Below are 114843 nucleotides of genomic sequence, written 5' to 3'. Positions count from 1 at the left end.
GGCAGCCACCTGCCGGTCGCGGTGCCGGACACGATCAGCTACCCGGGCTGCGACTACTACGAGATCGGGCTGCGGGAGTACACCCAACGGCTGCACCGCGACCTGCCGACCACCCGGCTGCGCGGCTACCGGCAGCTCAACCTCGGCACCGACGCGGACGGCCACAACACCGTCGCGCCGCCGGGGCGGCCGTACCACCTGGGGCCGGTCATCATGGCGCGGCGGGGACGGCCGGTCCGGGTCAAGTTCATCAACCAGCTCCCCACCGGGCGGGCCGGCGAACTCTTCCTGCCGGTCGACCCGACGCTGGACGGCGCCGGCACCGGGCCGCTGGACGGGCCGGCGCCCTATCCGCAGAACCGGGCGGTCCCCCACCTGGCCGGGGCGCACACCGGCTGGATCAGCGCCGGCAACCCGTGGCAGTGGGTCACCCCGGCGGGCGAGATCACCCCGTACCCGACCGGGCCGGGGCTGACCCACGTGCCGGACATGCCGCACCCGGGGGCCGGCGCCACCACGCTGTACTACCCGAACGAGCAGAGCGGCCGGCTGATGTGGCTGCACGACAACACCCTCGGGCTGTCCCGGTTGACCGTCCACTCCGGTCAGGTGGCGCTCTACCTGCTCACCGACCCGGCCGAGGAGCGGCTGGTCGCCGACGGCGTGCTCCCGGCCGACCAGCTGCCGCTGGTGATCCAGGACCGGACCTTCGTGCCCGACGACGCCCAGCTCGCCGCGCAGGACCCGACCTGGGACCGGGACCGGTGGGGCGCCCGCGGCAACCTCTGGCACCCGCACGTCTACCAGCCTCGGCAGAACCCGTACCAGGGCTCCGGGCGCAACCCGACCGGCCGGTGGGACTACGGCCCGTGGCTGCCCGGCCGGCTCGGCGACGTCTCGACCGTGGAGAACCCGCACCACGACCCGGTCGTCGCGCCGGAGGAGCCACCCCGCGCGCCCGGCGTGCCGCACCCGTCGGCGGTCCCCGACGCGTACGGCGACACCGTGCTGGTCAACGGGACCGCGTACCCGTACCTGACGGTGCAGCCGAGGGCGTACCGGTTCCGGATCCTCAACGCCTGCGCCGACCGCAGCCTCAACCTGGCGCTCTACCGGGCCCGCTCGGACGGGCCGATGTGGCAGGCCGACGGCGGGCTGGCCGACGCCGGCGCCGGTGAGGTGCGGATGGTGGCGGCGGTGCGGATGCCGGGGCGGCCGGACGGGTGGCCGACCGACGGACGCGAGAGCGGCGTGCCCGACCCCCGGACGGCCGGCCCCCGCATGATCCTCATCGGCAACGAGTGCGGGCTGCTCCCGGCGCCCGTGGTGGTGCCGAACCGGCCGATCGGCTACCGGTACGACCGCGGCGACCCGACGGTGCTCAACGTGGACGGGCACGCGCTGCTGCTCGCCCCCGGCGAGCGGGCCGACGTGGTCGTGGACTTCTCCACCGTGCCGCCGGGCGGCACCCTGATCCTCTACAACGACTGCCCGGCCCCGCTGCCCCGCTTCGACCCCCGGTACGACCACCACACCGACGCCCCGGACCGCACCGCCGAGGGTGGGCTCGTCGGCACCCGCCCCGGGTACGGCCCGAACACCCGCACGGTGCTCCAGATCCGGGTGGCCGGCGCCCCCGCCGCCCCGTACGACCTGGCCCGGCTGACCGACCGGCTCCCCGCGGCGTACGCGGCCAGCCAGCGGCCGCCGATCGTGCCGCAGCCCGAGTACGACCGGGCCTTCGGCACCCGCACCCCGGTGCGCACGGTGGTGCCGGCGCACGCCACCTCGGTCAGCTTCACCCCGACCGGCGCCCCCGCCCCGGTCACCCTGCCGGTGGAGGTGAAGAGCGTCGGGCAGGTCTTCGAGCCCGGCCACGGGCGGCTCGCCGGGCGGCTCGGCGTCGCCCAGCCGTCCGGGGGCGCGCTCGGCCCGACGGCCGTACCGCTGGACCCGACCGAACCGGCCACCGAGGTCCTCTTCGCGGCCGACCCGACCCTGCCGGTGGGCGGCGCGGCGGACGGCACGCAGCTGTGGCGGCTCTGCGGGACGGGCCGGCAGACCCACCCGGTGCACCTCAGCGGCGCCGACCTGCAGGTGGTCAACCGGGTCGGGTGGGACGGCACGGTCCGGCCGCCGGACCCGGGCGAGCTGGGCTGGAAGGAGACCGTGCGGGTGAACCCGGCCGAGGACGTGATCGTGGCGCTGCGCCCGGCGGTGCCGCCGCTGCCGTTCAAGGTCGGCGACAGCGTACGGCTGCTCGACCCGACCCGACCCGCGGGTGCCCGGATCGGCGGCCCGCCGGACGGGCGGCCGGTGCTCAACCAGCTGGTCAACCTGGGCTGGGAGTACCGCTGGCAGAGCGCCGCGGCGGGGCTGCGGGACCTGGGCATGAGCCGGCCACTGGTGCTGCGGGTCTCCCCCAGGGCGCCGACCGGGCTGACCGCCACGCCGGTGCCGGGCTCGGCGACCGCGCTGCCGGCGATCGCGCTGGCCTGGACGGGCAACGGCAGCCGGCCGCCGGCCACCAGCCACCTGCTCCAGCGGGCCACCCACGCCGGTTTCACCGAGGGGCTCACCGCGATCACCGTGGCCGCCACCGCGTCCCGGTACACCGACGCCACGGTGACCCCGGGGGTGACCTACCACTACCGGATCCGGGCGGAGAACGCGGTGAGCTGCTCGGCCTGGTCGAACAGCGTGCCGGCCGCGGTCCGCCTCACCGCGCCCACCGGGCTGACCGCGGCGATCCCGCCGGCCGCCCCGCTGCGGATCGCGCTGCGCTGGGCCAACCGTTCCTTCGCCACCGGCGTCGACGTGCAGCGGGCCACCAACCCGACGTTCACCAGCGGCCCGGGCACCACCGCGATCGGGGTGGCGGAGAACCACCTGGATCCGGTGATCGCCCCGGACACCACGTACTACTACCGGGTGCGGACCACGTACCTCGGCGCCGCGTCGCCCTGGTCGACGGTCGCCACCGTGACCACCCCGCCCGCCCCGGCGGTGCCGACCGGGGTGGCCGCGGTCGTCAGCGCGCCCGCGCCGGACACCGCGACCGTGGTGCTGAGCTGGGCGGCCGGCAGCCCCGGCGGCCCGGGCTCGGGCGTCATCGTGCAGCGGGCGGTGGACGCGGCGTTCAGCCGCGACGTGGCCACCTTCACCGTGACCGGTCGCGTCTTCACCAACACCGGGCTGGCGCGCGGGGTCACCTACCACTACCGGATCCGCTCGTACAACGTGGTCGGCAGCTCACCGTTCAGCGGCCCGGTGCCGGTCAGCACCCCGCCGTGACGCGAGGTGCGGTCAGCGCGCGGGGAAACGCACCGGGCCCTTGCCGGCGCGCAGCTCCGCGAGGGCGGCGGCCACCCCGTGCAGGAGGTCGGTCGCCTCCGTCAGGCGGGAGGCCGCGACGTGCTCGCCGCTGGGGCGGACGTCCTCGGCGATGTACCCGGCGGCGGCGGCCACCAGCCCCTCGTAGGCGGTCACACCGGTCTCCAGCTGACCGACCAGGGCGCGGTGCGACTCGGCGAGCCGGGGCCGGGCCTCGACCGGCGCCAGCCGGAGGGCCCGTTCCACGCTGGCCACCCGGTTGGCCAGGTCGCGCAGGGAGCGGTCGGCGGCGGCGGCCTCCAGCACCGCCGGCTCGGCCAGCCCGGTCAACCGGGGCGTCATCCCGGCCAGGGTGAGCGCCGCCCGGTCCAGCCGGGCCCAGGACTCGGCGGCGGTGGTGCCGCGCAGGGCCAGCCGGGACCGCAGCCGCCGCACCTCGGCCAGCACGCCAGGGCCGACGGGGAGCCGCTCGACCGCGGCGACCAGCCGGGCCCGGGAGCGGGCGGCGGCCTCGGCCGGGTCGACCGCGGGCGGGGCCGGCCGGGCCGCGAGGGCCCGCAGGTCGACCCAGCGCCAGGCGGCCAGGACCACCGCGCTGCCCGCGGCGCCGGCCCAGGCCGCGTCGGGCAGCCCGAGCCCGGCGTACGGGGTCAGCACGGCAGCCGTGCCGCCGAGCCCACCGGCCATTACGCTCCACCGGCGGGCGGATCGCCGCAGCCGGCGCAGCCGTCGGAAGTGTCGCGTCCGCTCGTCCGCCACCCGTACCTCCTCGTGCCGTCGCCTCAGCTGGCGGCGGTGGTGTCTCCGGTGCCCCGCTCGCGGGTCATGCTGGACCGGATCTCGTCCAGCCGGGCCGCGGCGGCCGGGTCGCCGGCCGGCTTGGCCGGCTGGCCCTGCGGCGTCGCGGTCCGGTCCGGCGCGCCGGCGAGCTGCTCACCGGCCATGCTCGCCCGGATCTGCTCCAGCCGGGACGACCCGGCGCTGTCGAGGCTCGACTTCTGTACCTCCAGCATCCGCCCCTCGACGGAGTTGCCGGCCAGCTCGGCCCGGCCCATCGCGTTGGCGTAGCGCCGCTCGATGCGGTCCCGCACCTCGTCCAGGGAGGGGGTGTTGCCGGGGGCGGTCGTCGAGGACATCGACTCCAGCGAGCGGGCCACGCTCTCCTGCATCTTGGCCTGCTCCAGCTGGCTGAGCAGCTTGGTGCGCTCGGCGAGCTTCTGCTGGAGGATCATCGAGTTGTTCTCGACGGCGCGGCGGGCCTGGGCGGCCGCGCCGAGCGCCTGGTCGTGCAGGGTCTTGAGGTCCTCGGTGGCCTGCTCGGCGGAGACCAGCTGGGTGGCGAGCACCTGGGCGGTCTGTTCGTACCGGCCGGCCTCGGTCTCGTCGCCCCGGGCGCGGGCCTGGTCGGCGAGGACCAGCGCCTGCCGGGCCATGCCCTGGAGCTTCTCGACCTCGGACATCTGCCGGGAGAGCTTCATCTCCAGCTGACGCTGGTTGCCGATCACCGCGGCGGCCTGCTGCACCAGCGCCTGGTGCTGTCGCTGCGCCTCCTCGACGGCCTGCTGGATCTGCACCTTGGGATCGGCGTGCTCGTCGATCTTCGCACCGAAGAGCGCCATCAGGTAGTGCCAGCCCTTGACGAACGGGTTCGCCATCTCCGCGGTATCCCCTCAGTAGCGTCGCTGCGCCTCGCCCCGGGCGGACCGGGCCGATCGGCCGGCGCGCCGTGCCCCCATCGTCGCAGTCGGGCGCCATCCGGGCGTCCGTACCGCGGGAGTCGTCACACGGCCCGCGATCAACCCTACGCGGCGCGGAGCGCACCGGCCACGCGGCGAGGTGAGCCGCTCAGGCGGCGCAGACCACGTCCCGCTCGCTGGGGCGGACCCGGGTGCTGCGCAGGGTGGCCTTGAGCGGGGAGTCCTGGCGGACCTGGACGGCGACCTTGCCGTCCGAGCTCACCTGGCGCACGCCCCGGTTGGCCGGCTTGCGTACCGCGGTGGGCACCGGCTCGTCCTGCACCGGGACCAGCACGCCCGGCATCTGCTCGGCGAGGGCGACGGTGTCGCTGACCTCGCGCAGCAGCTCGGAGAGGCGGGCGCCGAGCGCGTCGCAGATGGCGGCCAGCAGCTCGCTGGAGGGCTCCTTCTGGCCGCGCTCGATCTCGGACAGGTAGCCGAGGCTGACGTTGGCGGCGGTGGAGACCTCGCGCAGGGTGCGGTGCTGACCCTGTCGGCGCGCCCGCAGTGCGTCACCGATGACTCGGCGTAGCAGGACCATGGCACCTCCCCCTGACGGGAAAACCTCCGCTCCGCCGCGCGGACCGGCGTCGGGCGCGGGCTTCCGCGCCGCCGCCGGCGTCGAGCGCCGGAGCCTTCCCGCAACCGTACCCGTTGACCGGCCCGACGACATCCCACCCCGGCCGTCGGATCGCGTCACCGGGTTCACCGCCGCCCGGCGGGGGCGGCGTCGGCGTCGTCCACCGGACCGGACTCCGGCGCGGTGGCCTCGATCCGCTCGGCGAGCAGCCGGAGCGCCTCGATGACCGCGGCGGCGCGGATGTGGTCCCGCCCACCGTCGAGGTCCAGCCGACGCACCGTCGTGCCCGCCGGCCCGGCCGCCGCGACGTAGACCAGGCCGACCGGCTTGCCGTCCTGCGGCTCCGGCCCGGCCACGCCGGTGGTGGCGAGCCCCCAGTCGGCCCCGCACCGTCGCCGCCCGCCCTCGGCGAGCGCCGCCGCCACGTCGGGGTCGACCGGTCCGCGCTCGGCCAGCAGCTCCGCCGGCACTCCGGCCAGCTCCGACTTCAGCTCGGTGGCGTAGGTGACCAGGCCACCTCGGTAGACCCCGCTCACCCCGGCGATGTCGACGATCGCGGCGGAGAGCAACCCGCCGGTGAGGGATTCGACCGTGGCCAGCGTGCCGCGCCGCTCGTGCAGTTGGTGCACCACCCGGGCCGCCGAGCTGCCCGGTGACCGTTCTCCGTTCGCGTCCGTACTCATGTCGGAGTTACCTTCCCCGCCGCGCCGCCGCTACTCGTCCTCCGCCCCGCCGGTCCGGATTCAGCGGGCGGGACGGCGCAGTCGCAGGGCCTGGGCGACGTAGTCGAAGCCGGTGACCACGGTGACCAGCACCGCGGCCCCCATGATCCAGGGGCCCACCACGGCGAGGGCGGCCGGCATCGGCCAGAGGTACCAGGTGATGGCGAGGATCTGGAGCGCGGTCTTGATCTTGCCGCCGCGGCTGGCCGCGATCACACCGTGCCGGATCACCCAGAAGCGCAGCAGGGTGATGCCCAGCTCCCGGGCGAGGATGACCGCGGTCACCCACCAGGGCAGCCGGTCGTACCAGGAGAGCAGCAGCAGGGCGGCGCCGGTGAGCGCCTTGTCGGCGATCGGGTCGGCCACCTTGCCGACCGAGGTGACCAGCCCGAACCGGCGGGCGATCCAGCCGTCCACCAGGTCGGTCGCCGAGGCGACCACGAAGATCAGACAGGCCGCCAACTGCCAGCCGGCGTGGGTCATCGCCGAGACGACCACCGACACCGCGAAGACCGGCACCAGCACCAGCCGCAGGGCGGTCAGCGCGTTGGCCGCGTTGAGCACCGGCACCCGGGGCACCACCGGCGCCGACTCCGTCGCGCCGGTCACGGCCGCACCGGGATCCGGCCGCGTACCTGGCAGCACACCACGTGCCTCCCCCGCTCCCTCCGGGCCCGCCGTCACCTTTCCGCGCCGGGCGCCGCCGAGATCATCTCATCCGGTACGGCGACCAGGTCGACACCCTCGGTCGCGGTGACCGTGGCGCGCACCAGATCGCCGGGGCGCAGCGCGGCCAGGTCGACCCCGCCGCCGTCGGGCGCGACCAGGGTGGTCGAGCCGTCCACCTCCGGGGCCTGGTGGGCGGCCCGCCCCTCGACCACACCGCCGTCGACCGAGTCGACCAGCACCTCGACCGTGCTGCCGAGCCGCTCCTCGGCCCGCTGCGAGCAGAGCTCGTCGGCGAGGGCGCTGAGCTTGTCGTACCGGCGCTTGATGGTGGCGGCGGAGACCTTGCCGGGCAGGCCGGCGGCCTCGGTGCCGTCCTCGTCGCTGTAGTCGAACATGCCGATCGCGTCGAGCCGCGCCTCGGTCAGGAAGCGGACCAGCTCGTCGATGTCGGCCCGGGTCTCGCCGGGGAAGCCGACGATGAAGTTGCTCCGCGCGCCGGCCTGCGGGGCCAGGGCGCGGGCGCCGGCCAGCAGCTCCAGGAACCGGTCGGTGGAGCCGAAGCGGCGCATCCGGCGCAGCACCGGCTCGCTGGAGTGCTGGAACGACAGGTCGAAGTAGGGCGCCACCCCCGGCGTGGTGGCGATCGCCTCGACCAGCCCGGGCCGGGTCTCGGCGGGCTGGAGGTAGCTCGCCCGGACCCGGACGATGCCGTCGATCGCGGCGAGCTGCGGCAGCAGCTTCTCCAGTGCCCGCGGGTCACCCAGGTCCTTGCCGTACGAGGTGGAGTTCTCGCTGACCAGCACCAGTTCGCGGACACCGGTCTTGGCCAGCCACTCCGCCTCGGCGAGCAGTTCGTCGGGGGTGCGGGAGACGAAGGCCCCGCGGAAGGCCGGGATGGCGCAGAACGCGCAGCGCCGGTCGCAGCCGCTGGCCAGCTTGAGCGAGGCGACCGGGCCGGTGTCGAGCCGGCGGCGCAGCACCTGGCGCAGGTGGGCCGGGGTGTGCTCGTCGGTCTCCACCGCCGCCCGGGTGGGGGTGCCGTGGCCGGGCAGCGACACCGCCGCGGCGCGCCGCTTGACCGGGGTGAGCGGCAGCAGTTCGCGGCGGTCGCGCGGGGTGTGCGCGGTCACCGTCTCGCCGGCCACGACCGCGTCCAGCCGGGCGGCGATGTCCGGGTAGTCGTCGAAGCTGAGCACCGCCTGCGCCTCGGGGAGGCTGTCGGCCAGCTCGCGGCCGTACCGCTCGGCCATGCAGCCGGCGGCGACCACCTTGGCGCCGGTGTCGGCGGCGGCGAGCAGGGTCTGGATCGAGTCCTGCTTGGCCTTCTCGACGAAGCCGCAGGTGTTGACGACCACCACGTCGGCGCCCTCGCCGTCGGTGGTGACCTGCCAGCCGTCGGCGTGCAGGCGGGCGGCCAGCTCCTCCGAGTCGACCTCGTTACGGGCGCAGCCCAGGGTCAGCAGGGCGACACGGCGGCCGGCGGTTTCGGGAGAGGTGGCAGACACCATCCGAGGGTACCGGGCGGCGCGGCGAGGGCCGGCAACGGCGGGCCGCCGGCATCGGCCGGCTCACACCCCCGGCCGGTCAGACCGCCGCCGCACCCACCCGCACCAGCCGGTCGAGGAGGAAGACCTCGGTGCCGGCCAGGCCGGTGGAGCAGAAGAGCGAGACCTGATCCGCGCCGGTCCGGCCGGGGACCGCCCCGGCCAGCACCGCGCCCAGCTCGCGCAGCCGTTCCGCGTACGGCGCGACGGCGGCGAGCATCGGCGGACAGTACGCGGCCGCCTGGACCGGCGAGTCGGTGACCAGCAGGTCGGCGACGTCGAGCAGGTCGACGCCGAACTCGTGCCGGTCGGCCTGCTTGAAGCCGACCGCGTTGACGTGGGTGCCCGGGGCGAGGTCGGCGGCGTCGAGCACCGGGGTGGTGCTGGTGGTGGCGAGCACCACCACGTCCCGGTCCCGGACCGCCTCCCGGGCGCTGCCGACCGCGCGGGCCGGCAGGCCCAGCTCGGCGCGGACCCGGGCGGCGAACGTCTCCCGCCGGTCCGCCGAGCGGCTGTGCACGGTCACCTCGCGCAGCGGGCGTACCGCCGCGGTGGCCCAGAGCTGGCTCCAGGCCTGCCGGCCGGAGCCGATCACGCCCAGGGTGGTCGCGTCGGGGCGGGCGAGGGCGTCCACCGCCACCCCACCCAGCCCGCCGGTCCGTCGGGAGCCCAGCTCCTCGCCGACGGCGACGGCCCGGACCGCGCCGGTGAGCCCGTCGTGCAGCACGACCAGCTGCTCGCTCTCCGGCAGCCCGAAGGTGTCGTACGAGCGGAAGCCGTACCACTCGCCGGTGAGGTGACCGGCGGTGAGGACCATCCGCCCGCCGCCCAGCGACGCGGCGGCCCGGGGCGGGGCGACGAGCCGCCCGGCGTGGGCGGCCAGCAGCGCGTCCCGCATCGCCGCGACGGTCGCGGGGGCGTCCAGGGCGGCGGCGACCTCCCGGTCGGTGAAGAGCAGCGTCATGCCGCCATGCTGCAATCTGAAGTCAACTTCAGCTCAACCCGATGGTGCGCCAGATCACCCCCGGCGCGGAGGGGGCGGTGTTAGCGTCGGCGACGGCGGCTTCGGCCGTCCCGGACGAGTGGTGGGCGTACCCGGTCAGGCCAAGACGCCCCGCGACAGGCAGACCGACTCGTCCCGGCCGCGAGGGCCCGGGGCCCGCTGTATCGAGGTGATGACGACCCGTGGCCTGGATCGTGCTGGTGGTCTCCGGACTGCTGGAGACCGCGTGGGCGGTCTCGCTGGACCGCAGCGCCGGCTTCAGCCGACCCCTCCCCTCCGTCGTCTTCGTGGTGACGCTGGTGCTGAGCATGGCCGGCCTGGCGTACGCGCTGCGGGAGATCCCGGTCGGCACCGGCTACGCCGTCTGGGTCGGCATCGGCGCGGTCGGCACCGCCGTGGTCGGGATGGTGGCCCTGAACGAGTCGGCCAGCCTCCCCCGGATCGCCTGCCTGCTGCTGGTGGTCGCCGGCGTGGTGGGGCTCAAGCTCTTCCACTGACTCCCGGGCGGGTACCCGGCGGCGGGTGCATCGACCCGGATGGGTAGCCCGAGGCCGGAGTGGGTAGACACCGGCCGAACACCCACATTGGCTCTCATCACGGAGGACGTCATGGCCGACATGCACGCGACCGCCCGCCCGCGCAGCAACGCCGCCCGGATCTGCACGATCCTGGCCTTCGTCTTCGCCGTCATCGCCATCTTCGTGGCGCCGATCATCTTCGGTCTCGCCGGCCTCGCGCTCGGCATCGTCGGCGCGGTGCTCGGCGACAAGCCGCTCGGCTGGTACGCCGCCGCCGCGAGCGTGGTGGGCGCCGTCATCGGCATCGCCCTCGTCGCCGCCATCCTCAACAACTGACCCCACGACCTACGCAGCGAGGCCCGCCGGGATCCGGCGGGCCTCGTCGCGTCCGGGGGGTGGAGCGGTCGCCCGCCCGTCAGTCCTCGCCGCCGCGCAGGCCGGCCAGGACCTCCTCCAACTCGTCCGGCTTGACCAGCACGTCCCGGGCCTTGGAACCCTCGGACGGGCCGACCACGCCCCGGGTCTCCATCAGGTCCATCAGCCGGCCCGCCTTGGCGAAGCCGACCCGCAGCTTGCGTTGCAGCATCGAGGTCGAGCCGAACTGGGAGGTCACCACCAGCTCGACCGCCTGCACCAGCAGGTCCAGGTCGTCGCCGATGTCCTCGTCGATCTTCTTCTTGCTGTCCTGCGCCGGCGCGAGCACGTCCGGGCGGAACTCCGGCTCCCGCTGGTCCTTGCAGAACTTCACCACGTCGGCGATCTCGCGCTCGGTCACCCAGGCGCCCTGGATCCGGACCGGCTTCGAGGCGCCCATCGGCAGGAAGAGCCCGTCGCCGCGGCCGAGCAGCTTCTCCGCGCCCGGCTGGTCCAGGATGACCCGCGAGTCGGCCAGCGAGGAGGTGGCGAACGCCAGCCGGGACGGCACGTTCGCCTTGATCAGGCCGGTGACCACGTCGACCGAGGGGCGCTGGGTGGCCAGCACCAGGTGGATGCCGGCCGCGCGGGCCAGCTGGGTGATCCGGACGACCGAGTCCTCCACGTCGCGCGGCGCGACCATCATCAGGTCGGCCAGCTCGTCGACGATCACCAGCAGGTACGGGTACGGCCGCATCTCCCGCTCGCTGCCCGGCGGAGCCTTGATCTCGCCGTTGCGCACCTTGCGGTTGAAGTCGTCGATGTGCCGGACCCCGTTGGCGGCGAGGTCGTCGTAGCGCATGTCCATCTCGCGGACGACCCACTCCAGCGAGTCGGCGGCCTTCTTGGCGTTGGTCACGATCGGGGTGACCAGGTGCGGGATGCCCTCGTAGCCGGTCATCTCGACCCGCTTCGGGTCGATCAGCAGCAGCCGCACCTCGTCCGGGGTGGCCCGGGTGAGGATCGACACCAGCAGCGAGTTCAGGCAGGACGACTTGCCCGCGCCGGTCGCGCCGGCGATCAGGATGTGCGGCATCTTGGCCAGGTTGGCCACCACGAAGCCGCCCTCGATGTCCTTGCCCAAGGCCACCACCATCGGATGGTGGTCGCTGGCGGCGGCCCGCGAGCGCAGCACGTCACCGAGGGCGACGTTCTCCGGGTCGGTGTTCGGGATCTCCACGCCGACCGCGCTCTTGCCCGGAATCGGGCTGAGGATCCGCACGTCCGGCGACTTCACCGCGTACGCGATGTTGCGGGAGAGCTGGGTGATCCGCTCGACCTTGACCCCGTGCCCCAGCTCGACCTCGTAGCGGGTCACCGTCGGTCCCCGGGTGAAGCCGGTGACCGCGGCGTCCACGTCGAACTGCTCGAAGACGCCGGTCAGCGCCGCGATCACCTCGTCGTTGGCCTTGCTCCGGGTCTTCGGCGCGGCGCCGCCGCTGAGCATGTTCGCCGGCGGCAGCGTGTAGTCCCCGTCCATCGCGGTGAGCGCGAGCTGCTCGGCCCGGGTCGGGGGCGGCGAGTGCTCCGGCGGCTCGACCGGCTTGCGGGTGGCGGGCACCTTCGCCGGCGGCTTCCGGGGCAGCACCAGCGTGTCCTGGAGGTTGACGCCGTCCAGCCCGTCCAGCTCGTCCAACTCGTCCGGGTCGACCGGCGGCGGCGCGGTCCGCCGGGCCGGGCGGCGGCGGGCGGGTCTGCCGGCCCCCTCCTCGACGTCGGTCTCCCCGGCCTCCGGGGGCGCGACCAGCGTGCCGGCGAGCAGGCCGAGCCGCTCGGGGATCTTGTTGATCGGGGTGGCGGTGACCACGAGCAGGCCGAAGACGAGCAGCAGGACCAGCAGCGGCACCGCCACCCAGGCCGTCACCGCCCGCTCCAGCAGGTCGCCGATCCCCGCGCCGACCAGGCCACCGGCGTAGTCGCGCTGCACCTGGTCCACCGGGTCCTGTCCGATGTGCAGCATCGCCGCGGTGGCGACCAGCATGGACCCCCAGCCCACCAGGCCGCGGCCGCGGTGCGCCGCGTCGACGGGGGTGCGCATCAGCCGCCAGGCGCCGATCATCAGCAGCACCGGCACCACGATCGCGATCGCGCCGAGGAAGAGCCGCACGGTGTCGGCGAGGCGGGCGCCGAGCGGTCCGGCGCCGGAGAACCAGATCCCGACCCCGCTGAGGATCGCGAGGCCGAACAGGAGCAGCCCGGCGCCGTCGCGGCGGTGCTCGGGATCGAGGTCGCGGGCGGACGCCGCCTGCCGGCCGGCGGCGCGGACCGCCCAGCCGACCCCGTGCGCCAGCCCCATCCACACCGCACCGACCGCGCGGCCGACGAGGACCGCCGGGCCCGGCCGGGCCGCCGGTCGGCGCCGGGCCGTGGCCCGGGTGGCCTTCTTCGCCGGCTGGCGGGCACGGCTGTTCGTGTTACCGCGCGGCGACGCGCCGCGTCGCCGGCTCGCCTGAGAGGTACGGCCCGCCATAGAGTCACCGTAACGGCGTGGCCCGGAACATCGCCGCTTTTCCGGGTCGTGTCCGCGCGTCGCAGCGTGGACGACGCCCGCAGACGTGTTATTCGCCTCAGAAGGGATGCCCGATGGCGTCGCCTGCTTTCGAGGACGGTCCGGACGACCCCCTGGCCGGGCACCCGCACACGCTGCGGCCGCTGACCGGCGATCTGATCGCCGCGGTGCTGCGCAACCGGGGGTACGCGTACTCGGTGGACGCCGACGGCGACCTGGTCGGTCGCTGGGAGGACAGCCTGATCTGGTTCCTCCGCCCGGGTGCCGCCGGCGAACTGCTCCAGGTACGCACCCTGGCCGCGCCGACCTTCGGCATCGAGCACGTCCCGGCGCTCTACGGCTTCTGCAACTCCTGGAACCACGACCGGCTCTGGCCCAAGGCGTTCGTGCACGTCGACGACGACGGACGGGCCCGGGTCTGCGGCGAGGTGATCACCGATCTGGAACGTGGGGTCACCCCGCACCAGCTCGACCAGCTCATCGACTGCGGCGTCTCGACCGGCTGCCAGCTCGCCGCCGCCGTCGGTCGACTGCCGGGCGGGACGGCCCCGTGACCGGCGGCGGCGACTTCCTCCCCCACCCGGGCCGCCCCGCCACCGGCCAGGGTGGACGACCGGGCCCGCCGGGCGACCGCGGCGGACCGGACGGCCCGTCCGGCATCCGCGGCGGACCAGGCGGCCGGACGGGCGACCGGGACGCCGGCCGGGGCGGGCAGCACGAGCCGCCCAGCGACCGGGGCGGGCAGCACCAGCCGCCGGCCGCTCCGGTCGGGCGCCGCGATCCGGACCTGGTCGCCGCGCTCGCCGACGCCCGCGACCTGCCGGACGGCGAGCCGCGCTTCGCCGAGCTGGAGCGCATCGCCGCCCGTGCCGACGCCGTGGGCGACGCCCGGTCGGCACTGGACGCCCGGTTCGCGCTGGTCGAGGCGTACCTGTCGCACGGGGAGCGGTGGCGGGTGGCCGAGCCGGTGCGGCGCTGCCTCGCCACCGCCGACCGGCACCCGGGCCTGCTCGACGCGCGGCCGGGCGACGCCGAGCGGCTGCGCCGGCACCAGCGCTACGCGGTCGAGGCGGCCGTCGGCACGCCCCGCGTCGGGCTCGACCAGGCCCGCGCGCTCCTCGACGACCTCGCCGACCGGGCCGGCGGGGAGGCCGGGGTGGTCGCCCAGCTGCGCTGCCGGCTCGCCGACCACCTCGGCGACGAACCCGCCGCCCGGCGCTGGTACGACCACTGGTCCGCCACCGACCCCGACCCGGTCGCCGGCTGCCCCGGCTGCCTGCCCGCCCGGCGGGCCGAGCTGCTGGCCGGCTGGGGCGACGACGCGGCGGCGCTGGCCGCGCTGCGCCCGGTGCTGGAGGGGGTGCTGGACTGCACCGACCAGCCGGAGCGGGCCATGGCGGCGGGGCTGCTGCCGTGGCTGCGCACCGGGCGGGCCGAGCGGGCCGGGTCGGCGCACCTGCGGGCGTACCGGCGGCACCGGCGGGAGCGGGCGGCCTTCCCGTACCTCGCGGCGCACCTGCGCTTCTGCGCGCTGGCCGGGCATCCGGAACGGGGGCTGGCGATCCTCGCCGAGCAGCTGCCCCGGCTGGACCACCCGTACGACGACCTCTCCGCGATGGAGTTCGCCGCCGCCGGGGCGCTGGTCTGCCTGCTGGCCGCCGAGGCGGGGCTGGGCGGGCGACGGGTGCCCCGCCCCGCGCACGGCGCCCGGCCGGCGGCCGAACCGGACGTGGAGACCCTCGGCACCGACCTGCTCGCGCTGGCCACCCGGCTCGCCGGCAGCTTCGACGCGCGCAACGGCACCGGGCACCAGTCCGGCCGGATCGCGTCCTGGCTGGCCGAGCGCCCGCTCGCCACGGCGGTGCCGCTGCCCGACGACGACGCCGGGGAGACCGACGACCCGGGTCCGGCCGCACCGGCGCCGGACGAGCCGGCGCCACTGACCCTGGCGATGATCACGGCCACCCTGGACCGGCGGGGCGACGTGTACGCGGTGGACGACGACGGCGTGGTGGTCGGCCGCTGGGACGACGCGGTGATCCAGTTCCGGCGGCTCGGGCGGCGCGGGGAGATCCTGCACGCCCGGGTGGTGGCCGTCCGGCGGCTGCCGGTGGAGCGGCTGGCCGAGGCGTACGAGTTCTGCAACGCCTGGAACCACGACCGGCTGCTGCCCAAGTCGTACGTGCACGACCTGGGCGAGGGGGAGCTGGTGCTGGCCGGCGACATCAGCACCGACCTGGAGCACGGGGTGGCCCCGACCCAGCTCGGTGTCCTGGTCGACGCGACCGTCGCCACCGGCGTCGCGTACGCCGAAGCGGTCGCCGCGCTGCCCTGACCGCTCCGCGCCGACGCGGAGCGACCCCCGACCACCGGGCGGTGGTGGTCGGGGGTCGCGGCCCGCGGCGGGTCGCCGGATCAGGTGGCGGAGAACGCCAGGGTGTACGCGCCGGACCCGCTCAGCGCGGTGACCCGGTAGCGGTAGGCGCCGGCGGGGCCGTCGACGGCGAGCCGCGCGACCCCCTCCCGCGTGCCGGCCCGCGCCACCGTCTGGAAGCCGGCGCCGGACCAGCGCTGGAGCTCCAGCACCAGCTGGGCGCCGTCGGGGGCGTCCAGGCAGGCGCTCTGGGCACCGGCCTGGGCCAGGTACCAGCGGCCGTCCGGCTGGGCCTGGGAGCGGCCGGCGGCGATCTCGCCGGTACGGCTGACCTCACCGGCGCACACCGACGCCTCCCCGCCGGCGGGGGGCGGGGCGGTCGGGGCGGCGGTGGCCGGCGGCGCGGTGACGTCCCCACCGGCCGGCGGCTCGGCCGGAGCGGACTGGCCGTCCGCGGTGACCAGGGTCAGGTTGTTGCGCTGGAGGATCTCGGTGACCGGCTGGAAGAAGGTCACCCCGCCCCGGGTGCAGTCGCCGGAGCCGCCGGAGGTGACGCCCTGCGCCTGGTCGCCGGAGAGCCACGCCCCGCCGGAGTCGCCCGGCTCCGCGCAGACGTTCGTCCGGGTCAGCCCGGTGACCGTCCCCTCCGGATAGTTCACCGTGGCGTTCTTGGCCTGGATCACCCCGCACCGGGTGCCGGTGGTGGAGCCCGAGCGACAGATGGACGCGCCGACCGGCGCCTCGGCGGAGCCGTTCACCGGCACCACGCCGCCGTTGAAGTCGTTCACCACGCCGGTCGGCGTCCATTCGGCGTTCACCTCAACGAAGGCCCAGTCGTCGCCGGGGAACGACGAGGCCCGGAAGGTGCCCTGCGCGACGCGGTTCGCGCCGGTGGTGCGGTCCCCCACCCGGCCGCAGTGCCCGGCGGTGACGAAGCCGCCCACCACCGAGAAGCCGACCGAGCAGCGGCCCGCGTTGTTGATCAGGTACGCGTCACCGCCGCGCACGTCGAAGAGGGGGCGCGGGGCCTCGGTGGACTCCTTGACCCGGACCGATCCCGCGGGCACGCCGCTGGCGGCGGCGAAGCGGCGGGCGGCTTCCTGTGCGCCGGGGCGGGCGAGCAGCACCACCGTGTTGGCGGCGACGTCGACGTACCAGCCGGCGATGTCGGGGGTGGCCTGCCGGCCGGCGGAGTCGAGCCGGCCCTTCACCGCGTCCAGCTCCCCGACGCCTCGGTCGACCTGCTTCGGCACCGCGCCGGCCGCCTTCACCCGGGCGGCCCGGGCCGGGTCGGCGACCGCCACCGTCAGGGTGGCCCCGTCCGCGCTCAACCAGCTGCCGCCGTAGGCGGCGCCCAGCTCGGCGCGGAGCCGGTCGACCGTGCCGACGGCCCGCCGCTCGGCCGCCAACCGCCGCACCGCCTGCTCGCGGCTGAGCGAGAGGTCGCGGCTCATCGCCGCCACCACCTCACCGGCGGCGCCGCCGGTCGCCGTCGCGCCGGCCGGTCCACCGGCGCGTGGGCTGGCGTTCTCACCGGCGAACGACGGCAGGGTCACCGCCGCCGTCACGCCCGCCACCGCCACCACCACGCCGATGGCTGTCATCCGTCTGCGGTCCATCCGCCACGCTCCTCCCGGCCGGCGCGGGGTACGCCTGCCGGGACGGAATACGGAGACGACCGCCGATCGGTTGAAGGAACCGCCGACGATCGACGCAGCGTGGTCGGCCGGTCACCGGCTCGGGGCGTACCCGGAAACGACGACGCCGGCCCACCGCGGACGGTGGACCGGCGTGCGGTGCCGCTCGGGTCAGACCTCGACGACCGTCGGAACGATCATCGGACGGCGGCGGTACGCGTCGTTGACCCAGCGCCCCACGGTGCGCCGGACGATCTGCTGGAGCTGGTGCGGGTCGGTGATGCCGTCCGCGGCGGCCCGGTTGAGCGCCTCGGTGACCAGCGGGATGACCGGGTTGAACGCCTCCGGGTCCTCGGAGAAGCCCTTCGCCGACAGGGTCGGGCCGGCGACCACCTTGCCGGTGACCGAGTCGACCACCACGGTGGTGGCGATGAAACCGCCGTCGCCGAGGATCCGCCGCTCGGTGAGCAACGACTCGCTGACGTCGCCGACGGCGAGCCCGTCCACGTAGACGTACCGGCTCTTCACGTGCCCGACCAGGCTGGCCCGGCCCTCGACCAGGTCGACCACGTCGCCGTCCTCGCAGAGCACCACCCGGTCGGGGGCGACCCCGGACTCGATGCCGAGCCGGGCGTGCGCGCGCAGGTGCCGCCACTCGCCGTGCACCGGCATCAGGTTGCTGGGGCGGACCACGTTGAGCAGGTAGAGCAGCTCACCGGCGGGGGCGTGACCGGAGACGTGCACCTTGGCGACGTCCTTGTGCACGACCACCGCGCCGGCCCGGGCCAGCCGGTTGATCACCCGGTAGACCGAGGTCTCGTTGCCGGGGACCAGCGAGCTGGCCAGCACCACCGTGTCGCCGGGGGCGATGGTGATGTGCCGGTGGTCGCCGCTGGCCATCCGGCCCAGCGCGCTCATCGGCTCACCCTGCGAACCGGTGGACATCAGCACGATCTGGTCGGGCGGCAGCGTGGTCGCCTCCTCGATGCCGACCACCAGACCCGCCGGGATGTTGAGCAGGCCCAGGTCGCGGGCGATGCCCATGTTGCGGACCATCGACCGGCCGATCAGGGCGACCTTGCGGCCGTGCTCGGCGGCGGAGTCGAAGACCTGCTGCACCCGGTGCACGTGGGAGGCGAACGAGGCGACGATGATCCGCCCCCGGGCCTTCGCGAAGGTCGCGTCGAGCACCGGCCCGATCTCCCGCTCCGGCGTGACGAAGCCGGGGATCTCCGCGTTGGTGGAGTCCGACAGCAGCAGGTCCACGCCCTCGGCGCCGAGCCGGGCGAAGCCGGCCAGGTCGGTGATCCGGCCGTCCAGCGGGACCTGGTCCATCTTGAAGTCGCCGGTGTGCAGCACCAGGCCGGCCGGGGTGCGGATGGCCACCGCGAGCGCGTCCGGGATCGAGTGGTTGACCGCGAAGAACTCACACTCGAACGGGCCGAGCCGCTCCCGGCCCCCCTCCCGCACGGTCAGCGTGTACGGCTGGATCCGCCGCTCGGCCAGCTTCGCCTCGACCAGCGCCAGGGTGAACTGGGAACCGACGAGCGGGATGTCCGGTTTGTGAGCCAACAGGTACGGCACCGCGCCGATGTGGTCCTCGTGGCCGTGGGTGAGCACGATCGCCTGGACGTCGGCGAGCCGGTCCAGGATCGGCCCGAAGTCGGGGAGGATGAGGTCCACGCCCGGCTGCTCGACGTCGGGGAAGAGCACCCCGCAGTCGACGATCAGCAACTTCCCGTCGAACTCGAAGACGGTCATGTTCCGACCGATGGCGCCGAGCCCGCCGAGCGGGATGATCCGCAGGCCACCCTCCGGCAGCGGCGGGGGCGGTGCACCCTCGATGTGCGCCTCGGTCACGCGTCCACCTCATTCTGCGACGCCGTAACCCGGCGTCCGTCGTGTCGTTCGATCATTCGGGCAGCTCCAGGCCCGCCGCCGCGCAGTCCGCGCGCAGCTGGGCGATCTCGTCGGGGGTCGCGTCCACCAGGGGCGGGCGCACCGGACCGGCCGGCAGCCCCTTCGCCGCCAGGCCCGCCTTCACCAGGATCACGCCCTGGCTGCGGAAGATCCCGGTGAACAGCGGCAGCAGCCGCCGGTGCAGGGTCAGCGCGGTCGTGGTGTCGCCCCGGTCGTACGCCTCGATCATCTGCTTGGTCAGCGCGCCGGTGAAGTGGGTCGAGGTGCCCACCAGGCCCACCCCGCCGACGGCCAGCGTGGGCAGGGTGAGCGAGTCGTCGCCGCTGTAGAAGGCCAGGTCGCTGCGGCTGGTCACCCAGCTGGTGGCGGTGAGGTCGCCCTTGGCGTCCTTGACCGCGACGATCCGGCCGTGCTCGGCGAGGCGCACCAGCGTGTCGGTGGCGATCTCCACCCCCGCCCGGTGCGGGATGTCGTAGAGCATGACCGGCAGGCCGGTGGCGTCGGCGACCACGGTGAAGTGTCGCAGCAGGCCGCTCTGCGGCGGCTTGCTGTAGTACGGGGTCACCACCAGCAGGCCGTGCGCGCCGGCCTTCTCCGCCGAGGCGGCCAGCTCGATGGTGTGCCGGGTGTCGTTGGTGCCCACCCCGGCGACGATCCGGGCCCGGTCGCCGACCGCCTCGACCACCGCGCGGATCAGCCGTTCCTTCTCCGCGTCGGTGGTGGTGGGCGACTCGCCGGTGGTGCCGTTGAGCACGAGCGCGTCGTTGCCCTGCTCGTCAACGAGGTGGCCCGCGAGCCGTACGGCGCCGTCGAGATCGAGGGAGCCGTCCGCGGTGAACGGGGTCACCATGGCCGTGAGCAGTCGCCCGAACGGGCGGGATACGCCCCGGTCAGGGGCGGCAGGGTGGTCGTGCGTCATGCTCACAACCTAGCGGACGACCACCGGACGACCGGCGGGGAAGGGCTCAGGACAGCTGGGCGTGGGGGCTGGTCGCCACCTCGGTGCCGTCCGGCAGCGCGGTGATGACGAAGTCGGCGAAGACGTTCGGCGCGACCCGCTGGAGCTGCCGCAGGCACTCCACCGCCAGCTCGCGGATCTCCACGTCGGCGTGCTCGGTGGCCCGCATCCCGATGAAGTGCCGCCAGGCCCGGTAGTTGCCGGTGACCACGATCCGGGTCTCGGTGGCGTTGGGCAGCACCGCGCGGGCCGCCTGCCGGGCCTGCTTGCGGCGCAGCGTCGGGTTGGGCTCGTCGGCGAAGCGCTGCTCCAGCCCCTCCAGCAGCTCCGTGTACGCCCGGACGCTGGCCTCGGCCGCCTCGACGAACTTCTTGTGCAGCTCCGGGTCCTCGGCGATCACCGCCGGCTCGACCATGGCGGCGTCCCGCTCCGGGACGTAGCGCTGGGAGAGCTGGGAGTACGAGAAGTGCCGGTGGCGGATCAGCTCGTGGGTGAACGAGCGGGAGACCCCGGTGAAGTAGAAGCTCACCGAGCCGTGCTCCAGCACGCTCAGGTGGCCCACCTCGAGGATGTGCGCCAGGTAGCCGGCGTTGGTGGCGGTGGCCGGGTTGGGCTTCTTCCAGCTCTGGTAGCAGGCCCGGCCCGCGAACTCGGCGAGGGCCTGCCCGCCGTCCGCGTCGGTCGACCACGGCACGTCGTCCGGGGCCTGGAACTGGGTCCACGCGATCAGCTTGACCTGGGGCTGCACCATCTCCGGCATTCCTGGCACTGTAGTGGCCCGGCACCGCTGCGCGAAACTCGACCTTCCGTCCCCGACACGGCCTTGAGCTGCGAATCTTGGACAGTTTCCGTTCCGGCTGAACGGCACGTGTCCAATATCTCGCCGGCACGTCGCGGTGCGCAGCCTGCGGGGGTCAGACGTAGAGGGCGGTGAACGGGGCCCAGGGCAGGTTGCGGACGACCGAGAAGGCCAGCCAGGCGCCGAGGAAGCCGATGATCATCGGCGAGCTGATCCGCAGCTCCGGCAGGCGCCAGCCGAACGCCTGCTTCCCCGCCCAGGCGACGAAGAGGTACGCCAGGAAGGGCAGCGCGAAGACGAAGAGGAAGTGGTGCCGGGCGGCGGCGGGCAGGTCGGCGTGGAGCACGTACCAGAGCGCGCGGGTGCCGCCGCAGCCCGGGCAGTCCAGCCCGGTGGTGAGCTTGAGCAGGCAACTCGGGGCGGCGTCCGGTGCGCTGGTGGTGGGGTCGTTGACCAGGGCGTACGCCATGCCGAGGCCGACGCAGCCGAGCGCGGCCAGCGGCACCGCCCAGCGCGGTGAGCGCTCGTGGACCCGGAGCACGAACCGGGTCAGCCGGTCCGGCTCGACCGGCTGGTAGGCCATCGCCGCCCCGGCCGGCCAGCCGCCCGGTGCGGGGTGCGCCGGATCCGCCGTGGGAACGACGTGCGCCGTCGCGGAGCCGGGGCTCGGGGCAACCGGCGCGGCCCCGGCGGGCCCGACCGGTGCCGCCTCGCCGTCGGCGCCCTGCTGACCCGGCCGGGCGGTGGACCCGTCAACGCTCGTCACGCGCTCACGGTACACCGGCCACGCCCCTCAGGGCGGCGGCCAGCGGACCGGCGAGATCCCCGGCGGCGGGTGGGGCCACCGCGTCCAGGCCGAGCCAGCCGGCCAGCCGGTGCAGCTCCGCGGCGAGCGCCACGGCGGTCTCCCCCGGGTCGACGCCGGGCTCCACCCAGGCCGCCGGCACCAGCAGCACGCCCGCCTTCCGGTCGGCCTTGAGGTCGACCCGGGCGGTGAAGCGCTCGCCCTGCAGGAACGGCAGCACGTAGTACCCGTGCACCCGTTGCGGCGCCGGCACGTAGATCTCGATCCGGTAGCTGAAGTCGAAGAGCCGCTCGGTGCGGGCCCGCTCCCAGACCAGCGGGTCGAAGGGGCTGACCAGGGTGTTGCCCCGGACCCAGCGGGGCAACCGGGCGGCGTGGTGCAGCCAGGCCGGCTGCCGCCAGCCCTGCACCGCCACCGGGAGCAGCTCGCCGGCCTCGGCCAGCTCGGCGATCGCCTGTCGGGCCCCGGCCAGCGGCAGTCGGAAGTAGTCGCGCAGCTCCGGCTCGGCGGCCACCCCCAGCGACCGGGCGGCCACCGCGACCAGGGTGCGGTACGCCTCGGCGTCGGTCGGCGTGGGGGCGTCCAGCACGGCCGCCGGCAGCACCCGCTCCGGCAGGTCGTAGCGGCGGGCGAAGGACGTGGTCCGTTCGGCGGCGGTGACCTCACCGGCCCAGAAGAGGAACTCCAGCGCCTGCTTCACCGCCGACCAGTTCCACCCCCAGTTGCCGGTCTCCCGGGGGGCGTCGTGCTCGATCTCGGCGGCGGTCAGCGGACCCCGGGTGGCCACCTCGTCACGGACCCAGGCCACCAGCTCGGGCTGCTCCCGCACGATGCGGCGCATGCCGCCCCAGGCGTGCTCCCGGGCCCGGGCCATCCGCCAGCGCAGCGCCGCGTGCAGCCCCACCGGCACCAGCGACGCCTCGTGGCCCCAGTATTCGAAGAGTTCCCGGGGCCGGCGGTAGGCGGCGGCGTCCAGCAGGGTCGTCGGGTAGGGCCCGAGCCGGCTGTAGAGCGGCAGGTAGTGCGCCCGTCGCAGCACGTTGACCGAGTCCATCTGGATCAACCCGACCCGGTCCAGCACCCGGCGCAGGTGCCGCCGGGTGGGCACGCTGGTGGGCGCGGGATCGGCGAAGCCCTGGGCGGCGAGCGCCACCCGCCGGGCCTGGGCGAGCGAGAGCGAGTCCGGTGCGGCCATCGTCGGGCACCCTAGCCCAGCGGTACGACACCGGGCCCGCCCGCCGACCCGGCGCATGATCCATCGGTACCTTCCCGGAGCGGCCGCTGGACCGGCCGCCGGTCGGGGCATAGAACGGACACATGCTCACCATCCGCCGCGAAGAGCCCGAGGACGCCGAGGCGATCGCCCGGGTGCACATCCACGGCTGGCAGGCCGGCTACGCCGGGATCATGCCGGACGAGGTGCTGCGCCGACTCAACCCGGCGGCCTGGGCGCAGCGCCGGCGCGAGGTCGGCACGGCCGACCCGGAGCACCCGTTCACCACCCTGCTCGCCGAGGTCGACGGGGCGACGGTCGGCTTCACCACCTTCGGGCCGTACCGGAACAACCAGGACCGGGACGACCTGGACCCGACGCACGGCGAGGTGGTGGCGATGTACGTCGAGCCGGCGCACTGGGGCGACGGCACCGCGCCGGCGCTGCTCGCCGCCGCCCGCGCGGGCCTGGCCGAGCGGGGCTGGCGGGAGTACCGGCTCTGGGTGCTGGCGGAGAACGCGCGGGCCCGCCGCTTCTACGAGCGGGCCGGGCTGTCAACCGACGGTGAGCGGTGCACCTACCCGGTGCCGCTCTCCGGCGGGCGTCCCCCGGTCCGGCTCGACGAGCTGCGGTACGCCGGCCGGCTCGACCGCTGACCCGGCGGGCTCCACCGGCCCGGACGGCCCGGCCGGCGCGGCGCGGGCCCACGGGCGGATCGGCAGCAGCACCAGCAGCGCCAGGCTGATCCAGACGTAGGTGTTGCTGCCGAGGAAGCCGTCCACCCCGGTGAAGTCCTTCTCCCACGCCCAGACGATCCGGCTGATCAGCAGGGCGTACGCCAGCGCGGCGAAGGCCGCCAGGGCGCGGCGCCGCCGGCTCCCGGGGGGCGCGGCGACGGCGTTGTCGACCAGCAGGATCAGCGCGGGGATCAGCCACACCAGGTGGTGCACCCAGGTCACCGGGCTGACCAGGCACATCACCGCGCCGGTCAGCGCCAGCCCGGTCGCCTCGTCGCCCACGGCCACCGCCGCCCGGGACCGCCGGACCCAGAGCGCCACGGTGGCCAGGACCAGCACCAGCCAGGCCAGCGTGCTCGGGTCCTCCGGGTCGAGCCGGGCCACCACGCCGCGCAGCGACTGGTTGGAGACGAACGCCAGCTCGCCGACCCGGCCGGTGTTCCACAGCGCGGTGGTCCAGAACTCCCGGGAGGCGTCGGGGAAGAGCGCGGCGGCGAGCAGCGTCGCGCCGACCGCGGCGGCCATCGAGGTGAACGCGGCCCGCCAGCGCCGGGTCACCAGCAGGTAGACGACGAAGATGGCCGGGGTCAGTTTGATCGCGGCGGCCAGCCCGATGCCGACCCCGGCCCACCGGCTGCCGGCCGGCAGCAGCCGGAGCAGGTCCACCGCGACCAGGAAGAGCAGCAGCATGTTGACCTGGCCGAAGTTGACCGTCTCGCGCATCGGCTCGAAGGCGGCGGCCAGGCAGAGCGCCACCGCCAGGGTGAACCAGCGGGTCCAGCCGGCCCGGCGGGCCACCGGGTCGAGCAGCCAGCGGATCAGCACGGCGCTGACCACCACGCTGGCGGCCACGCTGACGGTGATCGCCGCCGGCCACGGCAGGTAGGCCATGGGGAGCATGACCAGGGCGGCGAAGGGCGGGTAGGTGAAGCCGTACTGGGTGCCGGGCTTGAGGTAGTCGTAGATCTCGCCGTGATCGTGCACCCAGAAGGTCAGCGCGCCGTAGTAGACCTTGAGGTCGAAGAAGCCGTGCCGGACGGCCGCCACGGAGAGGAAGGCCGTCACCGCGACGGCGAGCGCGACCACCCCCACGACCTGCCACGCCGTCCGCCTGGCACCCTGCGCCACCGTCGCCTCCCTCGCTGTGCCCTAGGCTTCCGTCCCATGGCCATGGGGTACGTCCGCCCGGCGCGTCCCGAGGACGCCGGCGAGATCGCACGCATCCAGCTCGCGACCTGGCGGGTCGCCTATCGCCGGATCCTGCCCCGGCACGTGCTCGACAACCTGGACGAGGCGTGGCTCGCCCGGCGGTGGAGCGCGGCGGTGCAGGAGCCGCCCTCCGACGCCCACCGCGTGCTGGTCGCCGTCGAACAGGCCGAGCAATCCTATCTGGTGGGGTTCGCCGCCTCCGGTCCGGCGGACGCCGAGGCGCTCGCTCCGGGCGAGCCGGCCGAGGCCCTCGGCACGGGCGTGGTGGCGGTGACCGACCTGCTGGTGGAGCCGCGGTGGGGCCGGCGCGGGCACGGCAGCCGGCTGCTCGCCGCCGCCGTGGACCTGTGGCGCTCCGACGGCTTCGCCCGGGCGGTGGCCTGGGCCTTCGACGGCGACGAGGCGACCCGGAAGTTCCTCACCAGCACCGGCTGGGAGCCGGACGGCGCGGCCCGGGCCCTGGACGTCGACGACATGCTGGTCCCGCAGGTACGCCTGCACGTCGCGGTGCCCACCGAGCCGGTCGCCGCGGACTGAGCTTCCCGGCCGGCCCCCGACCCGGCCGACGAGGCGTAGGTCAGCGCGACATCCGCCCGACTGTCCCAGGGTCGGCCTAGGGTGACCCCCATGACGGCAGCGACGGCGCGCGAGGAGGGCTCGCAGGCAGCCCCGCCGGACCCGGGAGCAGCGGCGGAGCTGGACGGGTTCCGGGTCGAGCTGACCGGCTACGCCTACCGCATGCTCGGCTCGGTGCACGACGCCGAGGACGCCGTCCAGGAGACCCTGCTGCGGGCCTGGCGCGGCCTCGACCGCTTCGACGGCCGGTCCAGCCTGCGCACCTGGCTCTACCGGATCGCCAGCAACGTCTGCCTCGACCAGCTCCGGGCGCGGGGTCGCCGGGCGCTACCGGCGGACCTGGGGCTCCCGTTCCCACCGGTCGCCGCCGCGCTCGGCGCACCGGAGCCGGCCGGGCGGTGGGTGGAGCCCGCCCCGGACGCGGCGGTGCTGGCCACCGTCGGCGACCCGGCGGAGCTGGCGGTGGCCCGCGAGTCGGTCCGGCTGGCGTTCGTCGCCGCGCTCCAGCACCTGCCGCCCCGGCAGCGCGCGGTGCTGATCCTGCGGGACGTGCTGCGCTGGCGGGCCGACGAGGTCGCCGGCCTGCTCGACGCGAGCGTGCCGGCGGTCAACAGCGCGCTGCAACGGGCCCGGGCCACGATGGCCGCCGGGGCCGCCGCCGCGCCGGGGCCGCCCCTGGACCGGGAGCACCGGGACCTGCTCGACCGCTACGTCGAGGTCTTCGAGCGGTACGACATCGACGCCCTGGTGGGCCTGCTGCGCGACGACGCGGTGCACAGCATGCCGCCGTACCGGATGTGGCTGTGCGGGGCGGGCGACATCGGCCGGTGGCTGGTCGGGCCGGGCGCCGGCTGCCGGGGTTCCCGGCTGGTCCGGGTGGCGGCCAACGGCGGCCCCGCCCTGGCGCAGTACCGGCCCGACCCGGCCGGCGGGCACCGGCCCTTCTCGATCCAGCTGCTGGAGTTCTCCGGCGGGCGGATCAGCGGGCTCACCCACTTCCTCGACCCGCGGCTCTTCCCCCGCTTCGGCCTGCCCACCCGCCTAGACCCCTGACCGGGTCACGGCGGGCCGGCGGGGCCGGTGACGGTTCCCGGTCGGCCGGGAACCGCCACCGGTCGGGTCAGCCCTTGTCGGCGCCCTCGTTGGCGCCCCGGACGAAGTAGCGCTGGAAGACCACGAACAGCACGGCGACCGGGATGGTGGCCAGCAGCGCCGCCCCGAGCTTCAGCGGATACTGCGTGCCCTTGCCGAGCGAGCCGCTGACCAGGTCGGCCAGGCCGCGCGGCAGGGTGAACAGGTCGGGGTCCTGCACCGCGACCAGGCTGTGCGGGAACTCGTTCCAGGAGCCCTGGAACGACAGGATGGTCAGGGTGATCAGCGCCGGCCGGGCCATCGGCAGCACCACCGACCAGTAGGTGCGGAAGATGCCGGCGCCGTCGATGCGGGCCGCCTCCTCCACGCTGACCGGGATCGACTCGAAGAACTGTTTCATGATGAAGACGCCGGCCGCGTCGGCGAGCAGCGGCACGACCAGCCCGGCGTAGCTGTTGTAGATGCCGAGCTGGTTGAGCACCAGGAACTTCGGGATCAGCAGCACCACGCCGGGCACCGCCATCACCGCGATGACCGCGGCGAAGAGTCCCGAGCGTCCCTTGAACCGCAGCCGGGCCAGCGCGTAGCCGGCGAGCGAGTCGAAGAAGACCCGGCCGAGGGTGACCAGCACGGTCACCAGCAGCGAGTTGCCCAGCCAGAGCGGGAAGTTGGTTCCGGCGAAGATCCGCTCGAAGCCGGCGAGGGTCACCGGGTCCGGGAACGGCGAGAGCGGGTTGGCCGCCGCGTCCGGCTCGGTCTTCAACGAGTTGCCGAGCTGGATGACGAACGGGTAGAGGAAGATCAGCCCGAAGAGGATCAGGGTGGCGTACCCGAGGATCCGGGTGGTCAGCGTGCGGGGGCCGCGGCCACCGCGCCGGGCGCGCGCCGCCGCCACCGGCGGGCGGTCGGTGAGTGCGGTCATGACGACGACCCTCCCGGTACGCGCCGACGCCACCGGCCGCGCCGCGGCACGTCGGTGTCCCGCTCGGCGAGCATCCGGCGCTGGAGCACGGTGAAGACGATGATGATCAGGAACAGCACGAACGAGATCGCCGCGCCGGAGCCGTAGTCGAAGTCCCGGAACGCGGTCCGGTACGACAGGTAGGCCGGGGTGAGGGTGGTCTTGGCGGGTTCACCCTGGCTCATCACGTACACCTGGTCGAAGACCTGCCAGGAGCCGATCAGGCCGAGGGTGAGCACCAGGAACATGGTCGGCTTGATCATCGGCAGGGTGACGTACCGGAACCGCTGCCAACGGCTCGCGCCGTCCAGCATGCCCGCCTCGTCCAGGGCCACCGGGACGTTCTGCAGGGCGGCCAGGAACATCAGCATGAAGGTGCCGGAGGTGGTCCAGACCACCAGCGTGATGATCGAGATCATCGCGACGCTCGGCCCGGAGATCCACTCCCACCAGCTCAGCCCGAACGGCCCGCCGTCGGCGAGGGCGGCCGGCGCGGTGTCCAACCCGACCGCGCCGAGCAGCAGGTGCAGCACCCCCCGGGAGTCGGCGAACCACTGCGGCCCGGAGATGCCGAAGACGCCGAGCAGCGCGTTGACCGCGCCGGAGTTGGCGAACAGGAACAGGAAGACGACGCTGATCGCCACCGAGCTGGTCACCGACGGGAAGTAGAAGGCGCTGCGGAAGAAGCCCTTCCCCCTGAGCATCCGGTTGTTGACCACCAGCGCGAGGCCGAGGGCGAGCGCGGTCTGCACCGGTACGACGATCGCCACGTAGTAGAGGTTGTTGCGGATGCTGGTCATGAAGTCGCGGCGGGCCAGCCCGTCCTCGGTGAAGAGCCGGGTGTAGTTGTCCGCGCCGACGAACGGCACCCGGCCGGTGAACGGGCTGCCCTGGCCGTTCCAGTCGGTGAGGCTCACCCAGAGCGCCATCAGGATCGGCAGCAGCAGGAAGAGCCCGAGGATCACGAGCACCGGCGCGACGAAGAGCCAGCCGGCGACGTTCTCGTTGCTTCGGACGCCCCGTCCGGGGCGGCGCGGCGGTCCACCGGCAGCGGTGGCCGGCGCCGCGAGCGCGTCGGTTGCCATGTCCACTCCTCCCTTCGGTCGGAGGTGGAGACAGGGGCCCCTGGTCGACGCCGGAGCGCGGAAGGGGCCCCTGCCGTCACCTCAGCCGCCGAGCGCCGCCTTGGCGTTCTTGTCGAAGTTCTCCAGGACGGTCTTCGGGTTGCCGTTGGCCAGCCCCTGCAGGCCGGTGTCCAGGTCACCGACGACGCTGTCCATCTTGGGGGCGTTCACCGGGCCCTGGGCGTACTCGGCGCCGTCGATGAACGGCTTGTCCGCCGGGAACGCGGCGACGTACTGCTCGCGGACGGACTGGCGGGACGGCATGACGCCGAACGCCTTGGCGAAGGTGAGCTGCTGCTCGCCGGCGGTCATCGCCTCGACGAACTTGATCGCCTGCTCCTTGTACCTGCTCTTCGCGGCGATGCCCCAGCACTGGGTGAAGGAGAGGGTGCCCTGGCCCTTCGGCCCGGCGGGCAGCGGGACGACCTTGTACTTCACGTTCGGGAAGTCGTTCTGCAGGGCGCCCTTGATCCAGTTGCCCTCGATCGTCATCACCGCCTTGCCCTTGCCGAACGCCTCACCGGACCAGCCGGCGTCGAGCTGCTTCGGGTAGCGGGCCAGCCCCTCGGTGAGCAGCGACTTCACGTACGTGAGCGCGGCGAGGTTCTCCGGGGTGTCCGCGGTCGGCTGCTTGCCGTCCTTGCTCAGCAGCCAGCCACCGTTCTGCACCATGAACGCGCCGATCCGGTCCCGGGTGTCGCCCAGGGCCAGCGGCACCTGCCCGCTCGCCTTGATCTTCTTGGCGGCGGCGGTGAGCTGGTCCCAGGTGGTGGGTATGTCCGCGTCGGTCAGGCCGGCCTTCGTCCACAGCTCGGTGTTGATCTGGAGGGCGAGGGTGGAGAAGTCCTTGGGCGCGCAGTAGAGCTTGCCGTCGTAGGTGAAGGTGGTGCGCAGGCTCTCGTAGAAGTCGCCGGAGTTGCTGATCTTGTCGCCGTACGGCTCGAGGGCGCCGACGCTGGCGTAGTCGGCGAACCGGGCGGCGTCGACGTAGAAGACGTCGGGCGGGGTGCCGCCGGCGAGGGACTGCCCGAGCTGCTGGGTGAGGTCCTGGGCCGGGGTGACGGTCGCCTGGTTGCCCGAGCCGGTCGCCCACCTGGCGGCGGCGTCCTGCACGGCCTTCGTCTCGGCGTCGCCGGAGGAGCCGATCAGGATCTGCAGGTTGGCCGGCCCGCTGGACTGCGCGGCGCCGGAGTTCTCGTCGTCGTCGAAACCACTGCCGCAGGCGGCGGTGCCGAGCAGCGCCAGCGCGGCGACGCCGGCCAGCGCGGAACGGCGCAGGGATCGTGTCATCTTTCTCTCCTGGGTGGGGGATGCGGGGGATCAGGCGGTCTGGCGCCGCACCAGTGCGGGCTGGAGCAGCACGGGGGCGGGGGCTCCCCGGGTGCCGTCGAGCACGGCGGTGAGCAGGTCGACGCAGCGCGCGGCGGCCTCGCCGAGGGGTTGGCTGATGCTGGTCAGGCCGACCGCGGCGGCGACCGGGGTGTCGTCGAAGCCGATCACCGGCACGGCCGGCTCGACCTCGCGGACGGCCTGGAGGGCGCCCAGGGCCAGGGAGTCGCTGGCGCAGACCAGGGCGGTCGGGGCCGGGGCGGCGGCGAGCAGGTCGCGGGCGTGCCGTTCGCCCTCGGCGATGCCGTCCGTCGCTTCGCGGTGCAGCCCGGTCGGGTCGACGCCGGCCGCGCGCAGGGTCTCCCGCCAGCCGGAGCACCGGTCGTCGCCGACGCCGGAGCCGGCGGGCCAGCCGATGAAGGCGATCCGGCGGTGACCGGCGGCGAGCAGGTGCCGGGTGGCCTCGGCCGTCCCGGCGGCGCCGTCCACGTCGACCCAGCAGTGCGCGTCGAGGTCGTCCCAGGGCCGGCCGAAGGTCACGAAGGGCACGCCCCGACCGGCGAGCCAGGCGGTACGCGGGTCGCCGTGGTCGGTGCCGGTGAGCACGAAGCCGTCCAGGTCGTAGGAGCCGAGCAGGTCGTCGTAGGTGGCGATCTCCCGGGCGGTGTCGGCGGCGGTGTAGAGCATGGTGCGGTAGCCGGCCGCCTCGGCGGTCTCGGTGAGACCGTGCAGGAAGCGGTCGAGCACCGAGCCGTTGATCCCGTCCCGGGTCGGCTCGATCCGTACGGCGATCAGCTTGGAGCGGCCGGTGCGCATCTGGCGGGCGGCCTGGTTGGCCCGGTAGCCGAGGGCGGCGATGGCTTCCTGGACGCGCCGGCGGGTCTCCTCACGCACGATGTGCGGGGCGTTGAGCACGTTGGACACGGTCTGCCGGCTCACCTGGGCGTGCTGGGCCACCGTCGCGATGGTCACCTTTTCGGGCACTTGATCCCTCTCGCCGTCTTGAACGATCCAATTCCGATGCGGCAGTATTAGATCGTTCAAGTTGCTGGAATGTTTCGCACTTTGCACCGCCCCGGGCGACTTGTCAAGACGTCGTCCGCACCCCACAGGATCTGGAGTCGAAGCCGTGACCGAACGCCACCTGCAACCCCTGCTGCACGACCTGGTCGGGGTGGTCCACGCCCCCACCAGCGCGTTGGGTGACCGGGCCGGGCAGATCCGCCCGGCCGGCGTCCAGGGCGTCTTCCACGCCGACGCCCGGGTGCTCTCCCGGGCCGAGCTGCGGGTCGACGAGCGGGAGCCGGAGGCGCTGACGTACGGCCCGGACGGTCCGCACGGCGCCCGCTTCGTCGGCCTCGCCCGCTGGCTGGGCGACCCCGGCCCCGACCCGACCGTCCGGGTCGAGCGGGTCCGCCGGGCCGGCCCGCACGGGCTCGACGAGGAGGTACGGGTCGTCTCCACCGCCACGACACCGGTGCGGGCCACGGTCAGCGTCGACCTCGGCTGCGACCTGGCCCCGATCGAGGTGGTGAAGTCCGGCGCGACGGCGACGCCCATCGAGGCGAAGGCGGACCAGCCCGGCGAGCTGAGCTGGTCGGCCGACGGCATCACGGTGACCGTCACCGGCGAGGACGCCCGGGCGCACCCCGGCCGCACGCCCCGGCTCTCCTGGCCGGTCGACCTCGCCCCCGGCGGCGCCGTGACGCTGCGCTGGGGGTTGCGGGTCGACGACCCGCGCGCCGTGGTGGCTGCGCCGCGAGCCGAGCCGAGCTGGTCCCGGCCCGAGGTCCGCGCCGACGACCGGCGACTGGTCCGGCTGCTCGACCGCTCCCTGGACGACCTGCGGGGGCTACGGCTGACCGAGCCCGCCGCCCCCGGGGACGTCTTCCTCGGCGCCGGGGTGCCCTGGTTCCTCACCCTCTTCGGCCGGGACAGCCTCTGGGCGGCCCGGATGATGCTGCCGCTCGGCACCGAGCTGGCCGCCGGGACGCTGCGGGTCCTCGCCCGCCGGCAGGGCACCCGGATCGACCCGACCACCGGCGAGGCGCCGGGCAAGATCCTGCACGAGCTGCGCCGGCACGAGTTCGCCCTGGGCGACCAGGGGCTGCGACTGCCGCCGGCCTACTACGGCACGGTCGACGCCACCATGCTCTGGGTGGCGCTGCTGCACGACGCCTGGCGCTGGGGTCTGACCGCCGATGAGGTGGAACCCCTGCTGCCGCACCTCGAGGCGGCGCTGGGCTGGCTCGGCGAGCACGCCGACGCCGACGGCGACGGGCTGGTCGAGTACGTCGACACCACCGGCCACGGCCTGGCCAACCAGGGCTGGAAGGACTCCGGGGACGCCGTCCGGTTCCGCGACGGCCGGCTCGCCGCGCCGCCGATCGCGCTGGCCGAGGTGCAGGGGTACGCGCACCAGGCGGCCGTCAACGGCGCCGACCTGCTCGACGCGTTCGACCGCCCGGGCGCCGACCGCTGGCGCGGGTACGCCGAACGGCTCGCCGCCCGGTTCCGCGCCACCTTCTGGGTCGACGGCGGCCCGGCGGGCCCCCGTCCCGCGCTCGCCCTGGACCGGGAGAAGCGTCCGGTCGACGCGCTGACCAGCAACATCGGCCACCTGCTCGGCACCGGCCTGCTCTCCGGCGAGGAGGAGGCGCAGGTCGCCCGGCTGCTCACCGGGGACGCGCTGGCCGGCGGCTTCGGGCTGCGCACCATGTCCACCGACGACGCCGGGTTCAGCCCGCTGTCCTACCACTGCGGGTCGATCTGGACCCACGACACCGCGATCGTGCTCGCCGGGCTGGCCCGGGCCGGTTTCCGGGAGGCGGCGCTCGGTCTGGCGGAGGGGCTGCTCGGGGCGGCCGAGGCGTTCGACCACCGGCTGCCCGAACTCTACGGCGGCGACGACCGCACGCTGCTCGGCCGGCCGGTGCCGTACCCGGCGGCGTGCCGGCCGCAGGCCTGGTCGGCGGCGGCCGCGGTGCTGCTGCTCCAGGCCGGCGCGGGTCTGCACCCCGACGTGCCGAACGGCCGGGTGGCGCTGCGTCCGCTCGCCGGCCCGGAACTGGGCGCCCTGACGGTCCACGGCTTCCGCATCGCCGGCGCCCCCGTCGACGTCCAGGTCGACCAGGCCGGCCGGGCCACCGTCACCGGCCTCCCCGCCACCCTGCGCCTGGACCTCCCCGTTCCCACCCCACGCAGCGCCCCCACCCTCGTCCCCCGCTGATCCTCGCGCCGGTCACGAGGCGGGCGGCACCGGCCGCGCCGCCGGCCTCAAGACCCGGTGCGCAGCTCGGCGACCAGCTCGTCGTCCTCGCGAGCCCCGGTCGGAACGAAGCCGATCGAGGTGTAGAGGCGGGCGGCGGAGACGTTGGCCGGGTGGTACGACAGGCGGACCGGGCAGCCGCCGTCCTGCCCGCCGAGCCACTCGGCGAGGGTACGGACGGCCGCACGCCCGACGCCCCGGTCCTGCTCGGCCGCGTCGATCACCATCCCGCCGATCCAGCGGGAGCCGTCGTCGTCCACGCCCCACATGACGTGGCCGACCACCGCCTCGTCGGCGTACACCGCCAGCGAGGTCCAGACGTCCGACCGCATGCTCAGCAGCAGGTAGCGGGCGGCCAGCGCGGCCACCCACACGCGCTGGTCGTCGCGCGGGGCGACGTCGGCGACGGCCCGCCAGTTCCCGTCGTCGACCGGGCGCAACGTGACGTGGCGGCCGGCCCGGTCCCGCAGTGCGGCATCGATCACGGCGGCGAGCCTAGGGGCGCCCGCCCCGCCCGGCGACCGCATTTCCCGCGGTCCCCGGCGGGGCCGGCCGGTGCGGGCTCAGTCGAGCAGGGCGTCCAGGCCGATGGTCAGGCCGGGCCGGGTACGGACCGCGCGGACGGCCAGCAGCACCCCGGGCATGAAGGAGGCCCGGTCGTACGAGTCGTGTCGGATGGTCAGCGTCTCGCCGGTGGTGCCGAAGAGCACCTCCTGGTGCGCGACCAGGCCCATGGCGCGGACGGCGTGCACGCGTACCCCGTCGATGTCGGCGCCGCGGGCGCCGGGCACCTCGTCGGCGGTGGCGTCCGGCGTGGGCGCCATCCCGGCGTCGGCGCGGGCCTGGGCGATCGCCCGCGCGGTGTACGTGGCCGTGCCGCTGGGGGCGTCGAGCTTGCGCGGGTGATGCTGCTCGATGATCTCGACGGACTCGAAGTGCCGGGCCGCCCGGGCGGCGAACTGCATCATCAGCACCGCGCCGATGCCGAAGTTGGGGGCGATCACCACGCCGACGCCGGGTTTGCGCTCCAGCCAGCCGCGCACCCGCTCGATGCGCTGCTCGGTGAAGCCGGTGGTGCCGACCACCGCGCTGATGCCCTGGTCGATGCACCAGTGCAGGTTGTCCATGACGACGTCCGGGGTGGTGAAGTCGACGACCACCTCGGCGCCGGCGTCGGAGGCGTTGAACAGCCAGTCGCCCTGGTCGATCATGGCCACCAGGTCCATGTCGGAGGCGGCGTCCACCGCCTTGCACACCTCGACGCCCATCCGGCCACGGGCACCCAGCACGCCGACCCGGATCGGCTCGTCCGGGCCCTTCTCCTGCTCGTCAGTCACGGGGCACAACCTATCCCAATCAGGACGCGGTCACCCGCCGGGACCACCCACGTCCCACGGGGCGCCCGTGCTCCGCCCCGACCGCCTCCCCCGGCCGCCGGTGATCCACTCCAAACGCTCCCCCGGCAAGATCCAATCGTCCTGCCTCCCCCGGCACCGCGGAGATACAACCACCCGCCCCCAGGGCACTGCCGTGATCCACTCCGATGCGGCGTGTCGCGCCTTACGACCCAGCGAACACCGCGACACGCCGCAAACCGGGCCCGCACCCGTCCAGCCCCACCCGTCCGACAAGACTTGTCCCGGAGCCGTCCCACCGGGACCGACGGGCGAGCCCGAGATGCGGCATGTCGCGCCTTCCGGCCGCACGGACACCGCGACACGCCGCAAAGCGCCGCCGGCCACGGCGCGGCCGGCGGTCGAATCAGGCGGTCAGGCGGTCAGGCGGTGAAGTCGGTCTCGCCGAAGGGGCCGACCACGGCCAGGGACATCGGGCGGCTGAGCAGGTCGGCGGCGAGGGTGTTGACGTCCGCCACGGTGACCGCGTCGACCCGGGCCAGCAGCTCGTCGACCGGCATCAGGTCACCGTAGAGCAGCTCACCCTTGGCCAGCCGGCTCATCCGGGAGCCGGTGTCCTCCAAGCCGAGCACGAACGAGCCCTTGCTCATGCCCTTGCCCCGGGCCACCTCGGCCTCGGTCAGGCCGTCGGCGGCCACCCGGGCCAGCTCGGCGCGGGTCAGTTGCAGCACCTCGTCGACCTTGCCGGGCGCGCAGCCGGCGTAGACGGCGAAGAGGCCGCTGTCGGCGTACTGGCTGGCGTAGGAGTAGACCGAGTAGGCCAGGCCGCGCTGCTCGCGGATCTCCTGGAACAGTCGGCTGGACATGCCGCCGCCGAGGACGTTGTTGAGTACGCCGAGGGCGAAGCGCCGCTCGTCGGTGCGGTCGATGCCGGGGCAGCCGAGGATGACGTGCGCCTGCTCGGTCTCCTTCGGCTCGACCAGGGTGCCGGCCGGCCGGGTGCGTACCGGCGGAGTGGCCGGCCGGTGCGCGGCCGGCGCGGCCGGGTCGGTGTCCAGCGGGGTGCCGCGCAGCGCCTGCCGGACCAGCTTGACCACGGCGGCGTGGTCGAGGTTGCCGGCGGCGGCGATGACGATCTGCGGCGCGGTGTAGCGACCCCGGTAGAAGGTCTGGATCTGTCGCCGGGTCATCGGGGTGACCGTCTCCTCGGTGCCGGAGATCAGCCGGCCGAGCGGGTGGTCACCGTAGACGGCCCGGGCGAACAGGTCGTGCACCTCGTCGCCGGGCTCGTCGTCGTGCATGGCGATCTCTTCGAGGATGACGCCCCGCTCGGTCTCCACGTCCGCCGGCTCCAGCACCGAGTTCGCGACCGCGTCGCACATGACGTCGATGGCCAGCGGCAGGTCCTCGTCGAGCACCCGGGCGTAGTAGCAGGTGTATTCCTTCGTGGTGAAGGCGTTGGTCTCGCCGCCCACCGCCTCGATCTCGGAGGAGATCTCCAGCGCGCTGCGCTTCTGGGTGCCCTTGAAGAGCAGGTGCTCCAGGAAGTGCGCGGCGCCGGCCTCCGGCCCGGTCTCGTCACGGGAGCCAACGGCCACCCAGATGCCGAACGAGACGCTGCGCATTGCCGGGATCGCCTCGGTGAGCACGCGCAGCCCGCTGGGGAGCACGGTACGACGTACCGTGCCGCCCAGCGGGTCGTCGCTCAGCGTGCGGGTGACCGCCCGGGTCGTCCCGCCGGCCCGGCCGGGTGTCGCCCCGGCGGCGTGCCGGACGGCGCCGGACGGCACCACCCCCCGTCGACGCGCAGGGAAAGGCGAACGCTGGGCCCGACTCACGAAAACCTGCTCTCACTTCGACGAGGGGTGGGTGGTGCGGTGTCACGAGCGACGGCTCCAGCGGGGCGCGTCCTGCGCCGCGACCTGGAGCCGTCGACCGGCCGGGTGGCGAACGACGTCGCCACCCGACCGGGTACTACTCAGCTGTGCCGGGTACGACGGCGCGGACGCTCGCCGCCCTCGCCACCCTCGCCGCCGCGCTCCGGGCCACGACCGCCCCGGTCGCCGCCCCGCTCGCGGTCACCGCGGTCACGCGGACCCCGGTCGCCGCCACGGTCGCGGCCGGCCGGACGGTCACCCTCGGCGGGGGCCTCGCCGGCAGCCTCACCGGCGGCCGGCGCCGCCGGCGCCTCGGCGCCCTCCGGGCGGACCTTGTCCAGGTAGATCTTGCCGCGGGCGTCGATGTCCGCGATCTCCACCTCGACCCGGTCGCCGACGTTGAGGAAGTCCTCGACCCGCTCGACCCGCTTGCCGTCGCCCACCTTGGAGATGTGCAGCAGGCCGTCCCGGCCCGGCAGCAGCGAGATGAACGCGCCGAACGCGGCGGTCTTGACCACCGTGCCGAGGAACCGCTCGCCCTGCTTGGGCAGGGTGGGGTTGGCGATCCCGTTGATCCGGTCCACGGCCGCCTGGGCCGACGGGCCGTTGGTGGCGCCGACGTAGATCGTGCCGTCGTCCTCGATGGAGATCTCGGCGCCGGTCTCGTCCTGGATGGCGTTGATGGTCTGGCCCTTCGGGCCGATCACCATGCCGATCTTGTCGACCGGGATCTTGACGGTGGTGACCCGCGGCGCGTACTCCGACATCTCGGCCGGGCCCTCGATCGCCGCCCGCATCACCTCGAGGATGGTCTGCCGGGCCTCGTACGCCTGCTGCAACGCCGCCGCCAGCACGTCCGACGGGATGCCGTTGAGCTTGGTGTCGAGCTGCAGCGCGGTGACGAACTCCGGCGTACCGGCGACCTTGAAGTCCATGTCGCCGAACGCGTCCTCGGCGCCGAGGATGTCGGTCAGCGTCACGTACCGGGTCTTGCCGTCGACCTCGTCGGAGATGAGGCCCATGGCGATGCCGGCGACCGGCGCCTTCAGCGGCACACCGGCGCTGAGCAGGCCCAGCGTCGAGGCGCAGACCGAACCCATCGAGGTGGAGCCGTTGGAGCCGAGCGCCTCGGAGACCTGCCGGATGGCGTAGGGGAACTCCTCACGCGAGGGCAGCACCGGGATCAGCGCCCGCTCGGCCAGCGCGCCGTGGCCGATCTCCCGCCGCTTCGGCGAGCCGACCCGGCCGGTCTCACCGGTCGAGTAGGGCGGGAAGTTGTAGTTGTGCATGTAGCGCTTGCGGTTCTCCGGAGAGAGGGTGTCCACCATCTGCTCCATGCGCAGCATGTTCAGCGTGGTGACGCCCAGGATCTGGGTCTCGCCCCGCTCGAACAGCGCCGAGCCGTGCACCCGCGGCAGCACGCCGACCTCGGCGGTCAGCGGACGGATGTCGCGCGGGCCGCGGCCGTCGATGCGGATCTGCTCGCGCAGCACCCGGTTGCGGACCTCGGACTTGGTCAGCGACCGGAAGGCGGCGCTGAGCTCCTTCTCCCGGCCCTCGAAGCGCGGGCCGAGCTCCTCGGCGACCTTGGCCTTGATCCGGTCCAGGGCCTCCTCGCGGTCGGCCTTGCCGGCGATCTGGAGGGCCTCGGCGACCTCGGCGCGGGTCAGGTCGGCGACCGCCTGGTAGACGTCGTCCTGGTAGTCGAGGAAGACCGGGAACTCGGCGACCGGCTTGGCGGCCACCTCGGCCAGCTCGCTCTGCGCGCGGCACAGCTCGCGGATCGCCGGCTTGGCGGCCTCCAGGCCGCTGGCGACGATCTCCTCGGTCGGGGCGGCGGCGCCGCCGGCGATCAGGGTGACGGCGTGCGGCGTCGCCTCGGCCTCGACCATCATGATCGCCACGTCGCCGTCGGGCAGCGCGCGGCCGGCCACGACCATGTCGAAGGTGGCCCGGGCCAGCTCCTCCAGGGTCGGGAAGGCGACCCACTGGCCCTCGACGTGCGCGACCCGGGTCGCCCCGATCGGGCCGGAGAACGGCAGGCCGGAGAGCTTGGTCGACATCGAGGCGGCGTTGATCGCCACGACGTCGTACGGGTGCTGCGGGTCGAGCGCGAGGATGGTCTCGACGACCTGGACCTCGTTGCGCAGGCCCTTGACGAACGACGGGCGCAGCGGCCGGTCGATCAGCCGGCAGGTGAGGATCGCGTCCTCGCTGGGGCGGCCCTCGCGGCGGAAGAACGAGCCGGGGATCCGGCCCGCGGCGTACATCCGCTCCTCGACGTCGACGGTCAGCGGGAAGAAGTCGAACTGCTCCTTCGGCTGCTTGCCGGCGGTGGTGGCGGAGAGGACGACCGTCTCGCCGAGCTGGGCGACGACGGAGCCGGCGGCCTGCCGGGCCAGCCGGCCGGTGGAGAAGGTGATCTCACGGGTGCCGAAGGACCCGTTGTCGATCACGGCGGTGCGGGATTCGGTGCCGAGGTTGGTCTCGGTCATGTGCTGTCGTGCTCCTTCGCGTCGGGGGCCCACGACTCGGGAGCTGCTCAGACGGCCGGTCTTCGATCGAAGCGCCCGGGTGCCGGCGTGATGCCGGGTTGCCCGGGGGCCACTACCGGAGACCGGTACGCTGACCGGCTCCCTTACGGGTGGTCGCGCGGCCCAGTTCCTTCATTGGTACCGGAACGGGGGAGCGGCCGCAGGCCACTCCCCCGTCGCGTCACCTCCGCAGGCCGAGCCGCTCGATGAGCGACCGGTAGCGGTTGATGTCCTTCTTCTGGACGTAGTTGAGCAGCCGGCGGCGACGGCCGACCAGCAGCAGCAGCCCACGGCGGCTGTGGTGGTCGTGCTTGTGCACCTTCAGGTGCTCGGTGAGCTCCGCGATCCGCTTGGTCAGGACCGCGACCTGCACCTCCGGCGAACCGGTGTCGCCCTCGGCGGTCGCGTACTCCGAACGGATCTTGGCCTTGGCTTCCTGGTCGAGCGCCATGTTCTCCCTGTTTCGATGGGTTGATCAGTGGGTGTCCGTCGACTCGGTCAGTGGACCGGAAACGGACCGGTACCTCGCACCCGCGGCGTCGTGCAGGCACGCGAGGCCCCACGTCGGTCAGCCGACGTCCCAGTCAGCCTACCAGCCCGCGCCGGGACCGCCCGGTCAAGGGCGACGGGGCGGCCGGGCGGGAGCGCTCAGCCGACCGCGCGCCGGGTCCGCTCGACGTCCTCGGCCATCTGCGCGACGAGCGGCTCGATCGTCTCGTAACGGCGCTGTTCGCGCAGGTGGGCGACGAAGTCCAGGGCGAGCCGCTCGCCGTACAGGTCGCCGGAGAAGTCCAGCGCGTACGCCTCCACCCGGCGCTCCCGGCCGGAGAAGGTCGGGTTCGTGCCGACCGACACCGCGGCCACCAGCGACTCCCCGTGCCCCCGGCGCAGCAGCCGGGCGGCGTACACCCCGTCGGCGGGCACCGCCGCGTACCGGTGGCAGAGCAGGTTGGCGGTGGGGTAACCCAGCTCACGTCCGCGCTGGTCGCCGCGGACCACCACCCCCTCCAACCGGTGCGGCCGGCCCAGCGCGGCGGCCGCCGCGGCCACGTCGCCCGCGTCGACACAGGCCCGGATGTACGTGGAGGAGAAGACGGTGCTCCCGTCGGCGACCAGCGGCGCGCCCTCCACCCCGAAGCCGAAGGTCCGGCCGAGCCGCTCCAGCAGGCCGACGTCCCCGGCGGCCCGGTGTCCGAAGCGGAAGTTTCCTCCCACCACGACCAGCGCGGCGTGCAGGTGCTCGACCAGGATGTCGTGCACGAACGCCTCGGCGGTCAGCCGGGAGAATTCCTGGGTGAACGGCACCACGCAGAGCACGTCCACGCCGAGCGCCTCGATCAGCTCCGCCTTGCGGGCCGGCTCGGTGAGCACGGCGGGGTGCGAGCCGGGCCGCACCACCTCGGCGGGGTGCGGGTCGAAGGTGACCACGACCGACTTCACGCCCAGCTCCCGGGCCCGGGCCACGGCGTGTCCGATGGTCGCCTGGTGTCCCTTGTGCACCCCGTCGAAGACGCCGATGGTGACGACCGACCGCCCCCAGCCACCGGGCGCCGCCTCGTACCCCCGCCACCGCTGCATGCCGCTCCTCCCTGCTCCCCGCGCCGCGCGCGGGCTGCTGCGCCCGGATGCCGGGCCGATCTGCGCCGGTCAGGCCCGGCGAACCCCCGCCCGGCCGTCAGGCCGGGGCGAGCACGATCTCCGCGCGGGCCCGGCCGTCCCGCTCGCTGACGATAGCGATCAGGCCACCGTCGGGACCGAAGACGGCGTACGGCCCGGCGATGCCGGCCGGGTCCAGCGGGCCGCCGTGGGAGAGCACCTTCGCCTCGTCCGCGTTGGCCTCCCGACGCGGGAAGAACCGGTCGGCGGCCGCGTCGAGCGGCAGGTTGACCACCTCGGGGGCGCGCTGCTCCAGCTGGTCGAGGGTGGCCGCCTCGGCGAGGGTGAACCCGCCGACCGCGTTACGCCGCAGCGCGGTGAGGTGCCCGCCCACCCCGAGCGCCAGGCCGGCGTCCCGGGCGATGGCCCGGATGTACGTGCCGGAGGAGCAGGTCACGTCGATGTCGACGTCCACCACGTCGGGGGTGTCCCGGCGGATCGCCAGCACCTCCAGGCGGGAGATGGTGACCCGGCGGGCGGGCAGCTCCACGCTCTCACCCTCGCGCACCCGCTTGTACGCCCGCTGCCCGTCGATCTTGATGGCGCTGACCGCGCTCGGTACCTGGTCGACCTCGCCGGCGAGCGCGGCGAAGGCCGCCCGGATCGCGTCGTCGGCGAGCAGACCGGCCGGGGTGGTGGCGATCACGTCGCCCTCGGCGTCGTCGGTGACGGTGGCCTGCCCGAGCCGGACGGTGCCGGTGTAGCTCTTGCCCGCGCCGATCACGTACGTCAGCAGCCGGGTCGCCCGGCCCACCCCGATCACCAGCACGCCGGTGGCCATCGGGTCGAGGGTGCCGCCGTGCCCGACCCGGCGGGTCCGGGCCAGCCGGCGGATCCGCGCCACCACGTCGTGCGACGTCATGCCGCCGGGCTTGTCCACCACGATCAGACCGTCAGTGCTCACGACACCCAAGCCTGCCAGACGCCCCGTCGACGGCTGCGCCCACCGGGTGCGGCCGCGGGATCACCCCGGCCCGGATCGGACGCCGCGACGACCACGGGGCCACGCGGGGCAGCGCCCAGCTGGCCCTGGCGCTGGAAGAAGCCTCCCCTAGCTCCGGACGGCGCCGACCACCGCCCAGCCACCGGAACGCAGCCGCAGCAGCAGGGCGGCCAGCCGGATCACCACGAACAGGGTGAGCCCGGCCCAGATCCCGCCCAGGCCCAGGTCGAGGCCGTAGGCGAGCCAGATCGCCGGCAGGAACCCGCCGAGCGCGGCGACGATGGTGAGGTTGCGCAGGTAGCGGGTATCGCCAGCACCGATCAGCACCCCGTCCAGGGCGAACACCACGCCGGCCAGGGGCTGCATCGCCACGAACCACGGCCAGGCGACCATCGCCTGGTCGCGTACCTGGGGATCGGAGCTGAACCAGCCGGGCACCACGCCGGCGCCGGCGGCGATGAGGACCGCGAACGCGACGCCGCAGACCGCCCCGAGCAGGGCGAACCGCCGGGCCAGCGCCCGCGCCCCGGCGGCGTCGCCGGCGCCGAGCGCGGCGCCGATCAGCGACTGGGCGGCGATCGCCAGGGCGTCGAGCAGCAGCGCGGTGAAGAACCACAGTTGCAGGGCGATCTGGTGGGCGCCCACCGCGGCGGCGCCGAACCGGGCGGCCACCGCCGTGGCGGAGAGAAAGCTGGCCTGGAAGGCCAGCCCCCGGACCAGCAGGTCACGGCTGAGCACCAGCTGCTGCCGGATCAGCTCCGGCCGGGGTCGCAGGGAGACCCGCTCGCGGACCAGGGCGGCGGCGAAGAGCCCGCCGGAGAGGGTCTGGGCGGCCGCGTTGGCCACCGCCGAACCGGCCAGGCCCAGCCCGGCCGGGTAGACCAGCAGCGGGCAGAGCAGCGCGGAGAGCAGGTTGGGGGCGAGCACGAAGAGCAGCGGCCGGCGAGTGTCCTGGATGCCGCGCAGCCAGCCGTTGCCGGCGGCGGCGACCAGCAGCCCGGGGGCGCCGAGCGCCGCGATCCGCAGCCACTGCGCGGCCGCGCCGGCCACGTCGGCCACGTCGCCCCCACCACCGGCGAGGGTACGCGCCAGCGCGCCGCCGCCGAGCTGCATGCCGACCGCGACGAGCAGCCCGACGGCGAGGGCGAGCCAGGACGCCTGAACGCCCTCGGCCACTGCGGCGGCCCGGTCGCCGGAGCCGTACCGGCGGGCGGCCCGCCCGGTGATCCCGTAGGCCAGCACGGTGCCGAGCCAGGCGGTGAGGGTCATCACGGTGCCGCCGACGGCCAGCGCGGCCAGCGGCACCCGGCCGAGGTGCCCGACCACCGCGGTGTCGACCAGCACGTAGAGCGGCTCGGCGGCGAGCACCACCAGGGCGGGCAGGGCGAGGGCGGCGATCCGGCGCGCGGTGGCGGCGTCGGTGACGCTGGTCTGGCTCATCGTCGCCGATCCTGGCACGACCAACGTAAGGATCGCAATAGCGCCGACCACTTACGCCGGGACCGCGTGACCGGGGCCGCGGGCCCCCTGCACCACGTCGCCTGGCAGCAGGCCCTCGGCGAATGGGGCCGCGACCTGCCCGAGGAGCTCTTCTACGCCTGGGGCGGCCGGCCCGCTGCGGACATCACCGCCACCCTCAACGAGCGGCACGGCCTGATCATGCCGGTGGCGACCGCGCCCGAGGTACTGGCGCACATCGAGGACGGCCACGGCGGCTGCATGGCCTCGGTCCGGATGCCGGCGCCCTGGCAGCGACGGCCGGCCGACCACCGGTAGCGGTAGCCGGAGCGCATCGTCGTCCACCGGCGGGCTCAACCCGGCGGCAGTGAGTCCCGCCAGGGGCGGACCTGGCGGCGGCCGAGCAGCCGGACCACCGGCAACCACGGCGCGTAGGCGACGACGGCGGCAGCGGCGGCGGCGAACACCCCGCGGACCGACAAGGTCTCGACGGGCCGGCGACGCTGATGGCTGCCAAGAGGCGTCCCAGCGGCGGCGGTGCCGGTTGTCTGGCGTCCTTTAGAGCTGATGACGTAAAAGACTCGCCCCGGACCGGACCGGACCGGACCGGACCGGACCGGACCGTGAGTCGTCTACGTCATCAGCTCTGAAGGAGCGAGTCGAGTCTCGCGCTGCGCAGAGGCAGCCGCAGCGCCTCACCCGTACGCGGCGCCAGACGGGACGCAGCGCCCAAACGGACGCAGCGACAAAAGTCAGGAGCGGGTAGAGGCGCACGTAGCCCAGGAACTCGCGGTCCAGCCGCTCAGGGCAGCCGTGCGGCAGGTTCGGGCGGCCGGCGGCGCGGCGGTCCCAGCGGTGACGGACCACACGGGCGAGGGCAGAGCGGCCCCGGCAGGTCGACCAGGACGAGCAGGTCGGCTCGGGGCAGCCGGAGGTCCAGGGTGCCGCCGTAGTTGCCGTCCATCACCCAGCTGGGCGGGCGGCCAGCGCGGACACCTCGGCGCGGAATTCCGCGCCGTCGGGGGCGACCCAGCCGGGTCGCCAGTAGTGCCGGTCGAGGTGGATCAGCGGAAGGCGAGCCGGCGGGCGAGCCTCCCGGTGGGCGGTGACGTCGTCGACGTGGGACGTCGGCGGCGTCACCGCCGGTCGGCCAGCGTCACTGGCGGGTGTCCATCGAGGTCTGCAGCGCGCGGCGCATCTGCTCGCGCGCCTCGTCGGTGGTCTCGGGCTTGGGCTTGGTCGCCATCGGAAGTCCCTTCCAGGGTGCGGACCACCGAGACACGGTGGCCCTACGGGCGGTCCTGCTGGGCACCGGGCGGCGGTCCGGGATCTCCGGAGCGGTCGCCTGGCAGCGTGAGCCCGGGTCGGTCTGACCCTGGAGGGAGGCGGCACCGGGTGTGGCGCCACCGCCCACGACCTGCGTCGCGGGGCGGCGCGGCCGTTAACCCAAGTTAACGTTCAGTTCCATATGTTGCCCGCTGTTCCCGAAATCTGGACACCGGCGTCCGCCCAGCTCACCGGGCCAGGAAGTGCCAGCCCACCCACCACCAGAAGCTGAACAACCCGATCCGCCCGATGGGCACCGGGCCGATCTCGTACCGCATCAGGTACCCGCAGACGTCGCCCAGCGACGGCACCCGGGAGCCCTCCCGGCGGGAGGCCCACTCGACCGCGGCGAAGAGCAGCAGGGCGACCGAGAAGCCCGTGATGGCGAGGACCCGCATCATCGCCGGACCAGCCCCCAGAAGGCCGCCAGCCAGGCGAACCAGGCCCCGGAGCGGACCAGCTCGTCCTTGAGCAACGGATCGGTCAACCGGGAGAAGGTGGGAAACGCGTCCCGCGCGGCGAGCGTGAACGTGGCGGCCTCGAAGACACTGAAGATCGCGGCGGGCAGCACCCACCAGAGCGCACCCCGCCCCAACCGGCGAGGCGCCGGTCGCCGGGGCACCCGGTTGCCGAAGCCCAGCCAGATCAGCACCCCGCCGGCGACCAGCGTCCAGACACTGGCCTGCGTCGAGAAGGAGGGCAGTTGGCCACCCACCAGCGAGACGCAGGCGAGCACCGGCAGCGTGACCACCGGACGATCCCAGGCGCGGGGCGCCTCTACGGCCAACTCGTGGGGGTGATCCATCCTCCGATTCTGCCCGCGGTCACGCGGCGTGGGAAGACCGACACTCCTCGACGTCTCAGTGGGCGGTCAGGGCCTCGTCGAGCCGGGCGCGGATCCGCCCCACGACCTCCTCGGCGCCGCCCCGGCCGGTGAACCCGGCCGCGAACCGGTGGCCGCCACCGTCGAGCGCCACCGCCACCCGGCTCACGTCGACCGCGCCCTTGCTCCGCATGGACACCGCCCACTCGTCGGCCGCCACCTGCTTCAGCACGCACGCCACGTCGGCCTCCGCGGTGCACCGGACCGAGTCGATCAACGCCTCCAGCACGTACGGTCGCTGGTCGTGCCGGGCCAGGTCGTCCAGGGTCGCGTACGTCCAGACCAGGCCGTGGCCCGCCGCGGCCGCCGGCTCCAGGCGGGCCCGGAGCAGCACCTCGCCGAAGAGCTGGACCGCTCCGAACGGCCGGGTGTCGAAGACCCGACGCGAGATGTCGCCCGGGTTGATCCCGGTGGCGAGCAGCCGCGCGGCCAACCGGTGCACCGCCGGGGTGGTGGCCTCGAACCGGAACGAGCCGGTGTCCGTGGTCAGCGCGACGTAGAGCCCCACGGCGATCTCGGCGTCCAGCGGCACGTCCAACCGGGCGAGCAGCTCCCCGGCCACGACGGAGGTCGCCGCGGCCCGGGGGTCCACGAGGTGGATGCCACCGAAGCGGGTGTTCGAGGCGTGGTGGTCGAGGACCAGGGCGGCGCCGGCGGTGTCCAGCCGGTCCACCAGCTCGCCGAGGCGGGACTCGCTCGCCGCGTCGAAGCAGATCACCAGGTCCGGATCGGGGTACGCCTCGACGGCCGGCACCAGCAGGTCGGCCCCCGGCAGCCAGCGGAGCGACTCGGGCAGCTCCGGCGGCCCCGGGAAGGTCGCCTGGAGCCGTCGTACGCCCAGCCGGCGCAGGCCCAGCCCGAAGCCGAGCATGCTGCCGAGCGCGTCCCCGTCGGGGTTGACATGGCAGATCAGCAGCACCCGGGCCTCGGCCGACAGCCCACGGACCGCCGCCACCGCGGCGGCCCAGTCGGCCTCGGTCGGGCCCCCGTCACCGGACGCGGGCCCGGTGAGCAGTCCTCCGGCCGATCCGCCCGGGGCGTCGGTCACCGCCGGTCCGCTGCGGGCGGGGTCTCGTCGTCGACGTCGTCGGCGTCGTCCGAGACGTCCTCGTCGGACTCGACCCGGTACGGCTGGGGCTCACCCGCGTACTGCGCCCGGGCGGCCAGCCGCTGCACCTCGGCGTCGGCGTGGCGGGCCTGGGCGAGCAGGTCGTCGATCTGCTTGACCTGGTCCTGCACGTCGTCCAGGACGAAGGTCAGCGACGGCGAGTGGCGCAGCCCGAGGGCCTTGCCGACGGTGCTGCGCAGCATCCCCTTGGCGCTCTCCAGCGCGGCGGCGGTGCTGGCCTGGGCGGCCGCGTCGCCGAGCACGGTGTAGAAGACCGTGGCGTCACGCAGATCCGCGGTGATCCGGGCGTCGGTGATCGTGATCATGCCGAGCCGGGGGTCCTTGATCTGGCTCCGCACCACCGACGCGACCAGTTCGCGGATGCGCTCCGCGTGCCGGCGTACCTTGGCCGGATCCGTCATCTCCCCCACCTCCAGGGCATCCTGCTCCCGACCGGACACGACGGCAGGCAACGCCGTCGGGACCGACCGCTCAACATCTCGAACACTACCCGCGCGGCCCCGGCCGTCGCGCGCCGCCGGTGGCGACGGACACCCCTCAGTCGTCCTCGCCGTGCAGCCGGCGGCGGACCGAGAGCAGCTCGGTCTCGGGGCGAGCGGCGACCAGGCGCTCGCACGCGTCGAGCACCTCGTGGACGTGCGCCGCCTCGGCGGCCACCACGGCCACCCCGATCTCGGCCCGACCGTGCAGGTCGAGCGCACCCACCTCGGCGGCCGCCACCTCGAAGCGGCGCAGCGCCGCCACGATCGGCCGTACATATGATCTTTTGGCCTTGAGCGACCGGGAGTCGCCCGGCAGCAGCAGGTCGAAGAGCGCGGTTCCGGTGAACATCACCCCGGACGTTACGACCACCCACCGACATGATCAAGGGGTTTACGCCGGATCGGCGTAAACCCCTTGATCACTGTGTCAGCACCGGATCAGGCGCGCGGCTTCTCCCGCATCTCGAAGGTCTCGATGATGTCGCCGACCTGGACGTTGTTGTAACCACCCAGGGTCAGACCACACTCGAAGCCCTCGCGGACCTCCGTCGCGTCATCCTTGAACCGCTTGAGCGAGCTGATCGTGAGGTTGTCCGCCACGACCGACCCGTCCCGCAGCAGCCGCGCCTTGGCGTTGCGGCGGATGACACCCGACCGGACGATGCAGCCGGAGATGTTGCCGACCTTGGACGAGCGGAAGACGTCGCGGATCTCCGCGCTGCCCAGCTCGACCTCCTCGTACTCCGGCTTGAGCAGACCCTTGAGCGCGGCGTCGATCTCCTCGATGGCCTGGTAGATGACCGTGTAGTACCGGATCTCCACGCCCTCGCGGTCGGCGATCTCGCGGACCTTGTTGGCGGCCCGCACGTTGAAGCCGATGATCGTGACCGCCTCGGACGAGGCGCTCGCGAGCATGACGTCGCTCTCGGTGATCGCACCCACGCCCCGGTGGATGATCCGAAGCTGGACCTCCTCCGGGATGTCGAGGTTGAACAGCGCGTCCTCGAGGGCCTCCACGGAACCGGAGACATCGCCCTTGAGCACCAGGTTGAGCGAGGTCTTCTCGCCCTCCTTGAGCTGCTCCATGAGCGTCTCGAGGGTGGCCCGGCCGCGCGAGTTGGCGAAGGACGCCGCCCGCCGCCGTGCCTGCCGCTGCTCGGCGATCTGCCGCACCGTACGGTCGTCCGCCGCGGCGAGGAAGGTGTCGCCCGCGCCGGGCGGCGCGGTGAGACCGAGCACCATGACCGGACGGGCAGGGCCCGCCTCGACGACCTGGTTGCCGTTCTCGTCGAGCATCGCCCGGACCCGGCCGTGCGCCCCACCGGCGACGATCGAGTCGCCCGCCCGCAGGGTGCCCTTCTGCACCAGCACCGTCGCCACCGCACCGCGACCCTTGTCCAGGTGCGCCTCGATGGCCACACCCTGCGCCGGCCCGTCGATCGGAGCGGTCAGCTCCAGCGACGCGTCGGCGGTCAGCAGGACCGCCTCGAGCAGCTCGTCGATGCCGATGCCCGGCTTCGCCGCCACGTTGACGAACATGGTGTCGCCGCCGTACTCCTCGGCTACCAGCCCGTACTCGGTCAGCTGCTGGCGGACCTTGTCCGGGTTGGCCTCCGGCTTGTCGACCTTGTTGACCGCCACCACGATCGGCACGTCGGCCGCCTTGGCGTGGTTCAACGCCTCGATCGTCTGCGGCATCACGCCGTCGTCGGCCGCGACCACCAGCACCACGATGTCGGTGACCTGGGCACCACGGGCACGCATGGCGGTGAACGCCTCGTGACCCGGGGTGTCGATGAAGGTCACCGCACGGTCCTCGCCCTCGTGCGGCACGTGGACCTGGTAGGCACCGATGTGCTGGGTGATGCCACCGGCCTCGCCGGCCACCACGTTCGCCTTACGGATCGCGTCGAGCAGCTTGGTCTTACCGTGGTCGACGTGACCCATGACGGTCACCACCGGCGCACGGCTGACCAGCCGCTCCTCCGCGACCTCGGCGTCGAGGTCGATGTTGAACTGCGCGAGCAGCTCGCGGTCCTCGTCCTCCGGGCTGACGATCTGCACGTCGAACCCGAGGTGCTCACCCAGCAGCTGCAGGGTCTCGTCCGAGCAGGACTGGGTCGCGGTGACCATCTCGCCCAGGTTGAACATCTCCTGGACCAGCGAACCCGGGTTGGCGTTGATCCTGTCGGCGAAGTCCGACAGCGAGGCGCCACGGGAGAGCCGGACGACCTGACCCTGACCCCGGGGAGCACCCGAGCTCATGGTCGGAGCCGACAGGTTGTCGAACTCCTGTCTGCGCTGCTTCTTGGACTTGCGACCACGGGTCGGCCGGCCACCCGGACGCCCGAAGGCACCCGCGGCGCCGCCGCCACGGCCACGACCGCCGCCACCGGGGCGACCGCCGCCACCGGCCGGAGCACCCGGACGGAAACCGCCACCCGGAGCACCGCCACCGCCGCCGCCACCGGGACCGCCACGGTAGCCACCGCCACCGCCGCCGCCACCGGGACCGCCGCGGAAGCCACCGCCACCGCCGCCGCCACCGGGACCGCCGCGGAAGCCACCGCCACCGCCGGCCGGACGACCCGCGCCGCCGCCGGGACCGCGACCGGCCCCACCGGGGCCGGGGCGACCGGTGGCCGGACGCTGGCTCGGCATGGACGCCGGGCTGGGCCGGGGCGGCATGGAGGCCGGGCTCGGCCGCGGCGGCATGCCCGCCGGGCTGGGCCGGGGGCCACCGGCACCGGCGGCCGGGGGCCGCTGCTGCTGTCCGCCCTGGATGCCGAACGGGTTGTTACCGGCGCCGCGCGCCGGCGGACGACCGCCCGGACGGGCACCGGGGCCCGGGGCGGGCGCGCCGGGACGGCCGGCGGCCGGGGAACCCGGACGCGGCGGCACGGCACCCGGGCCGGGACGCGGACCCGGACGGGCCCCACCCTCGGCCGGGGGCTCCCGGCGGACGTTGTCACGCTGCTGCTGACGGGCGGCCTGCGCGGCCTTGACCGCGGCCTCCTGCTCAGCCTTCAGCGCGGCGGCACGCGCCTCGGCGGCCGCCACCTCGATGTCGTGGGCGCTCGCCGGCTTGGCGACCGGAGTCGCCGGCTGCGGCGGGCCGGGGACCGGGCCCTTGGGCTTCGGTCCGGGCGCCGGCGCGGCCGGCCGCCGGGGCGGCATCGGCTTCGCCGAGACCCGGGGGGCACCCGGGGTCGGGGTCGGGGACGGTGTCGCGGTCGGGGTCGGGGTCGGGGCGGCCGCCGCCGGAGCGGACGGCGCCGACGAACCACCGGCGGACGCGACGAATGCGCCACGCAGCCGTCGGGCGACGGGCGCCTCGACGGTGCTGGACGCGGACTTCACGAACTCGCCCATTTCCTTCAGCTTGGCGAGAACGGTCTTGCTTTCGACCCCGAGCTCTTTTGCCAGCTCGTGTACGCGGGCCTTACCTGCCACTGCACTCCTCACTCCGAGGTCGTGCGGGCAGTACCCGCAGCGACCTCACTCGTGCACTTGAAGCCTGGTCATTTCAGGGACTTCATCGTGTGCTCATGTCGGTCGTCCTACCTTGCTAGCGACCTTCGCCCGGTCGGGTTGACCGGACGTCGTGGTTGGCGCATCGACGTACTCCGCGACGGCGCCGTGGTCGGGGACCCCGGCTGTGCGCAGCGCACGCCCGAAGGCGCGACGCCGTACCGCCAGCGCGAAGCAGGCCGGATCCGGATGCATGTGCGCTCCCCGACCCGGCAGCCTGCGGGCCGGATCGGGCCGGAGGCTGTAGCCAGCCTCGTCACCGACCGCGACGATCCGCAGTAATTCGCTGGCCGGCGCGCGTCGCCGGCAACCCACACAGGTGCGCTCCGGCTGTACGCGTCGTACCACTGGAGGAAGTCTACCCCTAGCTGCCCGAGATCGCGCCGCCCGGCTCCGGGACGTGATCAGCTCCGCCCCGGCCAGCCGTGCCGTTCTGCTCCGCGTCCGACCGGATGTCGATCCGCCAACCGGTCAGTCGGGCGGCAAGCCGGGCATTCTGCCCCTCGCGCCCGATCGCCAGCGAGAGCTGGAAGTCCGGAACGGTCACCCGGGCCGCGCGGTTGGCCAGGTCGACGACCTCGACCCGCAGCGCCTTGGCCGGGGAGAGGGCGTTCCCGACGAAGGTCGCGGGGTCGTCCGACCAGTCGATGATGTCGATCTTCTCACCGTGCAGCTCGCTCATCACCGCGCGCACCCGCTGACCCATCGGGCCGATGCAGGCGCCCTTGGCGTTGACGCCCTGGGTGGTGGAGCGGACGGCGATCTTGGTGCGGTGGCCCGCCTCGCGGGCGATCGCGCCGATCTCGACCGTGCCGTCGGCGATCTCCGGCACCTCCAGCGCGAAGAGCTTCTTCACCAGCGCCGGGTGGGAACGGGACAGGGTGATCTGCGGACCGCGCATCCCCTTGGCCACGTGCACCACGACGCAGCGGATCCGCTCGCCGTGCGCGTACCGCTCGCCGGGCACCTGCTCGGACTGCGGCAGCACGCCCTCCAGCTTGCCCAGGTCGACGCTGACGATGCCCTTCTCGACCCGCGCCTCGTGCGCCTGCACCACACCGGTGACCAGGTCGCCCTCGCGGCCCACGTACTCGCCGAAGTGCACCTCGTCGGTGGCCTCCCGCAGCCGCTGGAGGATCACCTGCTTGGCGGTCATCGCGGCGATCCGGCCGAAGTCGTGCGGGGTGTCGTCCCACTCCCGCACCACGGTGCCGTCGGAATCCAGCTCCTGGGCGTAGACCAGGGCCGCGCCGGACTTGCGGTCGATCTCCACCCGGGCGTGCGACTCGGCGCCCTCGGTGTGCCGGTAGGCGGTCAGCAACGCGGTCTCGATCGCCGCGAGGATCGTGTCGAACGGGATCTCCCGCTCGCGCTCGAGTGCGCGCAGCGCCGCGAGGTCGATGTTCACCTCTCCTCGTCCTCCACATCATCTTCGTCGTCGAAGTCGTCGGTGTCCTCGCCGGTCTCGCCGGCCTCGTCGGTGCTGTCGAACTCGTCCGCCTCGTCGATCTCGTCGAGGCGGGTGAACTCGACCTGCACCCGGCCGGGGCCGAGCTCGGCGTAGCGGTGTTCCACGCGGCCGGAGTCGGTCTCCAGCACCACGCGTTCGTCGTCGGCCTCGACCACCCGGCCGGTGACCTGGCGGTCCCCGGTGGGCTGGTCGGCGCGCTGCTCAGCGGGGGCCGCGGCGGCCCGGGCGGTCACCTTGACCAGCCGGCCGACGTTGCGCCGCCAGTGCCGGGGCAGGGTCAGCGGGCGGTCCACGCCCGGAGAGCTGACCTCCAGCTGGTACTCCCCCGCCACGAGGTCGCCGCCGGACTCCTCGGCGGCGTCCAGCGCCGCCGAGACCGCGCGGGAGACCTCCGCCACGGCGTCCAGGTTGATCCCGCCGTCGGCGTCCACGATCACGCGGACGACGTGCCGGCGCCCGGCGCGGGAGACGGAGAGGTCCTCGAGGTCGTAGCCGGCCTGCCCGACCACCGGCTCGATCACCTCGCGCAGCCGGGCCCGCCGGGCCGCGAGGTCACCGCCGCCCCGGGGTGCGCCCGCGCGGTCCCCGCCCCGCGGACCGTCGGTACGACGGGATCGCCCCGTCGGCCCCGTCGGCCTGGTGGCACGACCACGCTGCGTCATCTGCGCACCCTTCTCCTGATCGGCGGCGGCCGGATCGGCCCGCCATGCCGGCACGCCACCGGGGCGGACGCGCCGGTGGCTGCGCAGAGCGTAACGCGCCGCCCCGGCGGCGGGCCGGGCGGCGCACCGACGCCGGTCGCCCACGTACCGGGGTGGATGGTGTTGACTTGTCCGGTGGCGACGGGCAGAACGACGGGGCATCGCGGTGGATCGGGGCATTCCCGGCGAAACGTGCTGCGGGCGGGGGCGCTCGTGGCGGTGGGCGGTGCCGCTGTCCCGCTGACCGGCTGTGATCTTTTCGACCGGGACGGGCCCGAGCCGCCCGACCCGCTGGAGCCCCTCGTGCGTGAGTCCCGCGACCTGGCCGCGCGGTACCGCGCCGCGATCGCCGCCGACCCGGGCCTGACCGACCGGCTCGCCCCGATCGCCGAGGCGCACACCGCGCACGCCGACGAGTTGCAGCGGGTGATCGGACGGCCCGCGCCCTCCGGCTCGGCCTCCCCGGGTGCCCCCACCGCCCCCGCCGGCCGCAACGCGCTGCTCGCGGCGTTGCGCCAGGCGGAGCGGGGCGGGCGGGACAGCGCGGCGAAGGCCTGCGCCGAGGCCCCCGGCGAGCGGGCGGCGCTGCTCGGCTCGATCGCCGCGGCCCGGGCCACCCACCTGGAGGTGCTGCGATGATCCGGCGGACGGCCCCCACCGACCCCGGCCGGGCCCTGGCCGACGCGCTCACCGCCGAGTACGCGGCGATTTACGCCTACGGCCCGATCGGGGTACGGCTGACCGACTCCGCCCGCCGGGACGCCCGCGCGGCCGAGGCGGCCCACCGCACCCGGCGGGACGCGCTGGTGCTGCAGCTCACCGCCGCCGGCGGTCCGGTGCCGCCGGACCGGGTCGGGTACGCGCTGCCCTTCCCGGTCACCGACCGGGCCAGCGCCCTGCGGCTGGCGGTCGAGGTCGAGGAGCGGACGGCGGCGTTCTGGCGGGCGGCGCTGCCGGTGACCGGCGGCGCCGACCGCAACCGGGCCCTGGCCGCGCTCACCGACTGCGCGCTGCGGGCCACCCACTGGCGGCGGGCCGCCGGCGTGACTCCGCTCACCGTGCCCTTCCCGGGACGGCCGGTCTGAACGCGGTGCGCAGCCCTCCGGTTGCGAACCGCATACGGGGTATGCATACTCCGTTGCCATGTCCATCCGCCACGGCCTGCTCGCTCTGCTCGAGCGTGGCCAGATGTACGGCTACCAGCTACGGGCCGCCTTCGAGGAGTCGACCGGCTCGACCTGGCCGCTGAACATCGGGCAGGTCTACACCACCCTCAACCGGCTGGAACGCGACGGTCTGGTCCGTCCGCTGCCGGAGGGCGAGGGTGGGCAGCGGCCGTACGAGATCACCGACGCCGGGCGGGCGGACCTGGCGCTGTGGTTCGTCACCCCGATCAGCCGGGCCGACCGGCCCCGTGACGAGCTGTCCATCAAACTGGCGCTCGCGCTGACCACCCCCGGCGTCGACGTGCGGGCGGTGGTGCAGACCCAGCGCAGCGCCACGATGCGGACGTTGCAGGAGCTGACCCGGCTGAAGTACACCAGCGACCGACCGGAGGACCTGCCCTGGCGGCTGGTGCTGGACGCGATGGTGTTCCAGGCCGAGGCGGAGATCCGCTGGCTGGACCACTGCGAGACGAGCCTGGTCCGGTACCGGCCGGCCCCGGGCGGGGCCACCCCGAGCCGGGTGGAGCAGCGCGACGACGAGCAGGTCCACCGGTGAGCCGGAACCGCCGCCCGGGTCCGGGCGGCACGGCCGGGCCCGCCGTCGCCGCCCAGCGGGAGGACGTGCGATGACCCCGGCGGGAGACGTGGTGCTCGACCTGCGCGACGTCCACCGCACCCATGGCAGCGGCGAGGCCGCCGTGCACGCCCTGCGCGGGGTCAGCCTCACCGTCCACGCCGGTGAGCTGGTCGCCGTGATGGGCCCCTCCGGCTCCGGCAAGTCGACCCTGCTCACCCTCGCCGGCGGGCTCGACAGCCCCACCGCCGGCGAGGTCCGGGTCGAGGGGCAGCATCTCGGGGCGCTCGACCGCCGCCGGCTGGCCCAGGTACGCCGGCGCCGGATCGGCTACGTCTTCCAGGACCTCAACCTGCTGGCCAGCCTCACCGCGGCGGAGAACGTCGCGCTCCCCCTGGAACTGGACGGCGCCGGCGTACGGCCGGCCCGCCGGGCGGCGCTGGCGGCCCTCGACGAGGTGGGCCTGACCGGGCTGGGCGGGCGTTTCCCCGACCAGATGTCCGGCGGCCAGCAGCAGCGGGTGGCGATCGCCCGGGCGCTGGTCGGGGAGCGTCGACTGGTGCTGGCCGACGAGCCGACCGGGGCGCTGGACTCGCAGACCGGGGAGGCGGTGCTGCACCTGCTGCGCCGCCGGGTCGACGCCGGCGCCGCGGGCGTGCTGGTCACCCACGAGGCCCGGCACGCCGGCTGGGCGGACCGGGTGGTCTTCCTGCGCGACGGGGTCATGGTCGACTCCACCGCACCGCTGATCGGCGTCGAGCAACTGCTTTCCGGCAGCGACCGGTGAGCCGCGACCGGCTCACCGGTGCGCTCGGCTCCTGGCGGGCGGCGCTGCGCATCGCCCGGCGGGAGGCGCTGCGGGCCCGCGGCCGGACCGCGCTGGTGCTCGCGATGATCACGCTGCCGGTGCTCGCCCTGACCTTCGTCGCGGTCAGCGCCGACATGGCGGAGCTGACCCGCGCCGAGCGGATCGAACGCCGGCTCGGGACCGCCGACGCCGAGCTGCGCTGGGTGGCGGAGGACGCGGTGACCCAGGAGGCCTGGGGTGAGACCTACTGGGCCCGGCAGGGTGAGGCGGTGACCCGCACCCGCCCGGTGGCCGCCGCCGAGGTGGCCACGCTGCTCCCGGCGGGCAGCCGGGCCACCGAGGTGCGCTGGTGGGTGCCCTTCGACGTCCGGGTGGACGACCGGAACGAGACGTTCCCCGCCCGCGTACTGGACCTGACCGACCCGCTCGCCCGCTCGCTGGTCCGGCTGCGCGCCGGTCGGGTGCCGGCCGCGCCCGACGAGATCGCGCTCAGCGACCCGGCGCGGGACCGGCTCGACGTCCGCGTCGGCGGCATGGTCCGCACCGCCGACGGCAGCCGCGCCTACCGGGTGGTCGGGCTGGTGGAGTTCGCGGACGACCTGCGGGAGCTGGTCGTGCTGCATCCGGACGCGCCGGTGGCGCCCAGCGAGGCGAGCGGCGGGAGCTGGCTGGTCGACCTGCCCGGACCGGTGGACGCGGCACTGGTGGACCGGCTCAACCGGCACGGCGTCACGATCAGTTCCCGGGAACCGGCCCCGGGCACGGAGGCGCCCGGCGACGACGGCCGGTTCGCCCTGCCGGACGCCGAGACGGCCGGCAACGCGACGCTGGTCGGCGGGCTCGCCCTGCTGGAGGTGGTGCTCCTGGTCGGGCCCGCCTTCGCGGTCGGCGTACGACGGCGCCGCCGCGATCTCGCCCTGGTCGCGGTGGCCGGCGGTGACGCCGTCCACCTGCGCCGGATCGTGCTCGCCGACGGGTTGGTGCTCGGCGGCGCGGGCGCGGCGCTCGGGCTGCTGCTGGGCATCGCCGCCGCGTTCGCCGGCCGGCCGCTGGTCGAGCAGTACGTGATCCAGGCCCGCTCCGGCGGGTACCGGGTCTTTCCGGCGGCGCTGGTCGCGATCGGGGCGGTCGCCGTGCTGGCGGGGCTGCTCGCCGCGCTCGCCCCGGCCTGGACGGCGGCCCGGCAGGACGTGGTGGACGGGCTGGCCGGCCGGCGGACCGTGCCGCCGCACCGCCGCCGCTGGCTGGTCATCGGAGTGGCGCTCACCGGCCTGGGCGCGGCGACCGCCGCGGTCGGGGCACAGCGCGGCGGGCAACTGGTGATCCTCACCGGCCTGGTCCTCGGCGAGCTGGGACTGGTCTTCACCATCCCGACCCTGATCGGGCTGTTCGCCCGGGCCGGACGGATGCTGCCGCTGAGCCCCCGGATCGCGCTGCGCGACGCCAGCCGCAACCGCTCCTCCGCCGCACCGGCCATCTCCGCGGTGATGGCCGCGGTGGCCGGCAGTGTGGCCCTCGGCGCCTACGTGGCCAGCGACGACGCCCGCGCCCGGGCGGACTGGCTGCCCGGGATGCCCCCGGGGCATGTGCTGCTGACGCCGTCCGGACCGACCGACCCGCAGCCGCTGCCCGCCACGTCCGCGATCGCCGACGTGGTCCGGGCCGAGTTGGCCGGCGCCGGGGTCGCCCGGCTCGACGTACCGGTCTGCGCGGCGCCGCGCCAGCCCGACGACTACTGCGTCGTCGACGCGGTCGTACCGCCCGACCGGACGTGCCCCTACGACGCGGAGGCGTCCAACTCGCCCGAGCTGCGACGCCGGGCCCTGGCAGATTCGCGCTGCCGGGCACCGGTCCGCGCGCCCGACGGGATCCACCTGCCGGCGGTGGTCGACGACGGGTCGGCCCTGCCCGGACTCACCGGCGCGCCGCCGCAAGAGGTGGCGGCGGCCGCCGCCGTGCTGCGCGCCGGCGGCGCGGTGGTGACCGACCCGCGCCTGGTGGTCGACGGCCGGGTGACGGTCTCGACCAGCCGGCTCGCGGACAGCGCGGAGGTGCGGGCCACGGCCACCCGGACCATTCCCGGGTACGCGCTGCGCGGCGGGCTGCCGGTCGACCGGCTGGTGCTCTCCCCCGCCGCCGCCGGGCAGCTCGACCTGGCCGCCGAGCCGACGGGGTACGTCGTCGACACCGTCGCCCCGCCGAGCGCCGCCCAGCGGGACCGGCTGGCCGCCGCGCTGCGCCCGGTCGCCCCGCTGGTGCCCGAGGTGCAGCAGGAGGAGCCCGCGTCGGACCAGCGTCCGGTGCTGCTCCTGCTCGCCGTCGGCTCCGGTGTCATCACGGTCGGCGCCGCCGGGGTGGCCACCGGGCTCGCCGCCGCGGAGGGCCGCCGGGACCTGTCCACCCTCGCCGCGGTCGGTGCCAGTCCCCGGGTACGCCGGACGCTCTCGCTCTGCCAGGCCGGGGTGATCGCCGGGCTCGGCTCGGTGCTGGGCATCCTGGCCGGCCTCGGCTCCGCGCTGATCATCCTGGTCTCCTTCAACCGGCAGTACGCCCGCTCCTGGCCGGTCGAGTCCCCGTACCCGCTGGTGATGCCCTGGCCGACCCTCGGCGTGCTGGTGCTGGTGCCGCTGGTGGCGATGCTCGGCGCGGCGCTGTTCACCCGGTCCCGGCTGGCCGTGGAGCGCCGCCTGGACTGACTGAGGGTCGTCGAACGGGCACCCGGCGCGAAATTCGGGGGTGCCGCCCGACGCGCCGAGCCGGCAGACTGTCGGCGTGTCCGCTATGGGAACCCTCGCTCGCCGGCTCGGTCACCACGCCTGGTTCGGCGCGACCATGCGCCTACTCGTCCCCGCCGACCGGGCGGTCGGCCGGCTCACCCGGGGCCGGATGATCGCCTTCGGGCTGGTCCCCTCCCTGGTGATCACCACCACCGGCCGCCGCTCCGGCAAGCCGCGCAGCAACCCCCTGCTCTACGTGCGGGACGGCGACGGCTACGTGGTGATCGGCTCCAACTGGGGGCAGCGGCACCAGCCGGGCTGGGCGCTGAACCTGCTGGCTGATCCGGAGGCCGAGGTGGACGTCAAGGGGCGCCGGGTCCCGGTACGCGCCGCGGTGGCCACCGGCGCCGAACGGGAGCGGCTGTGGCGGCTGCTGGTCACCGAGTGGCCGGCCTACCGGACGTACGTGGACCGGGCCGGCGGCCGGGAGATCCGCATCTTCCGCCTGGTCCCGACGGGCGGCGACCGGTCCTGACCCGGCCCCGCGCCGCCCCACCCGACCCGGGCGCGGCGGGCCGGCGCGGCCGGGTGTGGTGGCTAGGGTGGAGTTGGCGCCGGCCGGCGACGACCGCGCCGGCGGGCGGCCCGACGCAACGGTCGCGGGAGGTGGTCGCGGTGGAGCGGAGCAGCGCGCGGGTCGGCGCCGACCCGCACCTGGACGATCCACGGTGGCGGGTCGCCGACCGGGTGGCCGACGCGGCCCGCCGCCGCTTCCCGGCGGAGATCCTGGCGGTGGCGGTGCACGGCCCGCTGGCCCACGGCGACGACGACGGGGGCGGCGACGGGGAGGTCGGGCTGCTGCTGGTCACCTACCGGCCCGGAACGGGGCCGGCCCCGTCGACCCGCCGGGTGGACGGGGTGCTGGTCGACCTGACCGTGGCCGGGGCGGAGGACTACCTGCGGCAGGCCCGGGGGCTGACCCCGCTCTGGCCGCTGACCGCCGACCGGTTCGTCACCACCACCGCCCTGTACGACCCGACGGACTGGCTGCGCGCGCTCCGCGACGAGCATCTCGGCCGGCTGGCCCGGGCCCGCCCGGCGGAGTTCAGCACCGCCGCGCGGCAGGCCTGGTACCGGGGCTGCGCGGCGCACGCCCGGGCCGCCCGGCTCGCCGAGTGGTACGAGACCGACCAGGCGCTGCTGATGCTCGCCGAGGCCCGGCTGGCGGCGGCCACGGTCACCGGCCTGCTCACCCGCACCTACTTCCGCGACCCGGGGGACGCGGTGCGGCGTACCGGGCTGGCCGGGGCGGACATGACCGAGGTGGGGATGGTGCTGTCCGGCCAGGCCGACGAGCTCGCCGCCCGCGGCCGGCCGGTCGACGGCACGGTGGACGACCTGCTCACCCCGTGAGCCGGCGCCGTCCCGGGCCGCCGGAGGCGTCGACGGTGGGCGTCGCCTACCCGCCGGCCTGGACGCCGATGAGGGCGCCGACCAGGTAGGTCGCGGCGGCGGCGGCGGCGCCCAGCAGCAGTTGACGCAGGCCGCCGGACCACCAGGGGCGGTTGGTGAAGCGGGCGACGACCGCACCGGCCACGAAGAGCCCCACCCCGCCGACGCCGAGGGCCAGCCAGAGGTTGTCGAAGCCGAGCAGGTAGGTCAGCAGCGGCACCAGGGCGCCGACGGAGAAGCACAGCAGCGAGGAGATCGCCGCCGCCCACGGGCTGGGCTGCTCGTCGGGGTCGACGCCCAGCTCCTCCCGGACGTGCACCCGCAGCGCCTCCTCGGGGTTGTGCCGGATCGCGTCGGCCACCTGGCGGGCCAGGTCCCGGGGCAGGCCCCGGGCCACCCACGCCTCGGCCAGCTCCCGGGCCTCGGCCTCCGGGTGCCGCTCCAGCTCCCGCCGCTCCTTGGCCACCTCGGCGGCGATCTGCTCGTTGGCCGATCGGACGCTGGTGTACTCGCCCAACCCCATCGAGATGGCGCCGGCGACCAGCCCGGCCGTGCCGGTGAGCACGATGCTGCGCGGGGAGACGCCGCCGCCCCCGACGCCCGCGATCAGGGCGATGTTGGTGACCAGGCCGTCCATCGCACCGAACACCGCCGGCCGCAGCCAACCGCCGGAGACGTCCGCGTGGTGCGCCTCCCGCAGCGCGGCCGGGGTCTCGGTCACGGCAGGGTCAGGATCTCGTAGCCGTCGTCGGTGACGACGATGGTGTGCTCGAACTGCGCCGTCCACCGGCGGTCCTTGGTGACCACGGTCCAGCCGTCGTCCCACATGTCGTACTGGTAGGTGCCGAGGGTGATCATCGGCTCGATGGTGAAGGTCATGCCCGGTTCCATCACGTCGGTCGGGCGCGGGCTGTCGTAGTGCGGCACGTAGAGCCCGCTGTGGAACGCCTCGCCGATGCCGTGCCCGGTGAAGTCGCGCACCACGCCGTAGCCGAACCGCTTGGCGTACGACTCGATGACCCGGCCGATCACGTTGATCTGCCGGCCCGGCTTGACCGCCTTGATGCCCCGCATCATCGCCTCGTGGGTGCGCTCGACCAGCAGCCGGGCCTCCTCGCTCACCTCACCCACGCAGAAGGTGGCGTCGGTGTCGCCGTGCACCCCGTCGAGGTACGCCGTGACGTCCACGTTGATGATGTCGCCGTCCTGGAGCACGGTGGAGTCGGGGATGCCGTGGCAGATCACCTCGTTGAGGCTGGTGCAGCAGGACTTCGGGAAGCCCTTGTAGCCCAGCGTCGACGGGTAGGCCCCGTGGTCGACGAGGAACTCGTGCACCACCCGGTCGATCTCGTCGGTGGTCACGCCCGGCTTGCAGTGCTCACCGGCGAGCTGGGTCGCCTGGGCGGCGAGCCGGCCGGCGACCCGCATCTTCTCGATGGTCTCCGGGGTCTGCACGTGCGAGCCCCGCCACTGCTGCGGACGCTTCTTGCCCACGTACTCCGGACGGGCGATGTGGCCAGGAACCGCTCGCCACGGGGAGAGCGTGCCTGGGGTCAGCGGCGCACGGACGGTCATGACGACAGCCTATCGCCGAGCCTCGTGGTGACCCCCGCCACGGCCGGCCCCCGGCGGTTGTTGCCGTGGCAACCGGGCTGTGCCATTGTGGCTGCGTGGATCAAGGGGGCGCACCTCCCGTCTTCTCCGCGAGCGCGGAGCTCGACGGAGATCACCTCCGCGTACGCGTCACCGGCGAGGTCGACATGGCGACCGCCGACACGATGCTCCAGACCGCCCTCCGCGAGCCCGCCGAGCGGGTCACGCTCGACCTGCGCGGGGTCACCTTCTTCGACTCGGCGGCCATCCACGCGGTGGTCCAGCTGGCCCAGCGCTTCCCCACCGGCGGCCTGACCGTGTACCCGTCCCGGCAGGTCGCCCGGGTGCTGGAGATCTCCGGCCTGGCCGAGCAGTCCTGGCTCCACCGGACCTGACCGCACCGCGCGGGCCGCCGCCGTCTGCGGCGCCTTGCGGTATCCCGGCCGCCCGACACCGCGACATCCCGCACAGCGAGTCGATCCCCCACGGCGGGCGGGTCAGTCCCGCAGCCGCCGGCGCAGCGTCACCTCGGTGCCCGCCGCTGTACGGCTGACCGTCAGCTTGCCGAGCGCCTCGATCAGCGCCAGTCCCCGACCACGGAACCCCGCGCCGGTCGACTCCCGCCACTGGCCGCTGTCGCGCACCGTCGCCACCACGGTGCGGTCCTCGATGGTCACCTCGACGGTGATCGTCGGATCGGTCGGCGTCACCGGGTGCTCGATGGCGTTCGCGGCGGCCTCGGAGATGGCCACGGTGAGGTCGAACAGGTCGGTCTCGCCGACACCGTGCGCGACGAGGAAGTCCTCCAGCCGCTTGCGCAGCACGCTCAGCCGGGTCGGGTCGGCGGGCAGCCGCAGCGCGAACCGGTCCATCTCGGCCGCCTCCAGGGCGAGCACCGCGACGTCGTCGTGCCGGACCCGCCCGGCCACCCGCTCCACCACCGCGTCGACCAGGTCGGCGACGTGCTCGCCGCCGGTGCCCGCGTCGGCCCGCAGCTGGGCGAGGGCCGCGTCGATGCCGGCGTGCCGGTCCTCGATCAGCCCGTCGGTGTAGAGCAGCAGCCGGCCGCCGGGGGCGAGCTGGCCCTCGACGGCACGGTAGCTGGTGTCGGTGATGGCGCCGATGGGCGGGCCGAGGGCCCGCTCGTGCAGGAACGCCACGTCGTCTCCTCGGATCAGCAGGGGGGACGGATGTCCGGCGCTGGCGTAGCGCAGCCGGCCGGTGCGGGGGGTGAACCAGAGGCAGACCACGGTGGCGAACATCTGGCGGTCGGTGGAGCCGACCAGGCGGTTCAGCCGGGTCAGCGCCTGCCCGGGGTCGTAGCCCTCCAGCAGGTAGGCGCGCAGCGCGTTGCGCAGCTGGCCCATCGCCGCCGCCGCGCGCACGCCCTTGCCGACGACGTCGCCGATGACCAGCACGACCTCGTCGTCGGCCACCCCGATCACGTCGTACCAGTCGCCGCCGACCTCCACGTCGGCGCTGCCGGGCAGGTAGCGGCTGGCCACCACGGCGCCGGGGAGCTGGGGCAGGGAGCGCGGCAGCAAGCTGTGCTGCAGGGTGGTGGCGATGCGGTGTTCGGCCTCGTAGAGCTGGGCGTTCTCCAGCCGTACGCCGACCAGGCGGGCGAGCTCGGTCAACGTGGCCTGCTCGGTGCCGTCGCCGTCGCGGCGCCACACCCGCAGTTCGCCCAGGGGGGTGCCGGCGGTGCCGGTCAGAGGCAGCACGTGGGAGGGCTCGGTCGCGACCGGCCCGCCGCCGTCGGCCTCGTAGCGGGCGCCGGTGGCGGTGACCACCACCCGGGCCGCCTCGGTGAGGCTGAGCGCGTGCCGGGCGGCGGCCTGCACCACGTCCGCGGTGGAGCGGGCGGTGTTGATCGCCACCGCCGCGTCGGCCAGGGCGCGCAGCCGACGGATGATCTGCCCGCGCAGCTGGCCCAGTTCGACGTTGGCCCGGACCCGGGCGATCAGCTCCTGACCGGAGAAGGGCTTCGTCAGGTAGTCGTCGGCGCCGACCGACAGCCCGGCGACGGCCTCGGCGGAGCCGGCCCGGGCGGAGAGCAGCACGATCGGCACGTGCCGGGTACGCGGGTTGGCCCGCAGCGCGGTGACCAGCCCGAAGCCGTCCAGCCGGGGCATCATCACGTCGGTCAGCACCAGGTCGAACGGGTGCTCCGTCGCCTGTTCCAGGGCGGCCACGCCGTCCGGCACGGCGACCACCTCGTAGCCGGGACCGAGCAGCCGGGTGACGTGTTCGCGCAGGTCGGCGTTGTCGTCGGCGAGCAGGATCCGGCCCCCGCCCGAGTTGCCGCCGTTCGTCTCCGGCAGCGCGGCGGCATCGCCGTCGCCGGTCCAGAGCGCGGTCTCCGAGACGTAGAGCGACGCCTGCGTCGGCTCGGTCAGCGGCGACGGGCTGCTCGCCACCCGGTCGGCGGGCAGGTGCGCGGAGCCGAACGGAACGGTCACGGTGAAGGTGGTGCCCGCGCCCACCCGGCTGCACACCTCCACGTCCCCGCCGTGCATCTCGACCAGTTCGCGGACCAGCGCCAGCCCGATGCCGGTCCCCTCGTGGCTGCGCGAGCGCACCCCGGGCACCCGGTGGAACCGTTCGAAGACGTGCGGCAGCTCCTCGGCGACGATGCCGACGCCGGTGTCGACCACCTCCAGCCGGGCCATGCCCTCGGCCGCGCGGACCCGCACCCGGATCTCGCCGTCGAAGGTGAACTTCAGCGCGTTGGAGACCAGGTTGAGGACGATCTTCTCCCACATGTCCCGGTCGACGAAGACCGGCGCGGGCAGGGGCGGGCAGTCGACCACCAGGCGCAGCCCGGCCCGGTCGGTGGCGGAGCGGAACGTGCTGGTCAGCCGGGACGTGTAGGCGGCGAGGTCGGTGGGCTGGTAGTGGGCGGCCAGCCGGCCGGACTCCAGCCGGGAGAAGTCCAGCACGGTGTTGACCAGCTTCAGCAGGCGCAGCGCGTTGCGGTGCATGACGGTCATCCGGTCGGTGTACGCCGGGGGCAGCGCCGAGTCGGCGAGCAGGTCCTCCAGCGGCCCGAGGACCAACGTCAGCGGGGTGCGGAACTCGTGGCTGACGTTGGCGAAGAAGTTGGTCTTCGCGCGATCCAGCGCGGCCAGTTCGGCAGCGCGCGCCCGCTCCTGCTCGTACGCCCGCTGCTGGCCGACGGCCCGGGAGATCTGCGCGGCGGCCAGGTCGAGGAAGGTCCGGTACTCGTCGCCGAGCGCGAGCCGGCGGGAGACCCCGACCACCAGCACACCGGACGGTTCGTTGGTGGCGACCAGCGGCAGCACCAGGGCCCGGTCGGCGGCGTGCGCGGGCACCGCACCGAGCAGTTCGGTCACGTCGACCTCGTCGGGGGCGCCGCCCGCGGCGACCCGGGCGAGCACGGGCGGCGGGTCGGCGGCGAGGCCCGCCGGGTCGGTGCCGCCGCAGCCGGCCAGGACGAGCCGGCCGTCGGAGTCGTGCAGGTGGACGAGGACGAACGGGACGTCGACCCGGTGTCCGTCGAGCACCTCGGCCGCGATGCGCCCCACCTCGGGCGCGCTGCGCGCCTCACCGAGCCGGGAGCCGAGTTCGGCCAGCGCCCGCAGCCGCCGTTCGCCGAGCACCCGGGCGGTGGTCTCGTTGACGAAGCAGAAGATGCCGTTGACGCTGCCGTCGGCGTCCCGGATCGGGTCGTAGGAGACGTCGAAGTAGACCTGCTCGACGAAGCCGTGCCGGTCGATCAGGAACGGGTGGTTCTCGCCGTGGTACGGCTCACCGGTGCGGAGCACCCCCTCCAGCACCGGGCCGAGCACGTCCCAGGTCTCCGCCCAGTGCTCGGCGGCCGGCTGGCCGATGACCGCCGGGTGCTTGGTGCCGATGGTGGGCAGGTAGGCGTCGTTGTAGAAGGTGCGGTGGTCGCTGCCCCAGAACATCGCGATCTGCGCCCGGGAGGAGAGCATCATGCCGACCGCGTGGCAGAGCGCCGCCGGCCAGGTCTCCGGGGGGCCGATCGGCGTGCCGGACCAGTCGAAGTCCCGCAGCCGCCGGCCCATCTCACCACCGGCGGCGAACGCCTCGGCCAGCACCGGGGGCAGAGAGCCGTCGCCGGAACGCCCGGACGGAACCCGCCCGTCCTCGCCCAGCTGGGCCGAGCTCATGCACCCTCCCGCTCCGGCCGTGCCCCGTGACGCCTCGGCGTTCACCGGCCGCGCCCCGCCTTCTACCCAGACGGATCAGCAACGTAACGCATCGGTCCGCGCCAACGCTGGTTACCCGGATCTCATCCTGCCGTCATCGGCCGGACACCGCTCGCCGGCGGAGCCGCGCGAGCCGGGGCGGAGACGGTCAGCAGGCCGGCAGGCCGTCGATGCTGGTGGCGTTCTTCCTGCCCCGATAGGCCGCCAGGTCCTCCTCGGTGCGGTGGGCACCCCACTCGATAAGCAGGTCACGCTCGCCGCGGTAGTCCATGAGCGGCACCGCGTACCCGCAGGCGTCGCTGACCCGGTCGAGCGTGACGTTGATCACACTCCGGACGGCGTGCGGGTCGGGCGCGTCCGGAAAGCCGGCCAGTAGCGACGCGAAGCCCGGATCGGTGAGCGGGGTGACGACGCCGCGTCCGTGCAGCCGTACGACCTTGGGCGGACCGGTGAACGCGCAGAACATGACGGTGATCCGCCCGTTCTCCCGCAGGTGCGCGATCGTCTCCGCGCCGCTGCCGTGGTAGTCCAGCCAGGCCACGGTCAACGGGTCGACGACGACGAAGGTGCCGCGCATCCCCTTCGGAGAGACGTTGACGTGCCCGTCGGGGCCGGACGGGGCGGAGGCCACGAAGAAGATCGGCTGCGCCTCGATGAAGTCCCGCAGCCGCCCGCTGATTTCCGGATACACCTTCCCCATGCCGGCCATCGTCGCACCGACGGCCGAGCAGTGGGACGCCCGTTCCCGTCAGCTGGAACGAGCGGCGCGGACCAGGGCGGTCACCGGGCGGGGGTCGGCCTCGTTCTCCGGGTGCCACTGCACCCCGAGCAGGAAGCGCCGCCGCGGATCCTCGATCGCCTCGACGACCCCGTCGTCGGCCCACCCGGTGACGACCAGGCGCCCCGGGTCGGCGACCCCCTGGTGGTGGTAGGAGTTGACCCGGTCCACCCCGGCCATCACCGTCCCCGCCAGACTGCCGGGCGCGAACCGGACCGGGTGCGCGCCGTACCGGCCCGGGGCCGGGCGGTGCCGGTCGTGGCCGACCAGGTCCGGCAGGTGCTGGTGCAGCGCCCCGCCGTGCGCCACCGCCAGCAGCTGCATCCCCCGGCAGATGCCGAGCACCGGCAGGTCGGCGGCGAGCGCCCCGGCGAGCAGCGCCAGCTCCCCGGCGTCCCGGTCCGGGCGGGGCTCGGTACGCGGGTCGGGCCGCCGGCCGTACCGCTCCGGGCCGACGTCGGCCCCACCGGCCAGCACCAGCCCGTCGAGCACCCGGACCACGTCGGCGTCCACGTCGTCCGGAGGCAGCACCACGGCCCGGCCGCCGGCCGCGGTCACCGCCCGGACGTACGCCTGCGGCACCAGGGCCGCCGGCACGTCCCGCCACACCGCCCAGCCGACCGGCTCGACGTACGCGGTGATCCCGATCAGCGGACGGCTCACCGGACGCTCACCGGGCCAGCACCGTTCGCGACTGCGGGGCTCGCAGAACCAGCTCACTCCTCGCGCTCACCGGGCCCGCACCGTTCGCGACTGCGGGGCTCGCAGAACCGGCTCACTCCTCGCGCTCACAGTGGGGTCACGTACGCGCCGGTGATCCCGCCGTCCACCACGAACTGCGCGGCGGTCATGAAGGAGGAGTCGTCGCTGGCCAGGAAGGCCACCGCGGCGGCGATCTCCTCCGGTGCGCCGAACCGGCCCATCGGCACGTGCACCAGCCGGCGGGCGGCCCGCTCCGGGTCGGCGGCGAAGAGTTCGAGCAGCAGCGGCGTGGCGACCGGGCCGGGGCAGAGCGCGTTGACCCGGATCCCCTCCCGGGCGAACTGCACGCCCAGCTCCCGGGTCATCGCCAGCACCCCGCCCTTGCTCGCCGTGTACGCGATCTGCGAGGTGGCCGCCCCCATCAGCGCCACGAAGGAGGCGGTGTTGATGATCGAGCCCCGGCCCTGCCGCCGCATGTGCGGGATGACGTGCTTGCAGCAGAGGTAGACGCTGGTGGTGTTGACCCGCAGCACCCGTTCCCAGGCGTCCAGCCCGGTCTCCAGGATCGAGTCGTCGTCCGGCGGTGAGATGCCGGCGTTGTTGAACGCCACGTCGACCCGGCCGTGCCGCGCCACCACCCCGTCGAAGAGGTCCCGGACCGCCGCCTCGTCGGCCACGTCGGCGGCGACGAACTCCCCGGCCACCTCGTCCGCGGCCCGCTTCCCCGCCTCGGCGTCGATGTCGACGCAGACCACCCGGGCCCCCTCGGCGGCGAACCGCCGCACCGTGGCCAGCCCGATCCCGCTGCCCGCCCCGGTCACCACGGCGACCCGGTCCTGAAGTCGTCCCTGCACGGCGCTCACTCCTCTGTCGCGATGAACACGTTCTTGACGTCGGTGAAGGCGTGCAGCGCGTCCGGCCCCAGTTCGCGGCCGAGGCCGGAGCGCTTCATCCCGCCGAACGGGGTCCAGTAGCGCACCGAGGAGTGCGAGTTGACGCTGAGGTTGCCCGACTCCACCGCCCGGGCCATCCGCAGCGCCCGGCCGACGTCCCGGGTCCAGATCGAGCCGGAGAGGCCGTACTCGGTGTCGTTGGCGAGCCGGACCGCGTCGGCCTCGTCGTCGAAGGGCAGCACCGAGACGACCGGGCCGAAGATCTCCTCCCGCCAGTGCCGGTCGGCCGGGGAGTCGGCGAGCAGCACCGTCGGCGCGTGCCAGAAGCCCGGGCCGTCCGGGCGGGAGCCGGTGAAGGCGACCCGGGCGCCGTCGAGGTAGCCGACCACGCGGTCGCGGTGGGCGGCGGAGATCAGCGGGCCCATCTCGGCGGTGTCGCGGGCCGGGTCCTCCACCCGCACCGCGCGTACCGCCGGTTCGAGCAGTTCCAGGAAGCGGTCGTACACCGGTCGCTGGACCAGGATCCGGGACCGGGCGCAGCAGTCCTGCCCCGCGTTGTCGAAGACCGCGCCCGGGGCGGTGGCGGCGGCGCGCTCCAGGTCGGCGTCGGCGAAGACGATGTTGGCGCTCTTGCCGCCCAGCTCCAGGGTGAGCCGCTTCACCTGCGCCGCGCAGCCGGCCATGATCCGGGTGCCCACCTCGGTGGAGCCGGTGAAGCAGATCTTGCGCACTGCCGGGTGGCTGACGAACCGTTCGCCCACCACCGCGCCCTCGCCCGGTACGACGGTGAACACGTCCTCGGGCAGGCCCGCCTCGCGGGCCAGCTCGGCCAGGCGCAGCGCGGTGAGCGGGGTCAACTCGGCGGGCTTGAGCACCACCGTGTTGCCGGCCGCGAGCGCCGGGGCGAACCCCCAGGCGGCGATGGGCATCGGGAAGTTCCACGGCACGATCACCCCGACCACGCCCAGCGGCTCGTGGAACGTGACGTCGATCCCGCCGGGCACCGGAATCTGCCGGCCGGTCAGCCGCTCCGGCGCGCCCGCGTAGTAGTCCAGCACGTCGCGGACGTTGCCGGCCTCCCAGCGTGCGTTGCCGATGGTGTGCCCGGCGTTGCGCACCTCCAGCGCCGCCAGCTCGTCGAGGTGCGCGTCGACGACGGCGGCGAACCGCCGCAGCAGCCGCGCCCGATCCCCCGGCGCCACCGCCCGCCACGACTCGAACGCCGCCGCCGCCCGCCCGATCGCCGCGTCCACCTCCTCCACCGAGGCCCCGGCAACCTCCCGGAAGCCCTCCCCGGTAGCCGGATCCACCACCACGGTCACCCGCTCCACCCCCCTTCGCCGATCATCGAGTTGTGGTGCTCAGGTGAGCCGTGCACCGCCGGTGGGGCGGGGTCAGAGGCGCTCGAAGCCACGGGTGAGTTCCCAGTCGGTGACGGCGGCGTCGAAGGACGCCAGCTCGACGCGGGCGTGGTTGGCGTAGTGGGCGGCGACCTCGTCGCCGAAGGCGTCGCGGGCCAGCTCGGAGGACTCCCAGAGGGTGAGGGCGTCGCGGAGGGTGCCGGGGACCCGTTCGGCGGTCGGGTCGTCGTACGCGTTGCCGGTGCACTCCGGGCCCAGCTCCAGCTCCCGCTCGATGCCGTGCACCGCCCCCGCGACCAGGGCGGCGATCGCCAGGTACGGGTTGACGTCCGCGCCGGGCACCCGATTCTCCACCCGCATGCCCTGCCCGTGCCCGACCAGCCGCAGCGCGCAGGTCCGGTTGTCGGCGCCCCAGCGCAACGCGGTCGGGGCGAACGATCCGGGCTGGTAGCGCTTGTAGGAGTTGACGTTCGGGGCGAAGAAGAGGCTCAGCTCACGCATCGAGGCGAGCAGCCCGGCGAGCACCCGCTGTCCGGTCACCGACAGGTGCGCCGGCCCGTCGCCGAGCATCGCGGACCGGCCGTCGGCGTCGCGGAGCGAGAAGTGGATGTGGCAGGAGTTGCCCTCGCGGGCGTTCGGCTTGGCCATGAAGGTGATCGACATGCCCTCCTGAGCGGCGATCTCCTTCGCCCCGTTCTTGTAGATCACGTGGTGGTCGGCGCAGGCCACGGCCTCGTCGTAGCGGAACGCGATCTCATGCTGGCCGAGGTTGCACTCCCCCTTGGCGCTCTCCGGGGTCAGCCCCGCGCCGGCCATCTCGGTGCGGATGCGGCGCAGCAGAGGCTCCACCCGGGCGGTGCCGAGCAGCGAGTAGTCCACGTTGTACTGGTTGGCCGGGGTCAGGTCGCGGTAGCCGCGCCGCCAGGCGTCCTCGTACGAGTCGCGGAAGAGCACGAACTCCAGCTCGGTGCCCGCGTACGCGGTCAGGCCGTGCGCGGCGAGGCGGTCCAGCTGGCGGCGCAGGATCTGCCGGGGCGAGGCGACCACCGGACCGGAGCCGTCCAGCCAGGCCAGGTCGGCCAGGAGCATGGCGGTGCCCGGCTGCCAGGGCACCCGGCGCAGGGTGCGCAGGTCGGGCACCATGGCGAAGTCGCCGTACCCGCGCTCCCAGCTGGACATGGCGTACCCGTCGACGGTGTTCATGTCGACGTCGACGGCGAGCAGGTAGTTGCACCCCTCGCTGCCGTGGGCGACCACCTGGTCCAGGAAGAAGGGGGCGTGGAACCGTTTGCCCTGCAAGCGGCCCTGCATGTCGACCAGGGCCAGCACCACGGTGTCTATCTCGCCGCCGACGACGGCGACCCGCAACTCTTCCAGCGTGAACGGCGTTCTGCTCATCAGCGGGCCTCCATCACCAAGGTCTACTGGCAATCCGGATCACCGTCAATGCCCCGGCGTCGTCGGCGGCAATCCCGATCGAGGAGTTCACATGCGTCGTCGCGTCGTTCTGTCCGTCGTCACCCTCCTCGCCGTCGGCCTGAGCCCCGCCACCGCCGGGGCCGCCGAACAGCCGGCAGGCGGGCCGGCCGCACCGCCGGGAAGCTCGCCGGCCACGCGGCCGGCGAGCGGTCTGGTTCCGCAGCCGCCCTCCGAGGGCTTCGATTTCACCCGGCCACAGGTGGTCGCGACCGGGCTCCAGGTCCCCTGGGGGCTGGACTTCCTGCCCGACGGCAGCGCCCTCGTCGCCCAGCGCGACCTGGGCACCGTCGTGCGGGTGCGCCCCGGCGCGGCACCTGAGCAGGTGGCGCGGATCCCCGGGGTGGTCGCCGGCGGCGAGGGGGGCCTGCTCGGCCTGGCCGTCTCCCCCACGTTCCGGCGGGACCGGCTGGTCTACGTCTGCTTCACCACCGCGTCCGACCTGCGGATCGTGCGGTTCCGGCTCGACCGGCCGCAGTCGGTGCAGGTGATCCTGAGCGGTGTCGCCCGCGCGTCGACGCACGCCGGCGGCCGGATCGCGTTCGGGCCCGACGGGATGCTCTACGCCGGCATCGGTGACGCGGGCGTGCCCGCCACCGCCCAGGACCTGGCCAGCCGCAACGGCAAGATCCTGCGAATGCGACCGGACGGAGGCGTGCCGGCGGGCAACCCGTTCGCGGGGTCGCTGGTCTACAGCTACGGCCACCGCAACGTGCAGGGTCTCACCTGGGACGCGCGGGGCCGGTTGTTCGCCACCGAGTTCGGCCAGAGCCGGTGGGACGAGGTGAACCGGATCGTCCGGGGCGGCAACTACGGCTGGCCGGTCGTGGAGGGCCGCAGCGGCGACCCCCGGTTCCGCGACCCGGTCGTCGTGTGGACCCCCGCCGAGGCGTCCCCGAGCGGCGCCGCCTACGCCGCCGGCAACCTCTTCGTCGCCGCCCTGCGGGGAGCCCGGCTCTGGGTCGTACCCGTCGCCCCCTCCGGTCGGGTCGGCACCCCCTTCGCCGAACTGCGCGGCGCCCACGGCCGGCTCCGTACCGTCGAGGTGGCGCCGGACGGCGCGCTCTGGGTGACCACCAGCAACCGCGACGGGCGCGGCACGCCGGCGGCGGACGACGACCGGATCCTCCGCTTCACCGCCGGCGGGCGCCACCCGTAGCCGGCGCGGGGCCACGGGTGGCGCGCGCCGGCTCAGGCCGGTTCGTCGGCCCGGGTGCCCTCCGGGGCCGGCCGCGGGGCCGGCAGGTCGACGGTACGGCGGGGGCCGGTGAACCACTTCCGGGCCGAGGCGTACCACCAGACGGCCACGAGCAGCAGCACGCCACCCACGGCGAGCGGGGCGTAGTTCACCGCCGACCAGCTGAAGTCGGCGTTGCCGGGCACCCCGGCGGGGACGATCGGCAGCACGAAGTAGACCGAGATGACGGCGATCTCGATCACCGCGATCCAGCCGAGCAGCTTGTACTTCGGGCCGAGCGTCCACGGACCGGGCTGGAACCGGTCGCCCATCCGCAACCGCAGCGCGATCGGGATGACGAAGGAGAGGTAGAGCCCGATCACCGCCACCGAGACCACCGCGTAGAAGGCGACCGGGATGCCGGACGGGCTCTGGTAGAGGGCGGGCAGGGTGAGCACCAGGCCGGCCGCCGTGGCCCCGATGATCGCGTTGACCGGGGTGCCGTTGCGGTCCACCCTCGACCAGAGCCGCCAGCCGGGCACCGCGCGGTCCCGGCTGAACGCGTACGCCATCCGGCTCATCGAGGTCACGCAGCTCATCCCGCAGAAGAACTGCCCGATGGTGGAGATGATGATGACGGTCTTGAAGAAGAACGGCGTCAGCGCCGACTCGAAGATCGCCCCGGAGAAGCCGCCGGCGGCGTTGACCGCCTCGACGTCGGTGGCGGCGAAGAGGAAGGCCAGCAGCAGGATCCAGCCGCCGACCGCCGAATAGAAGATCGACTGCCAGAGGCCGCGCGCGGCGGCCGACGAGGCGCCCCGGGTCTCCTCGGAGACGTGCGCGCAGGCGTCGAAGCCGGTGATCGTGTACTGGGTGAGCAGGAAGCCCAGCGGCAGCACGTAGAACCAGAAGGTCAGCCCGCCGGTGTCGCCGTCGCCGAAGCCGGAGTTGTTGAACCGCTCGGTGAAGACGAACCGGAAGCTCTGGTGGTCGTCCGGGACGAGGAGCAGGATGGCCACCACGGCGGCCGCGCCGGCCACGTGCCACCAGACCGAGACGTTCTGGAGTACGTCGATGATCCGGTGCCCGAAGATGTTGATCAGGCCGTGCAGCACCAGGATCACCACGAAGAGCACGAACGCCTGGCGCAGCGTGCCCGCCCAGCCGTCGAAGAGCGCCGACAGGGTCAGGTTGAGGAAGGTGGCGCAGCCGTAGTCCACCGACGCGGTCACCGCGACCAGCCCGATCAGGTTGAGCCAGCCGGTGAACCAGCCGTGCACCGGCCGGCCCATCTTCGCCGCCCACCAGTAGATGCCGCCCGCCGTCGGGTACGCCGAAACCAGCTCGGCCAGGCAGAAGCCGATGATCAGGATGAACAGCGAGATCAGCGGCCAGCCCCAGGAGACGGCGACCGGACCGCCGTTGTTCCACGCCTGGCCGAAGGTGGTGAAGCAGCCGGCCAGGATCGAGATGATCGAGAACGAGATGGCGAAGTTGGAGAAGCCGCTCCACTTGCGGCGCAGCTCCTGCTGGTAGCCGAGTTCGGCGAGCCGTCGGGCGTCGTCGTCCATCGGTTGCTCGGCGGTCGGCGAGGGCGTCGTGGCCACTGCACACCTCCCTGAGGTGGTCCCCGGTACGAGTTCGCCCGAGTCTCGTCCGGCTGATCACGACGGTCAATCGGTCACGGGTGCCGAACTCGCTAATTGCGTTGCCCTCCAGCCCCGTCCGACCGCATCCTTGGGCCTGTGAACAGGCCCGATCGTGACGGGCCCACCCCCGGGCGCTCGGCAGGAGCCCGGTCCGCGGCGGCACGGGGCACCCACCTCTCTCTCACGTACGGCGTGCTCCGCCGTGCCCGACGGGTGCCCCGCGCCGCCGTCCCTCCGCCCGGCGGTGCGGCCTGCTCAGCGCACCCGCACGGCGAGACCTGACCCGGTCAGCGGACCAGGTCGGCGATGAGGTTGACGGAACCCGCGACGATCACCACACCGAACACGTAGGACAGGACGGCGTGGGCGAGCACGGTGCCTCGGATCCGCGGATCGCGGATGGTCGTGTCCGACACCTGGTAGGTCATGCCGATCGTGAAGGCGACGTAGGCCATGTCACGGTAGGTGGGCCGCTGCGCAGACTCGCCTTCGAAGCCGATCCCTCCGGTCGTCGATCCGAATTGCAGGTCGGCGTAGCGCAGGGTGAAGACCGTGTTCACAACGGTCCACGACAGCAGGACGGTCAGCACTGCGGCGCCGACGAGCAGCACCCGCGTCGAGCCGCTCTGCCGGCCGGCGAGGCTGAGAGCAAGGGCGACGCCGAGCAGGCTGGTGACGCCCGCCCCTACCAGCAGCACCGCGGCGGTCACCCGCGTCTCGTCCTCACGCATGGCGAGCGTCTCGGTGTGGGAGCTGTCCGCTCGGAGAATGACCGGCCAGACGGTGATGAGGAACGCGAGCGCCGCGGCGTCCCAGCCCCCCACCACGGCCAACTGCCACGTCATGAACTGCAGGAGCGCCAGAGCGACGATGAACCCGATGCCGGCGACGATGACGGCTCGCCGCAGGGCTGGGGCGTGCCAGCCCAGGCATCGGTGATACCACGTCCGCTGGGGCATGCCGGTCATCGTCCGAGTGTCTCCCACCGCATCGCGTCGCGTGCCCATAGCCGCAGACGCGGCTGCAACAGACGTTCCGGGGCCGGCGACAGAGCTGACTCCCCCTCTCGCCGTCGCTCCGGGCCACGACCGCACCGACGGGACCGGCTATCCGAAGCGGTCAGCCAGCTTCGTCAGCTTGGTGACGTACGCCGGCCAGTCATAGTCGTCGGGGATGTCGCTGTTCTCCCGCCGCAGGCCGATCGCCGTGTCGTGCTGCTCGCGCATGATGTCGGCGTGACCGGCGTGACGAGCGAGGTCGCAGGCCACGTGGACGATGATCCTTTGCAGCGTCACGTCCTGTCGCCCCGGCCGCCACCACGGCACCTGCCCCGGCGCGTCGAGGGGAAGCTGTTCGATCGTCTGGTCCACGAACACCCCGACACGGCGATACAGGTCGATCAGCCCATCCTTCGTCTCGCCCTCCGACGCGTACCAGTCTGCCTGCGGGTCCGTCTCGAACGCCTGCATGGGAACCAGGTCCTCAGGCGTCGGGAACTCGCGCCCGAAGGTGGGCCCGAAGTAGCCGGCTTCGACATTGAGGCAATGCTTGAGGACTCCCAGCAGGTTGTTGCCGGTCGCGGTGCGGGGCAGCCTCGCCTCGCGTTCGCTCAGCCCGTCGAGCTTCCAGATCAGGTCTTCGCGCGTCGCCCGGAGGTAGTGGTGCAGCGCAGCCTTCGCATCGCCCAAGTCAGCCATGCCCGCCAGTCTCCCCCATGCGCCGAGCCCACCGGGAACGGTGATCCGCATGGCGTCGGCCTGACCGGTGCCCACTTCCCGGACCGGCCGCCGGCTCAGGCGAACAGCAGGCCGGCGACCCAGAGGGCGGCGACGACCAGCCCGGCCAGGAACTCCACCATCATCGACAGCCCGGCCGCCTTGAGCGCCTGCACGGTCGCCGGCCAGGCGAGCTGGTTGCTGCCGAGCCGCAGCCGCTCGGCGCCGAACACCCCGCCGACGAAGCCGAGCACCAGCCCCACCACCGGGATCACGAAGAACCCCACCAGCCCGAGCAGGCCGCCGGCCAGCAGCGACGAGGTGGGCACCCCGGTCCGCTTCAGGTTCCGCCCCGGCCAGGCGTACTTGACCACTGTGCCGCCGGCGGCGACCACGGTGGCCGCGGCGAGCACCGCCCAGCGGCCGGGCCCGGCACCGCCGAAGAGTGCCCAGACCAGCACCCCGCCCCAGCACAGCGGCAGGGCCGGCAGCCCGGGCACCACCACGCCGGCCAGCCCGGCGAGGATGGCCAGCGCGGCCACCACCGACACCGCCGCCTGCGCGTCCGTCAGGCTCACCTGGCCACCTCGCCCCGCAGCCGAGCGGTGATCCGCTCCGCCGGCTCCGGCGGGCCGAACCAGCGGCCCTGCCCGGTGTCGCAGCGCAACGCCCGCAGCCGCTCGGCCTGCGTCCCGGTCTCCACCGCCTCGGCGGTCACCCACAGCTCCAGCGCGTGCGCCAGCCGGACCAGCGCGTCCACGATCCGCTCGTCCCGGTGGTCGGCGGGGGCGTCCGGGTCCTCGGCCTTGATGCCCTCCACGAACGGCCCGGCCAGCTTCAGGCAGTGGATCGGCAACCGACGCAGGTACGCCAGGTTCGAGTAGCCGGTGCCGAAGTCGTCGATGGCGAGCCGGACCCCGAGCGCGGCGAGGCGACGCAGCGACCGCAGCGGCTCCCCCGCGGTGCCCATCACCGCGCTCTCGGTCAGCTCCAGCTGCAGCAGCTCGGCGGGCAGGCCGGTCCGGTCCAGGGCGGCGGCCACGGTGTCCACGATGGCCGGGTCGTCGGCCTGCCGGGCGGCCAGGTTGACGCTCACCACCAGCTTGGCGGCGGGGAAGTCACGATGCCACGCCCGGGCGTCGCGGCACGCCTGACCGAGCACCCACTCGCCAAGCTGGACGATCAGGCCGGTCTCCTCGGCGAGCCCGATGAACCGGTCCGGGCCGACCAGGCCCAGCTCCGGATGCCGCCAGCGGACCAGCGCCTCGACGGCCCGCATCGAGCCGTCCAGCAGCGACACGATCGGCTGGTAGTGGAGCACGAACTCACCCCGGTCCAGGGCGGCCGGCAGGCCGGCGGCGAGCGCGGACCGGGCGATGTCGGCGGCGCTGCGCTCCGGGTCGTACACCGCCCAGCGGCCCCGGCCCTCCGCCTTGGCCCAGTAGAGGGTGGTGTCGGCGGCCTTCATCAGGTCGGAGACGCTGGTCTCCGCGGCCGGGCACTCGACCACGCCGACGCTCGCGGAGACGGCGAGCTGCTGGTCGCCCATGAGCACCGGGGCGGAGACGGCGGCGAGGGCCAGCTCGGCCACGCCCACGGCGTCGTCGATCCCCTCGCCACCGTCGACCAGGATGACGAACTCGTCGCCGCCCATCCGGGCGACCAGGTGGCCCAGCCCGGCCACGCAGTCGGCGAGCCGCCGGGCGATGGTGACCAGCAGGCGGTCGCCCAGGTCGTGCCCGAGGCTGTCGTTGACCGCCTTGAACCCGTCCAGGTCGAGGAAGCAGATGCCGATCCGCTGCTCCGGCCCGGCCGTCCCGAAGAGCTGCCCCAGGGTCTCGAAGAACAACGTCCGGTTGGGCAGGCCGGTCAGCGGGTCGTGCAGCGCCTGGAAGCGCAGCCGCTGCTGGAGTTCGTACCGCTCGGTGATGTCCTCGATCATCGCGACGGTGAACCGGGGCCGGCCGTCGTCGTGCCGGACCAGCGAGACGGCCAGGTCGGTCCAGACGACGCTGCCGTCCTTGCGGTGGTAGCGCTTCTCCACCCGGACCGTGTCGTGCTTGCCCTCGATCAGCTCCTGGTAGAGCTCCCACATGCCGGCGGCGTCGTCGGCGTGGAAGAGCGACGCCACGTTGATCTGCCGCAGCTCCTCGATGGTGTAGCCGAGCATCTCGGCGAAGGACTGGTTGACGTCGATGATCCGCCCGTCGGTGCCGGCGATGCCGATCCCGATGGCCGCGCCGGTGAAGACCGCCCGGAACCGTGCCTCGCTGTCGCGCAGTGCCCGCTCCACCGCGTCCCGGGCCTGCCAGGCCGACCGGGCGATCCGCTCCTGCTGGCTGAACGTGCGGTCGCGCAGCGCCCGGGCGAAGCCGGCCGCGAGGGCGCCCTGCAACGCCGCCACCCGGTCGGCGGCCTCCGGCTCGCCCACCCGGCCCGGTAGCACCCGCGCCAGGAACCGGTCACCGAGCGCGAGGACCGACCAGTCCAGCACCCGGGGCTCGGTCAGGTGCGCCTCCACCAGCGCCCGCCCCACGTCCTCCGCCGCGACCGCGGAGAACTCCGGGGCCAGCAGGGCCTGGCCGAGCCGTACGGTGTGCACGAGCAGCAGCCGCTCGGTCTCGTCCGCGCTGAGCGGCACGAAGGCGAGCCGGCGCACCGCCCGCGCCCACTCGGCGGCGTACCGCTGGGCGCCCGGGCGACTGAGGTCGTCCCCGTCGGGATCCGGGACGGCGGACATGTCGACTCAGCCGGCGGCGCGGTCGTATCGGGCCACCCCACCGAAGGCCCCGAACCGCTCGGGGCGGTCGTCCACGTCGGACGGCGAGTCGGGGCGCCAGAGCGGCATGTGCACCACGCCGGGCTCCAGGACCGTCCAGTCGCCGAAGAAGCCGGTGATCTCGGCGCGGGAGCGCAGCGTGATCTCGGTGGCGGTCCGCTTCGACAGCCGCTGCGCGTCGAGCATCTCCTGCGGCTGGTCCTCGAAGGTGGAGTGTGAGATCACCAGGAAGCTGCCGGGCACGGCGGCGGCCCGCAGGGCGGCCAGGATGTCCGCCGGACGGTCGACGTCCGGGATGAAGTGCACCACCCCGGCGAGCAGGATGCCCATCGGCCGGTCGAAGTCGATCAGGCCGCTGGACCGGGCCTCGTCGAGGATCAGCTTCGGCTCCCGCAGGTCCGCGCGGATGGCGGTGGCCCGGTCGTTGCCGGCCAGCAACTCCCGGCTGTGCGCCACGGCCACCGGGTCGATGTCGACGTAGACGATCCGCGCCTGCGGGTTGGCGGCCTGGGCCACCTCGTGCACGTTGCCGACGGTGGGAATGCCCGAGCCGATGTCGAGGAACTGGTCGATGCCGGCGTCCAGCAGCACCCGGACCGCCCGGCGGAGGAACTCCCGGCCGGAGCGCATGGTGGCCGCCAGGTTCGGCGTCATGCTGGCGATCTGCTCGGCGAGCTGCCGGTCGATCTCGAAGTTGTGCGCGCCGCCCAGGAAGTAGTCGTAGACCCGGGCGGCGCTCGGCCGGCTCAGGTCGATCTCGGCGGGAGTTCCGTCCGGCATCTGCATCGCTTCGCCCCAGTTCGTCGCCGCGGCGCGGGTGGGCACCGGTGCCCGGGGCGCGCGCGGGCACGCGGACGCGACACCGGCCGACCCGCGGATCGTGTGGTGCTGAACACTCTATGCGCGCGCGCCCTGACGCGGGAGATCGACTTTTCGGGCGGTCCGCCGGGCCCCGCAGCCCGCCCGCGCACGAATCAGCCGGCGGACTCCAGCATCAGCGCGATGCCCTGCCCCACCCCGATACACATCGTGGCCAGCGCCCGCCGGCCGCCGCGCCGACGCAGCTCCAGCGCGGCGGTCAACGCCAGCCGGGCGCCGCTGGCACCGAGCGGGTGACCCAGCGCGATCGCGCCGCCGTTCGGGTTGACGTGCTCGGCGTCCTCCGGCAGGCCCAGTTCGCGCAGCACGGCGACGCCCTGCGCGGCGAACGCCTCGTTCAGCTCCACCACGTCGACGTCGCCGAGGCCGAGGCCGAGCCGGTCGAGGAGCCTGCGGGTGGCCGGCACCGGGCCGATCCCCATGATCCGGGGCGGTACGCCCGCCGCGGCGGCGCCGCTGACCCGCGCGAGGGGGGTGAGCCCGTAGCGGGCGACCGCGTCCGCGGAGGCCACCAGCAGGGCCACCGCGCCGTCGTTGACGCCGGAGGAGTTGCCGGCGGTCACCGTCCCGCCCGCGCGGAACGGGGTGGGCAGCGCGGCGAGCTTCTCCAGCGAGGTCTCCCGGGGGTGCTCGTCGACCTCGACCAGCTTCGTCTCGCGCCGCCCCGCCGGCACCGTGACCGGCACGATCTCCTCGGCGAACCGACCGTCGGCCTGGGCCTTGGCGGCCCGCTGCTGGGAGCGCAGCGCGAACGCGTCCTGCGCCGCCCGGTCGACGCCGAACTCGGCGGCGACGTTCTCCGCCGTCTCCGGCATCGAGTCGATGCCCCACCCCTGCTCCATCAGCGGGTTGACCAGCCGCCAGCCGAGCGTGGTGTCGTAGACCTCGGCGGCGCGGGAGAACGGCGTGGCCGCCTTCGGCAGCACGAACGGCGCCCGGCTCATGCTCTCCACCCCGCCGGCCACCACCAGGTCGGCCTCGCCGGCCACGATGGCCCGCGCGGCGGTGGCGAGGGCGTCCAGGCCGGAGCCGCAGAGCCGGTTGACGGTGCTGCCGGGCACCTGCTCGGGCAGGCCGGCGAGCAGCGCCGCCATCCGGGCCACGTTGCGGTTGTCCTCGCCGGCCTGGTTGGCGCAGCCGAGCACCACGTCGTCGGTGCGGGCCCAGTCCACCGACGGGTGGCGGGCGACCAGTTCCCGGATCACGTGGGCGGCCAGGTCGTCGGGGCGTACCCCGGCGAGGGCGCCGGCGTACCGGCCGATCGGAGTGCGGACTCCGGCCACGAGGTATGCCACGGTCATCGGCGCTGTCCTTCGGGGGTGGGAAGGGGCTCGGGGGCGGCGTCCGCCGGGTCGCGCCGGACGTCCCGGGCGCCAGGATATCCGCGTCCGGACCGGATAGGTTGACGGCATGGCCCGGCCCCAGTTCAGCGCAGAGACCGCCGGCAGCGGCGAGTTCGTCCGCCAGCCCAACCGGTTCACCGGTCGGGTCACCCCGCACTCGACCGCGGCGGAGGGCGGGGGCCCGGACGAGCAGGACCGCTGGCCGCTGGAGGCCGGCCGGTACCGGCTGATCTGGTGCCGGGCGTGCCCGTGGGCGCACCGGGCCCAAATCGTCCGCGGCCTGCTCGGCCTCGACGAGGTCATCAGCCTCGGCACGGTCGACCCGATCCGGGACGAGCGGGGCTGGCGGTTCGCCCTCGACCCGGACGGCTTCGACCCGGTGCTCGGCATCGGCTACCTCTCCGAGGCGTACCTGGCCACCGATCCCGACTACACCGGGCGGGTCACCGTGCCGGCGCTGGTCGACACCCGCACCGGGCGGGTGGTCACCAACGACTACCCGCAGCTCACCCTGGACTTCTCCACCGAGTGGCGCCGGTTCCACTCCCCGGACGCGCCGGACCTCTACCCGGTCGAGCTGCGCCCGGAGCTGGACGCGCTGATGGCCGAGATCCACCGGGACGTCAACAACGGCGTGTACCGGTGCGGCTTCGCCACCTCCCAGCAGGCGTACGACGAGGCGTACGTCGCGCTCTTCGCGCGGCTGGACGCGCTGTCGGAGCGGCTGGCCGGGCGGCGCTATCTGATGGGCGACGCGATCACCGAGGCGGACGTGCGGCTCTTCACCACGCTCATCCGCTTCGACCTGGCGTACCACGGGCACTTCAAGTGCAACCGGCAGAAGCTGACCGAGATGCCGGTGCTCTGGGCGTACGCCCGGGACCTGTTCCAGACCCCGGGGTTCGGCGAGACGGTGGACTTCGACCACATCAAGCGGCACTACTACGGCACCCACCAGGAGATCAACCCGACCGGCGTCGTGCCGCTGGGCCCGGACACCTCCGGCTGGACGACGCCGCACGGGCGTGGCTGACCCGGACCGGTCCGCCGCGGCGACCACCACCCCCGCCCGGGCGGCCGCCGCGGCGGCCGCCGCCGGCTGCGGGCTGGCCGGCGCCGTGTCGGTGGCCGTCGCGGTGGCCGCCGGTCCCGGCCCGGGCCTGACCGGGTACATCAGCGAGGCCGCCATCACCCAGAGCGGCTACGCCCCGACGTACCGGATCGGGATCTTCTCCCTGGCCGCGGCGCTGCTGCTGCTGGCCACGGCGCTCCCGCCGGAGCTGCGCCGCGCGGCGGCGCTGCTCGGCACGGGTGCGGTCTGCACCGCGCTCTCCGGCGCGGTGACGTGCAGCGCCGGCTGCCCGCTGCCGCCGTTCGAGACGCCGACCGCCGCCGATCTGGTGCACGGCGGGGCGAGCATCGGGGCGGTGGCGGCGACGGTCTCCGCGATGCTGGCGATCGCCGTCTCCGCGCGCGCGGCGCCCGGGCTGCGCCGGCTCGCCCGGCTCGGCGCCGGGGTGGCGCTGCCGCTGGGCCTGGCCATCGCCGTGGCGATCGTGACGGTCGGGCGGGGTGGCCTGGTGGGTGGCCTGGAACGGCTGTTGCTGGCGGTCGCCGCCGGTTGGGGTCTCGCCACGGCCATGGCGCTCGGGGCCGGACGAGCCGATCGCCGAGGGCGGAGCCGGAGCCGATAACGAATCCCTAACGAGTGGCGGCGCGACGCCACCGCATACCAGGAGCAGAGTTCCCGAAAGGGACAACCCTCCGTGACGGCCGGCGTTCCCTGCGACACATCGGGCTGCTTCACTGTGGCCGACCATCGGGCACGATCCGGTGCCCGGGCCACACACGGGGGGATTCCATCGTGCTGCCCAGACAACGATCCCGACTTCATCGACGCCTGCTGGCATCGACGGCCGCCACCAGCATGCTTCTCGGTGCCGCCGCGCTCACCGCCGAGACCGGGCCGGTCGCCGCCGCGCCCGCCTCGAACGCACCCCGCTCGGAGCCGAGCGCCAGCTCGCTCGGCATCGACCAGGCGATGGCCCGGGCGCGACGCACCGGCAAGCCGGTGGAGGCCGGCGCCGCCGGCACCTCGACCACCCTCGTCACCGCCCGTCCGGACGGCACCGTCGAGCTGACCCAGTCCGCCGTGCCGACCCGTGCCCGGGTCGACGGCCAGTGGAAGAACCTCGACCCGACCCTGGTCCGGCACGCCGACGGCAGCATCACCGGCGCGGTCACCACCAACCCGGTCCGACTCTCCCCGGGCGGCAGTGGCCCGCTGGCCCAGTTGACCTCCGGCGATCGATCTCTCGACGTGGGCACCCCGGTTCCGCTGCCCGCGCCGACCCTCGCCGGCCCCACCGCCACCTATGCCGACGTCCTGCCCGGGGTCGACCTGACCGTCCGGATCACCGGCGAAGGCTCGTTCTCGCACGTCTTCGTCGTCCGGGACGCGGTGGCGGCGAAGCACCCGGCGCTGGCCACCCTCTCGTTGAGCACCCGCGCCAAGGGCTTCACCCTGGCCACGGACGCGGCCGGCAACATCGCCGGCCGGGACCGGACCGGCGCGGCGGTGCTCACCGCGCCCGCCCCGGTCATGTGGGACTCCTCCGCCGACGCGGCCGTGTCAGCCGCGCCGGGCGGCGCCAGGTCCACCGCGACGGCGCCGGGCCGAGCCGCCCGCACCGCCCCCGTCGCGGTGGGGATCGGCAACGACCGACTGCGCCTCACCCCGGACCGCGGGTTGCTCACCGACGCCCGCACGGTCTACCCGGTCTACATCGACCCCACCTTCACCTGGACGCCGATCGGGCCGAAGATGTCCGGCTGGGCGACGATCTCCTACCAACACCAGTCGACCAACTACTGGAAGGACACCCCCGACCTGATCGGGCGGATGCAGGTCGGCAACTCCGGCAGCCAACGCTCCAACACCCTGATCAACTTCCCGGTCCCCCACAGCACGCTGGCCGGGGCGGAGATCGCCGACGCGTTCTTCAAGATCACCAACACCCGGTCGTGGAGCTGCACCGACAAGACCGTCAACGTCTACGCCCCCGGCACGACGCTCAGCTCCGGCAACGCCACCTGGAACTACTGGGAGTCACAGAGCAAGGGCCCGCTGGCCGCCTCCAAGAGCTTCGCCCACGGCTACAGCGGCTGCGACGCCGCCGGCGTCTCCTTCGACATCAGCAGCCAGATCAGGACCGACGTCACCAACAAGAAGCCCACCCGCACCCTCTGGATGGTCGCCGCCAACGAGGCCAGCGACACCCAGAGCTGGAAGGAATTCCTCGAGACCAGCCCCACGCTGACCATCCGCTACAACCACAAGCCCAACCAGCCCACCGGCCTGACCACCTCGCCGAAGACGGTCTGCGCCGGCGGCTCCACGGTCGGTGACGCCTCGGTCTCGCTCTACGCCCCGGTCTCCGACCGCAACGGTGGCACCCTCGGCGTCTCCTTCAAGCTCTGGAAGAGCTCCGACCCCACGCAGACCGCGATCGCCACCTCGAACCCGAGCCTGCTGACCTATTCCTCCGGTACCACGGCGGTACTCGTCGTACCGGTCGCCGGCCTGCGCACCGCCGCCGGGGTCACCGGCACGCCGGGCAGCGGGCAGCCGACCGCCTTCTCCTGGAAGGTCCAGGCGACCGACTTCCGTACCGCCGGCGAGTGGTCGGCCACCTGTACCTTCACCTTCGACCCCACCCGCCCGGGCAAGCCCGCGGTGGCCGAGCCGACCGGTCAGATCACGATCGGCCAGCCGATGACCCTCAGCGTCGGCCCGCCCGAGAGCGGCACCCCGCCCCGCGGGTACTTCTACCAGCTGAACGCCAGCGCACCGGTCGAGGTGACCGCGCAGACCGACGGCAGCGCCTCGATCACCCTGGCGCCGACCCGGTTCACCAACACCGTCACCGTCACCAGCCTCTCCACCGGCGGAAACATCGGCGACAGCGCCAGCGTGACCTTCAACGCCCAGCCGGCTGCGACCGCCGTGGACGGGGACCTCACCGGCGACGACGTCCCCGACCTGCTCGCGGTGGGAGCCACGAACGGCATCCCGTCCGGCGTCTGGCTGGCCAGCGGCATCGGCAACGGCGGCATCCAGCCGGTTGCCAGCAACATCGGCGCCAACGGCAACGGCGTGACCGGCGCCAACGCCCCCACCGACTTCGACGGCGGGCAGGCGCTCACCGGCCGCTTCGGCGGCACCGGGCTCCAGGACCTGCTGGTCTACTACCCCGGTGGCACCAACCCCGGTGGCGCGGGCATCCTGCGCGCGAACGGGGACGGCTCGGTGCTGCGGCCCGAGACCAACGAGAACCAGCAGAGCATCGACCCCGCCCAGCTCGTGGACCCGGACGGCAACTCGCCGCGGCAACTGGCCAACGCCGGCGACAGCCGCGGCCTCGCCTCGCCCTACCCCGATCTCATCGGCACCAGCGGGGACGCCACCCGCGGCTACCACCTGACCTACTACCCCAACCTCGGCTTCGTCGGCGGCTACTTCGAACCGGTCCACCTGACGACCGCCACGCCGACCGGCGGCACCGACTGGGACCGCTGGACGATCACCACCGCCCAGCTCGCCGACGGCACCGCCATGTTCCTCTGGAACCGCGACACCAACGCCCTGCACCTGTGGACCGGGCTCACCGCCACACCGGAGTCCGGACAGCTCACCTACACGGCGCACGCGCTGACCAACCCGGCATGGAACCCGGGGTCCGGTGCCGTCCTGCGCGCCGGTGACCTCAACGGCGACGGTACGGCCGACCTGTGGACCACGACGGCCGGGGCGAAGAGCACCGCCTGGCTGGTCACCGACCTCGCTCCCGGCACGGGCACCATCACCGCCCAGGCCGACCAGACGGTGATCACCGCCAGTCACGCCTGGCAGCTGAACACCCTCACCACCGCGCCGGTGACCGCACCGGACGCCGTGGGCACCCTGCACGCCACCGCCAGCGGCAAGGTCGAGCTGAACACCGGTGACCTCTTCGACCCGGACGTCGCGCTCGACGGCACGGGCACCCTCGTCACCACCGGCGCGGCGGTCGACACCCGGTCCGAGTTCACCGTGTCGGCCTGGGTGAAGCCCGACGCGACCGGTGGGACCGTGCTCTCCCAGGACGGTACCGCCACGGCCGGGTTCCGGGTCTGGGCGGAGGCCAGCGACAGCTCATGGCGGTTCGCGATGTCCCGCAGCGACGTGGCCGCTCCGGTGTGGGACACCGCGACCGCCGGCGCGAACAGCGCCCGGCTCGGCGTCTGGACCCAGCTCACCGCCACCTTCAAGCCGGGTGCCGGCAACCTGAGCACGATGTTCCTCTACGTCAACGGCCGCCAGGCGGGGTCCGCGTCGCACACCACGACCTGGAACGCCGCCGGCGGCCTGCGGATGGGCAGCCTGAGGACCGGCACGAGCAGCTACGGCGGCCACCTCCGGGGGCAGCTCTCGCTGGTGCAGACCTGGAACCAGGTGGTGGTGCACCCCACCCCGGCCGCTCATGACCTGACCGGCGACGGACGAGCGGACGTCGTGAGGGCGGACTCCTCGGGCGGGCTCTGGTTGCACCCCAACACCGGCAGCGGCGGCATGTCCACCTTCGGCGCGGCGGTGAAGATCGGCACCGGGTGGAGCACTTACCGCTGGGACGTCCAGGACTGGAACCAGGACGGCCTGGCCGACCTGATGGCTGTCGACTCGTCCGGTCTGCTCTGGACCTATCCCAACGTCAACGGGGCACCGACCTACACGCAACGGAGGCAGATCGGCGTCGGCTGGAGCAGCTACACGCACGCCACCGGGCACGCCGACGGGGACACCCGACCCGACCACTTCGGCGTCAACAACGTGACCGGCCAGCTCTTCCACTACCCGGACGGGTGCTGCAAGGTGGAGGTCGGTCGCGCCGGCTGGAGCAACTACCGGATCTTCCCCGCCGACTTCGACGGTGACGGGCTCGACGACGTCATCGCGATCGACACCGCGGGTGACATGTGGTACTACCCGAACACCGGCCAGTCGGGGTCGGCGATGCTCGGGGTCCGCAAGCAGATCGGTGCCAGCTGGACCAGCTACCGGGTGACGGTGACGGACCTGAACGGGGACCGGCGCCCCGACGTCGTGGCCGCGGACCCGAGCGGCAACCTCTGGCTGTACGCCAACAACGGCAACCTCGGCTGGAGCAACCGGGTGCAGGTCGCCAGCGGCTGGACCCCGACCGCGGCCAAGGCCATCGGCTAGGCGGTGTCGGCGGCCGCCCGACCCGGGTCACCCGGGACGGGCGGCCGTCGCGCTTCTGTAAGGAGCCTCACGCCGGCCGCTCCTTCTTGCCGGTGCTCGCCGGGAGTAGCCTCGGCTGGCGATGACCAATGTCTGGCACCTCACCGTCCGCCTGTATGTCGATCTCCGACTGCAGGCCAGCGGCGTCTGTCCGGCGCAGCCTCGTTCCTGACGCTGCCCGGTTCCGACCCCTTCCAGACCTTGGACACCTCTTCATGGCTTCCGCCCTGCGCAAGTTCCCCTTCTCCGTGCAGATCCTGCTCGGCCTCGTCCTCGGCGTGGCGCTCGGTTTCCTCGCCCGCGCCAACGACCTGAGCTGGCTGGCCAGCACCCTCGACACCGTCGGCGGCCTCTTCGTCCAGCTGCTCAAGCTGGCCGTGCCCCCGCTGGTCTTCACCGCCATCGTGGTCAGCGTGGTCAGCCTGCGCGGCGTGGCCAACGCCGCCCGGCTGGCGCTCAAGACGCTGCTCTGGTTCGGCGCGACCGCGCTGGTCGCGGTGGCCGTCGGCATCGGCCTCGGCCTGCTCACCGACCCGGGCCGGGGCGTGGCGCTGGACACCGCCGGCGCCGCCGCACCGAAGAAGACCGGCTCGTGGACCGACTTCCTCACCGGCATCGTGCCGACCAACCCGGTCGGCGCGTTCGTCGAGGGCAACGTGCTCCAGATCGTCTTCCTCGCCCTGGTCGTCGGCGCCGCGGCGCTGCTGGTCGGCGAGGCCGCCGAGCCGTTCGTCGCGCTCAACCGCTCGCTGCTGGAGATCGTGCAGAAGGCGCTCTGGTGGGTGATCCGGCTCGCCCCGATCGGCACGCTGGGCCTGATCGGCAACGCCGTCGCCTCGTACGGCTGGGACCTGCTGGCGCCGCTGGCAAAGTTCACCACCGCCGTCTACGTGGGCTGCGCGATCGTGCTCTTCGTGATCTACCCGCTGGTGCTGGTGGTCGCCGGCCGGCTCAACCCGCTGCGCTTCTTCGCCGGCGCCTGGCCGGCGATCGAGCTGGCGTTCGTCTCCCGCTCCTCGGTGGGCACCATGCCGGTGACCCAGCGCTCGGTCGAGCGGCTCGGCGTCCCGCGTGAGTACGCCTCCTTCGCGGTGCCCTTCGGCGCCACCACGAAGATGGACGGCTGCGCGTCGATCTACCCCGCCCTGGCGGCGATCTTCGTCGCGCAGATCTTCGGGGTGGACCTGGGCGTCACCGACTACCTGCTGATCGCCTTCGTCTCGGTGGTCGGCTCGGCCGCCACCGCCGGCCTCACCGGCGCGACCGTGATGCTCACCCTGACCCTGAGCACGCTGGGCCTGCCGCTGGCCGGCGCCGGCCTGCTGCTGGCGATCGACCCGATCCTGGACATGATCCGCACCGCCACCAACGTGGCCGGGCAGGCTCTGGTGCCGACCGTCGTCGCCGCCCGCGAGGGCACCCTGGACCGGGCCGCGTACGACTCGGCCGGCCGGCGTGAGCTGATCGACGCCGACGAGACCGAGCGGCCGGCCCGCTCCGACGAGCTGGCTCCCGTTCCCGCCTGACACCTGCCGTACGTCGGGGAGGCCCCTCGGGGTCTCCCCGACGGCGCTGCTGGAGGATCACCGCATGAGTGCCCTGTTCACCCCGCTGAGCCTGCGCGCGGTCACCCTGCCCAACCGGGTCGCCCTCGCCCCGATGTGCCAGTACAGCGCCGGCCCGGACGGCCTGCCCACCGACTGGCACCGGGTGCACCTCGGTTCCCGGGCCGTCGGCGGTGCCGGCCTGATCCTCACCGAGGCCACCGCGGTGGTGCCGGAGGGGCGGATCAGCCCGCAGGACACCGGGCTCTGGTCGGACGCGCACGTCGACGCCTGGCGCCCGGTCACCGGATTCGTCGCCGCGCAGGGCGCGGTGCCGGCCGTGCAGCTCGCGCACGCCGGGTTCAAGGCGTCCACCTACCGGCCGTGGGACGGCCGGGGCGGCGTGCCGGACGCCGAGGGCGGCTGGACGCCGGTCGGCCCGGGCGACGAGCCGTTCCTCACCGACCATCGGCGGCCGACCGCGCTCGACGAGAGCGGGATCGCCTTGGTGGTGGAGGCGTTCGCCGTCGCCGCGGCCCGGGCCCTGGACGCCGGCTTCGCCGCCGTGGAGATCCACGCCGCGCACGGCTACCTGCTGCACGAGTTCCTCTCCCCGCTGACCAACCACCGCACCGACGGCTACGGCGGCTGACCGCGCCGCCCGGATGCGGCTCACCCTGGAGGTGGCCCGGGCGGTCCGCGCGGCGGTCGGCGAACGGACGCCGGTGCTGGCCCGGATCTCCGCCACCGACTGGGTCGAGGGCGGCTGGACGGTCGAGGACAGCGTGGTGCTCGCCGGCGAGCTGGCCGCCGCCGGGGTGGACCTGGTCGACGCCTCCTCCGGCGGCGCCTCGGCTCGGGCGGCCATTCCGGTCGGGCCCGGCTACCAGGTGCCCCTCGCGGCCCGGATCCGCCGCGACGCGGGGGTGCTCACCGGCGCGGTGGGCCTGATCGTGGAGCCGGAGCAGGCCGAGGAGATCGTCGCCGGCGGCGAGGCCGACCTGGTGCTGCTCGGCCGTGAGCTGCTGCGCGACCCGTACTGGCCGCGTCGCGCCGCCGCCAAGCTGGGTGCCGCGCCGGGCTGGCCGGACCAGTACGCCCGCGCCTTCTGACCCGGACCCGCCTCCGAGGTCAGCCGGCCAGGTGGCTCCAGTCGTCCTCGAGGTCGCGCCAGGGGCCCTGGGCGGCCACCGTGCCGTCGATGAGCACCACCACGTGGTCGGCCCGGACCAGCGCGGCCCGCTTCGACGTCGATCCGACCACGGTCACCCCGTGCTCCCGCAGCGCCGCCCAGAGCGCCAGCTCGGTGGTGACGTCCAGCGCGGACGACACGTCGTCGGCGACCAGCAGCTCGGTCCGCGGCGCCAACGCCCGGGCCAGCGCCAGTCGCTGGAGCTGACCGCCGGAGAGCCGGGTCCCCTTGTGCCCGATGAGCAGCCCGAGCCCGCCGCCGGCCGCCGCGAGGTCGTGCTCCAGCTGGGCGGTGGCCACCGCGCCGGCCGCGTCCACGTCGTGGCCGAGGGCGATGTTGTCGGCGACCGTGCCGGAGAGCACCCGGGGTAGCTGGCCGACGTACCCGACCTGCTGCGGGCGCAGGAACAGCTCCGGCTCGGTCACCGGTTCGCCGTTCCACCGCAGCGTGCCGGTGTGGTGCACGATCCCGGCCAGCGCGCGCAGCAGCGACGACTTGCCGGCGCCCACCGGCCCGACCACCAGCACCAGCTGCCCGCGTTCGACGGTCAGGTCGACGTCCCGTACGGCGAGCGTGCCGTCGGTGTGCAGCGCCCCGAAACCGGCCAGCTCCAGCCGGCGCAGCGGGCGCCGGGCCGGCGGCACCGGCGCGGGCGCGGTGCCGGCGACGATGTCCACCCCCGGCACCGCCGCCGAGTACGCCCCGACCCCGGACATCGCGACCGTCCGGCGGGTCCAGACCCGGGCCGACGGGTAGTGGGAGACCAACGACGCGGTGGTCCAGGCGAACCAGCGGGCGGCGCCCAGCGTGGAGACCGCGACCAGGGTGGCGCCCGCGGAGAGCCCACCGGACAGGTAGAGCGCCCACGCCCCGATCGGCAGCAGCCCGCTGAGCACCGACGGGGTGGAACGGGCCCACACCTGCATGGAGATCTCCCGGCGCTGCCGGTCGCTGCGGACGGTGTCCAGCCCGGCCAGGTGGTCCAGCACCGGGCGGGTGGCGCCGGCGAGCTTCACCGTCCGGGCCGCCGAGAGCGTGGAGACCAGCGCGGTGGCGAAGGCGGCCCGGGCCTTGACCGTGCCCCGGGCGGAGCGCTCCAGGCGGGGGCCGAAGAGCGTCGCGGCCAGCCCGGAGGCCACCATCGTGCCGACGAAGAAGAGCCCCGGCACGGCGCTGCCGGTCACCACCGTCATGGTGACCAGGAGCACCACGGCGATGAACTGGTCGACCAGGTTGTCGGCGAGCTCCACGACCCGTTCGGTGTCGCCACCCTGGGCCACCACCTCGGCCGGGGTGTGCGCGCTGACCCGGCGCGGGCCGGTCTGGCCGTGCACCAGGCGCAGGCTGATCCGCAGCATCTGGCGCACCCACCACTGGGGGAACCACAGGTTGGTGAAGTAGGGCAGCGGCAGCACGACCAGCAGCGCGACGACGATGCCGAGCGCCGGCAGCCAGGGACTGCCACCGTCGACCACGTCCGCCCAGAGCCAGGGCAGCACCGCGCCGTCCAGGCCGAGCAGCACCATGACGACGAACATGCCGACCGAGACCAGGCCGTACCGCGGGTCGTTCAGGGCCAGGCGCAGGATCTCCCGCATGGTCCGCGCGGACGGCGGCGTGGGCGGGGGCGGCGGGTCGCTCTTGGGTACGGCCACCGGCCGGGCGGACGGCGCGGGCTCGGGCAGCGGCTCGACGACGTCCCACTCCCCGCCCGCGGCGGGAAGCAGGTCCACCCCGCCGCGTGCCGCGCCGGCCGGGGCGTACGCGCCGGCGTGGCTGGTGGCGAGCAGCTCGGCGAAGCGTCGCGACCCGCGCAGCGGCCCGGCCTCCAGCACCGCGCCGTCGGCCATCACCACCACCTCGTCGCAGCGGCGCACCGAGGAGAGGCGGTGCGCGATGACGATGCCGATCCGGTCGGTGAGCAGGCGCTCGGTGGCCTGGCGTACCCGGGTCTCGGTGACCGGGTCCAGCCGGGCGGTGGCCTCGTCGAGGATCACCACGTGCGGGTCGCGGACCAGGATCCGGGCGAACGCCACCAGCTGTTCCTGCCCGGCGGAGAGCACGTGCCCGCCCTCGCCCAGCCGGGTCCGCACCCCGTCGGGCAGCTCGGCGATCCAGCCGGCCAGGCCCAGCTCCTCCAGCGCCCGGGTGGCGTCGTCGAGCAGGTCGGGGTCGAAGAGCGCGACGTTCTCGGCGAGGGTGCCGGCCAGGATCTCGGTGCGCTGCGGCACCACGGCGATCCACCGGCGCAGCTCCTCGACGTCGAGGTCGAGCAGGTCGATGTCGCCGAGGAGGACCGTGCCGCGCGGCACGTCGACGGCCCGGGTGAGCACCTTGGCCAGCGTCGACTTGCCCGATCCGGTCCGCCCGACCAGGGCGTACGAGCGGCCCCGGGCGAAGGTCAGCCGGACGTCGCGCAGCGCCGGCCCCCGGCCGGTGTCCTCGCTCTCCGGGTAGCGGAAGGTGAGCCCGCGCACGGTCAGGTCGCCGTCGACCGGGGCCAGTCCGCCCGCGGGTTCCTGCCGGGCGCCGGAGAGCAGCTGCACCCGGGCCCAGGCGCCGAGCGCGTACTGCAGGTGCGGCACCCAGCGGGCGATGTGCTCGACGGTGGCACCGAAGGCGATGGCGAGCAGCCAGATGGCGGTCACCCGGGCTCCGTCGATCCGGCCGGCGGTCAGCGCCCAGGCGCCGCCGAGCACCACGGCGGCGATGCCGACCCGGATGGCGCCGGCGGCGATGGTGGTGACCCGGGCCGACATCAGGAACACCCGGCGTCCCCGGGCCAGCACCTCGGCGGCGCGGCGGGCGTAGAGCCGCAGCACGTAGGGCCGGGCCAGGCTGGTGCGGACGTCGTCCTGGCCGTGGACCGCCTCCTCCATCACCGCGGCGAGGTCGGACCAGGCCTCCTCCTCGGCCATCCGGGCCGGGGCGATGGCCGTGGTGGGGCGGCGCAGCGCCACGGCGAGCAGCGCGGTCAGGGTCAGCATGCCGACCCCGGCCGGCCACCAGACGAACATGGCGCTCGCCGTGGCCAGCAGGCAGACGGCCAGCCCCTGGACGAGCCGTACGCCGGTGTTCCGCAGCTCCGCCGCGACCTGGTAGACGTCGTTGTCGATGCGGTCGAGCAGCTCGCCGACCGGGGTGGTCTCCAGGGTGCCCAGGTCCTGCCCGAGCGCCACCCGGCAGAGGCGGCGGCGCACGTCGGCGGACCAGTCGGCGGTGAGGCCGGCCATCAGCAGCCCGATCACCAGGTCGGTGACCACAGCGGCGACGAGCGCGACGACCAGCGCGGCGAACCAGCCGGCCGACCGGTGCACCAGGACGGGACCGGCCAGCGCCGAGGCGGCCGCCTGCCCGGCGGCGCCGAGCACGATCAGCACGCCGACGATCGTGATCCGGTGGGGCGAGGTGACCCACAGGTCGCGGAGCAGGCGCATGGGTGGGTCCTCCGGATCCGGTGGCGGAGGTTCCAGCCTGCGGGGTGCGGCCCGGCTGCTCAACGCATTTACGCCGGGACCGCCGGAGCGCGGCGGTGGGGGCGGCCGACGGCGGCGCCGTCCGGCCGCCCGGGGACGTCAGGCCCGGCCGCTCGACCGCCGCCCCCGCCGGGACAGCGAGTCGAGGATGACCGCGGCGAGCAGCACCGCTGCGGTGATCATGAAGCGGACCGAGGAGTCGAGCTGCAACAGGAACATGCCCGAGGTGATCGACCCGAGCACCAGGCTGCCGAGCAGCGCCCCGTACGTCGACCCGCGTCCGCCGAAGAGGCTCACCCCGCCGATCACCGCCGCGGCGATGGCCACCAGCAGGGTGTCCGCCGCGCCGGTGGACTGGCCGGCGGCGTAGCCGCGGGAGGCGATCAGGATGCCGCCGAGCGCCGCCAGCGTGGAGGTGAGGGCGAAGACGGAGATCCTGATCAGGGTGACGTTGATGCCGGCGCGTCTGGCGGCCTCCACGTTGCCGCCGACGGCGAAGATGCCCCGCCCGTACCGGGTGCGGCGCAGCACCAGGTCGACGATCACCACCAGGGCGAGCAGGATGAGCAGCGCCGCGGGCACGCCCTGCCAGGCGTTGAGCACCGCCACGGTGACCCCGACCAGCACGGCCAGGCCGACGATCCGCAGCACGGAGCGGACCGGACTGCGGGTGGGCAGCCCGGCGGCGGCCCGGCGGCGCGTGTCGAGGAGCACCGCCGCCGCGTACACCAGCACGGCGAGCGCCCCGATCAGCCAGCCGGTGGCGGGGCCGAGGTTGACGTGGGTGATCCGGCCGATGAAGCCGGTGTACGGCAGGTTTATCGTGCCCTCGGGCTTGAGCAGGAAGAGCTGGAGGCCCTGCCAGCCGATGTTGCCGGCGAGGGTGACCACGAAGGCGGGCACCCCGAGCCGGGCGAAGATCGAGCCCTGCAGGGCGCCGATCGCCATGCCCAGCAGCAGCGCCACGATGATCGCGGCCAGGTCGCCCCAGCCGTTGCGGACGGTCAGCACGGCCAGGGCCGCGGCGGCCACCCCCGCCACCGAGCCGACCGAGAGGTCGATCTCGCCGAGCAGCAGCACCAGCACCACGCCGATGCTGATGGTGCCGGTCGCGGCGATCTGGAGGGTGAGGTTGGAGAGGTTCTGCGGGCTGAGGAACCGTTCGTTGAGCGACTGGAAGACCACCCAGATCACGATCAGTCCGATGATGACCGGCCAGGCGCCCAGCTCACCGGTGCGCAGTCGGCGCCGGATCGCGGCCATCGGCGAGCGGCCACCGCCACCTCCCGGCCCGGTCTGGACGCTGTCCCCGGCCGGCGGTTCCGGACTGGTCGTCGACGTGCTCAACGGGACACCTCCTGGTTGCTCTGCCCGACGGCACCGGCCGGGTCGGGCGCCGGACGGCGGCTCACAACTGGTCCCGGGGGGTGGCCCGGTTCGCCGGGCCGCTGTCTTCGCCGCCGCCCTGCTCCGGCAGCGGAGCGCCCCGAGCCCGGCGCCGGCTGACCGCGTTGTCCAGGGCCCCGGTGATCGCCTGGACGATCTCCTCCTGGCTGGTCCGGCTCGGGTCGAACACCCCGCCGTTGCGTCCCAGCCGCAGGACCACCACCCGGTCCGCGACCGCCTTCACGTCGGCGAGGTTGTGGCTGATGAGCAGCACCCCGAGGCCGCGCTTCTTGAGCCGCTCGATCAGGTCGAGCACCTCGGCGGTCTGCGCGACGCCCAGTGCGGCGGTGGGCTCGTCGAGCAGCACCAGTCGGGGCTCGCCGAGCAGCGACCGGGCGATGGCGACCGACTGCCGTTGCCCGCCGGAGAGCGCGGCCACCGGCACCCGTACCGAAGGGATCTTGACCGAGAGGCTGGTGAGCAGCTCGCGCGCGCGTCGCTCCATCCCGATCTCGTCGAGCAGGCCGGCCCGGGTGAGTTCCCGCCCGAGGTAGAGGTTGGCGACCACGTCGAGGTTGTCGCAGAGCGCGAGGTCCTGGTAGACGGTGGCGATGCCGAGGGCGCTGGCGTCGGCGGGTCGACCGATCTGGACCTGCCGGCCCGTCCAACGGATCTCCCCGGTGTCGGCCGGGTTGACCCCGGCGATCACCTTGATCAGGGTCGACTTGCCGGCCCCGTTGTCGCCGACCAGCGCCACCACCTCGCCGGGGCGGACCTCCAGCGACACGTCGGAGAGCGCCTGCACCGCGCCGAACCGTTTCGAGATGCCCGACATCGCGAGCACGGGCGTTTCGCTCACCGTCACCCGTCCGCCCCTCTCAGGAGATGCCCGCTTCGTCGCACGCCTCGGCGAAGGCGCCGGAGCAGACCTGGTCCCGGGTGTAGAAGCGGTCCTCGATGACGGTCTCCTCGATGTTGTCCCGGGTGACCGGGACCGGGTCGAGGAGCACCGAGGGCACCTCCAGGGTGCCGTTGTTGCGCTGCTGGGTCGGTCTGCCGGTGTACTGCTGACCGGTCGCGGCGGCCACCGCCATCGAGGCGGCGATCTCCGCCTCCGGCTTGATCGCCTTGTAGACCGTCATGTACTGCTCCCCGGCGACGATGCGCTGCACGCCGGCGAGTTCGGCGTCCTGACCGGTGACCGGCGGCAGCGGGCTGGGGAAGCCACCGCCCTTCATCGCGGCGATCGCGCCGCCGGCGATGCCGTCGTTGGCCGCGTAGACGCCGATGATCTTCTCCCGGCCGAGCGCCGTGACGGCCTGCTCCATCTGCTGCTGAGCCCGGTCGGGCGACCAGTCCGGGGTGTCGTACTCCTGGCCGATGTTGACCTTGCCGTCCAGCACCGAGTGGGCGCCGGCCTTGAAGTCGGCGGCGTTCGGGTCCGTCGGTGAGCCGTTGAGCATGACGATCTGGCCCCGCTTCGGGTCACCGCCCTTGCTCAGCGCGTCGAGCAGCGCCTGGCCCTGTACCTGGCCGACCTTCCGGTTGTCGTACGAGACGTAGTAGGAGATCGGTCCTTCGGCCAGGCGGTCGTAGGAGACCACCGGGACGTTCTGCGATACCGCGTTGTTGACGATCGCGCCCGCGGCCTTGGCGTCCACCGGGTCGAGGATGAGCACCTTGACGCCCTGGGTGAGCATCGCCTCGGCTTGGGACTGCTGCTTGGCCGGGTCTTGGTCGGCGTTCTGGTAGAGCACCTGGCACTTGCTGCAGAGTTCGCGGAGCTTCTCCTGGATCAGCGGCCGGTCGAAGACCTCGTACCGGGTGGTCTTCGACTCCGGGAGCAGCAGGCCGATCTTGAAGCCGTTCGCCGTGTTCTCCTTGCCGGTGGGGGGTTTCTGGCCGCCGCCACCACCACGGTCGTCGTCGCCGCCCCCGCCACAGCCGGTGATCAGTAGGCAGGCGGTAAGCACGGCACCGGCCGCCGCCACCCTGCCGCGATGTCTCGTTGCCATCCGCCACCTCCTGGAGTCCGGCTGGCGGCGCCCCCGTGCGCCGCTGCAACCAGGACTGACCCTGTCAGCTTCGTCCAATTCAGGCGGCTTGATGGGGAATATGGACGTTCTTCCAGGAATGGTGGCTGGGTGGAGCGGGTCCGGCACCGGGCGGTCGACGCACCCCGGACGCGGGGCAGCCACCGCGCCAGCTCCGGACGACCGGGCGGACCCCCGCCCTCGACGGACCGGGTCAGAACAGGACGGTGGCCAGGGTGCCGACCGGGCGGAAGCCGCAGCGCTCGTAGACCCGGCGGGCGGGCAGGTTGAAGTCGTTGACGTAGAGACTCACCGTCGGCGCGACCCGCTTCAACGCGTCCCGCACGACCGCGGCCATCGCGGACGTCGCGATCCCGCGCCCGCGCCACTCGGGCGCCACCCACACCCCCTGGACCTGCGCGGTCCGCCGGGTCACCACCGCCAGCTCGGCCTTGAACACCACCCGGCCGTCGACCAGCCGGGCGTACGCGCGGCCGGCCCGGACCAGGTCGGTCACCCGGCGCCGGTAGGCCCGTCCGCCGTCATCGGCCAGCGGGGAGACGCCGACCTCCTCGGTGTACATGGCGACCGCCGCCGGGAAGAGCCGGTCGATCTCGCCGGCCCGCACCAGGCGCACCTCCGGGTCGGGCGCTACCGGGGGCACCCGGTCGGTGGCGAGCAGGGGCTGGTTGGGACGGACGTCCCGGGCGGGCCCCCAGGCGTCGGCGAGGCGGTCCCAGAGCCCGAGCACGGCGTCGGCCCGCCCGACGATCGAGGAGCAGATCCGCTCCTCGGTGGCGAGCTGCTCGGCGAAGGCGGCGACGGCCGGTTCGGAGGCGAGCACCGGGGTGAGGTTGCCCCCGAGCCAGCAGATCGACTCCAGGTTGCGCCGGGGTCCGTAGCCGAGGATCCGGCCCTCGGCCCGCCACCAGGCCAGGCCGCGGGCGGCGACCCGCTCGGCGACCTGCGCGCCCGCGAACGGGTCGAGGTCGAGCAGCCGCTCCACCGCGCGGCGCTCCGACTCACCCAGTTGACGTACCGGCAGCGTCAGCACGACTACCAGCCTGCCAGATGGTGACCGGGCCGCGCGGGCCGACCGGGGCACTGCTCCCTGATGTCAGCCCCCTCACACCGCCACCCGCCCCACACACCGTCGATCATGCACTGGTGGTGGTGAACGAACGCCGCGAAGCCCCACGAATCACCCCCGACAACTGCATGATCGACAGGGCGGGACACGGCGGCGGACGAAGATCGGCTCCCGGGCTGGCCGGCGCCGGGTGCCGGGGCGGGAACGAAAGGAGTGGCCGGCCCGGGTGGGACGGCCACTCCTTCTCAGTCGTGGGTGGCGGGCGTTTGGTGGACGCCCGGCGAGGTCAGTGGACGGTGACGGTGGCGCCGCCGGGGACCAGGCCCCGCAGCTCCTCGGGGAGCTCGGCGCCCATCTCGTCGGCGATCCGCAGCGCCTCCTCGATCAGCGTCTCCACGATCTGCGCCTCGGGGACGGTCTTCACGACCTTCCCCTTGACGAAGATCTGGCCCTTGCCGTTGCCGGAGGCGACACCGAGGTCGGCCTCGCGGGCCTCACCCGGGCCGTTCACCACGCAGCCCATGACCGCGACGCGCAGCGGCACCGGCAGCCCCTCCAGGCCGGCGGTGACCTCCTCGGCGAGCTTGTAGACGTCGACCTGGGCCCGACCGCAGGACGGGCAGGAGACGATCTCCAGGCCGCGCTCGCGCAGCCCGAGCGACTCCAGGATCTGGTTGCCGACCTTGATCTCCTCCACCGGCGGGGCGGAGAGCGAGACCCGGATGGTGTCGCCGATCCCCTCGGCCAGCAGCGCGCCGAAGGCGACCGCCGACTTGATGGTGCCCTGGAACGCCGGCCCGGCCTCGGTCACGCCCAGGTGCAGCGGGTAGTCGCACTGGGCGGCGAGCTGCCGGTACGCCCGGATCATCACCACCGGGTCGTTGTGCTTGACCGAGATCTTGATGTCCCGGAAGCCGTGCTCCTCGAAGAGCGAGCACTCCCAGAGCGCCGACTCGACCAGCGCCTCCGCGGTGGCCTTGCCGTACTTGGCGAGCAGCCGCTTGTCCAGCGAGCCGGCGTTGACGCCGATCCGGATCGGCACCCCCGCGTCGCCGGCCGCGCGGGCGATCTCCTTGACCTTGTCGTCGAACTGCCGGATGTTGCCCGGGTTCACCCGGACCGCCGCGCAGCCGGCGTCGATCGCGGCGAAGACGTACTTCGGCTGGAAGTGGATGTCGGCGATCACCGGGATCTGCGACTTCTTGGCGATCGCCGGCAGCGCCTCCACGTCGTCCTGGCTGGGTACGGCGACCCGGACGATCTGGCAGCCGGAGGCGGTCAGCTCGGCGATCTGCTGGAGGGTGGCGTTGACGTCGGAGGTGAGGGTGGTGGTCATCGACTGCACCGAGACCGGCGCACCCCCACCGACCGGCACCGAGCCGACCATGATCTGGCGGCTGGCCCGACGCGGGGCGAGCGGCGGGGGCGGCACGGCGGGGATACCGAGACTGACAGCGGTCACTTCAGGCACTCACCTTGGGAAGAGCGTGATGGGGTTGACGACGTCCGCGGTGATGGTCAGCAGCGTGAACGCGCCACCGATCAGGATCATCGCGTACGTGAAGGGCATGAGCTTGAGGTAGTCCACGCGACCGGGGTCGGCGCGGCCGATCCGGGCGTAAAGCCAGGAACGGACCCGTTCGAACCAGATGATGGCGATGTGCCCGCCGTCGAGCGGAAGCAGCGGCAGCAGGTTGAAGACGCCGATGAAGAAGTTCAACCCGATGAACAGCGTCACGAAGACCAGCCAGGCCTTGTTGGCGAACGCCTCACCACCGAGCCGGCTGGCGCCGACCACGCTGATCGGGGTGTCCACGTCCCGCTCGCCGCCGGTGATCGCCGTCCACAGGGCGGGCACCTTCTGCGGCAGCCGCTGCAACGACTGGACCGTGCCGACGGCCAGCTCCTTGGTGAAGTCGGCGGTGGCCCCGAAGGCCTCCCCCGGCCCGTACGTGAGCCGGGGCGGGGTGCTGTACGTGAGCCCGATGCCGAGCGCGGCGACCGGGCCGACGGCGCCCTTCGGATCGTCCAGCGGCGGGCGCTGGGTCTGCCCGAGCACCGCGCTGGTGGTGCCCGGCTGGCCGTCGCGGACGTACCCGATCTGCGCGGTCTGGCCGGGCTTCAGGGCGCGCAGGCCGGTGAGCAGGTCGCCGTACTTGTTGATCGGGGTGCCGTTGAGCGAGGTGATCCGGTCGCCGTCGCGCAGCTGGGCCTGGCCGGCCGGGCTGGCCGGGTCCCCGGGGGCACACGCCCGCGCGGTGTCCGGGGTCACACACTCCTCGACGGAGATGACCGCCGGCTCCTGACGGACCTGCGCGTCGGTCCTGGGGAAGTCGGGGTTGGGCAGGCCCAGGGTGACGGCCGCCATCCAGGTCGCGATCAGGGCGAGCGCGAAGTGGGTGATCGATCCCGCGGACATGACGATCGTCCGCTTCCACACCGGGTAGCGCCACATCGCCCGGGGCTCGTCGGCCGGGTCCACGTCGTCGTCCTGCGGGGTCATCCCGACGATCTTGCAGAATCCGCCGAGGGGGATGCCCTTGACGCCGTACTCCGTCTCACCCCTGCGGAAGGACCAGAGAGTGGGACCGAAGCCGACGAAGTATCGGGTGACCTTCATCCCGAACGCCTTGGCGGTCAGCATGTGCCCCGCCTCGTGCAGACTCACCGAGATGAGGATCGCTAGGGCGAAGAGCGCCACCCCGAGCAGGTTTGCCATCAAGCTCCTTCCACCGACGCCGCGATGATCTCCTGCGCGTGCGCGCGCGCCCACGACTCCGCCGCGAGCACGTCCTCGACGGTACCTGGTTCGTCGAAACCGGGAGCTTCCTCCAACACCCGCTGGAGGGTGTCGACGATGCCGAGGAAGGGCAACCGGCCGGCGACGAACGCCGCGACGCACTCCTCGTTCGCCGCGTTGTAGATCGCCGGGCGGCAGCGGCCGGCCTCGCCGGCCGCCTTGGCCAGCGCCACCGCCGGGAACGCCGCGTCGTCGAGCGGCGCGAACTCCCAGGTGTGCGCCGTGGTCCAGTCCACCGCGGCGGCGGCCTCGGGCACCCGGTCCGGCCAACCGATGCCCAGGGCGATCGGCAGCCGCATGTCCGGCGGGCTGGCCTGGGCGAGGGTGGAGCCGTCGACGAACTCGACCATCGAGTGGATCACCGACTGGGGATGCACCATCACGGTGATGTCGGCGTAGGGCACGTCGAAGAGCTCGTGCGCCTCGATCACCTCCAACGCCTTGTTGACCATGGTGGCGGAGTTGATCGTGACGACCGGGCCCATGTTCCAGGTGGGGTGCGCCAGCGCCTGCTCCGGGGTGACGGCGGTCAGCTCGTCGCGCCGCCGGCCGCGGAACGGCCCACCGCTGGCGGTGACGACCAGCCGGCGCACCTCACCCCGCGTCCCGCCGCGCAGGCACTGCGCCAGCGCTGAGTGCTCGGAGTCGACCGGGACGATCTGCCCCGGCCGCGTCACCGCGGCCTTCACCAGCGGGCCGCCGGCGACGAGGGACTCCTTGTTGGCCAGGGCGAGGGTACGACCGGCGCGCAGCGCGGCCAGGGTCGGTGCCAGCCCCAGCGAGCCGACCACCCCGTTGAGCACGATGTCGCACGGCCACTGGGCCAGCTCGCTCATGGCGTCGGGCCCGGCGACGATCTTCGGCAGCCGGAAGTCCCCGGTGGCCCAGCCGCGCCGGCTCGCCTCGGCGTAGAAGGCGAGCTGGAGGTCCTGCGCGGCGGACGCCTTCGCCACCCCGACCGCGTCCACGCCCAGCTCCAGGGCCTGGGCGGCGAGCAGCTCCACGTTGCCGCCACCGGCGCCGAGCGCCACCACCCGGAACCGGTCCGGGTTGCGCCGCACGATGTCGATGGCCTGGGTGCCGATCGAACCGGTGGAGCCGAGCAGGACGAGGTCGCGGCGAGAAGTCACGCGGCCATTCTGCCCCCACCTCCTCGGGGCCCCGCTGGGAGCCTCAGCCCTCGCCCTGCGATCCCTCACCCGTCGTCGAGGAGGTCTGCGGGATCGATGGACAGTTCGAACGGCCGTCCCATGACGAAGGTGGCACCGGCCGTGGCAGTCACCACCCTCTGGAAGTGCCCGTCGACCAGCTCGCCCAGAGCTTTCATCGAGGTGATCGCACAAGAGGTGCGACGGCCTTGTCCGGCCGTGAGCTGGGTCGGCTCGGCCCGGGAGGGACCGGTGCCGTCAGCAGGGGTGCGAGGTGAGACTCGCGTGCGCGACGGCGTGGGCGAAGACGGCCCAGGCCGCGGGCGGGAACGTCAGCGCCGGACCCTGCCGGTCCTTGCTGTCCCGCACCCCGACCACGTGCGGGAGGTTGGTCGCCACCTCGACGCAGGTGGCGCCGCCGTTGTCGCTGCGGGTGGAGGTGCGCCAGACCGCGCCGGTCAGGTCCATGACTTCGCCAGCCCCCGAATCAGCTCCCGGGAGGCCCGGCGGGGCAACGCCTCGCCCCGCAGACTCTCCCACCTCCGTTGAAGGCTAGCAATGTCGTCCGGGTGGTCCGTGACGTGCGCCCGCAGCGGCGTATCCAGGTGCGCCACCTCACCGCCGTCGGGCGTCCGGGCCAGGATGAACGCGCCCGCCAGCCCCGCGTGCATGCCCGCCTCGGCGGGCACGACGTGCAGGTCGACGTGCGGCTGCTCGGTGACCCGCAAGAGGTGCTCGAACTGCTCGACCATGACGGCCGGCTCCCCCACCGCCCGGTGCAGCACCGCCTCGTCAACCACCGCCACCAACTCGGGCGGTTGTTCCCGATCCAACACGGCCTGCCGCTCCAGTCGGGAGGTGATGCGCTGCTCGACCTCGCCCTCCCGGAGCATCCGGCCGCCGCGCAGCACCGCGCGACCGTACGCCTCCGTCTGCAACAGCCCGGGGATCAGCGACGGCTCGAACCAGCGGATCAGCGTCGCCTCCCGCTCCACGCTGATCCACTCCCGGAACCAGGGGGGCGCGGCGTCGGCGCGGACCAGGACGAGCAGTCGCTCGAAGAGACCGCCCGCCTCCAGCGCCGCGTCCACCCGGGCGATGAAGTCCTGTGACGGGGTGCGGTGGCCGATCTCCACCATGCCGACCAGCGACGACGAGTAGCTGATCCGCTGGGCCAGCTCCTCCTGGCTCAGCCCGCGCTCCCGGCGGGCCCGCCGCAGCTCCGCGCCGAGGAACTCCAGCGTGGACATCGGACCGTTGCCCATCACACCTCCACCACACGCCGCTCACGGTTCGCCACCGACGACCACCGCGTCCCGGCCGGCCGGCACGGCGGTCGCTGAGGGCGCTCGCCACCTTCCGACCGTAGTCGCGTCCCCAGCAGAGTGTGAACAGGCGCGAGGAAGGAAGAAGCGGATGAGCAAGGGGCCGAAGCCCGTACCGCTGGCACCACGGCACCGGCGCGACTGGTGGCGGTGGGGCCGGTACTGCACCTGCGGGCTGCGCTGGCCCTGCCCGGACCGGCTGGCCGGCGTACCTGTGGGAACGCCGCCCCCGGCGAACCGCACCCACCGATGGGTCGGCGCCGCCGGGCCCCGGGTCGACGCGGAGTCGCTGGACGCCCGGGGACGGGCGTACCGGGCGAACGGTGGCCGCCGGTGACGCGGCCGGAGCCGACGCCGCTGCTGGTCGTCGGCGACCTGGTGACGATCTCCGAGGCCGACTACTGCTACGGCACCGGGCCGTTGCGGCTACGGATCACCGCCGAAGCCGCCGGTACTTCTCATCCCGGCCTGGAGTGGGTCGAGCTGACCGGGGTGGAGATCCGGCCGGATGGCAGCGAGGCCCGTGGCGGCCAACTCCGCACGGCGCTGGTCCGGGTCGCCGCGCTCCGCGCCCGCTCGGCCGGCGACGCCCGGTGAGTCGCGACGGAGTGTCGCTGGCCGAACTCGGTCGGCACGTCGCCAGCCGGCCCACCTGGCGCTGCCGGGCCTGCGCCGCCGCGTGGCCCTGCCAGCCGGCCAAGCTCCGGCTACGCACCGAGTACGCCCACGATCGGCCGGGGCTGGCCGTCTACCTGTGCCTGCTGATGCACGACGCGATCACCGACCGGCTGCGCACGCGGCCCGACCACATCGACCCGGCGCACTACTTCACCCGCTTCATCGGCTGGACCCGACCGTGGGATCCGGTCCCGCACCGTGACGGGCGGGACGCACCAACCTGAGGTGGCGTGGTGCTACGGCGTGGGAGGGCGCACTCCAGGCACCGCCGTGCTGGCCGGCGCCTCGACCTCCGGCGTGGCGGTGAGCGGGCCGGTTCCGCCCGCCGCTTCCTCCGGCGCCCGGCCCACGTGCGCGGCGATCAGGGCCGCCAGGTCGCGGTCCTGGTCCGGGGTGAGCGCCCCGCGCGGGATGTCCCACATGCCCAGCCCGCCGGGCTGCCACAGCAGGTACGCGAACGGCTCCGTGGTCACCCGGCCGACCGCCGCCCAGCCGATCCAGGTCCGGGCGGTCGGCGAACTCCATTCCACCCCGTCGGCGTCGACCCGGTAGTGGCGCGGGTGGAACCAGGTCGTCGGCAGTCGCCGCACCAGCTGCCAGGGCATGATGAAGAACTTGATCATCCAGCAGATGCCGATCCCGAGGGCGACCGAGGCGCAGATCGTGCGCCAGCCCGGCTCGCCGTCGTAGGCGGCCAGGCCGGTGAGGATCAGCAGCAGCCCGAGGCAGACCATGAAGATCCGGTTGTGTCGGCTGGTGACGGCGAAGAGCCGGCGGGCGTACGAGCGGTCCCGGGCGTGATCGAACTCGATGGGCATGGCCGCCGACCCTACCGTCCGGATGATCTCCGTGGTGCCCCTCCCGCCCGACAGAGCTCAGTTGTCGGTATCGGCGGTGAGCAGCCCGCGGCCGCGCAGGTTGGCGTACAGCTCGGCCCGCTGCTCCGCGTCCAGGCTGTCGACCGGCACCGGGAAGACCTGGTACCGGCTGAGCCGGAACAGCAACTGGCCGGGGATGGGCTCCACGCCGGTCAGCGCCGCCCAGCGCACGGTGCCGTCGGAGAGCGCGTTCGCGTACCGGACGCCCTCGTCGGAGATCGTCCACGTGATGGGGATGCCGTACATCTTCCAGCTGGCGCGCACCATCGCCCGCAGGACCAGCGGGGAGAGCAGCGCCGCGACCACCGCGGCGGCGATCCACGGGACAGCCCTCAGGGGGTCACCGATGAGCACCGTCGTCAGCGCCGGCAGGAGCAGCAGCACCGGGCAGAGCCAGTACAGCAGCAGGATGCGCCGGTAGGCGCTGCGCAGGGCGGCGGTGAGCCGCCGCCGGTCCGGCTGCGTCTCGAAAGTGATCATCACGGCGGGAGACGATACGGCCCCCGCGCCGCCCCCGCTGACCTGGCGGGGCTCAGTCGTCGGCGCGGCGGACGAAGGTCTCCAACAGCTCTCCGCCGTACCAGTCGGTGCGCTGCCCGACGTGGGTCATGCCGAGGCGGCGGGCGACCGCCATGGACGGCTCGTTGCCGGGCGAGACGACCGCGTACACCTCCCGGGTGCCGGTGGCGAACTCGCGGGCCAGCACGGCCCGGGCCGCCTCGGTGGCGTAGCCGTGCCCCCAGGAGTCGGGGTGCAGGTGCCACCCGACCTCGATGTCGTCGGTCGGCACGCTCTCGTCAGGCCCCGGCAGGGGCTTGAGGAGCAGGCTGCCCACCACCAGCCCGGTGCGCCGCTCCTGCATCGCCCAGGTGCCGTACCGGTCGCCGTGGTCGGCGTGCCGGTCCCGCCAGAAGGCCAGCCGGTCGGCCGCCTGGGCGGGCTCGGTCAGCGGCAGCCCCGACGCCACACCCAACCAGCGCACCACCTCGTCCCGGGAGTAGATGTCGAAGATCCGGTCGAGGTCCGCCGGCGAGTCGGTCCAGTCCCGCAGCAGCAGCCGCTCGGTGATGAGCACGGTCATGGCGGGGGATCGTAATGCGTGCGGGGACCCGCCGCGGGGAAGAGGATCGTGATGGGCGACGCATGGCGGCGTACGAAGCGGATCACCCGGGGCGCGTTCCGACCGGTACGCGGCCGGGACCTGTCGCTGCACGCCGCCGCGATCACCTTCTACGGGGCGATCGCCGTGGTGCCGGTGGCGCTGCTCGCGATCTGGCTGACCTCCCTGCTGGCGGGCGGGGAGCGGGTCCGCCGGCTCACCTCGTACGCGGTGGACACGCTGCCCGACGCGATCGGCGCGCCCCGGGCGGTGGACGCCCTGGTCGCGGCCGGGGTGGAGTTGACCCCGCTGCTCGCGCTGGCGTCGCTGCTGCCCGCCTCCCTCTACGGCGAGGGGCTGCGCCGCGCGTTCGTCTCCGTCGCCAAGCCACCGCACCCGGACGAGTCGATGGTCGGCTGGCGGGGCCGGTTGCTGCTGCTGCCGCTGCTCGCCCCGGCCCCGGCGCTGCTGCTGTCCATCCTGATCGCGCTGCCCACCACCACCCGACTGGTCCGCCAGGGCGGCTGGGTCGGGGCGCTCGGCGTCGTGCTGTCGTTCCTGGGGGTGTGGCTGGTGCTCACCCCGGTGCTGATGTGGGTGTTCCGGGTGGTCGGGCCGGCCTCGCCGGACTGGCTGTCGACCCTCGCGGTGGGCTCGTTCACCGCCGCGAACCTCGCCGGCTTCCTGCACGGGTTCGTGCTGTTCGCCTCGCTCCCGATCGACCTGGGCGTCCCGTTCGGCGGCTTCGACGAGATCGGCGGCGGCGTCGCGGTGCTGCTCTGGCTCTACCTGTTCCACGTGATCGTCCTGGCCGGCTACTCCGCCACGCTGGCGCTGTCCCACTGGCGGGTGGCCCGCGCGGCCGGTCGCGCCGGCCCTGGGGCCGTCGGTCGATGAGGCGCCGCCGACCCCTCCCGGAGGGGGCCCTGCGGCACTAGGCTGCCGGGCCATGAGCGCACCGAGCGAGCTGCCCTCCCGCGCCGACGTCGTGGTCGTCGGGTCCGGGCACAACGGACTGGTCTCCGCCGTGCTGCTGGCCCGCGCCGGGCTGGACGTGCTGGTCCTGGAGGCCGCCGAGGTGATCGGCGGGGCCACCCGCACCGAGAACCCGTTCCCCCGGGTGCCCGGGCTGCGCCACTCCACCGGGTCGTACCTGCTCGGGCTGATGCCGCCGGAGCTGCTCGCGGCGCTCGACGTGCGGATCCCGGTGCTGCGCCGCGACCCGCACTACTTCCTGCCCACCCCGGGCGGCCTCGGTGCGCCGTACCTGCTCTTCGGCAGCGACACGGCGGCCACCCGCAAGCAGCTCGCCGAGTTCTTCTCCCCCGCCGACGTGGCCGCCGACGACGCGATGCAGGCCGAGCTGGCCCAGCTCCGCGAGGACCTGGCGCCGGCCTGGCTGGCCGAGCCGCTGCCGGTCGAGGAGACCGCCGAGCGGTACGTCCGCCCCGCGCTGCGGCAGACCTTCGTCGACCTGGTCCGCGGCTCGGTGGCCGATCACCTCGCCCGCTTCGACTTCCGCTCCGAGCTGCTGGTCAGCATGTACGCCGTCACCGACGGCCTCTCCGGGCTCAACGCCGGCCCCGACGACCCCGGCACCGGGCACAACTTCCTGGTCCACAACATGGCCAGACTTCCGGGCGCCGACGGCACCTGGATGATCGCCGAGGGCGGCATGGGCACCGTCTCCCGGACCTTCGCCGAGGCCGCCCGCGCCGCCGGGGCCACCATCGAAACGGGTGCGCCGGTGACCGGGGTGACCCTGGACGCCGGCGGCGCGGCCAGCGGGGTGACGCTCGCCGACGGCCGGCACGTCGCCGCCCCGGTGGTGCTCGGCGCCTGCGACCCGTACCGGCTGATGGAACTCCTGCCCAACGGCGCGCTCCCGGCGCCGCTGCACGAGCGGATGGCGGCGGTCCGCCGCCCCGGCACCACCCTCAAGCTCAACCTGGCGCTCACCGGGCTGCCCCGCTTCTCCTGCCTGCCGGAGGGGACGGCCAGCCCGTTCGGCTCCACCATCCACCTGCTCCCCGGCTCGGCCTCGCTGGTCGGTGGGGACGCCACCTCGCCGATGACCGCGTTGCGCGCCATGTGGGCGGACGTCCAGGCCGGCCGGCTGCCGGAGGAGCCGACCATCGAGTGGTACCTGCACACCACCGTCGACCCGTCGCTGTCGGACGACGCCGGCCACCACTCCTCGGCGCTCTTCGTCCAGTCGGTCCCCTACCAGCCGGCCGGCACGACCTGGGACGCCGCGCTCCCCGGCTACGTCGACAAGCTGATCGCCATCTGCGAGCGGTACGCCCCCGGCACCGCCGACCTGATCGCCGACGCGGTGCCGCTGCCCCCGCCCGGCATCGAGGCGCACTTCGGCATCACCGGCGGGCACATCCACCACGTCGACAACACCGTCTCGTTCACCGACCGGATGCCGTACGCCACCGGGATCGACGGCGTCTACGCCGGCAGCGCCGGCTGTCACCCGGCCGGCAGCGTCATCGGCGCCGCCGGCCACAACGCCGCCCGCCGCATCCTCACCGACCTCGGCAGGTGAGCCAAGGCCCACCCCACGTCGATCATGCACTTGTGGTGCCCGGCTCGCACTGGTTCACGGCCTTTGTGGCCCACCACAACTGCATGATCGGGAAGGGGGCGGAGGATCAGCTGAGCGCCTCTCCGGCGGGGGCGGGGGTGTCGGCGTCGGCGCGGTGCGCGCGGATCTTGTGGCCGACGCTGGTCAGGCAACGGCCGCTGGGCATGTCGAACTTCCAGCCGTGCAGTTGGCAGGTGAGCTGGTCACCCTCGACGATGCCGAACCGGCTCAGGTCCGCCTTGAGGTGCGGGCAGCGCCGCTGCACCACCCAGCCGTCCAGGGTGATGTCCTCGGCGTCGACGGCCCGCTCGTGCTCGTCGTACCAGCCCTCGGCGTACTGGAGGCGCTCGGTGGACAGGCACTTGAAGAAGGCGTAGACGAACTCGTTGTACTGGCCGATCCGGGCCGCCGAGAAACGGCAGGAGAGGAAGAGCGAGTTGACCCAGTCCACCTCGCCGATGTGCAGCAGGTGCTCGATCAGCGCCCGTTCGGTACGGAACCGGTAGCGCACCTTCTCGTCCGCGTACGGGCGCACCTCCTTGCCCGGGAAGTCCACCACGATCGACTCGACCGATTCACCGTCGTAGCCGACCAGGTCGAAGCGGACCGGGCCGCCGACCCCCTTGGCCAGGTAGATCGACTCGTCCAGCAGGGGCTCGATCCGGCGCTTCATCTCGCCCAGCACGTCCACCTCGGGGTGCCGCCACGACGCCTTCTCCGCCTCGATGATCGGGCGCTTCCGCTCCCGCATCTCCTCCAGGTGGGCGACCTTGTTGGCGAAGAACTCCTCCACCGGCACCGGGTGGGTGGTGCTGGCGCCGGAGGTGGTGACCTCGGCGACGCTGCCCGGGAGCAGCACGATCCCGTTCGTGCCGCCGACCTTGGCGTACTCGGCCAGGAAGACGGACTGGTCGGGAAAGATGTTGCCCTCGTCGCCGTGGATGTCGTTGAACTGCCACAGCGCGTCGTCGAGGAAGCAGGGCGGGCCGGCGATCGGGAAGACGTGGTCGGCCTTCAGGTCGTCGATGTAGCGCCAGGTGCGGTCGAACTGCCGGTCCCGCTTCTGCTTGCCGAACGCGGTCTTCGCCGCCTGCGGCAGCTCGTAGACCATCGGATACCAGATCGCGCCGGAGAACTGGAGCAGGTGGGCGTGCACGTGGCCCAGCTCGGCGAAGAGGCTCAGGTCGGTCGGGCGGGCGTCGTTCTGGTTGAGCAGCCGCACCCCGTCGTACTCCACCCAGAGCGAGGAGTCCCCGATCGGACCGTCGGTCGGGCTGGTCAGCGCCTGGATCATGATCTTCAGGCCGCCGTCGAGCTCCACGACCTGCTCGTTCGGGGCCTTCAGGAACTTCGTGAAGCCCAGCGCCCGCAGCTCGTCCTCCATCTCCGAGGTGGGGAACTCGGGGAGCAGCACGGTGGCGTCCTTGGAGACGTACCGCTTGAGGTGGGCCGCGTCGAAGTGGTCCCGGTGCAGGTGCGAGACGTACAGGTAGTCGACCTGGCCGAGAGTGTCCCAGTCGAGCAGGGAGTTGTCGGGGAAGGGGAACCACGAGGCGAAGTAGGCCGGATTGACCCACGGGTCGCACAGGATGCTGCCCGCGGCCGTGTCGATCCGCATGCTGGCATGTCCCGTACCGGTCACTCGCACCGCAGTCCCCCTCAAGACGACAAACAAGGTGTACGTCAGAACGCTACCGGAGGCAGTCTGGTCGCCGGTCCGCGACGCCGGTAGAGCCGTCGCGCCCGCCCCGGGCGGGACCATCGGTCCGGCCGCCCGGCGGCGCCCTCGCCCGCGTACCCCGATCAGGCCGGACCCTGCGCCGGGCCCCGCGCGGGACGTGCCAGACTAACCGGAGATCCGATCGCGAGGGAAGGACCGACAGTGGCAGGAAGCGAGCCGGTAACCGCGCCAGATCAGCACAAGCCCGGGCACCGCAAGTCCGGACGGATCGGCGCGGTGCTCTCCGCGTTGGCGCTGCTGGCGATGCTGTGCGGCAACCACGAGGGCAGGGTCGAGAACATCTGGCTGATCGGCCTGGCCGCGTTGCTGCTGGCGATCGTCGTCGGCGATGTCGTGCTGCGCCGCAACGGCCTGCGCTCCTGACCCGACCGACGCGCCGGACCGGACACGGGCGAAGGGCCCACCCCCTCGGGGGTGGGCCCTTCGTCACATCGGTCCTCGTCGCGCCGGTCAGCGGCCGAAGAGGATGTCCTGCACGTCCTTGAGCGCGGCGTCGACCTCGGCCTCGAAGTAGCCGCCCTGCACCAGGCCGAAGCGCAGGGTGTCCAGGTCCTTCGGGTTCACCGGCATCGGGTTGCGGCCCTGCATGCCGCCGAGCAGGGTCTCGAAGAACCGGTCCACCTGGTCCGGGTCGTACCCGCTGCCGAACCGGCGCACCTGGAAGCTGCGGCGGATCTGGTCGACCCGGTAGAGGTCGCTGCCGGGCGGACCGGCCATCGGCGGACCCACCATCGGGGGACCACCGACCGGCGGACCGGCCACGGCGGGCGGACCGGCCATCGGCGGGCCACCGAAACCCTGCTGGGGCGGTGCGGGCGGCGGACCGGCCGGACCACGGCCCCGCATGTCGCGCAGTTCCCGCTCGGGCATCCGGATCTCGGCCGTCATGTCGGTACGCCCGTGTCGGCCGGCCTCGAAGCCGTCGAACCGCGGCTCCTCCTGGCCGTACCCGGTCGGCTCCTGGCCGTACCCGGACGGACCGGCGGGCAGGCCGCGCGGCGGCGGGCCGCCGTGACCCATGCCGCCGGGACCCATCTGGCCCGGGCCGGGACCGACCGGGCCGGGGCCACCGGGGCCGGGGCCGGCCGGGCCGCGCGGGGCGTCGTACCCGCCACGGGGGGCGTCGTACCCGCCGGCGTAGGCGCCGGTCGGCTCGTCGTACCGGTTGCCGTAGGGGTTCGGCGGTCCGGCCTGGGCCGGCATCGCGCGCGGCGGCATCGGCTGCGGAACGGGCGAGAGGCCCCGGGGGTCGTCACGCATGGGGGGCGGACCGAGCCGGTCGGCCGACCCCCGCAGGTCGCCGCTGCGCCCGAGGCCGCCCCGCTCCTCCAGCTCGGCGAGCTGCCGCTCGACCCGGTCCAGGTGCAGGTCGACCTGCCACTCGTCGTAGCCGTTGAATCGGACGCGGAAGACGACGTCGTGGACCTCCTGGGAGGCCACGGGCGCGCCGACCGGCTGGCCGGCGAGCGTCGCCTCGACCCGGTCCAGGAAGGCGTCCACCTCGTCGACCTTGTATCCCCGGCGGAGCGCCTTTCGCCGGAAACGCTGACCCTGACTCGCCACTATGTCTCCTGGTCTCGTTCGCTACGCCCGGTCACGCCCGCGCGGCGCGTCGGTGTCCCTGTCCGCGGCGGCAGCCAACTGCCCGCACGCGCCGTCGATCTCGCGCCCCCGGGTGTCGCGCACCGTGGTGGACACCCCGGCCTCGCGCAGCCGCCGGACGAACTCCCGCTCGACCGGCTTGGAACTCGCGTCCCAGCGGCTGCCGGGTGTCGGGTTGAGCGGGATGAGGTTCACGTGGGCCAACCTGCCGGCCAGCAGCCGCCCGAGCAGGTCCGCCCGCCACGGCTGGTCGTTCACGTCCTTGATCATCGCGTACTCGATCGACACGCGGCGTCCCGTCCGGGCCGCGTAGTCCCATGCTGCGTCCAGCACCTCGGCTACCTTCCAGCGCTGGTTGACCGGCACGAGTTCGTCGCGCAGATCATCATCGGGCGCGTGCAGCGACAGCGCAAGGGTCACTGAGAGGTCTTCGCTGGCCAGTCGGCGGATGGCCGGAACCAGGCCGACCGTGGAAACGGTGATGTGCCGCTGCGACAGGCCGAGCCCCTCCGGGGCCGGCGCGACCAGCCGACGGATCGCGGCGATCACCCGCGAGTAGTTGGCCAGCGGCTCGCCCATGCCCATGAAGACGACGTGCGACAGCCGTGGCGGCGAGCCGGCCACCGCACCCGAGGCGGCGACGCCGGCGAGGTAGACCGCCTGGTCGACGATCTCGGCGGTGGAGAGGTTGCGGGTCAGGCCGGCCTGGCCGGTGGCGCAGAACGGGCAGGCCATGCCGCAGCCGGCCTGGCTGGAGATGCAGACGGTCACCCGGTCCGGGTAACCCATCAGCACGCTCTCCACCAGCGAGCCGTCGTGCAGCCGCCAGAGGGCCTTGCGGGTGGCGCCGTCGTCGCAGGCCAGCTCGCGTACCGGGTTGAGCAGCGTGGGCAGCAGCGCCCCCGCGAGCCGCTCCCGGGTGGCCGCCGGCAGGTCGGTCATCAGCTCCGGGTCGCGCACCAGCCGGCCGAAGTAGTGGTGGGACACCTGCTTGGCGCGGAAGGCGGGCTCCCCCAGCTCGGTCGCGAGCGCCTGCCGGCCCGGCAGGTCCAGGTCGGCGAGGTGGCGGGGCGGCATCGAGGGTCGGCGCCCGGCGGCGTCAGGGTCTACGGGGATCAGCGGCAGGCTCGTCATGGCGCGTCCAGTCTGACACGCCCGCACGGGGAAGTACCTGGCCGGAGGGCCCGAATCGCCCCCCACCGGGCGGACCACGCGGACGACGGGGCGTGATTCATGCCTCAGCCCACCACCGGCACGAAGACCGCCAGCAGCAGATACGCGGTCGGCACGGCGAAGAGGATCGAGTCGAGCCGGTCCATCAGGCCGCCGTGCCCGGGCAGCAGGTTGCTCATGTCCTTCACGCCGAGATCCCGCTTGATCATCGACTCGGCGAGGTCGCCGAGCACGGCCGCGCCGGAGACCGCGACCCCGAACAGCGCCCCCCACCAGGGCGGCACGTCGAAGAGCAGCCAGATCAGCAGGGCACTGCCGGCCGCCGCCGCGCCGACCGAACCGGCGAAGCCCTCCCAGGACTTCTTCGGGCTGATCGACGGGGCCATCGGGTGCTTGCCGAAGGACACCCCGGCGGCGTACCCGCCGGTGTCGGAGAGCACCACCGCGACCAGGGTCAGCAGCACCCGCAGGTGCCCGTCGTCGGGCACCGCCGCGAGCAGCGCGGCGAACCCGCCGAGGAACGGCACGTAGACCGCGATCAGGGTGGCGGCGGTGAGGTCCCGCTGGAAACCGGCGGGGCCGTCACCGAGCCGCCAGATCATCGTGCCGAGCACGGTGACCAGCAGCCCCAGGCTGAGCGCGTCGGGGCCGGCGAACCAGGCCAGCCCGACGGTGAGCACGCCACCGGCGACCAGCGGCGCCAGCGGCGGGTGGGCGCCACTGCGGCGTACCGCGCGGGCCATCTCCCAGATGCCGACGCCGACCGCGGCGGCCACCACGGCCAGGAACGCCGGCCGGTAGAAGAAGAGCGGAACCAGGATCAGCGCGCCGAGCCCGAGGCCCACCCCGATGGCGGCGGGCAGGTTGCGACCGGCCCGGCTGGGCGCCGACTGGCCGGTGGCCGGCCGGTCCGCGCTGGCCCGGCGTCGGCCGCGCCGCCGGCCCGGGGGCCGCTGCGGCTCGGGCTCCGGCTCCTTGGGCACCGGGGGGAACTGCGAGGTCGGCATGTCGTCGTCGCGCACCGGCGGCAGCGAGGAGGTGGGTACGTCGTCGTCGCGCACCGGCCACGCGGGGCCGGGCCGGTCGTACCGGTCCTCGCGGTGCCCGTCGTAGCGCGGGTCGCGGTCGGCGTCGTGGCGGTCGGCGTCGTCGCCCGGCCCGCCGTACGGGTCGCCGACGGGCTCGTCGTGGTGGACGTGCGGCCGGGGACGGGCCTGCGGCCCGGCGTACAGGTCCGCGCCGGACAGCCGGCTCCACGGGCCGGTGGGCTCGACGTCGCGCTCGGGCCAGGGCAGCGCGGGTGGGCGCTCGGGCCGGTCCCAGCCGCGAGGCTCAGGGCTGCCGTAGGGGTCGGGGTGGGACATCACGCACCGAGCGGAAACGGTGCGAGTGCCGCCACATGACGCAAGACCAAAGCCATCCCCTACACGCGTGACAGTCCGTCGGTTGACCGGCCCGGCGGCCGGCCGATCCCCGCCGTTCACCGCGCGGTGGCCGGGAATCGTGCCGAGCCTACTGCACGGGCCCGCCGGGGGCGGCGGACGAGCCCCGCCGGCACCCGGCCGGCCCGGTGCCGGCACCCACCTGCCACCGGCGGCGAACGGAGCGAGGCCCGCTCCCCGGGCAGGGGGCGGGCCTCGTGTCGTCTCGACGGGACGTCCCGTCCGGGCGACTACACCTCGAGCAGCTCGGACTCCTTGTGCTTGACCAGCTCGTCGATGGTGGCGACGAAGCGCTGGGTCAGGTCGTCCAGCTCCTTCTCGGCGCGCCGACCCTCGTCCTCGCCGGCCTCGCCGTCCTTGACGATCCGATCCAGCTCTTCCTTGCCCTTGCGGCGGATGTTGCGGACGGCCACCTTGGCCTCCTCACCCTTGTGCCGGGCCACCTTGATCATCTCGCGGCGGCGCTCCTCGGTCATCTGCGGGAGCAGGATGCGCAGCTGGTTGCCCTCGTTGTTCGGGTTGACGCCGAGGTCGGAGTCGCGGATCGCCTTTTCCATGGCGTTGATCTGCGAGTTGTCGTACGGCTTGATGATCACCATGCGCGGCTCGGGGACGCCGACGGATGCCATCTGGGGCAGCGGAGTGGGCGTGCCGTAGTAGTCGATGATGACCTTGGAGAACATGGCGGCGTTGGCGCGACCGGTGCGGATGGCGCCGAACTCCTCCTTGGCGTGCTCGACCGCACGCTCCATCTTCTCCTCGGCCTCGAGGAGGGTGTCGTCGATCACCGGTCTCCTCGCCTCCTTCTGTGCTCGTCGTGGGCTGTGCTGGTGTCGGGCCGGAGGACCGCCTGCTCCGGCGGGGCCGCTCAGGCGGTGATCAGGGTGCCGATCTTCTCACCGCCGACCGCCCGGACGATCGTGTCGTCGCCCTGCGCGCCGAAGACGAGCATCGGCAGGCCGTTCTCCATGCAGAGGCTGAACGCCGCCGCGTCGGCCACCCGAAGGTTGCGGCGCAGCACCTCGGAGAAGGTGATCGAGTCCAGCTTGCTGGCGGTCGGGTCGATCCGGGGATCCGCGGTGTAGACCGCGTCCACCCCGTTCTTGCTCATCAGCACCACGTCGGCGCGGATCTCCAGCGCGCGCTGGGCCGCGACGGTGTCGGTGGAGAAGTACGGCATCCCGGCGCCCGCGCCGAAGATCACCACGCGGCCCTTCTCCAGGTGCCGGATGGCGCGCAGCGGGATGTACGGCTCGGCGACCTGGGCCATCGTGATCGCGCTCTGCACCCGCGTCTCGATGCCCTCCTTCTCCAGGAAGTCCTGGAGGGCGAGGCAGTTCATCACCGTGCCGAGCATGCCCATGTAGTCGGCCCGGGCCCGGTCCATGCCGCGCTTCTGCAACTCCGCGCCGCGGAAGAAGTTGCCGCCGCCGACCACCACGGAGACCTGCACCCCGCGGCGGACCACGGTGGCGATCTGCCGGGCGATGCCCTGCACGACGTCCGGGTCGACGCCGATCGCGCCACCGCCGAAGACCTCACCGGAGAGCTTCAGCACCACCCGGCGGGCCCGCCCGGGCGGTGGCGCCGTCGGGTCGTCCGCCTCCAGGCTCCGGTCACTCACAACCTGCGTCATCCGCCCCGCCCTTCCCGCGCACGTCGTCCGCGCCGCGTACCGCGTACCTGCCGTTGCCGACCCTATGTGACG

At 73.9% G+C, this 114843-nt stretch carries 102 protein-coding genes, 1 pseudogene and 1 riboswitch (1 of these 104 only partly in view); of the genes and pseudogenes, 30 read left to right on the top strand and 73 right to left on the bottom strand.

The annotated features are described in order from the left end of the window. On the top strand, positions 1-3294 hold the 3' portion of the coding sequence (locus V6U79_RS02910; RefSeq protein ID WP_442933740.1) for a hypothetical protein. It extends 282 nt beyond the left edge of the window; 3294 of the gene's 3576 nt are visible here — the last part of the coding sequence; its start codon lies beyond the left edge, outside the window; the stop codon is at positions 3292-3294. Positions 3295-3306: 12 nt separating this feature from the next. Here V6U79_RS02910 and pspM read toward each other — a convergent pair whose 3' ends face one another. The 7 genes from pspM to V6U79_RS02875 form a co-directional block, all read right to left on the bottom strand. After that, complete coding sequence (gene pspM / locus V6U79_RS02905) at positions 3307-4092, bottom strand: phage shock envelope stress response protein PspM (RefSeq protein ID WP_334613357.1); 786 nt, start codon at positions 4090-4092, stop codon at positions 3307-3309. A gap of 23 nt (positions 4093-4115) precedes the next feature. Continuing rightward, complete coding sequence (locus V6U79_RS02900) at positions 4116-4988, bottom strand: PspA/IM30 family protein (protein ID WP_334613355.1); 873 nt, start codon at positions 4986-4988, stop codon at positions 4116-4118. A gap of 190 nt (positions 4989-5178) precedes the next feature. After that, positions 5179-5610, bottom strand: a complete 432-nt coding sequence (locus V6U79_RS02895; protein ID WP_334523223.1) for a helix-turn-helix domain-containing protein — start codon at positions 5608-5610, stop codon at positions 5179-5181. Positions 5611-5774: 164 nt separating this feature from the next. Continuing rightward, complete coding sequence (locus V6U79_RS02890) at positions 5775-6332, bottom strand: CinA family protein (RefSeq protein WP_334523220.1); 558 nt, start codon at positions 6330-6332, stop codon at positions 5775-5777. Between the two features lie 60 nt (positions 6333-6392). After that, positions 6393-6980, bottom strand: coding sequence for a CDP-diacylglycerol--glycerol-3-phosphate 3-phosphatidyltransferase (gene pgsA / locus V6U79_RS02885; protein ID WP_334613354.1), 588 nt, complete (start codon positions 6978-6980; stop codon positions 6393-6395). 71 nt (positions 6981-7051) lie between these two features. Further along, on the bottom strand, positions 7052-8548 hold the full coding sequence (rimO, locus tag V6U79_RS02880) for a 30S ribosomal protein S12 methylthiotransferase RimO (protein ID WP_334523214.1): 1497 nt from the start codon (positions 8546-8548) through the stop codon (positions 7052-7054). 76 nt (positions 8549-8624) lie between these two features. After that, complete coding sequence (locus V6U79_RS02875; RefSeq protein ID WP_334613353.1) at positions 8625-9548, bottom strand: ornithine cyclodeaminase family protein; 924 nt, start codon at positions 9546-9548, stop codon at positions 8625-8627. A gap of 89 nt (positions 9549-9637) precedes the next feature. Beyond that, positions 9638-9703: riboswitch (guanidine-III (ykkC-III) riboswitch) on the top strand. A gap of 66 nt (positions 9704-9769) precedes the next feature. Here V6U79_RS02875 and V6U79_RS02870 point away from each other — a divergent pair. Both V6U79_RS02870 and V6U79_RS02865 read left to right on the top strand, forming a co-directional pair. Continuing rightward, the gene (locus tag V6U79_RS02870) at positions 9770-10084 is read left to right on the top strand and encodes a DMT family transporter (RefSeq protein WP_334523209.1); all 315 of its coding nucleotides are present in this window, start codon (positions 9770-9772) and stop codon (positions 10082-10084) included. A gap of 111 nt (positions 10085-10195) precedes the next feature. Further along, positions 10196-10441, top strand: coding sequence for a hypothetical protein (locus V6U79_RS02865; protein ID WP_334523206.1), 246 nt, complete (start codon positions 10196-10198; stop codon positions 10439-10441). A gap of 79 nt (positions 10442-10520) precedes the next feature. On the opposite strand, the gene V6U79_RS02860 is transcribed toward V6U79_RS02865, so the two are convergent. After that, positions 10521-12989, bottom strand: a complete 2469-nt coding sequence (locus tag V6U79_RS02860) for an FtsK/SpoIIIE family DNA translocase (protein ID WP_334613352.1) — start codon at positions 12987-12989, stop codon at positions 10521-10523. A gap of 113 nt (positions 12990-13102) precedes the next feature. On the opposite strand from V6U79_RS02860, the gene V6U79_RS02855 reads away from it, so the two are divergent. Together V6U79_RS02855 and V6U79_RS02850 are read left to right on the top strand one after the other, a co-directional pair. Continuing rightward, positions 13103-13582 carry a YbjN domain-containing protein gene (locus V6U79_RS02855; protein WP_334523200.1) on the top strand — a complete coding sequence of 160 codons (480 nt, stop codon included), beginning with the start codon at positions 13103-13105 and terminating at the stop codon, positions 13580-13582. A gap of 104 nt (positions 13583-13686) precedes the next feature. Further along, the gene (locus V6U79_RS02850; RefSeq protein ID WP_442933294.1) at positions 13687-15363 is read left to right on the top strand and encodes a YbjN domain-containing protein; all 1677 of its coding nucleotides are present in this window, start codon (positions 13687-13689) and stop codon (positions 15361-15363) included. Between the two features lie 80 nt (positions 15364-15443). On the opposite strand, the gene V6U79_RS02845 is transcribed toward V6U79_RS02850, so the two are convergent. The 6 genes from V6U79_RS02845 to V6U79_RS02820 form a co-directional block, all read right to left on the bottom strand. Further along, positions 15444-17021 (bottom strand): S1 family peptidase, encoded by a 1578-nt coding sequence (locus V6U79_RS02845; protein ID WP_334523197.1) that lies wholly within the window; start codon positions 17019-17021, stop codon positions 15444-15446. Between the two features lie 189 nt (positions 17022-17210). Next, positions 17211-18899, bottom strand: a complete 1689-nt coding sequence (locus tag V6U79_RS02840) for a ribonuclease J (RefSeq protein ID WP_334523194.1) — start codon at positions 18897-18899, stop codon at positions 17211-17213. Positions 18900-18951: 52 nt separating this feature from the next. Further along, the gene (gene dapA, locus V6U79_RS02835) at positions 18952-19878 is read right to left on the bottom strand and encodes a 4-hydroxy-tetrahydrodipicolinate synthase (protein ID WP_334613349.1); all 927 of its coding nucleotides are present in this window, start codon (positions 19876-19878) and stop codon (positions 18952-18954) included. 46 nt (positions 19879-19924) lie between these two features. Continuing rightward, positions 19925-20668, bottom strand: coding sequence for an FAD-dependent thymidylate synthase (thyX, locus tag V6U79_RS02830; protein ID WP_334523256.1), 744 nt, complete (start codon positions 20666-20668; stop codon positions 19925-19927). A gap of 163 nt (positions 20669-20831) precedes the next feature. Continuing rightward, positions 20832-21482 (bottom strand): DUF2752 domain-containing protein, encoded by a 651-nt coding sequence (locus V6U79_RS02825; protein ID WP_334613347.1) that lies wholly within the window; start codon positions 21480-21482, stop codon positions 20832-20834. A gap of 4 nt (positions 21483-21486) precedes the next feature. Further along, complete coding sequence (locus V6U79_RS02820) at positions 21487-22716, bottom strand: winged helix-turn-helix domain-containing protein (protein ID WP_334613346.1); 1230 nt, start codon at positions 22714-22716, stop codon at positions 21487-21489. Positions 22717-22838: 122 nt separating this feature from the next. Here V6U79_RS02820 and V6U79_RS02815 point away from each other — a divergent pair, with 122 nt between their 5' ends. After that, positions 22839-23390 carry a GNAT family N-acetyltransferase gene (locus V6U79_RS02815; RefSeq protein ID WP_334523183.1) on the top strand — a complete coding sequence of 184 codons (552 nt, stop codon included), beginning with the start codon at positions 22839-22841 and terminating at the stop codon, positions 23388-23390. Here V6U79_RS02815 and V6U79_RS02810 read toward each other — a convergent pair. Further along, positions 23289-24599 (bottom strand): glycosyltransferase 87 family protein, encoded by a 1311-nt coding sequence (locus V6U79_RS02810; protein WP_334613344.1) that lies wholly within the window; start codon positions 24597-24599, stop codon positions 23289-23291. The genes V6U79_RS02815 and V6U79_RS02810 overlap by 102 nt on opposite strands. A 36-nt stretch (positions 24600-24635) precedes the next feature. Between V6U79_RS02810 and V6U79_RS02805 the strand changes: the two genes are divergently transcribed. Both V6U79_RS02805 and V6U79_RS02800 read left to right on the top strand, forming a co-directional pair. Further along, complete coding sequence (locus V6U79_RS02805; RefSeq protein WP_334613342.1) at positions 24636-25217, top strand: GNAT family N-acetyltransferase; 582 nt, start codon at positions 24636-24638, stop codon at positions 25215-25217. Between the two features lie 90 nt (positions 25218-25307). Beyond that, positions 25308-26309, top strand: a complete 1002-nt coding sequence (locus V6U79_RS02800) for a sigma-70 family RNA polymerase sigma factor (RefSeq protein ID WP_334613341.1) — start codon at positions 25308-25310, stop codon at positions 26307-26309. Between the two features lie 67 nt (positions 26310-26376). On the opposite strand, the gene V6U79_RS02795 is transcribed toward V6U79_RS02800, so the two are convergent. From V6U79_RS02795 to V6U79_RS02780, 4 genes are all read right to left on the bottom strand, one after another. Continuing rightward, complete coding sequence (locus V6U79_RS02795) at positions 26377-27270, bottom strand: carbohydrate ABC transporter permease (protein ID WP_334523171.1); 894 nt, start codon at positions 27268-27270, stop codon at positions 26377-26379. Next, positions 27267-28394 (bottom strand): carbohydrate ABC transporter permease, encoded by a 1128-nt coding sequence (locus V6U79_RS02790; protein WP_334523168.1) that lies wholly within the window; start codon positions 28392-28394, stop codon positions 27267-27269. The genes V6U79_RS02795 and V6U79_RS02790 overlap by 4 nt, the downstream gene beginning before the upstream one ends. Before the next feature lie 81 nt (positions 28395-28475). Continuing rightward, positions 28476-29723 carry a sugar ABC transporter substrate-binding protein gene (locus V6U79_RS02785; RefSeq protein ID WP_334523165.1) on the bottom strand — a complete coding sequence of 416 codons (1248 nt, stop codon included), beginning with the start codon at positions 29721-29723 and terminating at the stop codon, positions 28476-28478. Between the two features lie 30 nt (positions 29724-29753). After that, complete coding sequence (locus V6U79_RS02780; protein WP_334613340.1) at positions 29754-30746, bottom strand: LacI family DNA-binding transcriptional regulator; 993 nt, start codon at positions 30744-30746, stop codon at positions 29754-29756. A 145-nt stretch (positions 30747-30891) separates the two neighbouring features. Between V6U79_RS02780 and V6U79_RS02775 the strand changes: the two genes are divergently transcribed. Next, on the top strand, positions 30892-32991 hold the full coding sequence (locus tag V6U79_RS02775) for an amylo-alpha-1,6-glucosidase (RefSeq protein WP_334613338.1): 2100 nt from the start codon (positions 30892-30894) through the stop codon (positions 32989-32991). Between the two features lie 47 nt (positions 32992-33038). On the opposite strand, the gene V6U79_RS02770 is transcribed toward V6U79_RS02775, so the two are convergent. From V6U79_RS02770 to V6U79_RS02735, 8 genes are all read right to left on the bottom strand, one after another. Then, on the bottom strand, positions 33039-33515 hold the full coding sequence (locus V6U79_RS02770; protein ID WP_334613336.1) for a GNAT family N-acetyltransferase: 477 nt from the start codon (positions 33513-33515) through the stop codon (positions 33039-33041). Positions 33516-33593: 78 nt separating this feature from the next. After that, positions 33594-34367, bottom strand: a complete 774-nt coding sequence (gene dapB, locus V6U79_RS02765; RefSeq protein WP_334523157.1) for a 4-hydroxy-tetrahydrodipicolinate reductase — start codon at positions 34365-34367, stop codon at positions 33594-33596. A 440-nt stretch (positions 34368-34807) separates the two neighbouring features. Continuing rightward, complete coding sequence (locus V6U79_RS02760; protein WP_442933292.1) at positions 34808-36178, bottom strand: M16 family metallopeptidase; 1371 nt, start codon at positions 36176-36178, stop codon at positions 34808-34810. Positions 36179-36363: 185 nt separating this feature from the next. Beyond that, positions 36364-38757 (bottom strand): polyribonucleotide nucleotidyltransferase, encoded by a 2394-nt coding sequence (locus tag V6U79_RS02755; protein WP_334523152.1) that lies wholly within the window; start codon positions 38755-38757, stop codon positions 36364-36366. A gap of 220 nt (positions 38758-38977) precedes the next feature. Further along, a complete protein-coding gene (gene rpsO / locus V6U79_RS02750) occupies positions 38978-39247 on the bottom strand; it encodes a 30S ribosomal protein S15 (protein ID WP_067302624.1) in 270 nt (89 codons plus the stop codon). A gap of 197 nt (positions 39248-39444) precedes the next feature. Continuing rightward, positions 39445-40374 carry a bifunctional riboflavin kinase/FAD synthetase gene (locus V6U79_RS02745; RefSeq protein ID WP_334523143.1) on the bottom strand — a complete coding sequence of 310 codons (930 nt, stop codon included), beginning with the start codon at positions 40372-40374 and terminating at the stop codon, positions 39445-39447. Between the two features lie 97 nt (positions 40375-40471). Then, positions 40472-41356, bottom strand: a complete 885-nt coding sequence (gene truB, locus V6U79_RS02740) for a tRNA pseudouridine(55) synthase TruB (RefSeq protein ID WP_334523141.1) — start codon at positions 41354-41356, stop codon at positions 40472-40474. A 147-nt stretch (positions 41357-41503) separates the two neighbouring features. Next, complete coding sequence (locus V6U79_RS02735) at positions 41504-42835, bottom strand: MATE family efflux transporter (protein WP_334613334.1); 1332 nt, start codon at positions 42833-42835, stop codon at positions 41504-41506. Positions 42836-42901: 66 nt separating this feature from the next. On the opposite strand from V6U79_RS02735, the gene V6U79_RS02730 reads away from it, so the two are divergent. Next, positions 42902-43171, top strand: a complete 270-nt coding sequence (locus V6U79_RS02730) for an HAD family hydrolase (protein WP_334523135.1) — start codon at positions 42902-42904, stop codon at positions 43169-43171. A 35-nt stretch (positions 43172-43206) separates the two neighbouring features. Here the strand turns inward: V6U79_RS02730 and V6U79_RS02725 are convergent, their stop codons facing one another. The 11 genes from V6U79_RS02725 to rimP all read right to left on the bottom strand — a co-directional run bounded on the left by V6U79_RS02725 (position 43207) and on the right by rimP (position 52337). Then, positions 43207-43335: a hypothetical protein gene (locus tag V6U79_RS02725; RefSeq protein ID WP_334613332.1), complete on the bottom strand. Its 129-nt coding sequence runs from the start codon at positions 43333-43335 to the stop codon at positions 43207-43209. A 481-nt stretch (positions 43336-43816) separates the two neighbouring features. After that, positions 43817-43993 carry a hypothetical protein gene (locus V6U79_RS02720; RefSeq protein WP_334523129.1) on the bottom strand — a complete coding sequence of 59 codons (177 nt, stop codon included), beginning with the start codon at positions 43991-43993 and terminating at the stop codon, positions 43817-43819. A gap of 374 nt (positions 43994-44367) precedes the next feature. Continuing rightward, positions 44368-44577, bottom strand: coding sequence for a DUF6186 family protein (locus V6U79_RS02715; RefSeq protein WP_334523254.1), 210 nt, complete (start codon positions 44575-44577; stop codon positions 44368-44370). Further along, a complete protein-coding gene (locus tag V6U79_RS02710; protein ID WP_334523127.1) occupies positions 44577-44984 on the bottom strand; it encodes a hypothetical protein in 408 nt (135 codons plus the stop codon). Before V6U79_RS02710 ends, V6U79_RS02715 begins: the two co-directional genes overlap by 1 nt. 55 nt (positions 44985-45039) lie before the next feature. Further along, complete coding sequence (locus V6U79_RS02705) at positions 45040-46077, bottom strand: DHH family phosphoesterase (RefSeq protein ID WP_334613396.1); 1038 nt, start codon at positions 46075-46077, stop codon at positions 45040-45042. A gap of 29 nt (positions 46078-46106) precedes the next feature. After that, entirely contained in the window at positions 46107-46592 is a 486-nt protein-coding gene (gene rbfA / locus V6U79_RS02700; protein ID WP_334523125.1) for a 30S ribosome-binding factor RbfA, read from the bottom strand. 136 nt (positions 46593-46728) lie between these two features. Beyond that, positions 46729-47022, bottom strand: coding sequence for a DUF503 domain-containing protein (locus tag V6U79_RS02695; RefSeq protein ID WP_334523122.1), 294 nt, complete (start codon positions 47020-47022; stop codon positions 46729-46731). Between the two features lie 89 nt (positions 47023-47111). After that, positions 47112-50126 (bottom strand): translation initiation factor IF-2, encoded by a 3015-nt coding sequence (infB, locus tag V6U79_RS02690; protein WP_334523119.1) that lies wholly within the window; start codon positions 50124-50126, stop codon positions 47112-47114. Between the two features lie 93 nt (positions 50127-50219). Further along, positions 50220-50552: a YlxR family protein gene (locus V6U79_RS02685; RefSeq protein WP_334523116.1), complete on the bottom strand. Its 333-nt coding sequence runs from the start codon at positions 50550-50552 to the stop codon at positions 50220-50222. A gap of 16 nt (positions 50553-50568) precedes the next feature. Further along, positions 50569-51612 carry a transcription termination factor NusA gene (nusA, locus tag V6U79_RS02680; RefSeq protein ID WP_334523113.1) on the bottom strand — a complete coding sequence of 348 codons (1044 nt, stop codon included), beginning with the start codon at positions 51610-51612 and terminating at the stop codon, positions 50569-50571. After that, positions 51609-52337, bottom strand: a complete 729-nt coding sequence (gene rimP / locus V6U79_RS02675) for a ribosome maturation factor RimP (RefSeq protein WP_334523110.1) — start codon at positions 52335-52337, stop codon at positions 51609-51611. The genes nusA and rimP overlap by 4 nt, the downstream gene beginning before the upstream one ends. Positions 52338-52568: 231 nt before the next feature. Between rimP and V6U79_RS02670 the strand changes: the two genes are divergently transcribed. The 7 genes from V6U79_RS02670 to V6U79_RS02640 all read left to right on the top strand — a co-directional run bounded on the left by V6U79_RS02670 (position 52569) and on the right by V6U79_RS02640 (position 59054). Continuing rightward, positions 52569-53015 carry a hypothetical protein gene (locus tag V6U79_RS02670; protein ID WP_334523108.1) on the top strand — a complete coding sequence of 149 codons (447 nt, stop codon included), beginning with the start codon at positions 52569-52571 and terminating at the stop codon, positions 53013-53015. After that, positions 53012-53461, top strand: a complete 450-nt coding sequence (locus tag V6U79_RS02665; RefSeq protein ID WP_334523105.1) for a ferritin-like domain-containing protein — start codon at positions 53012-53014, stop codon at positions 53459-53461. Before V6U79_RS02670 ends, V6U79_RS02665 begins: the two co-directional genes overlap by 4 nt. Before the next feature lie 58 nt (positions 53462-53519). Then, on the top strand, positions 53520-54098 hold the full coding sequence (locus V6U79_RS02660; RefSeq protein WP_334523103.1) for a PadR family transcriptional regulator: 579 nt from the start codon (positions 53520-53522) through the stop codon (positions 54096-54098). A 70-nt stretch (positions 54099-54168) separates the two neighbouring features. Then, positions 54169-54903 (top strand): ABC transporter ATP-binding protein, encoded by a 735-nt coding sequence (locus tag V6U79_RS02655; RefSeq protein WP_334523100.1) that lies wholly within the window; start codon positions 54169-54171, stop codon positions 54901-54903. Continuing rightward, positions 54900-57620: an FtsX-like permease family protein gene (locus V6U79_RS02650; RefSeq protein WP_334613331.1), complete on the top strand. Its 2721-nt coding sequence runs from the start codon at positions 54900-54902 to the stop codon at positions 57618-57620. Before V6U79_RS02655 ends, V6U79_RS02650 begins: the two co-directional genes overlap by 4 nt. Positions 57621-57705: 85 nt before the next feature. After that, positions 57706-58176, top strand: a complete 471-nt coding sequence (locus V6U79_RS02645) for a nitroreductase family deazaflavin-dependent oxidoreductase (protein ID WP_442933293.1) — start codon at positions 57706-57708, stop codon at positions 58174-58176. 140 nt (positions 58177-58316) lie between these two features. Then, positions 58317-59054: a nucleotidyltransferase domain-containing protein gene (locus V6U79_RS02640; RefSeq protein ID WP_334523091.1), complete on the top strand. Its 738-nt coding sequence runs from the start codon at positions 58317-58319 to the stop codon at positions 59052-59054. A 46-nt stretch (positions 59055-59100) separates the two neighbouring features. On the opposite strand, the gene V6U79_RS02635 is transcribed toward V6U79_RS02640, so the two are convergent. After that, complete coding sequence (locus tag V6U79_RS02635) at positions 59101-59814, bottom strand: VIT1/CCC1 transporter family protein (protein WP_334523088.1); 714 nt, start codon at positions 59812-59814, stop codon at positions 59101-59103. Then, positions 59811-60668: a type I methionyl aminopeptidase gene (gene map / locus V6U79_RS02630; protein WP_334523085.1), complete on the bottom strand. Its 858-nt coding sequence runs from the start codon at positions 60666-60668 to the stop codon at positions 59811-59813. The genes V6U79_RS02635 and map overlap by 4 nt, the downstream gene beginning before the upstream one ends. A gap of 95 nt (positions 60669-60763) precedes the next feature. Here map and V6U79_RS02625 point away from each other — a divergent pair, with 95 nt between their 5' ends. Continuing rightward, entirely contained in the window at positions 60764-61081 is a 318-nt protein-coding gene (locus tag V6U79_RS02625; protein ID WP_334523082.1) for an STAS domain-containing protein, read from the top strand. A gap of 102 nt (positions 61082-61183) precedes the next feature. Here V6U79_RS02625 and V6U79_RS02620 read toward each other — a convergent pair whose 3' ends face one another. The 6 genes from V6U79_RS02620 to V6U79_RS02595 form a co-directional block, all read right to left on the bottom strand. Next, a complete protein-coding gene (locus V6U79_RS02620) occupies positions 61184-64843 on the bottom strand; it encodes a SpoIIE family protein phosphatase (protein ID WP_334613330.1) in 3660 nt (1219 codons plus the stop codon). 187 nt (positions 64844-65030) lie between these two features. Further along, positions 65031-65582, bottom strand: a complete 552-nt coding sequence (locus V6U79_RS02615; RefSeq protein WP_334613329.1) for a pyridoxamine 5'-phosphate oxidase family protein — start codon at positions 65580-65582, stop codon at positions 65031-65033. A gap of 48 nt (positions 65583-65630) precedes the next feature. Continuing rightward, positions 65631-66323, bottom strand: a complete 693-nt coding sequence (locus V6U79_RS02610) for a gamma-glutamyl-gamma-aminobutyrate hydrolase family protein (protein WP_334613328.1) — start codon at positions 66321-66323, stop codon at positions 65631-65633. Between the two features lie 125 nt (positions 66324-66448). Further along, the gene (locus V6U79_RS02605) at positions 66449-67216 is read right to left on the bottom strand and encodes a 3-oxoacyl-ACP reductase (RefSeq protein ID WP_334613327.1); all 768 of its coding nucleotides are present in this window, start codon (positions 67214-67216) and stop codon (positions 66449-66451) included. A 5-nt stretch (positions 67217-67221) separates the two neighbouring features. Continuing rightward, positions 67222-68577, bottom strand: a complete 1356-nt coding sequence (locus tag V6U79_RS02600) for an aldehyde dehydrogenase family protein (protein ID WP_334613326.1) — start codon at positions 68575-68577, stop codon at positions 67222-67224. Positions 68578-68649: 72 nt separating this feature from the next. Beyond that, positions 68650-70014 carry a glutamine synthetase family protein gene (locus tag V6U79_RS02595; RefSeq protein WP_334523064.1) on the bottom strand — a complete coding sequence of 455 codons (1365 nt, stop codon included), beginning with the start codon at positions 70012-70014 and terminating at the stop codon, positions 68650-68652. Between the two features lie 91 nt (positions 70015-70105). Here V6U79_RS02595 and V6U79_RS02590 point away from each other — a divergent pair, with 91 nt between their 5' ends. Then, positions 70106-71251: a PQQ-dependent sugar dehydrogenase gene (locus V6U79_RS02590; protein WP_334613325.1), complete on the top strand. Its 1146-nt coding sequence runs from the start codon at positions 70106-70108 to the stop codon at positions 71249-71251. 32 nt (positions 71252-71283) lie between these two features. Here V6U79_RS02590 and V6U79_RS02585 read toward each other — a convergent pair whose 3' ends face one another. The 7 genes from V6U79_RS02585 to pcaF all read right to left on the bottom strand — a co-directional run bounded on the left by V6U79_RS02585 (position 71284) and on the right by pcaF (position 79592). Beyond that, a complete protein-coding gene (locus V6U79_RS02585) occupies positions 71284-72876 on the bottom strand; it encodes an amino acid permease (RefSeq protein ID WP_334523058.1) in 1593 nt (530 codons plus the stop codon). A 329-nt stretch (positions 72877-73205) separates the two neighbouring features. Then, positions 73206-73886 (bottom strand): DUF1345 domain-containing protein, encoded by a 681-nt coding sequence (locus tag V6U79_RS02580; protein ID WP_334613324.1) that lies wholly within the window; start codon positions 73884-73886, stop codon positions 73206-73208. 138 nt (positions 73887-74024) lie between these two features. Further along, complete coding sequence (locus V6U79_RS02575) at positions 74025-74615, bottom strand: DinB family protein (RefSeq protein WP_334613395.1); 591 nt, start codon at positions 74613-74615, stop codon at positions 74025-74027. A gap of 95 nt (positions 74616-74710) precedes the next feature. Beyond that, entirely contained in the window at positions 74711-75211 is a 501-nt protein-coding gene (locus V6U79_RS02570; protein ID WP_334523052.1) for a DUF456 domain-containing protein, read from the bottom strand. Next, on the bottom strand, positions 75208-77373 hold the full coding sequence (locus tag V6U79_RS02565) for a putative bifunctional diguanylate cyclase/phosphodiesterase (RefSeq protein ID WP_334613323.1): 2166 nt from the start codon (positions 77371-77373) through the stop codon (positions 75208-75210). The genes V6U79_RS02570 and V6U79_RS02565 overlap by 4 nt, the downstream gene beginning before the upstream one ends. Positions 77374-77379: 6 nt before the next feature. After that, positions 77380-78198: an SAM-dependent methyltransferase gene (locus tag V6U79_RS02560; protein WP_334523046.1), complete on the bottom strand. Its 819-nt coding sequence runs from the start codon at positions 78196-78198 to the stop codon at positions 77380-77382. Between the two features lie 188 nt (positions 78199-78386). After that, on the bottom strand, positions 78387-79592 hold the full coding sequence (gene pcaF, locus V6U79_RS02555) for a 3-oxoadipyl-CoA thiolase (protein ID WP_334523044.1): 1206 nt from the start codon (positions 79590-79592) through the stop codon (positions 78387-78389). A 109-nt stretch (positions 79593-79701) separates the two neighbouring features. Between pcaF and V6U79_RS02550 the strand changes: the two genes are divergently transcribed. The 5 genes and pseudogenes from V6U79_RS02550 (at position 79702) to V6U79_RS02530 (ending at position 88591) form a co-directional block, all read left to right on the top strand. Beyond that, complete coding sequence (locus tag V6U79_RS02550) at positions 79702-80667, top strand: glutathione S-transferase family protein (RefSeq protein WP_334523042.1); 966 nt, start codon at positions 79702-79704, stop codon at positions 80665-80667. Beyond that, positions 80660-81328 (top strand): DUF998 domain-containing protein, encoded by a 669-nt coding sequence (locus V6U79_RS02545; RefSeq protein ID WP_334523041.1) that lies wholly within the window; start codon positions 80660-80662, stop codon positions 81326-81328. Before V6U79_RS02550 ends, V6U79_RS02545 begins: the two co-directional genes overlap by 8 nt. Before the next feature lie 233 nt (positions 81329-81561). After that, positions 81562-85896, top strand: coding sequence for an FG-GAP-like repeat-containing protein (locus tag V6U79_RS02540; protein ID WP_334613322.1), 4335 nt, complete (start codon positions 81562-81564; stop codon positions 85894-85896). A 266-nt stretch (positions 85897-86162) separates the two neighbouring features. Continuing rightward, complete coding sequence (locus V6U79_RS02535; RefSeq protein ID WP_334523038.1) at positions 86163-87461, top strand: dicarboxylate/amino acid:cation symporter; 1299 nt, start codon at positions 86163-86165, stop codon at positions 87459-87461. Positions 87462-87525: 64 nt separating this feature from the next. Continuing rightward, positions 87526-88591 (top strand): annotated as a pseudogene (locus V6U79_RS02530) (NADH:flavin oxidoreductase/NADH oxidase). A gap of 19 nt (positions 88592-88610) precedes the next feature. On the opposite strand, the gene V6U79_RS02525 reads toward V6U79_RS02530, so the two are convergent. From V6U79_RS02525 to V6U79_RS02475, 11 genes are all read right to left on the bottom strand, one after another. Beyond that, positions 88611-92108, bottom strand: a complete 3498-nt coding sequence (locus V6U79_RS02525; RefSeq protein WP_334613321.1) for an ATP-binding cassette domain-containing protein — start codon at positions 92106-92108, stop codon at positions 88611-88613. A gap of 138 nt (positions 92109-92246) precedes the next feature. Then, complete coding sequence (locus tag V6U79_RS02520) at positions 92247-93494, bottom strand: sugar ABC transporter permease (RefSeq protein WP_334613320.1); 1248 nt, start codon at positions 93492-93494, stop codon at positions 92247-92249. 61 nt (positions 93495-93555) lie between these two features. Then, positions 93556-94392 (bottom strand): ATP-binding cassette domain-containing protein, encoded by an 837-nt coding sequence (locus V6U79_RS02515; RefSeq protein WP_334523010.1) that lies wholly within the window; start codon positions 94390-94392, stop codon positions 93556-93558. A gap of 19 nt (positions 94393-94411) precedes the next feature. Then, positions 94412-95548 (bottom strand): sugar ABC transporter substrate-binding protein, encoded by a 1137-nt coding sequence (locus V6U79_RS02510; RefSeq protein ID WP_334523008.1) that lies wholly within the window; start codon positions 95546-95548, stop codon positions 94412-94414. Positions 95549-95780: 232 nt separating this feature from the next. Then, positions 95781-96620: a GNAT family N-acetyltransferase gene (locus tag V6U79_RS02505; RefSeq protein ID WP_334523006.1), complete on the bottom strand. Its 840-nt coding sequence runs from the start codon at positions 96618-96620 to the stop codon at positions 95781-95783. 322 nt (positions 96621-96942) lie between these two features. Further along, positions 96943-98118 (bottom strand): flavodoxin-dependent (E)-4-hydroxy-3-methylbut-2-enyl-diphosphate synthase, encoded by a 1176-nt coding sequence (gene ispG, locus V6U79_RS02500; RefSeq protein WP_334523004.1) that lies wholly within the window; start codon positions 98116-98118, stop codon positions 96943-96945. Between the two features lie 9 nt (positions 98119-98127). After that, a complete protein-coding gene (locus V6U79_RS02495) occupies positions 98128-99375 on the bottom strand; it encodes a M50 family metallopeptidase (protein ID WP_334523002.1) in 1248 nt (415 codons plus the stop codon). Then, complete coding sequence (gene dxr / locus V6U79_RS02490) at positions 99375-100586, bottom strand: 1-deoxy-D-xylulose-5-phosphate reductoisomerase (protein ID WP_334613319.1); 1212 nt, start codon at positions 100584-100586, stop codon at positions 99375-99377. Before dxr ends, V6U79_RS02495 begins: the two co-directional genes overlap by 1 nt. Before the next feature lie 65 nt (positions 100587-100651). Beyond that, positions 100652-100783, bottom strand: coding sequence for a hypothetical protein (locus V6U79_RS02485; RefSeq protein ID WP_334613316.1), 132 nt, complete (start codon positions 100781-100783; stop codon positions 100652-100654). A gap of 79 nt (positions 100784-100862) precedes the next feature. Beyond that, positions 100863-101072 carry a DUF397 domain-containing protein gene (locus V6U79_RS02480; protein WP_334613314.1) on the bottom strand — a complete coding sequence of 70 codons (210 nt, stop codon included), beginning with the start codon at positions 101070-101072 and terminating at the stop codon, positions 100863-100865. Continuing rightward, on the bottom strand, positions 101063-101869 hold the full coding sequence (locus V6U79_RS02475) for a helix-turn-helix domain-containing protein (protein WP_334613312.1): 807 nt from the start codon (positions 101867-101869) through the stop codon (positions 101063-101065). Before V6U79_RS02475 ends, V6U79_RS02480 begins: the two co-directional genes overlap by 10 nt. Before the next feature lie 151 nt (positions 101870-102020). Between V6U79_RS02475 and V6U79_RS02470 the strand changes: the two genes are divergently transcribed. The 3 genes from V6U79_RS02470 to V6U79_RS02460 are packed head-to-tail and all read left to right on the top strand — an operon-like array spanning position 102021 to position 102831. Further along, positions 102021-102266: a hypothetical protein gene (locus tag V6U79_RS02470; protein WP_334613311.1), complete on the top strand. Its 246-nt coding sequence runs from the start codon at positions 102021-102023 to the stop codon at positions 102264-102266. After that, a complete protein-coding gene (locus V6U79_RS02465; protein ID WP_334613310.1) occupies positions 102263-102526 on the top strand; it encodes a hypothetical protein in 264 nt (87 codons plus the stop codon). Before V6U79_RS02470 ends, V6U79_RS02465 begins: the two co-directional genes overlap by 4 nt. Continuing rightward, entirely contained in the window at positions 102523-102831 is a 309-nt protein-coding gene (locus tag V6U79_RS02460; RefSeq protein WP_334613309.1) for a hypothetical protein, read from the top strand. Before V6U79_RS02465 ends, V6U79_RS02460 begins: the two co-directional genes overlap by 4 nt. A gap of 12 nt (positions 102832-102843) precedes the next feature. Here V6U79_RS02460 and V6U79_RS02455 read toward each other — a convergent pair whose 3' ends face one another. From V6U79_RS02455 to V6U79_RS02445, 3 genes are read right to left on the bottom strand one after another with little or no spacing between them, the layout of a single operon-like run. Continuing rightward, a complete protein-coding gene (locus V6U79_RS02455; protein WP_334522987.1) occupies positions 102844-103425 on the bottom strand; it encodes a hypothetical protein in 582 nt (193 codons plus the stop codon). A gap of 57 nt (positions 103426-103482) precedes the next feature. Then, positions 103483-103965 (bottom strand): YcxB family protein, encoded by a 483-nt coding sequence (locus V6U79_RS02450; RefSeq protein ID WP_334523035.1) that lies wholly within the window; start codon positions 103963-103965, stop codon positions 103483-103485. A 52-nt stretch (positions 103966-104017) separates the two neighbouring features. Beyond that, on the bottom strand, positions 104018-104566 hold the full coding sequence (locus V6U79_RS02445) for a GNAT family N-acetyltransferase (RefSeq protein WP_334613307.1): 549 nt from the start codon (positions 104564-104566) through the stop codon (positions 104018-104020). A gap of 51 nt (positions 104567-104617) precedes the next feature. Here V6U79_RS02445 and V6U79_RS02440 point away from each other — a divergent pair, with 51 nt between their 5' ends. Together V6U79_RS02440 and V6U79_RS02435 are read left to right on the top strand one after the other, a co-directional pair. Next, entirely contained in the window at positions 104618-105481 is an 864-nt protein-coding gene (locus V6U79_RS02440; protein ID WP_334613306.1) for a YhjD/YihY/BrkB family envelope integrity protein, read from the top strand. 52 nt (positions 105482-105533) lie between these two features. Continuing rightward, positions 105534-107138, top strand: coding sequence for a phytoene desaturase family protein (locus tag V6U79_RS02435; RefSeq protein WP_334613305.1), 1605 nt, complete (start codon positions 105534-105536; stop codon positions 107136-107138). A gap of 106 nt (positions 107139-107244) precedes the next feature. Here the strand turns inward: V6U79_RS02435 and V6U79_RS02430 are convergent, their stop codons facing one another. Continuing rightward, positions 107245-108825 (bottom strand): Rieske 2Fe-2S domain-containing protein, encoded by a 1581-nt coding sequence (locus V6U79_RS02430; protein ID WP_334613303.1) that lies wholly within the window; start codon positions 108823-108825, stop codon positions 107245-107247. 234 nt (positions 108826-109059) lie between these two features. On the opposite strand from V6U79_RS02430, the gene V6U79_RS02425 reads away from it, so the two are divergent. Next, positions 109060-109281: a DUF2631 domain-containing protein gene (locus V6U79_RS02425; RefSeq protein ID WP_334613301.1), complete on the top strand. Its 222-nt coding sequence runs from the start codon at positions 109060-109062 to the stop codon at positions 109279-109281. Between the two features lie 87 nt (positions 109282-109368). On the opposite strand, the gene V6U79_RS02420 is transcribed toward V6U79_RS02425, so the two are convergent. From V6U79_RS02420 to pyrH, 5 genes are all read right to left on the bottom strand, one after another. Further along, positions 109369-110481 carry a DivIVA domain-containing protein gene (locus V6U79_RS02420; RefSeq protein ID WP_334613300.1) on the bottom strand — a complete coding sequence of 371 codons (1113 nt, stop codon included), beginning with the start codon at positions 110479-110481 and terminating at the stop codon, positions 109369-109371. Between the two features lie 21 nt (positions 110482-110502). Beyond that, positions 110503-111654, bottom strand: coding sequence for a dual-specificity RNA methyltransferase RlmN (gene rlmN, locus V6U79_RS02415; RefSeq protein WP_334522966.1), 1152 nt, complete (start codon positions 111652-111654; stop codon positions 110503-110505). 104 nt (positions 111655-111758) lie between these two features. Then, on the bottom strand, positions 111759-113057 hold the full coding sequence (locus V6U79_RS02410) for a phosphatidate cytidylyltransferase (protein ID WP_334613394.1): 1299 nt from the start codon (positions 113055-113057) through the stop codon (positions 111759-111761). 308 nt (positions 113058-113365) lie between these two features. After that, positions 113366-113923 carry a ribosome recycling factor gene (frr, locus tag V6U79_RS02405; RefSeq protein WP_334522963.1) on the bottom strand — a complete coding sequence of 186 codons (558 nt, stop codon included), beginning with the start codon at positions 113921-113923 and terminating at the stop codon, positions 113366-113368. An 80-nt stretch (positions 113924-114003) separates the two neighbouring features. Beyond that, the gene (pyrH, locus tag V6U79_RS02400) at positions 114004-114771 is read right to left on the bottom strand and encodes a UMP kinase (RefSeq protein ID WP_334522960.1); all 768 of its coding nucleotides are present in this window, start codon (positions 114769-114771) and stop codon (positions 114004-114006) included. Between the last annotated feature and the right edge of the window lie 72 nt (positions 114772-114843).

The sequence above is a fragment of the Micromonospora psammae genome (assembly GCF_036902725.1).
Classification (GTDB): Bacteria; Actinomycetota; Actinomycetes; order Mycobacteriales; family Micromonosporaceae; genus Micromonospora.
The sequence above is the reverse complement of the archived record's forward strand: the minus strand, read 5'-3'. Positions and strand labels throughout refer to the sequence as shown.

Excerpts from the sequence above, each read along its gene's own strand:
- V6U79_RS02715 (WP_334523254.1), bottom strand. The coding sequence starts at position 44,577 with ATGCGGGTCCTCGCCATCACGGGCTTCTCGGTCGCCCTGCTGCTCTTC.
- pyrH (WP_334522960.1), bottom strand. The coding sequence starts at position 114,771 with ATGACGCAGGTTGTGAGTGACCGGAGCCTGGAGGCGGACGACCCGACG.
- V6U79_RS02665 (WP_334523105.1), top strand. The coding sequence starts at position 53,012 with ATGATCCGGCGGACGGCCCCCACCGACCCCGGCCGGGCCCTGGCCGAC.
- V6U79_RS02875 (WP_334613353.1), bottom strand. The coding sequence starts at position 9,548 with ATGACGCTGCTCTTCACCGACCGGGAGGTCGCCGCCGCCCTGGACGCC.
- V6U79_RS02480 (WP_334613314.1), bottom strand. The coding sequence starts at position 101,072 with ATGGACCTGACCGGCGCGGTCTGGCGCACCTCCACCCGCAGCGACAAC.
- V6U79_RS02475 (WP_334613312.1), bottom strand. The coding sequence starts at position 101,869 with ATGGGCAACGGTCCGATGTCCACGCTGGAGTTCCTCGGCGCGGAGCTG.
- V6U79_RS02645 (WP_442933293.1), top strand. The coding sequence starts at position 57,706 with ATGGGAACCCTCGCTCGCCGGCTCGGTCACCACGCCTGGTTCGGCGCG.
- V6U79_RS02795 (WP_334523171.1), bottom strand. The coding sequence starts at position 27,270 with ATGACCGCACTCACCGACCGCCCGCCGGTGGCGGCGGCGCGCGCCCGG.
- rimP (WP_334523110.1), bottom strand. The coding sequence starts at position 52,337 with ATGACGCAGCGTGGTCGTGCCACCAGGCCGACGGGGCCGACGGGGCGA.
- V6U79_RS02450 (WP_334523035.1), bottom strand. The coding sequence starts at position 103,965 with ATGATCACTTTCGAGACGCAGCCGGACCGGCGGCGGCTCACCGCCGCC.
- V6U79_RS02895 (WP_334523223.1), bottom strand. The coding sequence starts at position 5,610 with ATGGTCCTGCTACGCCGAGTCATCGGTGACGCACTGCGGGCGCGCCGA.
- V6U79_RS02805 (WP_334613342.1), top strand. The coding sequence starts at position 24,636 with ATGGCCATGGGGTACGTCCGCCCGGCGCGTCCCGAGGACGCCGGCGAG.
- V6U79_RS02565 (WP_334613323.1), bottom strand. The coding sequence starts at position 77,373 with ATGTCCGCCGTCCCGGATCCCGACGGGGACGACCTCAGTCGCCCGGGC.
- V6U79_RS02435 (WP_334613305.1), top strand. The coding sequence starts at position 105,534 with ATGAGCGCACCGAGCGAGCTGCCCTCCCGCGCCGACGTCGTGGTCGTC.
- V6U79_RS02525 (WP_334613321.1), bottom strand. The coding sequence starts at position 92,108 with ATGCGCCTGCTCCGCGACCTGTGGGTCACCTCGCCCCACCGGATCACG.
- V6U79_RS02695 (WP_334523122.1), bottom strand. The coding sequence starts at position 47,022 with ATGTTCACCGGAACCGCGCTCTTCGACCTGCTGCTGCCGGGCGACTCC.
- V6U79_RS02580 (WP_334613324.1), bottom strand. The coding sequence starts at position 73,886 with ATGACCGGCATGCCCCAGCGGACGTGGTATCACCGATGCCTGGGCTGG.
- V6U79_RS02560 (WP_334523046.1), bottom strand. The coding sequence starts at position 78,198 with ATGCAGATGCCGGACGGAACTCCCGCCGAGATCGACCTGAGCCGGCCG.
- V6U79_RS02855 (WP_334523200.1), top strand. The coding sequence starts at position 13,103 with ATGGCGTCGCCTGCTTTCGAGGACGGTCCGGACGACCCCCTGGCCGGG.
- V6U79_RS02790 (WP_334523168.1), bottom strand. The coding sequence starts at position 28,394 with ATGGCAACCGACGCGCTCGCGGCGCCGGCCACCGCTGCCGGTGGACCG.
- V6U79_RS02815 (WP_334523183.1), top strand. The coding sequence starts at position 22,839 with ATGCTCACCATCCGCCGCGAAGAGCCCGAGGACGCCGAGGCGATCGCC.
- V6U79_RS02620 (WP_334613330.1), bottom strand. The coding sequence starts at position 64,843 with ATGAGCTCGGCCCAGCTGGGCGAGGACGGGCGGGTTCCGTCCGGGCGT.
- V6U79_RS02510 (WP_334523008.1), bottom strand. The coding sequence starts at position 95,548 with ATGGCAACGAGACATCGCGGCAGGGTGGCGGCGGCCGGTGCCGTGCTT.
- V6U79_RS02485 (WP_334613316.1), bottom strand. The coding sequence starts at position 100,783 with ATGAAAGCTCTGGGCGAGCTGGTCGACGGGCACTTCCAGAGGGTGGTG.
- V6U79_RS02785 (WP_334523165.1), bottom strand. The coding sequence starts at position 29,723 with ATGACACGATCCCTGCGCCGTTCCGCGCTGGCCGGCGTCGCCGCGCTG.
- dapA (WP_334613349.1), bottom strand. The coding sequence starts at position 19,878 with ATGACGCACGACCACCCTGCCGCCCCTGACCGGGGCGTATCCCGCCCG.
- V6U79_RS02655 (WP_334523100.1), top strand. The coding sequence starts at position 54,169 with ATGACCCCGGCGGGAGACGTGGTGCTCGACCTGCGCGACGTCCACCGC.
- rlmN (WP_334522966.1), bottom strand. The coding sequence starts at position 111,654 with ATGACGAGCCTGCCGCTGATCCCCGTAGACCCTGACGCCGCCGGGCGC.
- V6U79_RS02890 (WP_334523220.1), bottom strand. The coding sequence starts at position 6,332 with ATGAGTACGGACGCGAACGGAGAACGGTCACCGGGCAGCTCGGCGGCC.
- V6U79_RS02845 (WP_334523197.1), bottom strand. The coding sequence starts at position 17,021 with ATGGACCGCAGACGGATGACAGCCATCGGCGTGGTGGTGGCGGTGGCG.
- V6U79_RS02495 (WP_334523002.1), bottom strand. The coding sequence starts at position 99,375 with ATGGCAAACCTGCTCGGGGTGGCGCTCTTCGCCCTAGCGATCCTCATC.
- V6U79_RS02735 (WP_334613334.1), bottom strand. The coding sequence starts at position 42,835 with ATGAGCCAGACCAGCGTCACCGACGCCGCCACCGCGCGCCGGATCGCC.
- V6U79_RS02900 (WP_334613355.1), bottom strand. The coding sequence starts at position 4,988 with ATGGCGAACCCGTTCGTCAAGGGCTGGCACTACCTGATGGCGCTCTTC.
- map (WP_334523085.1), bottom strand. The coding sequence starts at position 60,668 with ATGACCGTCCGTGCGCCGCTGACCCCAGGCACGCTCTCCCCGTGGCGA.
- thyX (WP_334523256.1), bottom strand. The coding sequence starts at position 20,668 with ATGGTGCAGCCCCAGGTCAAGCTGATCGCGTGGACCCAGTTCCAGGCC.
- V6U79_RS02590 (WP_334613325.1), top strand. The coding sequence starts at position 70,106 with ATGCGTCGTCGCGTCGTTCTGTCCGTCGTCACCCTCCTCGCCGTCGGC.
- pcaF (WP_334523044.1), bottom strand. The coding sequence starts at position 79,592 with ATGACCGTGGCATACCTCGTGGCCGGAGTCCGCACTCCGATCGGCCGG.
- V6U79_RS02455 (WP_334522987.1), bottom strand. The coding sequence starts at position 103,425 with ATGCCCATCGAGTTCGATCACGCCCGGGACCGCTCGTACGCCCGCCGG.
- V6U79_RS02445 (WP_334613307.1), bottom strand. The coding sequence starts at position 104,566 with ATGACCGTGCTCATCACCGAGCGGCTGCTGCTGCGGGACTGGACCGAC.
- rbfA (WP_334523125.1), bottom strand. The coding sequence starts at position 46,592 with ATGACGGATCCGGCCAAGGTACGCCGGCACGCGGAGCGCATCCGCGAA.
- V6U79_RS02440 (WP_334613306.1), top strand. The coding sequence starts at position 104,618 with ATGGGCGACGCATGGCGGCGTACGAAGCGGATCACCCGGGGCGCGTTC.
- V6U79_RS02860 (WP_334613352.1), bottom strand. The coding sequence starts at position 12,989 with ATGGCGGGCCGTACCTCTCAGGCGAGCCGGCGACGCGGCGCGTCGCCG.
- V6U79_RS02595 (WP_334523064.1), bottom strand. The coding sequence starts at position 70,014 with ATGAGCAGAACGCCGTTCACGCTGGAAGAGTTGCGGGTCGCCGTCGTC.
- rpsO (WP_067302624.1), bottom strand. The coding sequence starts at position 39,247 with ATGGCGCTCGACCAGGAAGCCAAGGCCAAGATCCGTTCGGAGTACGCG.
- V6U79_RS02660 (WP_334523103.1), top strand. The coding sequence starts at position 53,520 with ATGTCCATCCGCCACGGCCTGCTCGCTCTGCTCGAGCGTGGCCAGATG.
- V6U79_RS02615 (WP_334613329.1), bottom strand. The coding sequence starts at position 65,582 with ATGGGGAAGGTGTATCCGGAAATCAGCGGGCGGCTGCGGGACTTCATC.
- V6U79_RS02540 (WP_334613322.1), top strand. The coding sequence starts at position 81,562 with ATGCTTCTCGGTGCCGCCGCGCTCACCGCCGAGACCGGGCCGGTCGCC.
- V6U79_RS02470 (WP_334613311.1), top strand. The coding sequence starts at position 102,021 with ATGAGCAAGGGGCCGAAGCCCGTACCGCTGGCACCACGGCACCGGCGC.
- V6U79_RS02865 (WP_334523206.1), top strand. The coding sequence starts at position 10,196 with ATGGCCGACATGCACGCGACCGCCCGCCCGCGCAGCAACGCCGCCCGG.
- V6U79_RS02755 (WP_334523152.1), bottom strand. The coding sequence starts at position 38,757 with ATGACCGAGACCAACCTCGGCACCGAATCCCGCACCGCCGTGATCGAC.
- V6U79_RS02800 (WP_334613341.1), top strand. The coding sequence starts at position 25,308 with ATGACGGCAGCGACGGCGCGCGAGGAGGGCTCGCAGGCAGCCCCGCCG.
- V6U79_RS02820 (WP_334613346.1), bottom strand. The coding sequence starts at position 22,716 with ATGGCCGCACCGGACTCGCTCTCGCTCGCCCAGGCCCGGCGGGTGGCG.
- rimO (WP_334523214.1), bottom strand. The coding sequence starts at position 8,548 with ATGGTGTCTGCCACCTCTCCCGAAACCGCCGGCCGCCGTGTCGCCCTG.
- V6U79_RS02575 (WP_334613395.1), bottom strand. The coding sequence starts at position 74,615 with ATGGCTGACTTGGGCGATGCGAAGGCTGCGCTGCACCACTACCTCCGG.
- V6U79_RS02745 (WP_334523143.1), bottom strand. The coding sequence starts at position 40,374 with ATGCAGCGGTGGCGGGGGTACGAGGCGGCGCCCGGTGGCTGGGGGCGG.
- V6U79_RS02710 (WP_334523127.1), bottom strand. The coding sequence starts at position 44,984 with ATGGATCACCCCCACGAGTTGGCCGTAGAGGCGCCCCGCGCCTGGGAT.
- V6U79_RS02550 (WP_334523042.1), top strand. The coding sequence starts at position 79,702 with ATGGCCCGGCCCCAGTTCAGCGCAGAGACCGCCGGCAGCGGCGAGTTC.
- V6U79_RS02410 (WP_334613394.1), bottom strand. The coding sequence starts at position 113,057 with ATGTCCCACCCCGACCCCTACGGCAGCCCTGAGCCTCGCGGCTGGGAC.